91 protein-coding genes and 2 pseudogenes are annotated in these 115,343 nt (G+C 71.8%); 50 read left to right on the top strand and 43 right to left on the bottom strand.

The annotated features are described in order from the left end of the window. The first annotated feature begins 802 nt into the window (after window positions 1-802). Window positions 803-2,425 carry a penicillin-binding transpeptidase domain-containing protein gene (locus ABZ621_RS25305; RefSeq protein ID WP_360608564.1) on the top strand — a complete coding sequence of 541 codons (1,623 nt, stop codon included), beginning with the start codon at window positions 803-805 and terminating at the stop codon, window positions 2,423-2,425. Between the two features lie 55 nt (window positions 2,426-2,480). Here the strand turns inward: ABZ621_RS25305 and ABZ621_RS25310 are convergent. The 5 genes and pseudogenes from ABZ621_RS25310 to ABZ621_RS25330 all read right to left on the bottom strand — a co-directional run bounded on the left by ABZ621_RS25310 (window position 2,481) and on the right by ABZ621_RS25330 (window position 10,560). Beyond that, a pseudogene (locus tag ABZ621_RS25310) lies at window positions 2,481-3,264 on the bottom strand (transposase family protein). A gap of 738 nt (window positions 3,265-4,002) precedes the next feature. Then, window positions 4,003-4,965, bottom strand: coding sequence for a hypothetical protein (locus ABZ621_RS25315; protein WP_360608274.1), 963 nt, complete (start codon window positions 4,963-4,965; stop codon window positions 4,003-4,005). Continuing rightward, window positions 4,962-5,429, bottom strand: coding sequence for a hypothetical protein (locus ABZ621_RS25320; protein WP_360608276.1), 468 nt, complete (start codon window positions 5,427-5,429; stop codon window positions 4,962-4,964). The genes ABZ621_RS25315 and ABZ621_RS25320 overlap by 4 nt, the downstream gene beginning before the upstream one ends. Window positions 5,430-5,906: 477 nt before the next feature. Beyond that, window positions 5,907-6,377 carry a hypothetical protein gene (locus ABZ621_RS25325; protein WP_360608278.1) on the bottom strand — a complete coding sequence of 157 codons (471 nt, stop codon included), beginning with the start codon at window positions 6,375-6,377 and terminating at the stop codon, window positions 5,907-5,909. A gap of 16 nt (window positions 6,378-6,393) precedes the next feature. Continuing rightward, window positions 6,394-10,560 (bottom strand): hypothetical protein, encoded by a 4,167-nt coding sequence (locus tag ABZ621_RS25330; protein WP_360608280.1) that lies wholly within the window; start codon window positions 10,558-10,560, stop codon window positions 6,394-6,396. Between the two features lie 839 nt (window positions 10,561-11,399). Between ABZ621_RS25330 and ABZ621_RS25335 the strand changes: the two genes are divergently transcribed. The 3 genes from ABZ621_RS25335 (at window position 11,400) to ABZ621_RS25345 (ending at window position 16,751) form a co-directional block, all read left to right on the top strand. Beyond that, window positions 11,400-11,945 (top strand): hypothetical protein, encoded by a 546-nt coding sequence (locus ABZ621_RS25335; protein ID WP_360608282.1) that lies wholly within the window; start codon window positions 11,400-11,402, stop codon window positions 11,943-11,945. Window positions 11,946-12,020: 75 nt separating this feature from the next. Then, window positions 12,021-12,530, top strand: coding sequence for a hypothetical protein (locus ABZ621_RS25340; RefSeq protein WP_360608284.1), 510 nt, complete (start codon window positions 12,021-12,023; stop codon window positions 12,528-12,530). A gap of 375 nt (window positions 12,531-12,905) precedes the next feature. Next, window positions 12,906-16,751: a NocE gene (locus ABZ621_RS25345; RefSeq protein ID WP_360608286.1), complete on the top strand. Its 3,846-nt coding sequence runs from the start codon at window positions 12,906-12,908 to the stop codon at window positions 16,749-16,751. An 84-nt stretch (window positions 16,752-16,835) separates the two neighbouring features. On the opposite strand, the gene ABZ621_RS25350 is transcribed toward ABZ621_RS25345, so the two are convergent. The 5 genes from ABZ621_RS25350 to ABZ621_RS25370 form a co-directional block, all read right to left on the bottom strand. Then, a complete protein-coding gene (locus ABZ621_RS25350) occupies window positions 16,836-17,525 on the bottom strand; it encodes a hypothetical protein (protein WP_360608288.1) in 690 nt (229 codons plus the stop codon). Between the two features lie 205 nt (window positions 17,526-17,730). Next, a complete protein-coding gene (locus ABZ621_RS25355; RefSeq protein ID WP_360608290.1) occupies window positions 17,731-18,501 on the bottom strand; it encodes a hypothetical protein in 771 nt (256 codons plus the stop codon). Then, on the bottom strand, window positions 18,498-21,518 hold the full coding sequence (locus ABZ621_RS25360; RefSeq protein WP_360608292.1) for a hypothetical protein: 3,021 nt from the start codon (window positions 21,516-21,518) through the stop codon (window positions 18,498-18,500). Before ABZ621_RS25360 ends, ABZ621_RS25355 begins: the two co-directional genes overlap by 4 nt. Window positions 21,519-21,601: 83 nt before the next feature. Next, entirely contained in the window at window positions 21,602-22,123 is a 522-nt protein-coding gene (locus ABZ621_RS25365) for a DUF2690 domain-containing protein (RefSeq protein WP_360608294.1), read from the bottom strand. A gap of 33 nt (window positions 22,124-22,156) precedes the next feature. Continuing rightward, entirely contained in the window at window positions 22,157-22,678 is a 522-nt protein-coding gene (locus ABZ621_RS25370; RefSeq protein WP_360608296.1) for a hypothetical protein, read from the bottom strand. A 758-nt stretch (window positions 22,679-23,436) separates the two neighbouring features. On the opposite strand from ABZ621_RS25370, the pseudogene ABZ621_RS25375 reads away from it, so the two are divergent. The 3 genes and pseudogenes from ABZ621_RS25375 to ABZ621_RS25385 form a co-directional block, all read left to right on the top strand. After that, window positions 23,437-23,796: pseudogene (locus ABZ621_RS25375) on the top strand (AraC family transcriptional regulator); the annotation flags it as partial. Between the two features lie 115 nt (window positions 23,797-23,911). Beyond that, window positions 23,912-24,637: an AzlC family ABC transporter permease gene (locus ABZ621_RS25380; RefSeq protein ID WP_360608566.1), complete on the top strand. Its 726-nt coding sequence runs from the start codon at window positions 23,912-23,914 to the stop codon at window positions 24,635-24,637. Further along, window positions 24,634-24,951 carry an AzlD domain-containing protein gene (locus ABZ621_RS25385; RefSeq protein WP_360608297.1) on the top strand — a complete coding sequence of 106 codons (318 nt, stop codon included), beginning with the start codon at window positions 24,634-24,636 and terminating at the stop codon, window positions 24,949-24,951. Before ABZ621_RS25380 ends, ABZ621_RS25385 begins: the two co-directional genes overlap by 4 nt. Before the next feature lie 53 nt (window positions 24,952-25,004). Here the strand turns inward: ABZ621_RS25385 and ABZ621_RS25390 are convergent, their stop codons facing one another. Beyond that, window positions 25,005-25,955, bottom strand: coding sequence for a hypothetical protein (locus ABZ621_RS25390; RefSeq protein WP_360608299.1), 951 nt, complete (start codon window positions 25,953-25,955; stop codon window positions 25,005-25,007). Between the two features lie 79 nt (window positions 25,956-26,034). Between ABZ621_RS25390 and ABZ621_RS25395 the strand changes: the two genes are divergently transcribed. Both ABZ621_RS25395 and ABZ621_RS25400 read left to right on the top strand, forming a co-directional pair. After that, on the top strand, window positions 26,035-26,229 hold the full coding sequence (locus tag ABZ621_RS25395; protein ID WP_189952904.1) for a DUF3046 domain-containing protein: 195 nt from the start codon (window positions 26,035-26,037) through the stop codon (window positions 26,227-26,229). 292 nt (window positions 26,230-26,521) lie between these two features. Beyond that, on the top strand, window positions 26,522-27,655 hold the full coding sequence (locus tag ABZ621_RS25400; protein ID WP_360608568.1) for an AI-2E family transporter: 1,134 nt from the start codon (window positions 26,522-26,524) through the stop codon (window positions 27,653-27,655). Between the two features lie 19 nt (window positions 27,656-27,674). Here ABZ621_RS25400 and ABZ621_RS25405 read toward each other — a convergent pair whose 3' ends face one another. The 4 genes from ABZ621_RS25405 to ABZ621_RS25420 form a co-directional block, all read right to left on the bottom strand. Further along, on the bottom strand, window positions 27,675-28,454 hold the full coding sequence (locus ABZ621_RS25405) for a cytochrome d ubiquinol oxidase subunit II (RefSeq protein ID WP_360608301.1): 780 nt from the start codon (window positions 28,452-28,454) through the stop codon (window positions 27,675-27,677). Window positions 28,455-28,536: 82 nt separating this feature from the next. Then, a complete protein-coding gene (locus tag ABZ621_RS25410; RefSeq protein ID WP_360608303.1) occupies window positions 28,537-29,817 on the bottom strand; it encodes a cytochrome ubiquinol oxidase subunit I in 1,281 nt (426 codons plus the stop codon). A gap of 175 nt (window positions 29,818-29,992) precedes the next feature. Further along, complete coding sequence (locus tag ABZ621_RS25415; protein ID WP_360608305.1) at window positions 29,993-30,667, bottom strand: response regulator transcription factor; 675 nt, start codon at window positions 30,665-30,667, stop codon at window positions 29,993-29,995. Beyond that, the gene (locus ABZ621_RS25420) at window positions 30,664-31,920 is read right to left on the bottom strand and encodes a histidine kinase (protein WP_360608307.1); all 1,257 of its coding nucleotides are present in this window, start codon (window positions 31,918-31,920) and stop codon (window positions 30,664-30,666) included. Before ABZ621_RS25420 ends, ABZ621_RS25415 begins: the two co-directional genes overlap by 4 nt. Window positions 31,921-32,028: 108 nt before the next feature. Here ABZ621_RS25420 and ABZ621_RS25425 point away from each other — a divergent pair, with 108 nt between their 5' ends. The 4 genes from ABZ621_RS25425 to recX all read left to right on the top strand — a co-directional run bounded on the left by ABZ621_RS25425 (window position 32,029) and on the right by recX (window position 35,485). Further along, window positions 32,029-32,814: an SGNH/GDSL hydrolase family protein gene (locus tag ABZ621_RS25425; protein ID WP_360608309.1), complete on the top strand. Its 786-nt coding sequence runs from the start codon at window positions 32,029-32,031 to the stop codon at window positions 32,812-32,814. A 156-nt stretch (window positions 32,815-32,970) separates the two neighbouring features. Further along, window positions 32,971-33,549, top strand: coding sequence for a hypothetical protein (locus tag ABZ621_RS25430; protein ID WP_360608311.1), 579 nt, complete (start codon window positions 32,971-32,973; stop codon window positions 33,547-33,549). A 228-nt stretch (window positions 33,550-33,777) separates the two neighbouring features. After that, window positions 33,778-34,914 (top strand): recombinase RecA, encoded by a 1,137-nt coding sequence (gene recA / locus ABZ621_RS25435; protein ID WP_360608313.1) that lies wholly within the window; start codon window positions 33,778-33,780, stop codon window positions 34,912-34,914. A gap of 4 nt (window positions 34,915-34,918) precedes the next feature. Then, window positions 34,919-35,485: a recombination regulator RecX gene (gene recX, locus ABZ621_RS25440; protein WP_360608315.1), complete on the top strand. Its 567-nt coding sequence runs from the start codon at window positions 34,919-34,921 to the stop codon at window positions 35,483-35,485. Between the two features lie 153 nt (window positions 35,486-35,638). Here recX and ABZ621_RS25445 read toward each other — a convergent pair whose 3' ends face one another. The 8 genes from ABZ621_RS25445 to ABZ621_RS25480 all read right to left on the bottom strand — a co-directional run bounded on the left by ABZ621_RS25445 (window position 35,639) and on the right by ABZ621_RS25480 (window position 42,350). Further along, a complete protein-coding gene (locus ABZ621_RS25445; protein WP_360608317.1) occupies window positions 35,639-36,076 on the bottom strand; it encodes a rhodanese-like domain-containing protein in 438 nt (145 codons plus the stop codon). After that, window positions 36,073-36,618 carry a cysteine dioxygenase gene (locus tag ABZ621_RS25450; protein ID WP_360608319.1) on the bottom strand — a complete coding sequence of 182 codons (546 nt, stop codon included), beginning with the start codon at window positions 36,616-36,618 and terminating at the stop codon, window positions 36,073-36,075. The genes ABZ621_RS25445 and ABZ621_RS25450 overlap by 4 nt, the downstream gene beginning before the upstream one ends. Window positions 36,619-36,776: 158 nt before the next feature. After that, the gene (locus ABZ621_RS25455) at window positions 36,777-36,863 is read right to left on the bottom strand and encodes a putative leader peptide (RefSeq protein ID WP_346768519.1); all 87 of its coding nucleotides are present in this window, start codon (window positions 36,861-36,863) and stop codon (window positions 36,777-36,779) included. Window positions 36,864-36,895: 32 nt separating this feature from the next. Continuing rightward, a complete protein-coding gene (locus ABZ621_RS25460; protein ID WP_360608321.1) occupies window positions 36,896-38,632 on the bottom strand; it encodes an FAD-dependent monooxygenase in 1,737 nt (578 codons plus the stop codon). A 333-nt stretch (window positions 38,633-38,965) separates the two neighbouring features. Next, window positions 38,966-39,856 carry an amino acid ABC transporter permease gene (locus ABZ621_RS25465; protein WP_360608323.1) on the bottom strand — a complete coding sequence of 297 codons (891 nt, stop codon included), beginning with the start codon at window positions 39,854-39,856 and terminating at the stop codon, window positions 38,966-38,968. Further along, on the bottom strand, window positions 39,853-40,527 hold the full coding sequence (locus ABZ621_RS25470; RefSeq protein WP_360608325.1) for an amino acid ABC transporter permease: 675 nt from the start codon (window positions 40,525-40,527) through the stop codon (window positions 39,853-39,855). Before ABZ621_RS25470 ends, ABZ621_RS25465 begins: the two co-directional genes overlap by 4 nt. Window positions 40,528-40,688: 161 nt before the next feature. Then, entirely contained in the window at window positions 40,689-41,510 is an 822-nt protein-coding gene (locus ABZ621_RS25475; protein WP_360608327.1) for a glutamate ABC transporter substrate-binding protein, read from the bottom strand. A gap of 54 nt (window positions 41,511-41,564) precedes the next feature. Continuing rightward, complete coding sequence (locus tag ABZ621_RS25480) at window positions 41,565-42,350, bottom strand: amino acid ABC transporter ATP-binding protein (protein WP_360608329.1); 786 nt, start codon at window positions 42,348-42,350, stop codon at window positions 41,565-41,567. 264 nt (window positions 42,351-42,614) lie between these two features. On the opposite strand from ABZ621_RS25480, the gene ABZ621_RS25485 reads away from it, so the two are divergent. Together ABZ621_RS25485 and ABZ621_RS25490 are read left to right on the top strand one after the other, a co-directional pair. Further along, window positions 42,615-43,337: a response regulator transcription factor gene (locus ABZ621_RS25485; RefSeq protein ID WP_360608331.1), complete on the top strand. Its 723-nt coding sequence runs from the start codon at window positions 42,615-42,617 to the stop codon at window positions 43,335-43,337. A gap of 18 nt (window positions 43,338-43,355) precedes the next feature. Then, a complete protein-coding gene (locus ABZ621_RS25490) occupies window positions 43,356-44,753 on the top strand; it encodes a HAMP domain-containing sensor histidine kinase (RefSeq protein ID WP_360608333.1) in 1,398 nt (465 codons plus the stop codon). Window positions 44,754-45,020: 267 nt separating this feature from the next. On the opposite strand, the gene ABZ621_RS25495 is transcribed toward ABZ621_RS25490, so the two are convergent. Further along, entirely contained in the window at window positions 45,021-46,019 is a 999-nt protein-coding gene (locus ABZ621_RS25495) for a TAXI family TRAP transporter solute-binding subunit (RefSeq protein WP_360608335.1), read from the bottom strand. 485 nt (window positions 46,020-46,504) lie between these two features. On the opposite strand from ABZ621_RS25495, the gene ABZ621_RS25500 reads away from it, so the two are divergent. After that, window positions 46,505-47,707 (top strand): four-carbon acid sugar kinase family protein, encoded by a 1,203-nt coding sequence (locus ABZ621_RS25500; protein WP_360608337.1) that lies wholly within the window; start codon window positions 46,505-46,507, stop codon window positions 47,705-47,707. Window positions 47,708-47,957: 250 nt separating this feature from the next. Here the strand turns inward: ABZ621_RS25500 and ABZ621_RS25505 are convergent, their stop codons facing one another. The 5 genes from ABZ621_RS25505 to ABZ621_RS25525 form a co-directional block, all read right to left on the bottom strand. Further along, complete coding sequence (locus ABZ621_RS25505; RefSeq protein WP_359529454.1) at window positions 47,958-48,602, bottom strand: response regulator transcription factor; 645 nt, start codon at window positions 48,600-48,602, stop codon at window positions 47,958-47,960. Beyond that, entirely contained in the window at window positions 48,593-49,768 is a 1,176-nt protein-coding gene (locus tag ABZ621_RS25510) for a histidine kinase (RefSeq protein ID WP_360608339.1), read from the bottom strand. Before ABZ621_RS25510 ends, ABZ621_RS25505 begins: the two co-directional genes overlap by 10 nt. Window positions 49,769-49,777: 9 nt before the next feature. Further along, window positions 49,778-50,452, bottom strand: a complete 675-nt coding sequence (locus tag ABZ621_RS25515) for a DedA family protein (protein ID WP_360608570.1) — start codon at window positions 50,450-50,452, stop codon at window positions 49,778-49,780. Between the two features lie 228 nt (window positions 50,453-50,680). Continuing rightward, window positions 50,681-51,301, bottom strand: coding sequence for a cysteine hydrolase family protein (locus ABZ621_RS25520; protein ID WP_360608341.1), 621 nt, complete (start codon window positions 51,299-51,301; stop codon window positions 50,681-50,683). A gap of 118 nt (window positions 51,302-51,419) precedes the next feature. Then, entirely contained in the window at window positions 51,420-52,472 is a 1,053-nt protein-coding gene (locus ABZ621_RS25525; protein ID WP_360608343.1) for a GlxA family transcriptional regulator, read from the bottom strand. 138 nt (window positions 52,473-52,610) lie between these two features. Between ABZ621_RS25525 and miaB the strand changes: the two genes are divergently transcribed. Both miaB and ABZ621_RS25535 read left to right on the top strand, forming a co-directional pair. Further along, complete coding sequence (gene miaB / locus ABZ621_RS25530; RefSeq protein ID WP_360608345.1) at window positions 52,611-54,140, top strand: tRNA (N6-isopentenyl adenosine(37)-C2)-methylthiotransferase MiaB; 1,530 nt, start codon at window positions 52,611-52,613, stop codon at window positions 54,138-54,140. 39 nt (window positions 54,141-54,179) lie between these two features. Beyond that, entirely contained in the window at window positions 54,180-54,887 is a 708-nt protein-coding gene (locus ABZ621_RS25535; RefSeq protein WP_360608347.1) for a class III extradiol dioxygenase subunit B-like domain-containing protein, read from the top strand. 102 nt (window positions 54,888-54,989) lie between these two features. Here the strand turns inward: ABZ621_RS25535 and ABZ621_RS25540 are convergent, their stop codons facing one another. Both ABZ621_RS25540 and ABZ621_RS25545 read right to left on the bottom strand, forming a co-directional pair. Continuing rightward, entirely contained in the window at window positions 54,990-55,301 is a 312-nt protein-coding gene (locus ABZ621_RS25540) for an antitoxin (RefSeq protein WP_360608349.1), read from the bottom strand. Between the two features lie 28 nt (window positions 55,302-55,329). Beyond that, complete coding sequence (locus ABZ621_RS25545; protein WP_360608351.1) at window positions 55,330-55,716, bottom strand: hypothetical protein; 387 nt, start codon at window positions 55,714-55,716, stop codon at window positions 55,330-55,332. Between the two features lie 171 nt (window positions 55,717-55,887). On the opposite strand from ABZ621_RS25545, the gene miaA reads away from it, so the two are divergent. The 6 genes from miaA to hflX all read left to right on the top strand — a co-directional run bounded on the left by miaA (window position 55,888) and on the right by hflX (window position 63,951). Next, window positions 55,888-56,826: a tRNA (adenosine(37)-N6)-dimethylallyltransferase MiaA gene (gene miaA, locus ABZ621_RS25550; protein ID WP_360608353.1), complete on the top strand. Its 939-nt coding sequence runs from the start codon at window positions 55,888-55,890 to the stop codon at window positions 56,824-56,826. A gap of 109 nt (window positions 56,827-56,935) precedes the next feature. Continuing rightward, window positions 56,936-57,385 carry a hypothetical protein gene (locus tag ABZ621_RS25555; protein WP_360608572.1) on the top strand — a complete coding sequence of 150 codons (450 nt, stop codon included), beginning with the start codon at window positions 56,936-56,938 and terminating at the stop codon, window positions 57,383-57,385. A 74-nt stretch (window positions 57,386-57,459) separates the two neighbouring features. Next, window positions 57,460-58,335, top strand: a complete 876-nt coding sequence (gene dapF, locus ABZ621_RS25560; RefSeq protein ID WP_360608355.1) for a diaminopimelate epimerase — start codon at window positions 57,460-57,462, stop codon at window positions 58,333-58,335. 214 nt (window positions 58,336-58,549) lie between these two features. Continuing rightward, window positions 58,550-60,685, top strand: coding sequence for an HD domain-containing protein (locus ABZ621_RS25565; RefSeq protein WP_360608357.1), 2,136 nt, complete (start codon window positions 58,550-58,552; stop codon window positions 60,683-60,685). 84 nt (window positions 60,686-60,769) lie between these two features. Then, complete coding sequence (locus ABZ621_RS25570) at window positions 60,770-62,314, top strand: M1 family metallopeptidase (RefSeq protein ID WP_360608359.1); 1,545 nt, start codon at window positions 60,770-60,772, stop codon at window positions 62,312-62,314. Window positions 62,315-62,457: 143 nt separating this feature from the next. Next, window positions 62,458-63,951 carry a GTPase HflX gene (gene hflX, locus ABZ621_RS25575; protein WP_360608361.1) on the top strand — a complete coding sequence of 498 codons (1,494 nt, stop codon included), beginning with the start codon at window positions 62,458-62,460 and terminating at the stop codon, window positions 63,949-63,951. A gap of 122 nt (window positions 63,952-64,073) precedes the next feature. On the opposite strand, the gene ABZ621_RS25580 is transcribed toward hflX, so the two are convergent. Further along, on the bottom strand, window positions 64,074-65,252 hold the full coding sequence (locus ABZ621_RS25580; protein WP_360608363.1) for a hypothetical protein: 1,179 nt from the start codon (window positions 65,250-65,252) through the stop codon (window positions 64,074-64,076). 410 nt (window positions 65,253-65,662) lie between these two features. Between ABZ621_RS25580 and ABZ621_RS25585 the strand changes: the two genes are divergently transcribed. The 5 genes from ABZ621_RS25585 to ABZ621_RS25605 all read left to right on the top strand — a co-directional run bounded on the left by ABZ621_RS25585 (window position 65,663) and on the right by ABZ621_RS25605 (window position 73,774). After that, a complete protein-coding gene (locus tag ABZ621_RS25585; protein ID WP_360608574.1) occupies window positions 65,663-67,006 on the top strand; it encodes a diaminobutyrate--2-oxoglutarate transaminase family protein in 1,344 nt (447 codons plus the stop codon). An 80-nt stretch (window positions 67,007-67,086) separates the two neighbouring features. Continuing rightward, window positions 67,087-68,913, top strand: a complete 1,827-nt coding sequence (locus ABZ621_RS25590) for an IucA/IucC family protein (protein WP_360608576.1) — start codon at window positions 67,087-67,089, stop codon at window positions 68,911-68,913. A gap of 179 nt (window positions 68,914-69,092) precedes the next feature. Beyond that, on the top strand, window positions 69,093-69,866 hold the full coding sequence (locus ABZ621_RS25595) for a GNAT family N-acetyltransferase (protein WP_360608365.1): 774 nt from the start codon (window positions 69,093-69,095) through the stop codon (window positions 69,864-69,866). A 126-nt stretch (window positions 69,867-69,992) separates the two neighbouring features. Then, a complete protein-coding gene (locus ABZ621_RS25600; RefSeq protein ID WP_360608578.1) occupies window positions 69,993-71,750 on the top strand; it encodes an IucA/IucC family siderophore biosynthesis protein in 1,758 nt (585 codons plus the stop codon). 50 nt (window positions 71,751-71,800) lie between these two features. Further along, a complete protein-coding gene (locus ABZ621_RS25605) occupies window positions 71,801-73,774 on the top strand; it encodes an ATP-dependent DNA helicase (protein ID WP_360608367.1) in 1,974 nt (657 codons plus the stop codon). Window positions 73,775-73,907: 133 nt separating this feature from the next. Here ABZ621_RS25605 and lexA read toward each other — a convergent pair whose 3' ends face one another. Continuing rightward, window positions 73,908-74,696, bottom strand: a complete 789-nt coding sequence (lexA, locus tag ABZ621_RS25610; protein WP_031010805.1) for a transcriptional repressor LexA — start codon at window positions 74,694-74,696, stop codon at window positions 73,908-73,910. Between the two features lie 435 nt (window positions 74,697-75,131). On the opposite strand from lexA, the gene nrdR reads away from it, so the two are divergent. Next, entirely contained in the window at window positions 75,132-75,638 is a 507-nt protein-coding gene (gene nrdR, locus ABZ621_RS25615) for a transcriptional regulator NrdR (protein WP_030495087.1), read from the top strand. Window positions 75,639-75,812: 174 nt separating this feature from the next. Next, complete coding sequence (locus ABZ621_RS25620; RefSeq protein WP_360608369.1) at window positions 75,813-78,710, top strand: vitamin B12-dependent ribonucleotide reductase; 2,898 nt, start codon at window positions 75,813-75,815, stop codon at window positions 78,708-78,710. Between the two features lie 81 nt (window positions 78,711-78,791). Here the strand turns inward: ABZ621_RS25620 and ABZ621_RS25625 are convergent, their stop codons facing one another. Continuing rightward, the gene (locus tag ABZ621_RS25625) at window positions 78,792-79,322 is read right to left on the bottom strand and encodes a TerD family protein (RefSeq protein WP_360608371.1); all 531 of its coding nucleotides are present in this window, start codon (window positions 79,320-79,322) and stop codon (window positions 78,792-78,794) included. A 233-nt stretch (window positions 79,323-79,555) separates the two neighbouring features. Between ABZ621_RS25625 and ABZ621_RS25630 the strand changes: the two genes are divergently transcribed. Further along, window positions 79,556-80,161, top strand: a complete 606-nt coding sequence (locus ABZ621_RS25630) for a YdbC family protein (RefSeq protein ID WP_360608373.1) — start codon at window positions 79,556-79,558, stop codon at window positions 80,159-80,161. Between the two features lie 4 nt (window positions 80,162-80,165). Here ABZ621_RS25630 and ABZ621_RS25635 read toward each other — a convergent pair whose 3' ends face one another. After that, a complete protein-coding gene (locus ABZ621_RS25635) occupies window positions 80,166-80,909 on the bottom strand; it encodes a TetR/AcrR family transcriptional regulator (protein ID WP_360608375.1) in 744 nt (247 codons plus the stop codon). A gap of 91 nt (window positions 80,910-81,000) precedes the next feature. On the opposite strand from ABZ621_RS25635, the gene ABZ621_RS25640 reads away from it, so the two are divergent. Genes ABZ621_RS25640 through ABZ621_RS25650 form a run of 3 tightly spaced genes read left to right on the top strand, consistent with a single transcriptional unit; the run spans window position 81,001 to window position 84,237 of the window. Further along, window positions 81,001-82,617: an ATP-binding cassette domain-containing protein gene (locus ABZ621_RS25640; protein ID WP_360608377.1), complete on the top strand. Its 1,617-nt coding sequence runs from the start codon at window positions 81,001-81,003 to the stop codon at window positions 82,615-82,617. A gap of 33 nt (window positions 82,618-82,650) precedes the next feature. Further along, a complete protein-coding gene (locus tag ABZ621_RS25645) occupies window positions 82,651-83,310 on the top strand; it encodes a histidine phosphatase family protein (RefSeq protein WP_360608379.1) in 660 nt (219 codons plus the stop codon). A gap of 12 nt (window positions 83,311-83,322) precedes the next feature. After that, window positions 83,323-84,237, top strand: coding sequence for an ADP-ribosylglycohydrolase family protein (locus ABZ621_RS25650; protein ID WP_360608381.1), 915 nt, complete (start codon window positions 83,323-83,325; stop codon window positions 84,235-84,237). A 47-nt stretch (window positions 84,238-84,284) separates the two neighbouring features. On the opposite strand, the gene ABZ621_RS25655 is transcribed toward ABZ621_RS25650, so the two are convergent. After that, entirely contained in the window at window positions 84,285-85,838 is a 1,554-nt protein-coding gene (locus ABZ621_RS25655) for an MFS transporter (protein WP_360608383.1), read from the bottom strand. Window positions 85,839-85,972: 134 nt separating this feature from the next. Between ABZ621_RS25655 and ABZ621_RS25660 the strand changes: the two genes are divergently transcribed. The 3 genes from ABZ621_RS25660 to ABZ621_RS25670 all read left to right on the top strand — a co-directional run bounded on the left by ABZ621_RS25660 (window position 85,973) and on the right by ABZ621_RS25670 (window position 88,107). Then, window positions 85,973-86,599 (top strand): TetR/AcrR family transcriptional regulator, encoded by a 627-nt coding sequence (locus tag ABZ621_RS25660; RefSeq protein ID WP_360608385.1) that lies wholly within the window; start codon window positions 85,973-85,975, stop codon window positions 86,597-86,599. 85 nt (window positions 86,600-86,684) lie between these two features. Beyond that, window positions 86,685-87,392 carry a ribonuclease HII gene (locus ABZ621_RS25665; RefSeq protein WP_360608387.1) on the top strand — a complete coding sequence of 236 codons (708 nt, stop codon included), beginning with the start codon at window positions 86,685-86,687 and terminating at the stop codon, window positions 87,390-87,392. Between the two features lie 106 nt (window positions 87,393-87,498). Then, a complete protein-coding gene (locus tag ABZ621_RS25670; protein ID WP_360608389.1) occupies window positions 87,499-88,107 on the top strand; it encodes a hypothetical protein in 609 nt (202 codons plus the stop codon). A gap of 51 nt (window positions 88,108-88,158) precedes the next feature. Here ABZ621_RS25670 and ABZ621_RS25675 read toward each other — a convergent pair whose 3' ends face one another. Continuing rightward, the gene (locus ABZ621_RS25675; protein ID WP_360608391.1) at window positions 88,159-88,785 is read right to left on the bottom strand and encodes a hypothetical protein; all 627 of its coding nucleotides are present in this window, start codon (window positions 88,783-88,785) and stop codon (window positions 88,159-88,161) included. 228 nt (window positions 88,786-89,013) lie between these two features. Further along, the gene (locus tag ABZ621_RS25680) at window positions 89,014-91,197 is read right to left on the bottom strand and encodes a RecQ family ATP-dependent DNA helicase (RefSeq protein WP_360608393.1); all 2,184 of its coding nucleotides are present in this window, start codon (window positions 91,195-91,197) and stop codon (window positions 89,014-89,016) included. Between the two features lie 141 nt (window positions 91,198-91,338). Between ABZ621_RS25680 and ABZ621_RS25685 the strand changes: the two genes are divergently transcribed. From ABZ621_RS25685 to ABZ621_RS25715, 7 genes are all read left to right on the top strand, one after another. After that, window positions 91,339-92,748 carry a DUF4192 domain-containing protein gene (locus ABZ621_RS25685; protein WP_360608395.1) on the top strand — a complete coding sequence of 470 codons (1,410 nt, stop codon included), beginning with the start codon at window positions 91,339-91,341 and terminating at the stop codon, window positions 92,746-92,748. 178 nt (window positions 92,749-92,926) lie between these two features. Then, window positions 92,927-94,918: a glycogen debranching N-terminal domain-containing protein gene (locus tag ABZ621_RS25690; RefSeq protein WP_360608397.1), complete on the top strand. Its 1,992-nt coding sequence runs from the start codon at window positions 92,927-92,929 to the stop codon at window positions 94,916-94,918. Between the two features lie 108 nt (window positions 94,919-95,026). Next, a complete protein-coding gene (locus tag ABZ621_RS25695) occupies window positions 95,027-95,788 on the top strand; it encodes an NUDIX domain-containing protein (RefSeq protein WP_360608399.1) in 762 nt (253 codons plus the stop codon). A 123-nt stretch (window positions 95,789-95,911) separates the two neighbouring features. Beyond that, window positions 95,912-97,636 (top strand): ATP-binding cassette domain-containing protein, encoded by a 1,725-nt coding sequence (locus tag ABZ621_RS25700; RefSeq protein WP_360608401.1) that lies wholly within the window; start codon window positions 95,912-95,914, stop codon window positions 97,634-97,636. A 160-nt stretch (window positions 97,637-97,796) separates the two neighbouring features. Further along, window positions 97,797-98,687 (top strand): FCD domain-containing protein, encoded by an 891-nt coding sequence (locus tag ABZ621_RS25705; RefSeq protein WP_360608403.1) that lies wholly within the window; start codon window positions 97,797-97,799, stop codon window positions 98,685-98,687. Window positions 98,688-99,066: 379 nt separating this feature from the next. Then, window positions 99,067-100,620, top strand: coding sequence for an RNA polymerase sigma factor (locus ABZ621_RS25710; protein ID WP_360608405.1), 1,554 nt, complete (start codon window positions 99,067-99,069; stop codon window positions 100,618-100,620). Between the two features lie 140 nt (window positions 100,621-100,760). Continuing rightward, complete coding sequence (locus ABZ621_RS25715) at window positions 100,761-101,582, top strand: serine protease (RefSeq protein ID WP_360608407.1); 822 nt, start codon at window positions 100,761-100,763, stop codon at window positions 101,580-101,582. 150 nt (window positions 101,583-101,732) lie between these two features. Here the strand turns inward: ABZ621_RS25715 and ABZ621_RS25720 are convergent, their stop codons facing one another. Beyond that, the gene (locus tag ABZ621_RS25720; RefSeq protein ID WP_030495106.1) at window positions 101,733-101,963 is read right to left on the bottom strand and encodes a hypothetical protein; all 231 of its coding nucleotides are present in this window, start codon (window positions 101,961-101,963) and stop codon (window positions 101,733-101,735) included. A gap of 434 nt (window positions 101,964-102,397) precedes the next feature. Here ABZ621_RS25720 and ABZ621_RS25725 point away from each other — a divergent pair, with 434 nt between their 5' ends. From ABZ621_RS25725 to ABZ621_RS25735, 3 genes are all read left to right on the top strand, one after another. Continuing rightward, window positions 102,398-104,515, top strand: coding sequence for a DNA topoisomerase IV subunit B (locus ABZ621_RS25725; RefSeq protein ID WP_360608409.1), 2,118 nt, complete (start codon window positions 102,398-102,400; stop codon window positions 104,513-104,515). A 284-nt stretch (window positions 104,516-104,799) separates the two neighbouring features. Beyond that, window positions 104,800-105,183 (top strand): DUF485 domain-containing protein, encoded by a 384-nt coding sequence (locus tag ABZ621_RS25730; RefSeq protein ID WP_360608580.1) that lies wholly within the window; start codon window positions 104,800-104,802, stop codon window positions 105,181-105,183. Further along, complete coding sequence (locus ABZ621_RS25735) at window positions 105,180-106,772, top strand: cation acetate symporter (RefSeq protein WP_360608411.1); 1,593 nt, start codon at window positions 105,180-105,182, stop codon at window positions 106,770-106,772. Before ABZ621_RS25730 ends, ABZ621_RS25735 begins: the two co-directional genes overlap by 4 nt. A 22-nt stretch (window positions 106,773-106,794) precedes the next feature. Here ABZ621_RS25735 and ABZ621_RS25740 read toward each other — a convergent pair whose 3' ends face one another. Both ABZ621_RS25740 and ABZ621_RS25745 read right to left on the bottom strand, forming a co-directional pair. Then, window positions 106,795-107,475: a response regulator gene (locus ABZ621_RS25740; protein WP_360608413.1), complete on the bottom strand. Its 681-nt coding sequence runs from the start codon at window positions 107,473-107,475 to the stop codon at window positions 106,795-106,797. After that, window positions 107,472-109,172, bottom strand: a complete 1,701-nt coding sequence (locus ABZ621_RS25745) for a sensor histidine kinase (RefSeq protein ID WP_360608415.1) — start codon at window positions 109,170-109,172, stop codon at window positions 107,472-107,474. Before ABZ621_RS25745 ends, ABZ621_RS25740 begins: the two co-directional genes overlap by 4 nt. 179 nt (window positions 109,173-109,351) lie before the next feature. On the opposite strand from ABZ621_RS25745, the gene ABZ621_RS25750 reads away from it, so the two are divergent. Then, window positions 109,352-110,407 carry a GTP-binding protein gene (locus ABZ621_RS25750; protein WP_360608417.1) on the top strand — a complete coding sequence of 352 codons (1,056 nt, stop codon included), beginning with the start codon at window positions 109,352-109,354 and terminating at the stop codon, window positions 110,405-110,407. On the opposite strand, the gene ABZ621_RS25755 is transcribed toward ABZ621_RS25750, so the two are convergent. Next, entirely contained in the window at window positions 110,408-111,889 is a 1,482-nt protein-coding gene (locus tag ABZ621_RS25755; RefSeq protein ID WP_360608419.1) for an FAD-dependent monooxygenase, read from the bottom strand. 93 nt (window positions 111,890-111,982) lie between these two features. Between ABZ621_RS25755 and ABZ621_RS25760 the strand changes: the two genes are divergently transcribed. Next, window positions 111,983-112,651, top strand: a complete 669-nt coding sequence (locus ABZ621_RS25760; protein WP_360608421.1) for a TetR/AcrR family transcriptional regulator C-terminal domain-containing protein — start codon at window positions 111,983-111,985, stop codon at window positions 112,649-112,651. A 99-nt stretch (window positions 112,652-112,750) separates the two neighbouring features. Here the strand turns inward: ABZ621_RS25760 and ABZ621_RS25765 are convergent, their stop codons facing one another. Then, entirely contained in the window at window positions 112,751-115,210 is a 2,460-nt protein-coding gene (locus tag ABZ621_RS25765; RefSeq protein ID WP_360608423.1) for a DNA topoisomerase IV subunit A, read from the bottom strand. Between the last annotated feature and the right edge of the window lie 133 nt (window positions 115,211-115,343).

A 115,343-nucleotide genomic window follows, 5' to 3' on the forward strand; every position in this document is an offset into this window, starting at 1 on the left:
CCTGAACGCCTTCGATATCACCTTCGACGGCCGACTCACCGCAGCCCGACAGTAGCCCCGAACACCACGGTTACACCGTTCGATTGACAGACCCCCGGAACTCGCCCGCAGACTCGGCAGGGGAGGCCGAAGCCAGCTGACCGCCGAGGCCGTTTCCGAAACTGCGACGAGGGGCCGAGCCCCGGCCGGCTCAGGTGTCCCGGCAAAGCAAGGGTTGCAGCAAGGAGGGCGGGTCTCGTACGGGTTGGGTGCCACGGGGCGGGGCGCCAAGGGCGGGCGGCCCGGTCCCTGCCTTGGCGATTGAGAGAACGGGCAGGGTGATGCCGCGCTCGACGGCGATCCTCGCTACGATCTCTTCCGCATCGGCAGCAACGGGCCTATGTGGAGCAGGTCCCGCTCCTCTGCGAGTGCCACCACAGCGATGTCCGGATGCTTGCCCATGCTGGGAAGTCGCCTGGCAGTCGCCCTGGCGTTCGTGAGGATGCTCAGCTTGAGCTTCCAGTTCATCGCGTGTGTTTCTCACGAAATTTCGGGTGTAAGTAGGATGGCAAGGCCATCAGGGGTTCCGGGCGCATCGATTGGCCAGGATCTGTCGCCTGTTCAGGGTTCTGTAGAGCTATGAGAGGTGTCGCGTCGCTTCGTCACGAAGCTGGAGTGCGTGATACGTCCGTCGTCTCGGAGGCTGCGCCGATCAGTTCCAGCCGATTCGCATCCGTTCCGGGTCCGCGATCTTGCGAAGGCGCTGTGGAGGACAAAGCCTGGCTACGCTCACGAAGTTGGACGGGCAGAGAGGCGCGTGGAGATGCGTAGTGGAGCCAAACTGGCGATTGTCGGCGGGGCGTTCCTCGTCGTGGCGAGCGGTGTGGGGTACGGCGGGTACAACCTTTGGAACGGGGTCACCGGGGGTTCTCCGTCGAAGAATGCGGTCGAGCAACGGCAGACGGGACCAGTTACCTCCGAGGAGGTGACCGGAACGGCGAAGGAGTTCCTGGCGGCATGGGCGAGCGGCGAAGCAGAACGGGCCGCGCAGTTGACCAACAACCCGGTGGAAGCAGGCCCCGCACTGCTCGCCTACCGTGAGGCCGCCATGATCGCGAAGGCCGAGATCGTGCCGGGGAGACCGGAAGGGACCGCGGTGCCGTTCACGGTCCGCGCCACCGTCTCGTACGAGGGGCACACCAAGGCATGGTCGTATGCCTCGAAGCTGACCGTGGTGCGCGGGTTGACCACGGGGCGACCGCTGGTGGATTGGAAGCCGACCGTTGTACACCCGAGGCTGAGTAAGGGGGCGACCCTGCGGACCGGCAATGCGAAGGCAGCCACGCTTGTTGTCGTGGGCCGTGACGGTGTCGAGTTGACGAGGGAGAAGTACCCCTCGCTCGGTCCGATCCTGGATGAGTTGCGCCAGCGGTACGGCACGCGAGTCGGAGGAGAACCCGGGATCGAGACCTGGATCGACTCCGGATCGCAGGAGGTGCCGGACACTACGCTGCTGATACTCAGCGAGGGTGTGAAGGGACGTCTGAAGACGACCATCGATCCGGCTGCACAGGCGGCGGCGGAGCAGGCGGTCAAGCGGTACGGGAACGCCTCGGTCGTCGCGATACAGCCTTCGACGGGGGCGATACGGGCAGTCGCCAACAGCCCCTCCAGCGGTAACAACACCGCCTTCCTCGGCCGCCTCGCCCCCGGCTCCACCCTCAAGATCGTGACCGCCGCGCTCCTCCTGGAGAAGGGCCTGGTCACGGCAGACGGCCCGGCCGAGTGCCCGAAGAACGCCATGTACTACGGGCGTACCTTCCAGAATCTTGACGGTTTCGAACTCGGCACCGTTCCATTCAAGACGAGCTTCGCCCGCTCTTGCAACACCGCCTTCATCAAGAAGATCGACGATGTCCATGACGATGCGGCCCTCGGCAAGGAAGCCCGTGAGGTCTTCGGCATAGACATGGAATGGAAGACCGGTATCCCATCCTTTGATGGGAGGATCCCGTCGGAGACCGGTGGCGAGGCGGCCGCGCAGTACATCGGCCAAGGTACGGTTCAGATGAACCCGCTTACTGTGGCCTCGATCACCGCCACCGCCAAGGCCGGCGCGTTCAAGCAGCCGTATCTCATCTCCCCGGATCTCGACGACCGCGCCGTTGCGACCGCCGACCGTCCTTTGAACAAGGCAGCGGCCCGACAGCTGCGAGACATGATGCGAGACACCGCGACGAGCGGAACGGGCGCGAAAGCGATGGCCTCAGTCGGCGGTGACAAAGGGGCGAAGACCGGTTCAGCCGAGGTCGACGGACAAGCTGACCCCAACAGCTGGTTCGCAGGTTTCTCCGATGACCTTGCAGCCGCCGCAGTAGTGCTGTCGGGCGGGCATGGTGGCGACGCAGCAGGACCTACTGTGGCGCAGGTTCTGCGCGCAAGGTGAAGCCCAGCAACCATTCGCTTGCCCCGCTCTCGCACTTTCGCAGAGTAAACCCGCTTCATCCTGAATAGCTGCATGTCAGCAGCGCGTGAACGGCCTGGACGAGGGTGCCGATGCGGCGGGTGGAGCATCTGGACCCGGCGGAGAAGTCGCCAGGATTTCAGCTGCGCGAAGACGCGCTCGCCGGGTGCTCTGAGGCGGGCGTGGTCGCGATTGAACTGTTGGTAGTGGGTGTGGGGTGTTCGCGGTGGTGCTACGGGGTGCGGAAGGTGGCGCCGGCGCCCTGGTAGGCGCGGTCGGCCAGGACGAGGATCTGCCGGGTCAGGCATGCCTGGACGATGCCGTGGGCGCGGGCCGCGGTCAGGTCGTGGGTGCGGCCGGGTGTCGCGCGGGAGAACCACAGGGGTGTGCCGTCGGGGCGGGCGATGACCTGCACGTTCATGCCGTGCTTGCGGTGCTTCATCGAGTGGTACGGCTCGTCCGCACCGATCAGGTCGATGGGGATCAGGGTTCCGTCGACGATGACGTGGTCGCCTTCACAGAGGCCGGGCGCTCAGCCGGCCAGGACGTCCAGGGTCTCGTCAGCGTAGCGCCAGGCGGTGGCCTGAGATATTCCGAAACCGGCGCCGAGCTGCGAGAACGTCTCGTTCTTACGGAGATGGACGAGGTCAGCAGTGCCTGCTTGAAGCAGCCGAGCTTGCGCCAGCGTGTGTTGCGGGCCAGGCGGTGCTCGTGCAGCAGCCAGGCGACATGCTCGACCAGCTCGTAGGGACGTCGAGCGTGGCAGGATACGGAACCACCAGGGCCCCTTCGGTCGCCGGTGTGATGAGTGAGATCACCACACCAACGACGAGGGGCCCTGCCTCGTCACCACCCCCGCTGACCAGCTCATTTCACCCTCCCGTACAGGATGAAAAAGGCTCAGTTGAGGAATTTGAAAACCGGGAATGACGCTGAAATATCCTGCCAGGGTGCCGGGGTTCAATCATGTTAGTCGTCTACCGGCAGGGCGTGTCACCGTGCAGTTCAGCCGCAAGCTACGCTGTAGATTCCCGCACCGGCCTGAGGAGCGTTATCGCCGGGAGCGTTCTCCCACAAGGTGCCGGAGATGCAGTGTCCATTTGTGTTCTTCTGCACTACCGGACCGGCGTACCAGGCGAACTGGCCTTCGTTCTTCTGGTACCCGCTACGCCCGTCGACACTCATGCTTACGGACATGTAATGCTTGGTCCCCGCATATTTCTTGGCAACCAAGACCATGCAGTTCGTTCCGCCATCGGCCGGGGAGTAATAGAGCCTGGCGGTTGACCAGACTCCTCCTTCGCCCAGCAAGTCCTTCGAGTAGACCAGGGATCCAGCACACCCGTAGTCTCCTGCTGATGCGCTCGGGGCTAACCCTATGAGCCCTGCCATGGCCGTGGCGAGAACGGCAAGTGACGCGATAGAACGACGCATCCCAGTCCTTTCTAGAATGAGGATTGCGATTGAGGGCAATGTCACCGGGGTGCGTGCAAGTATGGTGACATCGATGGCCGTAGCTCAAGAAGAAGATCCTTGAAAAAGGGGCAACGGCTCGAGGGTCAGCGAGCGGCGGTGTTGATTGCCGACGCGCTGGAGAGGGCGCTGTTTTTTCGGGAACGGGCTTTGTCGAGGTTCGACTGGTTTTCCTTAATGAGCTGCTTCTGGATGGCGGCCTCTTCGTCGAACCAGATCTTGATGAGGTTCGTCGTGGTCTTGCATTCGACGTCGGCCGTCGCGAGCTCGATCTCCTCGGAACTGGCGGTGCCGGCGGCGGGCGAGTGCAGCTTGTCCGTGTCCCAGACGTTGTTGAGCTGATAGCCGCGGTCCTTCATGCACAGGGACCACTGGCCCATGGCTGCTTTCACGGCGGTGGTCTCCTGGGAGCGCTCGAAGCTCTCTGCGCTGAGGCGCTCGACCAGGTCTGCGTCGAGAGTGCCGACCTTGCGGTCCACCTCGCCGATGCATCCCCCTTCGGGAAGCGCCTTGCCCTTGAAGGAGGTGATCGTGCTGCCTCCTTGGCGGGCCTGGAGAACCGTGACGGCGTCAGGGGCGTAGAGCTCCGGCGGCGGGGTGCTCTCCCGGCCGGGGTGCGGGGGCCGGTATCCGTACTCCTTGGCCTCGGCGAGGTCGGTCAGACCGTACCTGCGGGGCATGTTGGAGGCGTTGGCGGCGAGCGGCGGCGCGGTGCCGAGGTCCTCGGTGCGCCAGTTGTCGAACCCGTAGCGTCGCATGCATGCGATCTCGGCGGTGTCCCTCGCCTGCTGAACGGTGATCTCGTCGGCGTAGGAGGGCATGTACGTCTCAAGGGGCAATGTCAGGCCCTTGGCGAGGCCGCGCGTGGGGACCTTGTCCGGCCAGTTCTCGCGGAAGACCTTCGGCCCAGGCTGAGCAGGATCAGCCGCGGGTGCGGGTGTCTTCTGGGCCGGCGGAGTGTCGGTCGCCTGCTGGCCGCAGCCTGCCAGGAACGCTGCAAGGGATGCGGCTGAGAGCGAAACGATCCAGGGACGTCTTATGGTCATCACAGCCTCGCACTGCTTGCGTTCTCGTTCTTCAAGGCGGAGATCAGGTTCTCGTTGTTGCCGACCTCGATGGTCTGATAGGTCCCCTGCTGGTTGCTGTAGTAGAAGATGCGGTGGGACCGGGTGTCTCCGTTCGAGGCGCCCGCGGCGTTGTTCTTCACGCTCCAGCCGGACCCGGGGTCCGCCCCCTCGCACTTGCTGCTGTTCGGCAGTGGCTCGTCGAACCCGAAGCCGTATCCGTAGTTGAATTGATAGCGGACCTGCTGCATGCCCGAGGAGGTCAGGTAGTCATAACCGAGGTGCGAGTCCTCGGTCTTGTTCGTGATGAAGCAGGGACTCCTGAAGACCCCGATGTTCTGCAGGCTGTTGAAGAAGATCGCCAGGCAGCGCGTGGTCGAGCTGCACTGATCATCCGTGTAGGTGGTGTATGCGTTGGCCGGCGAGGCAGGGATGATCACTGCAGCCAACGCCGCGGCCGCCGTAGAGGCCGCGCCTAATATTCTCCGTCTGGGCAACGGGAACCTCGATTCATCTTGCTTTGGTTTCTGGTGCTGATGGGTATGGCGAAATCCGGTCAGCTCTTGGAACAGTACTGCGATCTCATAGTCATTGTTCCCGCATGACTTGATTCCATCGACAGGACGGCCGATTCGGCGCGCTGGAGGCGAGGCGGATGTGGCGGAACTCGGGATCCCGCTTTCAAGGAAGGAGTCGGCAGAAATCAGTGCGGGTTGGCGGTTATGGGCGTATCGGCCAGGAAGGCGAAGACGGCGGCCGTGTGCCCGGATTCTGGCAGGTAGCACACCAGAGGAGTCCGTTTGGTCGGTGGCATGCTGGGCTGCGCGACAGTCGTCAGGTCGCCGTTCCAGGTGCCCAAGGACAGAACCGCCCTGCGGGCAGCTCGGTTGCCCGCAGAGCGTGATCAGCCTCAGCAGCCGGTCTCGTCAGTTCGAGGTGGAGCCGGCCACGGTCCCGCAAGGTTCCTTCGGCCCGTGGGCCTTGATCCGGGGCCCCGACGGACTGGTGGATGGCAGGTCGATGGTGAAGCAGCGGGTGGCCATGGTGTCGGCCGGGCCGAAGAGGACCAGGGTCCGTTCGTATGAGCGTGAGAACTGGACCAGGAGCCGGGTGCCTTCTGGTGTGGAACGTGTCTCCACAAGGACTCCGAAGCCGGGTGCCTCGTCAAGGGCGTCCCGTATGTCCTGGTCGGTCGGCGTGCGGCCCTTGCCGGTAAGGAGGTCGACGGCGAAGCGCCGGGCGTCCCTCTGCGTTGCCTCGAAGGCATCGTGCTCGCGGTCGGCTTCGCTGCGCCCGCTGACGGCGAACGCAGCGACGAGTGCCACGACCGAAGCGAGCAGGACCGCGCCCAGGGCCTTTGCCCAGAGCTCGGTCCTTCCTTTTCGCTCTGCTTTCACGGGGATCCTGTCGCTCCTAAGGGAGATTGCTCACCGCGCGGCGGAAGGCCGCGGAGTAGGCGGAAGTGCCCGTGCTGTTGGGATGGTAGCTCTCTCGGCTGACGCACCAGGTCCACGGGCTGGGATCGGTGGGTTTGCACGTGAAGTCGCCAGGCCCCTGCCCCGCGACCACCGTCTTGTGGATGCCCTCCGGGTCGTCGCAGGCCCTGCGCCCCTGGAAGTCCGCGTCGGCGGACTCTAAGAAGACCGGCAGGCCCTCCGCCTTGAGCTTGTCGACGACGGCTCGCTGCTTGCCCTCCATGTAGACGGCATTGTCGTTGATGCGGATCATGCCCGCGCCACCGACGCCGCTCACGCAGGTCAGCGAGTTCTCGTTGAAGATCTGCGGGTAGCTGAGCAGAACGATCTTCGCGTGGCCGCCCGTCGCGGTCTCGATCAGTCGTAGGGCGGATTCGACCCCAGACATGGCCATGTCGATGTTCCGGTGGACCTCCTCCTCAGCCGGGCAACCGATGGTGGCGCAGTCCTGCATGACCAGTGGGAAGCCTGCGTCGTTGCCGCCGATGGTAAGTGTCACGAGGTCCGTGTCACTGCTGAGCACACCTGAGTCGACCTGGAACCTCTCATGGAAGTTGCCGTCGGTTCCCCAGACCTCGTTGCCGTTCTTGTCGACGGCGTGCCCGGTCATCAGCTGCCAGGAGCGCGCTCCGGAGCAGGAGACGTTCTGGAACTCCAACTCGGTGGAGAAACCATCAGCGAGGGTGCCGATCGATGCGGAACGACCAGGCAGGGTCGTCTTGCGGACCCAGGAGTCGTTGCTGCGGCGGCAGGCGTTCCAGCGTGAGGCGTTGTTGATGTCGTTGTCGGATTCCTTGGCGTACGAGCCGGCTCCCTCGCCGGAGGAGTACGAGTCGCCCATCTGGACGACCTGCTGGGGCTTGCCCGGCAGAGGCTGGAAGGCAACGGCGTCGAAGGCGACGTCGTCGTCCCCAGCGCCGTCCTCGGTCTCCGTGGTGAGTCGCACCCGGGGCACGCCGTTCATCCGGAACGATCCGAGGGATATCCAGCCGTTGGTCCCGCGCTTCTGGTTGACGTACCGGTGGCGGGAGAACGAGCCGCTGCCGGTGTCGATGTCGTAGCGCGCCTGCTGGGTGTGCGCGCCGTGGTCGGGCAGATGCACGAGGACGCGCATCCAGTCGGTGCGGGGCTGGTTCAGGGTCCAGGTGCCGGTGAAGTTGAGGCGGGTGCCCTTGGCGTCGTCGTCTCGAGTGTGGCCGAAGTAGAAGTGGCCGCCGAAGCCCGCCCCCAGCTGGTGCAGGTCGATCTTGCCCGGGTAGACCGTGGAGGCGGTGCCATCGTGAGCGACGCCGGACTCGCCCGCGAAGTCGGCGGTGAAGGTGCCGGCGTTGGTCCAGTCGTTGTTGGCGCAGTTCGGTCGAACGGGCAAGGTACCACCGGGAACGTCGTCGACGACGAGGGCATGGGAAGGCAAGCCGGTCCGGGTGCAGTTGGGCGTATAGGCGGTGCCGTCGGCCTGCTCTGTGTCGTAGTTCGGCGAGGTGAAGCGGAAGAGCTCGTTGCCGCAGGAGTAGGAGCAGTCGCTCTTCCATTGGACGGGCAGGTGGAACCAGCACTTGTAGTCGGCACGGGTGCAAGGCCCCGAGCCCGGATCATTGGTGGCGCCATCGGAGATCTTGGACGGCTCGCACCAGTTGTAGACACCGCAGAAGAGGTCCTCCGGGGGCTTCACCTGGGCCCGGTTCCACTTGGCCGATCCTTTGACCGTGGCGTCCTCGGAAGTACCGTTCCACCAGGCGGCACGGAACGCGGCCACCATGACGCCCGGGGACTCCACGAAGGACGGCGGGTGCGCGGCGAAGCCGAGGACCTTCTCGGGGTACGGCCAGTGCTGTGGGCGCGCGGCGGCGGAGGCGTCCTCGTTGCCGAGCCGGTCCTCCATGAAGGGCAGGCGGCCGGCGTCCCACTCGGGGTTGGCAGGGTTGTTGGACCAGCCCACGCCCCAGGGTTCGTTGGCGTTCACGTTCGGGTAGAAGCCGGAGTTGTAGGCCCAGAGGGCGAAGAACCAGTTTTCCAGCTTCGCGGGATTGCCGTCGTGGACGACGAGGCCGGCGCGCTTGGTCTGGTTCCACTTGTCGACCAGGATGCGGAGGCCGGCGGCGACGTTCGCCGCGTAGTCGAGGGCGACGGCGCGCTGTATCTGATAGTCCCAGGCCGCCCCGCCCTTGCCGTGCTCACGGCCGGCGAGACGCATGTGGTCGGTGACCTGGGTGACGCCGTAGCCGCAGTCTCCGGAAGACCAGTCGACGTTCCAGTCATTGTCCGGAATGCCGTCGTAGTAGTCGACGCCGTAGTAGTTCCCGATCAGAGGGTTGCCCGTCACGCCGGGGACTGCCGAGCGGGAGGCCTGCCACATGTTCGACTCCTGCGCGGTGATGCCGAGGAGCACCTGGGCCGGGACGCGGCCATCACCTTCGAGCTCGGGGTTCGGGAAGAGGCCCTGCGGCGAGTACGCCGGCATGCCGAGGTTCTTCCAGTTCGCTGGGCGCGAGGCGCCGATGTCGAGCTTGCCGGTGATGGCCTTGTCGACGGCCCACTCCACCTGACGGGGCTTGGGTTGCATGGCCTGGTTGCGCGGATCGTTGCGGGGCACGGAACAGATGCGTTCCGATTCGACGATCTCGCTCCGGGACCCGGATATGGCGGCCGAGGCCGTCGTGGCGTCAAGGGGACGTGGATCGGCGCTCTGCGTGCTCGGGCCAGCGTGGTCGGTCTCGGGCCCCGCGTCCTTTCGGGTTCCGAGTAGCGGCGACGGTGCGCGGGAGGACTCCCACCCGGCGGAGGTGGCCGCGATCGGCCTGACGGTGAAGCTGATCTTCTTGCCGGTATCGCGCACCGTGGTCTCGATTTCCACCGGGCGTGCGTCGGTGACCTCCTTCGGCTGGAGGTACTTCGGAGAACCCTTGCCGTCGGCCCAGACCGTGTGCTGGACGATCGCGCCGCCCTTGGTGGACAGCGTGGCGTCCTTGTCGACGCCCTCCAGTCGCGTGACCGTCCGCGGCAGGCTGATACCGGCCTCGGCGGTGACGTCACCGGTTAGGTAGACCTGTCCGCCGATCCGAGTGAGGCCGGTGTCCGCGAGGGGGCCATGGCCGAGTTGCGTGACCTTCGTGCCGGCCCACCGACGGACGAGCGTGGTCTCCTCGTTCCGCAGGCTGGCGCGCTGGACACGCTCCAGGAAGACGTAGCCACCGTCCTCGTCCTTGCTGATGCGGTACGGGACGGTACTGGTCGTCGCGAGCCGCTTCTTGACACCCCTGTTGTCGATCTCGACGAGGGTGCGTCCGGAGGCGGCGGCGACCCTGCCGTCGTCGGCGGGCACAGACGAGGTGATCTGACCGTCGACGACGACAGGATCGCTGACTTTGCCCGTGGCGGCATCGACCCGGAAGAGCCGGGTCTGCCTCTTGTCCTCGCCGGGAGACTGTGTGAGGACCACTTCCTCGCCAGTCCCGCAGCCCGGGTTGTAGTACGACAGCGAGGCGTTGAGCTTCAGTTTGGTGACAGAGCCGCTGGTGAGATCCACGATGGCCGCGAAGCCGCCGCGGGCCATCAGACGGGGGTCGTTGGTGAAGGTGCGTGGGGCGTAGACGACGGCTGCGCGTTTGCCCGAACCGGTGACGCAGACGTTGCCGATCCACTGGTCGACGTCGAAACCGGGTTCTGCGAAGGACGCAAGCGTCTTCCAGGCGTAGCCGCTCTGTTCTGCCGCCGTCAGCAGGTGGAATCCCTGGGCGTCACCCGTGGTGGTCCAGGCTATGTCCGTGGACTTGTCCCAGTCCCGGCCGAGGACCACGGCACGATCTGCGGCCGGCACGCGGTCCGTGGAGGGAGCGCCGACGGCGAGGGGCGTCGGCGCGTCGGCGAGGCCTGGCTGTGCCCGAGCTGAGCCATGGGGGATTCCGGCCAGCAGCGTTCCTACAGCCACCGCCGCCAGTGGTGCTCGTATCTTTCGCAGGATTCTCAACTTCCCTCTCCTTGGGGACCCGTAGGGTGCGTCCGGCAGCACTAGGGCGGCCCCGACGGTCCCGGCTTCCGGGCGCCGAGTGCGGTGATCGGGCAGAATGAGCCCTGCCCACACTGGCGCGGACTTGGGCAGCGTCAACCCGGATTCTGTGATGCGCCTGGCGATCTCGGCGTACTGCAGAGCGGCTTCTGCGGCGAGCCGTTCCCTTCCCTGCGGCACCGTCGGCGCGCCGATCGATCCGAGCGTCGCAACGATAGGCGTACGGGCAGCGTGGGTTCCTAGATCACCGAGAAATGGCGAGAAGCTTCCGTCTGCGAAGTTTCCACTTCTATTCCAGCCCCGTGTCGATCCGGAGGTTTTCAGTCACACCACCTATCGACCTGATGGGCGGAGACTGCAGGTCCATGGCGTGGGAGTCGATCCGACGCCATTCCTCCCGCTGCTTCTGGCTGGATTCCTCTCGGTTTCGAGAGTCGAGAAGATGGCGTCCGAAAGGTGAGATGAAGTGACTGGAATGCATCGATTCACGCGGGGAGTCCTTTACCGCTTCTGAAACCTGATTTCGCTCGTTGCTACCTTTTCAGGAGCGTGCGTATGAGATTTCCCGATTTGCCTTCCCGGGTCGCTGGACGAGGGCAGGCAGCGGGCTGTCGATGGAACGAGCCGATCGACTGCCTTTTTTGGTCAATCTGGAGATGGCATCTATCCGGAGGTGGGGGAAATCGCATTGGGTTGGGCCGATCGCGTACCGAGGGTGGTCCCCGTAGCGACATTTGCGTCCTCGAAGGGCATGGCGGCCATGTTCCGAAAGGGGCGAGTCCGCTCTGACGCCCGGTCCCTCGACGTGCCGCTCTGTGTTCATGTTCGCGCGGTCGAGCCGTGTGGTCATCGACGTGTATCGGTAGACCGCGCAGCCTCGCTGTTCGCCATCCCGATCGACCGTCTGGTCGTGCTACAAGCCAAGGATCTGATCTGTCATGCGTACATCGCCCAGGGCATGGGCTCGCGTTGCCGCGCCTCTTGCCGCAACCGCTGTTGCCTCGCTGCTCGTCTTGCCCTCGGCGTCCGCCGCGACACCCGTCGAGGCCGGCGCTGCGAGTGTGACCGCCACGTGCACCACCCACACCTGCGTCCTGGGCACCCGTGCCGCGACGCACACCGGCTACGACCGGCTGGTGTTCGACCTGACGTCGGGCACCCAGGTCACGACTGAGACGAACACGACGGGCGCGTACGACCACGTGAGCGGCAAGCAGGAGCTCTTGCAGATCAAGGGCACCTCGTACCTCTTCATCACGATGGAGGACACCGACGTCTATGACGACACCGGGAACCTGACCTTCACGAGCCCGACCCAGCAGAGCTTCGGCCTTCCCGCCCTCAAGGGGGTCCAGCTTCTGCAGGCGTACGACAACCGCTTCGACAAGCACGTTCAGTTCGGTATCACGCTCGGGCCGTCGACGGGCTACCAGATCTTTCAGCTGACCCAGCCGAACCGCCTGGTCGTCGACATCTACCGATGAGCCGGACGAAAGTCCGATCCACCTCATCTCGGTACGGTCACCCGACCCTCGTTTCGAGTCAGGAGTTCTTCTGTCATGAGTAGATCGCTTCGTACGTGGGCCCGTGTAGCCCTGCCCCTCGCCGCGGCCACGATCGCCTCGGTGCTCGCCCTGCCGACGGCCACCGCCGCCACCCCTGCCGAGACGGCCGCCACGGCCGTGACGTGCTACGACAACCCCTGCATCACGGGCATACGCGCCGCGACGCACACGGACTACGACCGTCTGGTGTTCGACCTCACCGCGCCCACCCGGATCTTCGGCACGGAGACGAACACGAACGGCGCCTACACCCCGATGAGCGGTCTCACGGAGTACGTGACCGTCAAGGGCACGTCGTACCTGTTCATCTCGATGGAACCCGCGCACCTGGCCTCCGGAGTCGAGTGGAGCAGGACCTTCGGCCTGCCCACGATCAAGGGAGTGCAGCTGACCAACTTCCACGCCGCCAGGGCCCAGTTCGGCCTCTCGCTCGGCCCCTTGACCCGGTACAACATCTTCCACCTGACGCAGCCGGACCGCGTGGTCGTCGACGTCTACCGCTAGTCGTGCTTCCTGCCGGCGCGAGGACAAGTGAGGATGGTCGATGAGAGGCGTACCGGACAGTCTCGAAAGCGGAATGGGTTGCGCACCTGGAGGTGTGCGGTGAGGCGGGTACGGGCCTCCACACCCGTGGTGGTCACCACGATGCTGGCGCTGTTGGCGACGTTGCCCGCGCAGGCCCTGGCGGATGACGTGCGACGGTCGGACGGCGTCGAGCAGGAGCAGCCGACCGAGCCGTGGACGCGGACAACAGCCGGGGGCGCTGTTCCGGCTGCGATTCCGGAGGGGCGGCGTAAGTCGCTGCAGGGGAGCGGATACGCCGCGTCCAAGGACGTCGCGTGGACCACGTCCGGCGATGCGGCAGGATTTCACATCCTGGTGGCGGACGCGGCCGCGGGGTACGAGTGGAGGACAGCGGCCACGCTGTCGGAGCCGGGATTCGACGCCGACAGCTGGATCGGGAACGCCTGCGTCACGGAGTCCGGAAAGCGGGCGGCCGTGGCGTACGCCCCACGGACCTTCACCAACAAGCCCGAGCTGATGGTGAGAGGGGCGTTCACCGCGATCGTGGACCTGGAAACGGGGCGGGTCACCAAGCTTCCCCACCAGGCATCGCTGGCGTACTTCTCTCCAGGCTGCGGCGAGGGTGAGACGACCGTCTTCACCCAGCTGTCCCACGAGGGGGACGAGCAGACCGGCACTCGGCTCATCTCGGTCGACACAGGCGCCGGCAAGGTCGGAAAGCCGCTTCTGCTCGACGGCAACGTGACATCCGCGATACCGACCCGAGAAGGCATCGTCGCAGCGGAGGGCGCGCGGCTGGTCCGGGTCGAGAAGAACGGAAAGCGGAAGACGATCACCCGGACACGAGGCGTCCCCTTCCAGCTCCGGACCGACCGGGAAGGCGGGGTCACTTTCATCGAGCGGATCCCCGCTCCGGCGGCCGAGAAGGCGGACGACGGCGACAGCCAGGCCCGTCGGGTGACTCCGAAGCAGATCCGGAACGGAGGAACCGCACCGGCGACGCTCGTACGTGGCGCTCTGACCGATTGGGACCTCGCCTCCTCGGCCGACGGCACCGTGCACGTGACCGGCAGGGCGAAGACGGTCGGGGCACTGCCGGCAAGTGTGCGCAACCGCGGTGACCTGGCCAAGGACGACCGGATCTCCACGCGCGGTGAAGCATCCGTGGGGACCGCCTGGGCGGCGGGGAGGAACTCCCCGCTGATCGCACCGGGCGAGGACGGGGCCCGCCCGGTCCGGACCGAACTCCGCCTGCTCCTGACCGGGAAGACCGAGGAACTGGGCGCCCTTCCGGGAGGCAAGCCGCTGGGGACCATGGCGGAGCGATCCGCGGGGGGCGCGATGTCACCCGCGCTGCCGAGCCGGGACGGAACAGGAACACAGGAGAGGTCGGCAACAGAGGCCACCTCGACGATCGCCCCCTCGCCCACGGACCCCGTCGAGGCGGAGCGCACCTGCGCCGTACCCCGTAACGACGTGCGCAAGCAGGCGTTCCAGCCGACCCCCCGGCAGGTCGAATGGGCCGTAAACCAGACGGTCGCCGGAACGCTGAACAAACACGTCTCCCGACCGGCCGACTGGAAGAACACGGGCATGGCGGGCTACCAGCCCCAGGCTCTGTTCCCGCCGACCTTGCTGAACGGGGACGGCAACGGTGTTCCGGACCGGGTCGACGACTGGCACATCCCCTCGCAGGTGCTGCTCGGCATCACCGCGCAGGAGTCCAACATGTGGCAGGCGACCCGCTTCGCCGTACCGGGCGTCACCGCCAACTCCCTGATCGGGAACTACTACGGCGTCGAGTACACGTCTGGTGGTGGACAGCCGGATCCCTGGGCCATCAACTGGGCCAAGGCGGACTGTGGTTACGGGATCACGCAGGTCACCGACGGCATGCGACTGGCCGACCAGGGCATCAAGCTCAGCAAGACCCAGCAGGAGGCGGTGGCGCTGGACTACACGGCCAACATCGCCGCCGGCGCAACCATCCTCGCCGAGAAGTGGAACCAGACCAACAAGGCCGGCCTGACGGTCAACAACGGTCACCCGAAGTACATCGAGAACTGGTTCTTCGCCCTCTGGGCCTACAACTCGGGCTTCTACGAGAAGGGAAGCGACCCCGCGGGCGGTGACCACTGGGGCGTCGGCTTCACCAACAACCCGGCCAACCCGCTCTGGAAGTACAACCGCACGCCCTTCCTGGAGAACGAGAGTGGCGCCGACGACTACTCCCACGCTGCCACCCCACAGCACTGGCCGTACCAGGAGAAGGTGATCGGCTGGGCCGCCCGTCCCATCGCGGCTCTCTTCGGCCCCGGTGACATGCAGGCCGGATACCGGGCGGCCTGGTGGAACAGCAGCGGGGACCGCGCGCGGGCCAAGCCCCGTATCGACCTGTTCTGCACCATGGAGAACAACGACTGCTACGCGGGCCGCATCGGCGAGAACGACTCCAACGACCCCGGTCAGGGCGCCTGCACCCTGGACCAGGAAGCGGCGACCAATCCGCACTGGCTGCACTGCTGGTGGAACACGTCGGTGCAGTGGAAGGACTGCAACCTTCTCGCGGAGTGCGGCCATGCTGTCCACCGGTTCAACGACACGTACCCGGAACAGCCGGACGGCAACTTCTATCCTCCCCAGTGCGGGACGGGAGGTCTGCCCGCCGGGACGAAGATCATCGAGGACACCCCTTCCGGCGTGACGTCGGCGGGAAGTACGGGCAGAACCTGTGGTCCCTCCTCGTCCGCCGGCACGTTCGCCTTCAGCTTCGCCGGCTGGAATGGCGCCTACGCGGGCAAGATGGACCTGCACCAGATCGGGGCCGGAAGCAATAACCACTTCTGGTTCTCCCACACACGGGACCAGGACACGCTCGACGGCGCCCGGACGTTCATCACCGGCAAGTGGACGCTCAACGAGTCCAACATCGGCTGGAGCCGCGTACTGGTGCACATGCCCGATCACGGCGCGCACACCCGGCAGGCCGCCTACGTCGTGGGAGGCACGGACTCCACCTCACCGGTCCGAGTCGTACCGCAGCGCACCCGTGAGAACCGCTGGGTGAGTCTGGGAGTCTTCCGCTTCACCGGCACGCCGACGGTCTCCCTGTCCACGCATGCCGAGGACGGCGGCACCGGCGAGGACGTGGCGTGGGACGCCGTGGCGTTCCAGAAGCTGCCGGGCAAGCCGGCCCACCAGATCGTGGCCATGGGCGACTCCTTCTCCTCGGGGGAGGGTGCCTCCGAGGGCAACGCCGACTACTACACGGAGACGAACTACCGGGACAGCCAGAACGAGGCGACCCGAAACGCTTGCCACCGCTCCAAGAAGGCCTGGTCGCGCCAGGCCAAGACGTCCGCCGGGGCGTACGAATCGATCGGCGAACTGGCGGACCGCTGGGACGCGAGCATGGACTACCACCTGATCGCCTGCTCCGGTGCGCGCAGCTACAACATCCTGCGGGATCCGGAGAACGGCGAACTGGCCCAGATCCAGAAGGGGTACCTGGACCAGAACACCACCATGGTGACCATCTCCATCGGCGGTAACGACTCGCGGTTCTCGTACGTCATCCAGAAGTGCCTCATCTCCTACGGATCGGGCAGTTGCCAGGACAAGCTGTTCGACGACCACGACCCGCGGATCGACCGTGACGTCGACGGGGACGGCTACATCGAGACGGACAGAGACCGTCCCTACCAGCAGAGGCCTCTGAGCGAGGCGTTGCCGGCACTGATCACCGATGTGGTGAAGAAGGACATCCTCGCCGCCATCGAGGAGATCCACCGCAAAGCCCCCAACGCCAAGATCCTCCTCATGGGCTATCCGAAGCTGGTCTCCGGCGACGCGAGCTGCCTGCGAGCCGCTGGGCTGGGCTTGTCGGAGGAGTCCAACGCCTGGCTCAACACGGTGGCCGCGCATCTCACCAGCGAGATGAGAAGCGTCGGCGAAGCCGCCCGGAGCAAGGGCATCAACGCACGGTTCTCCGATCCCACCTGGGCCTTCGAGGGCAAGGGCATATGCGGGAACCCGGAAAGCATCCACGGGATCGTCAAGACCCTGACCAACAGCGACAACACGGTCACGGACTGGCCGCTGCTGAAGTCCTACGGGCTTTCGGCACAGTCCTTCCACCCGAAGATCAGCGGCGCCCGGCTGTACGCGGACGCCATGGAAGCGACCATCGGCGGATGGTAGGAGAAGAACGCGTCACCTGAGAGGTGAACGAAGAGCCGGCTGGGAAGCGTACGCTTCCCAGCCGGCTCTTCCGCATCGACGCCGTCACGTGCCTGCCACGCTGTGATAACCCGCGGTCAGAGTCCACTCGAACAGCGTCCCTGGACGTTCTCGCATCGAGGAGAGGGTGACCTCGGTGGGCTCGGTCACGCAGGTACTGAAGACCGTCTTCCTGCCAGGACACGGTTCCGGCACCTTCACCCTCGCGTCGTCGCCGGGCGCATCCCACGCCAGCCTTTCGCCCCCCGCGCGGGATCCGATCGACGGGGGGTAGCTGTGCGGTTCTTCGTACCTCTTGTGCTCGTAGTACCGCAGCGCACTGTGGATCGAGCCCTCGGACCATGTGGTGGGGGTCCTCATGGACCGGAGGTCCTGAAGAACCTGAGGCACAGGACGGTCCACAGCGAAGTACAGATGCAGCCGCATCATGCAGGACATGGCTGGCTGCTTCGGTGCGTTCTGGTCGAGGTAGTTCTTGCCTCCACCCCGAGAGCAGGTGTCCACCACGGTGATACGCAGCGGCGGCCCCCATGGGGAGGATCCTCTGATCTCGTCGGCCCTCGCCCGCAGGTCGCGCTCAGTCTGCTCCCGCTTCTGGCGGACTTCGTCCGAGGTGGCGATCCTCTTGAGCTCGCTCTGACCGGGGCCCCTGGTACACGCGCCGACTCCCACCAGGAAGAACGCGAACAGAAGAGACGCGGCCTGGCCGGACCGTCGGCGCACAGGTGAGGACATGGTCAGAGCCTCCTACTGAAGTTGGACCATCGATGTTGTTCTGCGGATCGGCGTCACGAAGCCCCCGGGCTGTGGGCGGTGTCGAAGGAAGACACCGCTCACAGCCCGGGGGCTCTGTTACAGCATCGCCCAACCGATCAGCCGCGCCGCGAGATCAGAGGGAGGCAGACTCACTGCCCCCGGAACGGGATCGCGTGGCACCCAGTCACGAGGATTCGGCGATGCCGCCGCCGGCGACCGTGAGTGTGTACATTCCGACCGAGCCGGGAGCTGGGCCCGACCTCAGCAGAAGCGCGTGCGCACCCCCAGACAGGTACAGGGAACTGACGACCTGGCGGCGTTCCTTGACGTAGAGGGCATCGACCTGCTCCTTCGCTGTCTTGAGCCAGGTGATCGCGCCCTTGTCGTCCCACTTCGGAATCCGAGTGCCGACACAGTCCTGCAGGAAGACGCCGGCCTTGGCTTGATCGGACTTCACCATGCAATTGAAGGTGATGATGTCGCCCTGTTCCGTCGGAACCCCGGAGATGGCCAGCTGCCGCTCTCCGTTACGAGGTACGCCCCCGGCGAAGTGCCACACCTTGCGACCTCCCGGCGCGTCGATCAGACGCGGCTCCCCGAGCGGGATGTCCCACCGCGCGGCGAGGCCGGTCAGAAAGTCGTCCGCCCGGTAGCCAGGAGCGATGACCTTGCTCTCCCCGAGCGCAGGCGCCCGGTCGGCCGTGACGGCCCGGTCCGGCCAGTCGGCGGCCGACGGAGGCTCCGTGAGCGCCGGATCGAGGCCTGCCGTCGAGGACGGGGAAGGCAACGGAGCGGAGTGCGCCGGGGCGGGCGCCGTCGATGCGTCGGCGGACCGGGAGCCGGAGGCAGGATCCATCGTCGGTTCGTGCTGTGTACAGCCGCCCAGGGCGGCTGCAGCCGCGAGAGCGACTGCCGCCACGACCCGGCGGTGCGTTGAGTACGTGTCTTCCATCACTGTCCCATGTTGCAGTTGCCCTTGTCGGGCGCGCCGACAGGGACGAAGGCCACAGCGTCGAAGGCGACGTTGGCGTCTCCGGTGCCGCCGCTCGGATGGATGTTGTCCATCTCGACGCCGCCGCCCTTCCAGAAGCGCCACGAGCCCAGCTTGAACCAGGAATTCTTGCCCTGGGTCCGGTTCGACTGGCTGATGTCGCAGATGTCCGAGCCCAGGCCCTCCTTGTTGGGGCCCGGAATGGTGGTGTACCGAACTGTGGCCTCGGCGCCGTGGTTCGGCAGATGGATCCACACGGTGAACCGCTTGCCGCCAGGCTTGTCGGCGTCAGGCAGGTAGCTCGGGTTGAGCTTCCAGCGTCCGGTCACCTTGTGGAAGTAGTCGTTTGACGGGTAGCTGTGCGTGAAGAACACGTGACCGTTGTAGCCCGCGCCCAACTGGTGGACGTCGATCTGCGCGATGTAAGGGGTGGCGCGGAACGTGCCGTCGTCTCGGTTCACGATGAGGTTGTCCCCGAACTGAAGTGAGAACTTGCCCTCTTCACGATTCGGCTGTGCTCCGCAACCGAAGACATCCTCACGGCCGTTGAGGTCGTCGATGACGATCGTGCCGAGAGTGCCGTCCGGTGTCGTCATGCACGGTCCCGACGGGTACTTCGCGACGAGTGCAGACTCGGGGGAGCCGACCGGGAACCTCAATTGCTCACGGGAGGAGTTGGTCTCGTTCTGGCCGTTGATCCAGGCGACGCTGCCTGCCCAGCGGCAGGTCTCGTTCATGGCCGGACAGGGGTTTGCCGTGCCCGGCGCGCAGTTGTTCACCGAGGGGGAGCAGAAGAGGCCGTAGTTCGTCGGAAGGTTCAGCAGGGCTGTGGCACCGGGGAAGTCGGGAACCACGTACGAAGGCTCCCAGTTCCACGTCTTGTGCGGGGTCTCCGCCCAGCCGAGGACCTTCTCCTGGTACGGCCACTTGGCGGGGTGCGCGGCGTCGTCGAACGTCGCCCGTAGGAAGCCCTGCCGGTCAGGGGGGTACTGTGCGTTGGCCGGGTTGTTGAAGAAGCCCAGGCCCCGGGGCTGGGCCGGGTCGGTGTAGACACCGCTGTTGTAGCCCCAGAGGGCCAGGTACCAGTTTTCGATCCACTGCGGGTTGCCGTCGTTGGCCTCCATGCCGAGCGCCTTGAGCTGGTTCCACTTGCCGGCGAGGATCTGCATGCCGGCCGCGATGTTCGTGGCGTAGTCGGTGGCGATGGCCCCGGCCTCGGTGGGGTCGAACATGTCCGCGCCGTCGAAATCCCGCATGCCGGAGGTGACCTGGGCGATGCCGTAACCGCAGTCGGAGGTCAGCCGGTTCGGGTAGCTGTGGATGCTCGCCCCGTTGCCGAACCAGTCGGCCTGGAGCACGTTGCCCGCGGTGCCGTTCACCGAGTGCCAGGACGCCTGCTTGAAGTTCGACTCCTGAGCCAGGATGCCGAGAACGACCTGTGCCGGGATGTCGCCGCCGCCGGTCAGCTCCGGCTTCGGGAACAGCCCCTGCGGAGAGAAGGTGGGCAGGCCGGTGTCATGCCAGTTGGCCGGACGCTGAACGGTGAGTGCGCCGTGTACAGCTTGGTCGACCGCCCACTCCACTTGGTTCGCACTGGGCTGCTGTGCCTGCCTCTTGGGGTTGTTCCGCTTCACCAGGCAGGGAATCTCGAAGTTGAAGACCTGGGATTCGCCGTACGTTTTCGTGCCGCCTGATATGCACCTGGCTTCCGGTTCGCCGAGGTCGCCACAGCTGGGCGGTTCCACATCGTCCCTCGGTAGCACGGCCGCGCCGGGAACCGCCGCGCCGGCCGTGGTCGCACCAGAGGGAGGGTAGGCCGCGGGGCCGAGGGCGGGGGTACCCCCTGGAGACGCGGCTCGTGCCCCGGCCTTCTCGACGGGGTGGGCGTCGGCGTCGAAGGCGATCGCCCCCTTGGCGCCCGTTCCGACAGCCGTGGCCTGGATACGAATCAGGCCGGCGGCCCGACCGTCGTCCGTGGCCTTCGCCTCCGGAGTGGCGAAGGGGGGCGTGACCCCCTTCAGTTCGTCCGAGACGACGGAGGTCGCGATCAGCCGGCCCTCACGGGAGACGGCTGCGGGCGGGACCGTGAAGGGCTGGGCCTTGAGCCCGGGCGCACGCGAGACGTCCACACCCGCCACGTCTCCCACCACCAGGGAGCCACCCGTGCGGGGGAACAGCTTGAGCTTCCCGATCTCGCCGGAGCCGAGCGCGGAGAGCTTTCCTTCGTGCCAGCGACTGATGACGCTCTTCCGGCCGCTTACGAACCCGACGTCGAGGTCACCGCCGGCTGAGGACGTCAGGGCGAAGACCGGACCGTTCAGCTGAGCCTGCTTACTTGCCCGAGTGGCCTTGCCGCGGCCGGTCAGCTTCACCAGATGGCCGTTGAGGACGCCGTAGTCCCCGTGTGGGGTGGGCAGCATGTGAGTGAGCTGACCGGTGACCTTGCGGTCTGCGACTGCCGTGCCGGTCGTTGCATCCGCCTCGATGACGGTGGTGTCTCCCGCGTCGGTGTCCGTGGCTGAACTGGTGGAGAAAAGCACCCGATCGCCCTCGCCGCAGCCCGGCGAGTAGTAGGCGAGCTGCACCCCCTGGGCGATTTCGGTGACTTTTCCGTCACTGAGTCGCACGACGGCGGCGAACGCGCCGCGGTAGGAGGCCCCCGGCTTGTTCGTCCACAGGGACGGCATGTACACGGCTGCCGCGTACCGGCCCGAGCCGGTGGTGCAGGTGTAGCCCGTCCATGGGCCCGCGTCGATGTCCTTGCGTCGCAGTGAGGCCACCTCTCGGAAGGCGTACCCCTCCCGCTCGGACGCCGTCACGATGTGGAAGCCGTCCGAGTCTCCGGTGCCGCTGACGATCACGTCGTCGGATGCCTCGAAGTCTTTGCCGAGATCCCTCTCCGGCGCCCCGAAGAGGACATTCGTGGTGGCGTCCGCTGCTTCGGCGGGCGTGGTCGAACCCGTGAAGGGGATCAGGGCCATGGAGGACGTCAATAGGCCGATCGCAGCCACCTGCGCGGCGAGCCGCTGCCGCGGTTTCCGTGTGAGCCTCACCATGCTTCCTCTCACTGCCAGGCCGTACACTGGCCGGTTGTCCGGGGCAGGTTGCCGCCGGCTCCTTCGTAATTCAGAGGAGCCGGATCCCAATGGGTTTCTACGGTGTTCCAGCAGGCCTTGTTGGTGCCCTGCCAGTCGCCCATCGTGGTATGGGCTTCCGGTAGATCGGGTGTCAGCCACTTGGTGGTCCCCCTGGGCCACTGAGCTCCGCCGATCGTCGGTGTCGACCACAACGCCACGTAGAACGACTTCTGTCCGGCGTACGCGGGATCAAGGGTCGCCTTCACCCAGACGGCGTTGCAACTGTACGAATAGACGAGTTCCACCTGGAGATCGTCGCCCTCGTTGAGCTGCGCAATATTCTCTGCGTCCCAGGAGCACCCGGCCACGTACGGATCCATACCTTGGCAGCTCTCGGCGTAGCACCCCGCCTCGGTCCCATCCGCCGACGCCTGCGGCGCCGTGAGCGTCTGGGAGAGACAGAGGAGCATCAGCGCGACTCCGATCCGACCCCAATTCCTTCTGCGCATAGCGCTCTCCTTGAGTGACACGGTGGAACGGGGCTAGCGGTAGATGTCGACGACGACCCGATTGGGCTGAGTCAGCGTGAAGACGTTGTAGCGGGAGACGGGGCCGTCGAGGGTGATCCCGAAGTCGGTCGCCGGGGAGAATCCGAGGCTGGAGCCGGTGGTGAACAACAGCTGGGTCGCTTTGACCGTCGGCAGGCCGAATAACTCCACATAGGGATTTATCTCCGAGAAATCACCGGATTCAGCGTTCTTGAGGCTCAGGGAAAGATACGAAGAACCGCGGGTTAGCATCTCCTTCGGCTCGCCTCCGGGGGTCATGTACCAAGGAGAGGTACCGTAGGTGGTCTCGACGGTGGGCAGGGGACCGGCCCCCAGGTCGAACACCACGCGGTCGTAGCCGGTGTGGGTGGCGGCGCGGACCCCGTCCACACAGATGTCCTCGCAGACCTCCGCGGCGCTCTGAGATGCTGCAGCGGCGGTCGTGGGAACGGAGCCGAGTGTCGCGAGGGCGGCTAAGGCAGCCGGAATGGCTAAGCGTGTGAGAGTACTTCGCATAGCGCGCATGATGTCCTGTCCCTTCGAGATGAGAAGACGCAGGCTACGTCAGGGACCTGCCATTCGAGCCGGGAGAGGCCGTTAGTACGTCACGTTTCGAAATCCCCATGACGGGATTTGGCCACTTCGCAGAGCCCGGTGTTCTGGCGCCGATTGCGTCATATGCCGCATCCCAACCGCTCTTGCGGCTTGTGGGCCGAGCAGGGGTCTTAGCCGGGTGACCTTCCGGTCACGTGCACGCAAAGGCATTCCGCCTGGTAATTCGGGGTTCGGCCTGCTTCCAGGAGCGCCTGTTGTCGTTGCTGAATGTGTTCGAGTCCGTCCGCTTCAATCCGTCCGTCGTGTCGCGTGATTGTTTCGCAGAGGTGCATGCCAGGCGGCCGACCGCATCTCATGGCCGGCGATGTCTGCAGGCTCCCCTGCTGGGCCTGGGGCAACGACAGACGCGCAGCTGGCAGGAGTGTCCGCGCCAGCGTCAACGGTTGCCGATGGTCCGTGTCACGGACGAGTCGTCGTCCGGCACAGCCGCGGGTCACCGGTCGGCGTTGTTTGTCCCTGACGTCCCCAGGAGGAACGACCGGCGCTGGAACGGTAGCGAATGCTGGGATCTTGACCAGATTCCGCGCGATCACTCGTACCTGCGCGCTGAAGCATTGAGTGAGACGAATCGTAGCGACCACGCCCCGGATGGATTCTTCAGCGACCAGGTCAGTCCCTACGTCCGCTGAAGGAATAGCTGGTGTCCGACAGTCACCGCCCGGCTGCTGCGCAGCCATGGCGGCCGGCTGAGCCCTCGGACGCCCCGTGGCGCGGGGGCCGGGGACGCGGCGCGAGCGCGGGAGGTCCTGGAGGAGCGGATGGCCGAGCCGCCGACCCTGGAGCGGCTCGCCGCCGACCTCGGCACCAGCCCCTTCGCGCTGCTGCGGGCCTTCCGCGCCGAGTACGGCATGCCGCCGCACACCTGGCTCACGGACGCACGCGTCCGGCGGGCCCGGCGGCTCCTGGACGCCGGGACGCCGCCGGCCGAGGCGGCCGTCGCCGTCGGCTTCACGGACCAGCCCCACCTCAACCGGCACTTCACCCGCAGCGTCGGCGTCCCGCCGGGTGCCTACCAGCGCTCCCGGGGCGTGGACCTCCGCCGTGCCGGGCGCAAGAACGTACAAGACGGATCGCGGGCGGGCTCGTAACGTCTCCGACGTGGCAGAACAGACAGCACACCCCGCCACGGGGCACATACGTGACAGCTCACCCGCCGGGACGGCCGGTGGCGCGGGCAAACCCGACTCCGCCGTCGTCAGGGACGCGCTCGGCGTCGGCGTCGCCGTCGGACTCTCCGGCTTCGCCTTCGGAGTGACCTCCGCGGGCGCCGGGCTCACCCTCCTCCAGACCTGCGCGCTCAGCCTGCTCGTCTTCACGGGCGCCTCGCAGTTCGCCCTCGTGGGCGCCCTCGCCGGCGGCGGGAACCCGTTCACGGCCGCCGCCGGGGCCTTCTTCCTCGGCACCCGCAACGCCTTCTACGGGCTGCGCCTCTCCCAGCTCCTCGCCCTGCCGAGGTCCGCGAAGCCGTTCGCCGCGCAATGGGTCATCGACGAGACCACCGCCGTCGCCCTCGCCCAGCCGGACCGCAGGTCCGCCCGGATCGGCTTCACCGTCACCGGGCTCACCCTCTACGTCCTGTGGAACCTCACCACCCTGCTCGGCGCGCTCGGCGCCGAGGCCATCGGCGACACCGCCGCCTGGGGCCTGGACGCCGCCGGCCCCGCCGTCTTCCTCGCGCTGCTCGCCCCGATGCTGAGGTCCGCGACCGAGCGGGCCACCGCCGGGATCGCCGTCGTCCTCGGCCTGGGCCTGCTGCCCGTGCTCCCGGCGGGCGTCCCCGTGCTGGTGTCGGCGCTCGCCGCCCCGGCCGTCCTCTGGCTCCAGGGCCGGCGGACGCGCAACAAGGAGGCCGCCCGATGAACGGCACCCACGTCTGGATCGCGATCGGACTCACCGTCGCCGGCTGCTACCTGGTCAAGCTGGTGGGCCTGCTCGTCCCGGCGCAGACCCTGGAACGCCCGCTCGTCCAGCGGCTCGCCGCCCTGCTGCCCGTCGCCCTGCTCGCGGCGCTCACCGCACAGCAGACCTTCGCCACGGGCACGGAGCTGGTCCTGGACGCCCGGGTCGCCGGCGTCGCCGCCGCGGCGCTCGCGCTCGTCCTGCGCGCTCCCTTCCTGGTCGTCGTGGGCGCCGCCGTCGTCGTGACGGCGGGGGTGCGGGCCCTGGGCGGCTGAGGCCGGAGCCGTACGGAATCCGGCCCGGGCCCCACGCGCGCGTGGGCCCGGGATCAGTCCTCCAGCGGACGCCCGTAGGCGCGGAGGGTACGCAGGGCGTCGATCGTCACGATCGGCCGCCACTCCAGGGCCGAACCCGGCGCCCAGGCCCGCCACCGGATCGGCCAGCCGCCGTCCTCGCCCTGCTCCGCGGTGAGGAAGTCCAGCGAGCGGGACAGCTCCTCGTCGGTGAACCAGCCACGGGCGAGCGAGTCCGGCACGCGCGCGTAGTCGTGGGGAAAGTGGTGCTCGCCGGGCGCGTACCCGTCGGCCACCGGGAACTCCTCCCGGCGCTCCGGGTCGAGGACGGCGAGCCGCTGCTCGCGCACAAGGCGCCCGAGCCGGTCGGCCGCGGCCTCGGCCCGCGGCCGGTCCGGTGCCGAGTCGAGGAAGGCGACCGCCGCCTGCACCTCGTACGGATGGGACTTCTCCAGCGACTCCACGGCCGCCCAGCAGAACTCGGTCGCCCGGAACAGCCAGGCGTGCCAGACCTGGTTGCGGTGGAGCGCGCCCACCACCGGGCCCGTCGACAGCAGCTCGCCCGGCGGGTCGTCGACGACCGGGACGAACGGCGCCGACGGGTAGCCGCGCTGGGAGGGGTGGATCGCAGGCAGCGCCCCCTCGTGCGTGGAGACCGCCGTCAGATAGCGGCAGATCCGCTCCACCCGCAGTCCGCCGCAGCGCCCGATGGAGTCCAGGACCCGCAGGGCGTGGGCGGTGTGCAGCGGCTGGCTGACCGGGCCGCGCAGGTCCGGTTCGAGCGCGTGGCCGTAACCGCCGTCCTCGTCGAGGTACGCGGTCAGGGCCGCTTCCACCTGGTCCGCGCCGCCGCGCAGGAAGTGGTAGGCGAATCGGCGCTGTTCGAGCACCCGGGCCGTCAGCCAGACGAACCGTTCGGCGCGGGCCAGCGGCGACCCGGGGGCCGCCGTGGGGGTGGGCGGGGAGGAGAGGGGTTTTTCGGCCATGTTCAGACCGTAGGGCGGAACCGCGCGGTGACAAGCCCCGGCGGGCGGGCTGCACTCTTGGGAGCGGGATACTGGGGTCATGCGGTTGACGATTTTCTGGGAACGGATGGCCGATCACTTCGGAGCCGGGTACGCCGACTCCTTCGCGCGCGACCACGTCCTGTCCGAGCTGGGCGGCCGGACCGTCCACGAGGCGCTGGACGCCGGCTGGGAGGCGAAGGACGTGTGGCGGGTGGTCTGCGGCGCCATGGACGTCCCCGCCGAGAAGCGCTGAAGGGCGTCTTGCGCCGATCCGCTCCGACCCCGGGCGGATTGTCCGCCGGGTGCGCGAGACTTGCGGGGTGGCCCCGACTGACGAGACCGAGATGACCGCCCGGAAGACACCCACCACGCCCACCACACCCACCACGCCCAAGGCACCCGCGACACCCGCGACGTCGGCGTCGCCGGCCGTCGCCGCGGGCGGGCCGCCCGACGCGAGCGCCTCACCGGGCGCGCCCGCGGCCGGCTCGGGAGGGCAGCCGCCCGCCGAGGCCCCCGCCACCGCAGCGGCGTCCGGTGCGCGCATGCCCCGCTGGCTGCCCCGCGCGATGGTCCTGGCGCTCGCCCTCTACGCCTGCTTCCAGCTCGGCGACTGGGCCTTCCACCAACTCGTCGGCCTGCTCGTCAACATCCTGCTCGCCTTCTTCCTCGCACTCGCCATCGAGCCGGCCGTCGGCCGCATGGCGGCCCGCGGGATGCGCCGGGGACTCGCCACCTTCCTCGTCTTCTTCGGCGTCCTCGCCGTCGGCATCGGCTTCGTCGTCCTGCTCGGCTCGATGCTCGCCGGCCAGATCGTCGACATGGTCGAGAACTTCCCCAAGTACCTCGACTCGCTCATCAACTGGATCAACGAGACCTTCCACACCGAGCTCTCCCGGGTCGAGGTCCAGGACAGCGTGCTCAAGTCGGACTGGCTGCAGAAGTACGTGCAGAACAGCGCCACCGGTGTCCTCGACGTCTCCGCCACCGTGCTCGGCGGGCTCTTCCGGCTGCTGACGATCTTCCTCTTCGCCTTCTACTTCGCCGCCGACGGACCCCGGTTCCGCCGCGCGCTCTGCTCCGTCCTGCCGCCCGCCCGGCAGGCCGAGGTGCTGCGCGCCTGGGAGATCGCCGTCGACAAGACCGGCGGCTACCTCTACTCGCGCGGCCTGATGGCCCTCATCTCGGGCGTCGCGCACTTCGTGCTCTTCGAGATCCTGGACGTGCCCTACGCCCCCGCCCTCGCGGTCTGGGTCGGCCTGGTCTCGCAGTTCATCCCCACCATCGGCACCTACCTGGCCGGTGCCCTGCCGATGCTCATCGCCTTCACCGTGAACCCCTGGTACGCGCTGTGGGTGCTCGGCTTCGTCGTGGTCTACCAGCAGTTCGAGAACTACGTCCTCCAGCCGAAGCTCACCTCCAAGACGGTCGACATCCATCCGGCCGTGGCCTTCGGTTCGGTGATCGCGGGCACCGCGCTGCTCGGTGCCGTCGGCGCGCTGATCGCCATCCCGGCCGTGGCCACCCTCCAGGCCTTCCTCGGGGCGTACGTGAAGCGGTACGACGTCACGGACGACCCGCGGGTGCACGGCCACCGGCGGTACGGCGAGGCCGTCGTGGCCCGGCTCCAGAAGGCCCTCCAGCACAAGAAGGAGAACCAGGGCGCCGAGGACGCCTGACGGACGCGCGGACCGCGCCTCACAGGTACGAGGGGCCGGTGACGCGGCCCCGGAAGGCGTACCAGATCCAGGCCTGGACCGCGACGAGCAGCGGGGTCACCACGGCCAGCGCCGGGACGAGCAGGGCCAGCGTCCCCGGCGCCGCCGCCCGCTCGGCCAGCGGCAGCGAGGCACCCGCCCAGAGCGGCAGCCCGGCCAGCGGGACGGCGGTGAGGGCGAGCGGATGCCAGGGTCTCCCGGCCCGCCCGACCAGCCGCCGGGCCCGCTGGTACGGGGCGCCGGTGAGCCGCAGCGCGGCGAAGCCGAGGCCGTGCGCGGCGAACAGGGCGGCGACCGCCGGGGCGGCCACGAGGGCGACGGGGCCGTCGGCCGGCTCGTACGGTCTGCCGGTGAGGAGGGCCACGAGCAGCAGGCCCCAGGACAGGGCGACCGTCCAGCTGCCGGCCGTCACGGCGGCGTCGCAGGCCGCGCGCCAGCGGGGCCCGGGTCCGCGACCGCGCGACCACAGGGCGGCGTCCCGCACGATCCACCCGGCCAGCAGGGCCACGAGGACCGGTGCCTGGGCGCTCAGCAGCTCGCCCTCCAGCGCGGGGAAGCAGCCGACGAGGACGCCTGCGGTGGCGACCAGCCACACCTCGTTCCCCAGGAAGAAGGGGGCGAAGGAGGCGAGGACGAGTCTGCGCTCGGCGTCGCCGCGGCCCAGCCAGGGCAGCAGCATGCCGCTGCCGATGTCCGTGCCGGCGAGCACGGACCAGCCGACGGCACAGCAGGCGAGCAGGGCGACGGCGAGGGTTTCCACGGTGCTCCTCGGGGCGGGGGCGGGGATGGACGGAAGGGCGAGGCACGGAAGGTTCCGAGCGGAAGGTCCGGGAACGGAAGGCCTAGTAGTGGCGCAGGGGCGCGGCCGGCAGGGGCTCCTCGCGCGTCCGTTCGTCCCGGCCGAGGCCCGTGTCGGCCGGGCCCCGGCGGGCGTGTCGGGCGAGCAGCCAGGCGTTGAGGACGGCCAGCAGCAGGAAGAGCGTGGCGAACACCGCCAGCGAGAGCCGCATCGTGCCGGGGGAGAGATCGGAGACCGCGTCCTCCGTTCTCAGCAGTCCGTACACCACCCAGGGCTGGCGGCCCGACTCGCGGAAGACCCAGCCGCCGATCATGGCGAGGTACGGCAGCGGCACGGACGCCATCAGGACCAGGTGCCAGAGCCGGAACCGCAGGACGGCCTTCCGGAACGCGGCCAGGATCACGCCGGCGAGGCAGAGGTACGTCATCAGGCCGAAGGCGATCAGCATCACGAGGCCGCCGCCCCGGGTCCAGCCCTCGGAGGGTATGTAGTCGCCGGGGCCGAATCGGGCCGCCAACTCGGCCTGCACCCGGGCGATCTCGGCCACCTGCCCCTGGAAGACCGCCGCCTTCATCGGCTGGAAGGAGGCGAGGGCGCCGAACTGGAGCCCGCCGCTGACCGCCGCCGCCATCAGGGCCGGCGCCGCGACGAAGACCCCGGTCCGCAGGCTCCGGCGGAAGAAGTCCGCCTCCACGGTCCGCCGGAACAGGTGGTAGGCGCTGACGCCCGCCATGAAGAAGCCCGCCGTGAGCAGCGCTCCCGCCAGGACGTGGGCGAGCGGGAGCAGCGCGGCCGGGTTGGTGAGGACCGCGGCCGGGTCGGTCAGGACCAGCTCGCCGCCCTCGGAGCCGTACCCCACCGGGTGGTTGAGGAAGCCGTTGGAGACGAGGATCCAGTACGCGGAGAGGTAGGCGGTCAGGACGACGACCCAGATCGTCGCCAGGTGGGCCCAGCGGCCGAGCCGGTGCCAGCCGAAGATCCACAGGCCGAGGAAGGTGGACTCGACGAAGAACGCGACGAGCGTCTCCACGGCCAGGGAGGCGCCGAGTATGTTGCCGGCCTCATGGGTGAGGCCGCTCCACGCCATGCCGAACTGGAACTCCATGACGAGGCCGGTGACGATGCCGACCGCGTAGTTGATCACGTACAGCTGGCCCCAGAAGCGGACCTGGCGGGCGTCCTCCGGGCGCCGGGAGAGCGTGGCGCGGGTCTGGAGGACGGCCACGATCGTTCCGAGACCCAGCGTGAGGGCGACGAAGAGGAAGTGGCCCGCGGCGGTGAGGCCGAACTGCAGCCGCGCGAGATCGAGTACGTCCTGATGCACCCCTCAAGCGTGCTCCGTCGGCCTCCCGCGGCGCATCTGACCTGGGGCGACAGTTGTGGTCCGGTGTTGTACACCTTCGGATGCACGACACCGGCCCGCGCGTACCACGAAAGTTGATCGGGGTGGTCCCGGGCCCTTAGGGGACGACCCCGGGACAGGCGGGCGTCACGGGGCGTCAGGCCAGCCAGCCGGGGGTGATCATCCCTGACTCGTAGGCCAGGACGACGAGTTGCGCCCGGTCCCTGACCTCCAGCTTGGTCATGATCCGGCTGACGTGGGTCTTGGCGGTGGCGGGAGAGAGGACGAGCCGGCCCGCGATCTCGTCGTTGGACAGACCTGCCCCGACCAGGCCGAGGACCTCCCGTTCGCGGTCGGTGAGGGCGTCCAGGCGGGGCGCCGGGTCGGGGCGGCCGGACGGGTCGGCGCGGCCGGCGAACTCGGCGATCAGCCGGCGGGTCACCGCGGGGGCGATGAGGGCGTCGCCGCGGGCGACGACCCGTACCGCGTGCAGCAGTTCCATCGGCTCGGTGTCCTTGACGAGGAAGCCGGACGCGCCGCCGCGCAGCGCCCCGTACACGTGCTCGTCCTCGTCGAAGGTGGTCAGGATGACGACCTTCACGCCGTCGAGGCGGGGGTCGGCGGTGATCCGGCGGGTGGCCTCCAGGCCGTCGAGCACGGGCATCCGGATGTCCATGAGGACGACGTCCGGGCGGAGTTCGGCGGCGAGGGCGACGGCCGCCGCGCCGTCCCCCGCCTCGCCGGCGACCTCGATGTCCTCCTCGTCGGAGAGGATCGACCGGAATCCGGCCCGGACGAGGGTCTGGTCGTCGGCGAGCACGACGCGGATCATGAGGGCGTCCCTTCCTGTGGGGTGAGGGTCGTGGGGAGGCGGGCGTCGACGACGAAGCCGCCGCCGGACGGTCCGGCGGCGAGCGTGCCGCCGAGGGCGCGGGCCCGCTCGGCCATGCCGCGGATGCCCGTCCCGCCGCTGCCGGTGCCACCGCTTCCGGACCCGTCGCTTCCGGTGCCTCCGGGCCCGCTCGGGGCGCCCGCGGCCGTGGTGCCGGGCGTCCCGCCGTCGTCCGCGATCCGGAGCCGTACCGTGCCGGTCGCCGGCTCCCAGTCCAGGGAGACGGTGACGGTCGTGGCGGCGGAGTGACGGGTCACGTTCGTCAGCGACTCCTGCACGATGCGGTACGCGGCGAGGTCCACGGGCGGCGGCAGCGGGACGGGCGTGCCGGTGACGCGGGTGCGCACGTCGAGCCCGGCGGCGCGGGCCCGGGCGGTGAGGTCGCCCAGGAGGGCCAGACCGGAGGCGGGAGGGGCGGTCGGCGCGGCCTCGTCGGCGCCGCGCAGCACCCCGAGGGTGGCGCGGAGCTCCCGCAGGGCGTCCTTGCTGGTGGTGCGGACCGCGGTGAGGGCCTCGGTGGCGGTGGTGAGCGCGGTCTCGGGGTCGGGGCGCTTGGCGAGCCGGTGGAGGGCGGCGCCGGACTGCACGTTGATGAGGGAGACGGTGTGGCCGAGGACGTCGTGGAGCTCGCGGGCGATCCGCAGCCGCTCCTCGGTGGCGCTCTGCCGGGCGCGGGCCTCCTGCTCGCGCTCGGCGGCGAGGGCCCGCTGCTCCACCTCGTGGAGGTACGCGGTCCGGGTGCGCTGGGCCCGGCCGACCGCGACCAGGCTGATCAGCCAGCCGGCGAGCATCGCGAGCGCGGTCCCGTCGATCTGGCGGTGGCCCGGCGCCTGGCGGGCCTCGCCGAGGCCGACCGCGAGGAGCGTGACGGCGGCGAGGGCGACGGCGGCGGCGAAGCGGCCCTCGGCGGCCGTGGTGTACAGCGCGAGGGCGAAGGCGATCATGAGCGGCCCGTCCTGCTCGGAGAGCGGGTAGTAGGCCACGCACGCGAGGAGGGTGACGACGGCGACGGCCACGGGCCATCGGCGCCGGAGGACGAGGGCGCCGCAGCCGACGAGCACGAGCGCCCAGCCGAGCGCGGCGCGTGGGGCGGACTCGTCCGTGTGCCACCCCGAGATCAGCGTCCAGACCGTCACCAGGAGGAGCACGAGGCCGGCGATCAGGGCGTCGGCGGTCCGGGGCGGGAGGCGCATGGGTCGAAGGATAGGCGGGGTGCAGGCCGGGGGCCGCCCGACCGGCCTATACTAAAAAAGTTGAATAGGTCCTGGGTGGGGTGCGGCGGAGAAGAGGGTGGCCGACGGATGAGTGCGCACGGATATCTGCGGTACGTGGCCCTCGGGGACAGCCAGACCGAGGGTGTCGGTGACGGGGACGACCTCACCGGGCTGCGCGGCTGGGCCGACCGGCTCGCCGAACACCTCGCCCGTACCGGCCCCGGGGTCCGGTACGCCAACCTCGCCGTACGGGGGCGCCTGGCCGGCGAGGTGCGGGCCGGACAGCTCCCGGCGGCCCTCGCGCTCCGACCCGACCTCGCCACCGTCGTCGCCGGTGTGAACGACCTGCTGCGGCCCGGCTTCGACGCCGACGAGACGGCCGGCCACCTGGAGGCCGTCTTCGCCGCCCTGACCGCCCAGGGCGCCCGCGTGGCCACCCTCACCTTCCCCGACGTCGGCCGCATCACCCCGCTGGCCCGGCCGCTCGCGCCGCGCGTCCACGCCCTCAACGACCGGATCAGGCAGGTCGCCCGGCGGCACGGCGTGACCGTCGCCGAGACCGCGCACCACGAGGTGGTCACCGACCCCCGGCTGTGGAGCGCCGACCGGCTGCACGCCTCCCCGCTCGGGCACGCGCGCATCGCGGCCGCCGTCGCCGACGCGCTCGCCCTGCCGGACAGCGACGACCGCTGGACCCGGCCGCTGCCGCCGCGCCCCGTGCCCACGCGCCTGGGCGCCGCCGCCGGCGAACTGGCCTGGGCCGGATCCTTCCTCGGACCCTGGATCGCGCGCCGGGTGCGCGGCCGGTCCTCCGGGGACGGCCGGGTCGCCAAACGCCCCGGGCTCCTGCCCGTGGAACAGCGCGGGGAGTAGCCCGGCGGCCCTGTCGCGGGGGTGCCCGGGCGGTCAACGCGCGGGGTTGGGTTCAGTCGTCTGAAGGTCGTTTCCGGCGAACCGCCCGAAGCCGTCCGATGAGCCTCCTACCGTACGGACTGACCGTGCCGACGCGGTCCTACGAGGAGGAAGCCTGTGTCATCGCCCTGCGACCCCCGCTACGCCCCCGCCGGTGACGTGAACGGGGCACTCATGGTGATCGACTCCCGGCTCAAGGCCGTCCACGACGGCAAGACCGGGACCGACCCCGAGCAGCAGAAGCTGCTCGACCAGCTCACGGCGTCCCTGGACCTGGAGGGGGTCAACGAACTCCTGGACGGCGCGTGCACGCTCGTCTTCATCTTCATGAAGTGGCTGCGGCAGGTCCACGAGGAACACGACCGGGACGTCATCGAGTACGTGGTCCCCAGCCTCGTGGCCACGCTGCGCATGATGCCCCGGAGCGTGCGCCCCGAGGCGATCCCCACCATGGCCGGCCTCGCGATCGCGGCCGGCACCGGCCTGAGCCCCAGCCTCTGGCGCCGGCAGTACGGGGAGTGGACCAAGGAGGAGATGACCGCCCTGGAGGCCACCGCCCTCCTGCTGGCCGAGCACATCAACCGGATCGCCGGCGACCGCGACTACGCCACCCGCATGATCGGCGAGACCCTCTCCCGCGCCGACCGCGAGGCGGGGACGGACTTCGACGGGGAGTGGGGCGAGGAGGGCGAGTAGGCGCCGGAGCGGGCGTGCGACGGACGGGTCGGACGTTGTCCACAGGGCGGGCGTGGCGCGCTTGACACGAAAATCGAACATCTATTCTCATGAAGGTTCCGGCCCTTGGAATCGCGGACATCTCGGCGAGTTGTCCACAGGTCGGAGAGACGCGAGGGCCCATTGTCAGTGGCAGGGGTTAGCGTCTTTCACATGAAGCGATCGACTCAAGCAACCCGGGTGGAACCCATGGCAGGAACCGACCGCGAGAAGGCTCTCGAAGCCGCACTCGCACAGATTGAACGCCAATTCGGCAAGGGCGCCGTGATGCGCATGGGCGACCGTACCCAGGAGCCGATCGAGGTGATCCCCACCGGTTCGACCGCCCTCGACGTCGCCCTCGGCGTCGGTGGTCTGCCGCGTGGCCGTGTCGTGGAGATCTACGGCCCGGAGTCCTCCGGTAAGACGACCCTGACCCTGCACGCCGTGGCCAACGCGCAGAAGGCCGGCGGACAGGTCGCCTTCGTCGACGCCGAGCACGCCCTCGACCCCGAGTACGCCCGCAAGCTGGGCGTCGACATCGACAACCTCATCCTGTCCCAGCCGGACAACGGCGAGCAGGCCCTCGAGATCGTCGACATGCTGGTCCGCTCCGGTGCCCTCGACCTCATCGTCATCGACTCCGTCGCGGCGCTCGTCCCGCGCGCGGAGATCGAGGGCGAGATGGGCGACTCCCACGTGGGTCTCCAGGCCCGACTGATGAGCCAGGCCCTCCGGAAGATCACCAGCGCCCTCAACCAGTCCAAGACCACCGCGATCTTCATCAACCAGCTCCGCGAGAAGATCGGTGTGATGTTCGGCTCGCCGGAGACCACGACCGGTGGCCGCGCGCTCAAGTTCTACGCCTCGGTGCGCATCGACATCCGCCGCATCGAGACCCTCAAGGACGGCACGGACGCGGTCGGCAACCGCACCCGCTGCAAGGTCGTGAAGAACAAGGTCGCGCCCCCGTTCAAGCAGGCCGAGTTCGACATCCTCTACGGCCAGGGCATCAGCCGCGAGGGCGGTCTGATCGACATGGGCGTGGAGCACGGCTTCGTCCGCAAGGCCGGCGCCTGGTACACGTACGAGGGCGACCAGCTCGGCCAGGGCAAGGAGAACGCCCGCAACTTCCTGAAGGACAACCCCGACCTCGCCAACGAGATCGAGAGGAAGATCAAGGAGAAGCTGGGCGTCGGCGTCCGCCCCGACGCCGCGAAGGCCGAGCCGGCCACCACCGACGCGGCGGACGCGGCGGACCCGGCGGCCGCGGACGACGCCAAGGCGGCCCCGGCCACCGCGGCCAAGACCGTCAAGGCGACCAAGGCCACCGCGGCCAAGAGCTGAACCGGTGACCGGTCGCACCGAATGGCCGGGTGACAGCCCCGACTCGTCGAGGGCCGAGAAGGAGCTGTCACCCCAGGATCCGGCTGAGCGGGCGCGGGCGATCTGTCTGCGCCTGCTCACCGGAACCCCCCGCACGCGCAGACAGCTGGCCGATGCCCTGCGCAAGCGGGAGATCCCCGACGACATCGCCGAGGAGGTCCTCGCCCGCTTCGAGGACGTCGGCCTCATCGACGACGCCGCCTTCGCGGACGCCTGGGTGGAGTCCCGCCACCACGGGCGGGGCCTCGCCCGCAGGGCCCTCGCCCGCGAGCTGCGCACCAAGGGCATCGACCCCGGCCTCGTGCAGGAGGCCGTCGGGCAGCTGGACTCCGAGCAGGAGGAGGCCACCGCGCGCGAGCTGGTGGCGCGCAAGCTCCGTGCCACCCGCGGTCTCGACCGCGACCGCCGGCTCAGACGCCTCGCCGGCATGCTCGCCCGCAAGGGCTACCCCGAGGGCATGGCCCTGCGGGTGGTCCGCCAGGCCCTGGAGGCGGAGGGCGAGTCCACCGACGGCCTGGAGGAGGGCTACTAGAGCCCTCCGGGGGACCAGGCCGCCCGTGGTGCGGTGCTCCCAGCCCGCCGGACCCGATGCCGAGCCCGGTGAGGTGACGAGCCCGGCGCCGAACCGGCCGCCGAGCCGGACGCTGGGGGGCGTTGGGCGCGGGCCTGGGCCCAGGGGCGGGGGCTACGAGGTGGTCGTCGGGTCCTCGTCAGGGGGCTGCTCGCCCGGCGGGAGGAGGACCGGGAGGCCGGCCGCCTTCCAGGCCTGGAAGCCGCCGATCAGGTCGGTCGCCCGGTGGAGGCCCAGGCGGCGGAGGGATTCCGCCGCCAGCGAGGAGGCGTAGCCCTCGTTGCAGAAGACCACCACCCGCAGGTCGTGACCGGTGGCGAGCGGGGAGCGGTGGCTGCCCAGGGGGTCGAGCCGCCACTCCAGCTCGTTGCGCTCCACGATCAGCGCGCCCGGGACCAGGCCGTCCCGATCGCGCAGGGCCGCGTAGCGGGTGTCGACCAGGAGCGCGGCGCCCGAGGCGTACTCCTCGTACGCGGTACGGGCGTCGACCCGGTCGAGACCGGACCGGACGCGTTCCAGAAGCTCGTCGATGCCGATGCGGTCGTCGCTCACTGCCAGTCCTCCGGGCGCTCGACCTGCTCCAGGCGGAGCACGGGGCCCGTCCTGCTGAAGCGCCGGATCAGCGGGAGGGGCGGGTAATAGGCGTGGACCGAGATCGCGTGGGCGTCGGGGGAGGCGTTCAGCACCTCGTGCAGGTGGTCACGGCCGAAGGCGCGGCCGTCGCCGGCGTCGAGCCGGCGGGAGCGGTCGAGGTCCTCGGCCAGCTCCAGGGTCTTCCAGCCGCCCGCCGGGAGCCGGACCGCGAGCGCGTGCTCGGTCAGGCTGCCACGGGCGGTGGCGAAGGCGCCGACGGACTCGGCGTGGTCGTGCCAGCCGGTGCCGGTGCCGGGCGGCCAGCCGATGAGCCAGGCCTCGCTGCCGCCGGGGCCGTCCAGGCGCACCCAGGTGCGGCCTTCCGGATCGAGCGGCAGGGAGTCGACGAGGGCCTGGTCGGCGGCGGTGCGGAGGACGAAGTCGAGCAGCGCGGCCGCGGTCGGGCGATCGGCGGCCGTCGGAGCGGGGGAGGGGGAAGGGGTGACAGAAGACGCGGGCACGGGTGACCGTCCTGGAATCGCTGGGGTGCGCGCCACGCAGGGAGAACGGCGGGTTCGCCGGGGGAGCCGAACCGAGGACGCCCGCGGGACGGAGATCCGGGGGACGGAGGTCCGGGGCGCGGCGGGTCGGGCGGACGCGCGGGGAAAGGGAAGCGAGTTCAGAAGGACGGGCGACACACGCAGCCCGCATAGCGGATCAGGTCCATGTGGACCCTCCGCCACAGGCGTACATCGGTGTCGGTCACGCTCCGGAGTACACCACGAGCGCCCGCGCGAATCAATGGACTTCCACCGTCCGGTCGTGTGCGGGCGACGTCCCGGCCGGGGCCGGGACGTCGAGGGAGAGCGCCTCCTCGGCCGTCGCGGGAAGGGCCGGCGGCTCCTCCTCCACGGGGTCGGCGGGCTCCTCGGGGGCGCTGCCTCGGGCGGCCTCGGCCGCCGCGTGGAGCTCCTCGGGGTGCACGCCCGCGAAGGCGGCGACCAGATGCCCGTCGGGGCGGACGAGCAGGACGGCGTGGGCGGGCGCGCCCGGGTAGGCGTCGGTCACCAGGACCTCCGCCGCCACCGGGAGGGCCTCGGCGGCCTCCTCCAGGCGGGGCATCAGGCCGGCCGTCCGCCAGTGCCGGCGCTCCCACACGCCGGAGCCGGGGGCGACGAGCAGGACCAGGAAGCGGGCCTGCCCCAGCCGGTCACGGAGCCGTACGGTCGTGTCGTCGGGGGCGGTCACCCGGACGTCCTCGACGGGCGCGCCGAGCGGGGTGCCCACCGGGACCATGCCCTCGCTGAAGGGCGCGGCGAGCGGCGAGTGCGGATAGGCGGGGGAGGCGCCCAGCGGGCCCCGGCCCAGGTGCCCGTCGGTCAGCAGGGCCTCGTGGCCCCGCATCGCGCCCGGCAGGTAGCTGCGCAGCCCACCGCCGCCGCGCAGCGCCGGCAGGGCCTGGTCGGCGGCGCGCAGCCGGGCCGCGATCGCCGCGCGGCGCTCGCTCTGGTAGCTGTCGAGCAGGGCGTCGGGGGCCGTCCGGTGCCAGGTGAGGGCGAGTTTCCAGGCGAGGTTGTCGACGTCCCGGAGGCCCTCGTCGAGGCTCTGGGTGCCGATCGCGCCCAGCAGATGGGCAGCGTCCCCGGCGAGCAGCACCCGGTCGACGCGCCAGCGGCGGGCCAGCCGGTGGTGCAGGGTGTGGACGCCGGTGTCGAGGAGCTCGTACGGGGGAGTGCTGCCCTCGCACCAGCCGGCGAGGGTCTCGCGGATCCGGGCCACCAGGGCGTCCGGGGTGACGAGTTCGCCGCGCGGCGGCAGCAGCCAGTCGATCCGCCACACCCCGTCGGGCAGCGGGCGGGCGGTGATCTCCTCGCCGGACCCGCGCCACGGGGGCTGACGGTGCAGCAGGGACTCGCCGGGCCAGGGGAGTTCGGTGCGCAGCGCGGCGACCGCGTGCCGCTCGACCGCGGTGCGGCCGGGGAAGCGGACGCCGAGCAGCTTGCGGACCGTGGAGCGGGCGCCGTCGCAGCCGACGAGGTGGCTGCCGCGCCACCAGGTGCCGTCCGGACCGCGGGTGTGGGCGGTGACCCCGGTGCGGTCCTGCTCGATGGTGTCCAGACGGGCGTCGGTGACGAGCCGGACGAGCGGTTCGCGGGCGATGGCCTCGCGCAGCCCGCGGGCGAGCGCGTACTGCGGGATGTGCAGGGGGGCGGCGGGCGCGGCGGGGGAGTCGGGGTCCTCGGACCACTCCTCGGTGCCGCCGAGTCCCAGGTCGAAGGCGACCTCACGGGTCGGCCGGCGGCGCTGCATCCCGCGCCAGCCGACCCAGCGCAGCCCCTCGTCGCGGACGGTGGCGCAGCCCAGCCGTTCGACCAGCGCGGCCATGTCGGCGCGCAGCACGACGGTCCGCGCCGGGCGCGGTTCCTCCTTGCCGGAGGTCTCGTCGAGGACGACGCTGGGCACGCCCTGCGCGGCGAGCGCGAGGGAGAGCGCGAGGCCGACCGGCCCCGCGCCCACGATGATCACCGGGTCCACGGCGCGGCTCCAAAAGGCCGGAAAGTCATGGGGGCAGCACAGCAGAGTGTGGCACGAGCCCGGTGCTTGATCACAGACCGTATGCAACCCAGTCAGGGTGTTTTGCGTCAAGTGACGCGGTGGGCGTGGTGCGGCTGTTGTCAGGTCGGGGCCGATTCCGGCGGCCGGGGGCGCCCCTCGTACCGCTTCCGGTCCCACCAGAACCTCCGGCCCCGCCGGTTCCACCGGAAGCGGATGCTCCGGGGGAGCCGGACGGGGCCGGAAGCGGACGGGCGCGGGATTGGGGGGATACCGGGCCGGTCGGGGTGGTGGTCGTACGGATCGTCGACGGGGTCAGGCGCCGCCGGTGCCCGCCCCGCCCATCTCGACGTTCACGAGCGGGGCCACGTCCTTCACCGCCGCCGCCTTGCGGCCCTGGCGGAGACGCTTCTCCAGGCGGGCGGCGAGGGAGGTGAGGAGGGCGTTGAGCGCGATGTAGATCAGCGCGATGACGGTGAAGGCGGCGATCGTGTTGGCGCCGTAGTTGGCGGTGATCTGCCGGTTCTGGCTGAGCAGTTCGCCGAAGCCGAGCATCGCGCCGCCGAGCGCGGTGTCCTTCACGATGACGACGAGCTGGCTCACCAGGGCGGGGAGCATGACGGTCACGGCCTGGGGCAGCAGCACGTACAGCATGGTCTGGCCCTTGCGCATGCCGAGCGCCACGGCCGCGTCGCCCTGGCCCCGCGGGAGCGAGAGGACACCGGCGCGGACGACCTCGGCGATGACGGAGGCGTTGTAGAGCACCAGGCCGGTGACGACCGCGTACAGGGGGCGGAAGTCGGAGCTGATGGGCGTGTAGGCGGCGTAGACGGCGCTGGCGAACATCATCAGCAGCAGCACCGGGATGGCGCGGAAGAACTCCACGACCGCGCCGACCGGGACGCGTACCCAGCGGTGGTCGGAGAGCCGGCCGATGCCCAGGACCGCGCCGAGGGGCAGCGCGATCAGGATGGAGAGCGCGGCGGCCTTCAGCGTCTCGATCAGGCCGGGGATCAGGTACGTCGTCCACACCTGGGAGTCGGTGACGAACGGGCTCCACTTCTCGGCCGTCAGCTGGTTCTTGTCCGCCATGGCGGAGAGCACCCAGTAGGCCACCAGGCCCAGGACGGCGAGGAAGCCGATCGTGTAGACGACGTTGCGCCGCTTGGCCCGGGGGCCGGGGACGTCGTAGAGGACGGAGTTCATCGCTTCACCGCCAGTCGCTTGGCCGCCCAGCCGAGGACCAGGCCGGTGGGGAGGGTCAGGACGATGAAGCCGAACGCGAAGACCGTGAAAACAGCGAAGAGTGCGTCCGCTTCGTTCTCGATCATCGCCTTCATGAGAAACGCTGCCTCAGCGGCGCTGATTGCCGATGCAACAGTGGTGTTCTTGGTGAGGGCGATGAGGACATTGGCGAGCGGGGTGATCGCAGCGCGGAAGGCCTGTGGCAAGACGACCACCGTCAACACCTGCGTGAAGCTCATGCCGAGCGCGCGCGCCGCTTCGGCCTGTCCTGGCGGGACCGTGTTGATGCCCGAACGTAGTGCTTCGCAGACGAACGTGCCCGTGTACGCGACCAGGCCGAGAATGGCCAAGCGGAACCCGATGGATTCCGATGCCTCTGCCCCGAGCGTGATGCCCAGAGTCTGGTCGAGAGCCAGGGAGCACGCGACGATCACGACGGTCAGCGGCGTGTTCCGCACGAGGTTGACATATGCGGTGCCGAAGCTCCGCATGAGCGAGACCGGACTGACACGCATGGCGACCAGCGCTGTGCCCCAGACGAGCGATCCGATTGCTGAGAAGAAGGTGAGTTGCGCCGTCACCCAGAAGGCGCCGAGCAGGTCGTACTGCCCAGAATCAAGAAAGTCGAACACGATGCCCCGCGCTCTCCCTGGCGGTCGGTTGGTCGGACGGCTGGCCGCCGTGCGGACGGTGGCCAGCGGGCGGACGGCCGCCACCGTACGGAGGCGGCCGTCATTGCCCGGTCACGAGCGGGTGGGTTGGGGTTCCACCGGCTGCTCGCGCGCGGGATGCATCAGTTCTGGATCTTCGGCGCAGGCTCGCTCTTGTAGCCGGACGGGCCGAAGTGCGCCTTCACGAGCTTGTCCCAGGTGCCGTCCGAAACCATCTTCTCCAGGGCCTTGTTGATCTTGCCCTTGAGTTCGGAGTCGCCCTTCTTGAGGCCAATGCCGTAGCTCTCGTCGCTCATCGACAGGCCTGCGAGCTTGAACTTGCCCTGGTGTTCCTTCTGGGCCGCGTAGCCGGCGAGAATAGAGGCGTCCGTGGTCAGAGCGTCGACACGCTTGTTCTCGAGGCCCGTAAGGCACTCGGAGTAGCCCCCGAGCTGGCGGAGGTCGGCCTGCGGGGCCAGCTTCTCCTTGACGTTCTGCGCGGAGGTCGAGCCGGTGACCGAGCAGAGCTTCTTGGAGTTGAGGTCCTCGACCTTGGTGATCGAGGAGTCGTCGGCGCGGACCAGCAGGTCCTGGTGGGTCAGGAAGTACGGACCGGCGAAGTCGACCTCCTTCAGGCGCTTCTCGTTGATCGAGTAGCTCGCGACGACGAACTTCACGTCGCCGTTCTTGATGAGGTTCTCGCGCTCGGCGGAGGGCGCCTGCTTCCAGGTGATCTTGCCCTCGTCGTAGCCCAGCTCCTTGGCGACGTAGCGGGCGACGTCGACGTCGAAGCCGGCGTACGAGCCGTCCGGGGTCTTCAGGCCGAGACCCGGCTGGTCGAACTTGATGCCGATGGTGATCTTGTCGCCGTTGCTGCCCGAGTCCGAGCCGGTGCCGCAGGCGGTGGCGGTCAGGGCGAGGACGACGGCGGCCGCGGCGGACGCGGAGGCGGTGCGAAGCTTCATGGGTGAACGTCCCTTGGGTAGCGGTGAGTTGCGAAGACTAGGTCGTCGACTCGCTCAGTGGTGCAGGATTTTGGAGAGGAAGTCCTTCGCCCGGTCGCTGCGCGGGTTGCTGAAGAACTCCTCAGGGGTGGCCTGTTCGACGATCCTGCCGTCGGCCATGAAGACGACCCGGTCGGCCGCGGAGCGGGCGAAGCCCATCTCGTGCGTCACGACCACCATCGTCATGCCCTCCCGGGCCAGCTGTTGCATGACCTCCAGGACCTCGTTGATCATCTCCGGGTCCAGGGCCGAGGTGGGCTCGTCGAAGAGCATCACCTTCGGCCCCATGGCGAGCGCGCGGGCGATCGCCACGCGCTGCTGCTGGCCGCCGGAGAGCTGCGCCGGGTACTTCTCGGCCTGCGCGGCCACTCCCACCCGCTCCAGCAGGGTGCGGGCCTTGGCCTCCGCCTCGGCCTTCGCCGTGCCGCGGACCTTGATCTGGCCCAGCATCACGTTCTCCAGCACCGTCTTGTGCGCGAAGAGATTGAAGGACTGGAAGACCATGCCGACGTCCGACCGCAGCCGGGCCAGCTCCCTGCCCTCCGAGGGCAGCGGCTTGCCGTCGATCGTGATCGTGCCCGCGTCGATGGTCTCCAGGCGGTTGATCGTCCGGCACAGCGTCGACTTGCCCGAACCCGACGGCCCGATGACGACGACGACTTCACCGCGGCCGATCGTGAGGTCGATGTCCTGCAGCACGTGCAGCGCGCCGAAGTGCTTGTTCACTCCGGACAGGACGACCAGGTCCTCCGGGGCCCCGGGGGCTTCCTCGTTGTCCTTGGACACTGCCACTCCGCTCATCGGCCTCTTGCTCCGTCCTCCTCGGTTGGGAGGACACTAGAGACCCGTCCGGATGACCGTCATCACATCTGAGCGGAAATTGAGGATAACGATAGGGCGACAGCCGGACACTCTGGGTGAAGACGGTCCTGGAGGCCGTACCGGGTGGATAACGGAAGCGCGGGCTCCGCCGGGGGACACTTGACTGTGACGTCGGTGATCGGCGTTCATGGGGCGTTCACGTCCCGAAACGTGGCACACCCCGGCGAACGAGAGGAGAAGACCATGCGACTGCTGCTCGTCGAGGACGACGACCACGTCGCCGCGGCCCTCTCCGCGATCCTCGCCAAGCACGGCTTCGCCGTCACCCATGCCCGCAACGGCGAGGAGGCCCTCCAGGCCGTCCTCCCCACCGCACAGGGCGAGCGCCCCTCGTACGGCGTGATCCTGCTCGACCTCGGCCTCCCCGACCAGGACGGCTACCAGGTCTGCGCGCGCATCCGGAAGCTCACCGCCACCCCGGTGATCATGGTGACCGCCCGGGCCGACGTGCGCTCCCGGATCCACGGCCTCAATCTCGGCGCCGACGACTACGTCGTCAAGCCCTACGACACCGGCGAACTGCTCGCCCGCATCCACGCCGTCTCCCGGCGCACCACCGGGCCCGGCGCCCCCGACGACACCGGCGGTACGGGCTCCGCCGGCGAGGCGACCGTGCTGCGCCTCGGGTCCGTCGCCGTCGAGCTGCCCACCCGGCGGGTCAGCGTCGACGGCGAGCCCGTCGCCCTCACCCGCAAGGAGTTCGACCTGCTCGCCCTCCTCGCCCAGCGGCCCGGCGTCGTCTTCCGCCGCGAACAGATCATCTCCGAGGTCTGGCAGACCAGTTGGGAAGGGACCGGCCGCACCCTGGAGGTGCACGTCGCCTCGCTCCGCTCCAAGCTGCGGATGCCCGCCCTGATCGAGACCGTGCGGGGCGTCGGCTACCGCCTGGTCGCCCCGGCCGCGTAACCCCCGGCCGCCCCGCCCGTGCGCACCCGACTCCTCCCCCTGCTCATCGTCCTGATGGCGGGGGTCCTGCTCGCCCTCGGCTTCCCGCTCGCCGCCAGCCTCGCCGCCGCCCAGCAGCAGCGGGTCGTCGTCGACCGCCTCGACGACGCCGCCCGCTTCGCCGCCCTCGGGCAGTTCGTCCGCGACCCCAGCACCGTCAGTGACGAGCGCCGCACGACCCTCAGCGGCGAGCTCGCCAGCTACCACGACGTCTACGGCATCCGGGCCGGCATCTTCTACCGCGACAACCGTGCCATGGCCGCCGCCCCCGAGGACTGGGTCGTACCGTACGAGGGCGAGGGCCGCCGCGCCTTCAACGAGGCCCTCCTCGGCCGCCGCAGCCACGACCCGCCGCAGGTCTGGCCCTGGCAGCCGCACGCCCGCCTCACCATCGCCTCGCCCGTCGTCCGCGACGGGGACGTCGTCGCCGTCGTCGTCACCGACTCGCCCACCGGCGAGCTCCGCGCCCGCATCCTGCGCGGCTGGCTGGTGATCTTCGCCGGCGAGGCCGCCGCGATGCTGCTCGCCGTCGGCGCCGCCGTACGCCTCACCGGCTGGGTGCTGCGCCCGGTCCGGGTCCTGGACGGCGTCACCCACGACATCGCCACCGGCCGGATGAACTCCCGGGTCGCCGAGGCCGGCGGGCCGCCCGAACTGCGCCGCCTGGCACGCTCGTTCAACGAGATGGCCGACCACGTCGAGGAATCCCTCGAACAGCAGCGGGCGTTCGTCGCCGACGCCTCCCACCAGCTGCGCAACCCGCTCGCCGCGCTGCTGCTCCGCATCGAGCTGCTCGCCCTCGAACTCCCCGAGGGGAACGAGGAGATCGCCTCCGTGCGCACCGAGGGCAAGCGGCTCGCGCAGGTCCTCGACGACCTCCTCGACCTGGCCCTCGCCGAGCACGCCGCCGCCGATCTGCTGCTCACCGACGTCGGCGCGCTCACCGCCGAGCGGATCGCCTCCTGGCGGCCGGTCGCCGACGACAAGGGCGTCGCCCTGGTGGGGGAGTGCGGGGCGGCGACCGGCTGGGCGGACCCTGTGGCCCTGTCCAGCGCGCTCGACGCGGTCGTCGACAACGCGCTGAAGTTCACGCCCGAGGGCGAGCGGGTCACGGTGCGGGTGCTGCCCGGCAAGGACGCGGTGGAGGTCGTCGTCGCCGACCTGGGACCGGGCCTCACCGAGGAGGAGCTGACCCGCGTCGGAGACCGCTTCTGGCGCTCCGGACGCCATCAGAACGTCAAGGGCTCGGGCCTCGGCCTGTCCATCGCCCGCGTCCTGCTGACCGCCACCGGCGGCGGCATCGCCTTCGCCCCGAACGAGCCGCACGGCCTGAGGGTGACGGTCACGGTCCCGCGGCACGAGCCGACGGAGCGGTGAGGCGCCCGAAAGCCGAGTGAGGCGCGCGAAAGCCGGGTGAGGTGCGGCCCGCCGGTGATGCGCGGCCCGGCCCGGTGAGGGCTGCGGGGGCCGGGGTCAGGGGCTGCGGGACCGGTCAGGGGGCGCGGGGCCGGGTCAGGGGCTGCGGGGCCGGTCAGGGGGCCTCGGTGCCGGTGCCGGTGCCGGTGCCGGTGCCGGTGCGGGACGAGGCCGGGGAGTGGTCGGGGAGGTCGGATTGCCGGCGGCCGGGGGTGGAGCCCGTACGGCTCAGGGCTTGACCGAGCGGTAGTAGCGGCGGGCGCCGTCGTGGAGGGGGAGGGGCTCGGTGTAGACGGCCGTCCGCAGGTCCACCAGCTGGGCCGGGTGCACCTGGCTGCCGATGGCGTCCCGGCTGTCGATCACCGACCGGGTGACCCCCTCCACCAGGTCCGGATCGGCCTCCACCGTCGTCACCATCAGGTTCGCCACGGCCAGCGTCTCCACCGGCTGCCCGTTCTGCGCGGCCGCGTACGCGTCGGCCGGGATGACCGCCGAGCGGTAGTGACGGGTCGAATCGCCGACGTCCCGCAGCGCCTCCACCAGCGGCGCGTCCATCGGGATCAGCCGGATCGAGGTCCGCTCCGACAGCGACTGCACGGCGTGGGTCGGCAGCCCGCCGGACCAGAAGAAGGCGTCGAGCCTGCCCTTCTCCAGCATCTCCGGCATCGAGTCGATCCCGACCGGCACCGCGGTCACGTCCCGTGACGTGGTGAGCCCGGCCGCCGCGAGGACCCGGTCCGCTATCAGCCGCACACCGGAGCCGTCCTGCCCGACGCCGACGCGCAGTCCGCGCAGGTCGGAGACGCTCTGGACGGTCGAGCCCTGGCGCACCACGAGCTGTACGTAGTCGTCGTAGAGCCGGGCGCAGCCGCGCAGCCGCTCGAAGCCGGGCCGGCGGTCGCGGATGTACTGCGCCACGGCGTCGGCCGTCGCGACCGTGAAGTCGGCCTCCCCGGAGGCGACCCGCGCCAGGTTCTGCTGCGAGCCCTCGCTGTCCGTGAGCGTGACCGAGACCTCGGGGAGGTCCGTCGCCATGGCCTGCTTGAGCAGTGCGCCGTACCGCTGGTACACGCCCGTGGGGACTCCGGTGCTGAAGGTGATCGAACCGCTGGGCGTCGAGGCGCCGAACGGCGCCACCCACCACAGCAGCACCCCACACACCACGGCCAGCGCGGCCGCGAGCGCGAGGACGCGGCGGCGGGCGGCACGGGTGAGGGAGGCGAGCATGCCATCGATCCTGCCAGGTGGCCGACGCCCCTGGCCAGGGCGAAGGGGTGCGAGCGGCTGTGATGTCCGCTGCGCCGGCCGTACGCGCCGCGCCGGTCGTACGCGCTGCGCCGAAGCGGTGAGCGGTTCCCGGCGGCGCGCTCCCGCCGTGTGTCCTGTCGTGGTGCCGGGGTCCGTGCGGTTAGCGTCGGGAGGCGCCCGGTGATCTTGAGGGCAGTCCCCTCTGCCCGCCCCTGGCCCCCGTCGCCGGGCGCTCGGCTCACCCCTGTCCTCCTGTGCTCTTGTGCCGATGTCCCGATGTCCCGATGTCCCGAGGGGGTTTTCGCATGCTCGTGATCCCGGTGTCCGTTCTCGTCCGTCCCGTCGTCGTCCGGTTGCCGCTGGACTGAGCGGGGCGCGCGGGCGAGGGTGGGGCGGTGCGCGTCCCCGGGGAACCCCGGAGGTGCGCACCCCGCCCGAGCCCGTACGACCCGAGGGAGCCGTCGATGCACTCCGCCCCGCCCGTCACCCCGCCCCGCGTCGCCGTCCTCGCCGACGACCTGACCAGCGCGGGGGACGGGGCGGCGCCGTTCCGCCGGGGCGGCCACCCCGCCCGGGTCCTCCTCTCCGGCAGCCCGCTCGCCGGGCACGGGCAGGAGGACGGGGTGGTCGCCGTCGACCTCGGCAGCCGGCTCCTCGACGAGGCGGGGGCCGAGGCACGCACCCGCGCGGCGGCCCGCGCCCTGTCCGGGGCGGGGCTGCTGCTCAAGACCGTGGACTCGACCCTCCGGGGCCATGTGGCCGCCGAGATCCGCGCCGCGCGGGAGGGTTCGGGGCGGCGCGCCGTCGTCGTGGCGCCGGCGTTCCCCGCCGAGGGGCGGACCACCCGTGACGGCGTCCAGTACGTCCGCGACGTCCGGGTGGACGAGAGCGAGTTCGCCCGCGATCCCGCCCACCCCGTCCGTACGGCCGACCTCGCCCGCCTCCTCCCGGACGCGGTCCAGGTCGACGCCGCCCGGCCGGAGCTCCTCGCCGAACTGGTCGCCTACGGGGGGCTGTTCGTCTGCTCCGCCGCGACCGACGCCGACCTCGACCGGATCGTCGCCGCCGTCCCCGACCACCGGTCCGTGCTGTGGGTCGGCTCCCCGGGGCTCGCCGCCGCCCTCGCCCGTCACCACGCGCTGCCCGGCGACGGCGCGGACGCGGCGGAACTCCCTTACGCGGTAAGCCCCTTGGTCGCCGTCGGCAGCGCCAACCCCGCCACCCGCAGGCAGCTCGCGCTGCTGGCCGGCGAGCCCGGCGCGGTGGCGGCCGTCGCCGCCGAGCCGCTGCGGACCGCCACCGGTGCGCTCGTGCGGATCATCCACACGCCGCACGAACGGAGGGAGGATCCTGCGGAGTTGACCCGGGAGCTCGCCGCGTCCGTGGCGGCGCTCGCCGCCCGCGCGCCCTTCGACGGGCTCGTGCTCACCGGCGGGGAGACCGCCGAGGCGGTGCTGCGCGCGCTCGGCGCCCACGGCATCGACCTCCACGACGAACCCGAGCCCGGCATCGCCCGCGGCACCCTGGCCGGGCCGGCCGGCGTGCCCCGCGTCCCCGTCGTCATCAAGGCGGGCGGCTTCGGCGACGAGCGGACCCTGCTGCGCCTTCACACCCTGCTGACCGGGAACCCGGCCGACGGCGGCGCGGCCGCTGGGGGCCTCGCCTGACCGCGAGCCCTTCCTGGCCGGCGGTCCGGCCGGCGGCCCGGCCTGGCGGTCCGGCTTGAACGCGCCCCGGGCTTGAACGCGAGCCCGGCTTGGCCAGCGGCCCGGCTTGGCCGGCGAGCCCGGCCTGACCAGCCCCCGGCCTGACCAGCTCCCGGCCTGACTAGCCCCCCGGCCCGACCAGCCCCGCCCGACCAGCCCCGCCCGACCAGCCCCCTCCAGACCGGCCCCCGCCCGGCCACCCCCCGGCCCCTCACGCCTCCAGATAGCGCAGGACCGCCAGGATCCGGGGGCTGTGCCCCTCCGTCCCGCGCAGTTCCAGCTTGTCGAAGACCGCGTTGAGGTGTTTTTCCACCGCGCTCAGCGACAGGTGGAGCCGGCGGGCGATGGCCGTGTTCGTGTACCCCTCCGCGAGCACCTGGAGCACCTCGCGCTCGCGCGGGGTGAGCCGGGCCAGCGGATCGGCGTGCGCGCTGCGCACCACCAGCTGCCGTACGACCTCCGGGTCGATCGCCGCCCCGCCCGCGTGGACCCGCTCCAGCGCGTCGAGGAACTCCTCGACCTGCGCCACCCGGTCCTTCAGCAGATAGCCGACCCGCTCCGCGCCGGCGGCGAGCAGCCGGGCCGCGTAGCTGCGCTCGACGTGCTGGGAGAGGACCAGGACGCCCGTCCCCGGCAGCCGCTCGCGGATCGCGACGGCCGCCCGCAGCCCCTCGTCGGTGTGGGTCGGGGGCATCCGGATGTCGACGACGACGACGTCGGGCCGGAGCGCCTCCGTCTCGGCGACCAGCGTCACCGCGTCGCCGAACGCCCCGACGACCTCGTGCCCCTCCTCCGCGAGCAGGCGGGCGAGGCCCTCCCGCAGCAGGGTCGAGTCCTCGGCCAGGATCACACGCACGGCAGCTCCGCGACGATGGTGGTGGGTCCCCCGAGGGGGCTGTCGATCCGCAGGACGCCGTCGAGCGCGGCGACCCGCCCGCGCAGCCCGGTCAGGCCGCCGCCCGCCGGATCCGCGCCGCCCCGGCCGTCGTCCTCGACCCGCACGGTCAGCGGACCGCCGGGCACCCCCGCGACCCGCACCGAGACGGCCGAGGCGGCGGAGTGCTTGGCCGCGTTGGTGACGGCTTCGGAGACGACGAAGTACGCCGCCGTCTCCACCGGGCGGGGGAGCGGGCCCGCCACCTCGTACGCGATCCGCAGCGGCAGCGCGCACCGCTGCGCGACGCCGCCGAGTGCCTCCTCCAGGCCGAGGCTGTCCAGTGCCGACGGGTACACCCGCCAGGCCACCTCGCGGAGTTCGGCCAGCACCTCCTGGGCCTCCCGGTGCGCCTGGCCGAGCAGCCCGGCCGCCTGCTCCGGGTCCCGCTCGCCGCTCCTGCGGGCCCGCCCGATCAGCATGGCGAGCGCCACGAGGCGTTGCTGGACCCCGTCGTGGAGGTCCCGCTCGATCCGCCGCCGCTCCGCGTCCACGGCCCCCACGACGGCGGCCCGGCTCAGTGACAGCTCCTCGATCCGGCGGCGCAGCAGTTCGCGTTCCGAGGGCCCGAAGCACTCCCGGGCCAGCCGGGCGTCGAGCGCGTTCAGCGCGAACAGCCCCTGGAGGCCCAGGAACAGCAGGACGCCCCCGAGGACCAGCTGCGTCAGCAGCTCCGCCGCCCCGATCGTCCCGCGCGCCACACCACCGACCAGCAGGACCGCGAGCACCACGCCGAACCCGAGCAGCGCGAGCACCACCGCGCACACGAGCCCCGTCGCGGACCGGACGGCCAGGTACCGCAGGGCGCCGCCCTCACCCTCGTACGCCTCCGGGAAGCGGTCGCCGAAGAAGCGCTCCCGCCGCCTCCGCTCCAGTCCCACGAGCCTCCCGGCCCCGGAACCGAGCACCCCCAGGGCGTACGCCCGCGTCCGCGGCCACGACAGGAGGGGGCCGAGCACGACCCCGCCGACCAGGAAGTACAGCAGCCCGAGCGGCGCCGTCAGACACCCGGCCACCACCCCCACGGCCCGCCGCGCCCCGAACCGCCGCCCGCCACCGTCCCGTTCCGCCTCCGCCTCCGCCGCCACGCGCCCAGCCTAGGCGCGGCGGTGCCGGGGCTCCGCGCCCCGTCCCCGGACCCTGACGACGAGCCAGGTCGCGGCGGCGGCGAGGACCAGGACGAGGACGGCCTTGGAGGCCACGCCCACGTACGCCTCGACCAGCTCCCAGCGGTCGCCGAGGGTGTACCCGGCGAGGACCAGGACGCTGTTCCAGGCGAGGCTGCCGACGGTGGTCAGGAGGAGGAAGAGGGGGACCGGCATCCGCTCCACCCCGGCCGGCACCGAGATCAGGCTGCGGAAGATCGGCACCATCCGGCCGAGGAGGACGGCCTTCGTGCCGTGCCGCCGGAACCACGCCTCGGTCCGCTCCAGGTCCGAGACCTTCACCAGCGGCAGCCGCGCCCACAGCGCGTGCATCCGCTCCCGGCCGAACATCGCGCCGATCCCGTAGAGGGCGAGCGCGCCCGCCACCGAGCCCAGCGTCGTCCAGAACAGCGCGGAGGCGAGGCTCAGCACGCCCTGCCCGGCGGCGAAGCCCGTCAGCGGGAGGATCACCTCGCTCGGCAGCGGCGGGAAGAGGTTCTCCAGCGCGATGGCGAATCCGGCGCCCGGCCCGCCGAGGGTCTCGACGAGACCGGCGGCCCAGCCGGCGATGCCGTCGGCCGGGCCGCCGGCGGGCTCCTGGGCGAGAACGGTCGTGAGCGGTGCCATGAGCGGTGTCATGAGCCCTCCATAGCCTGGGGGAATCCTCCCCGCGGGTCCCCCGGGGAGGAGTCCCCGGACGGGCCCCCGGCCGATCCGCCGGGGGCCCTTCCCACGCTAGAAAGCCCAGCTCGGAGCCGGTATGCGCGTTCCCGCCCAGCGCCCCTGCGGAAAACCGCAGGGGCGTCCGGCGCAGGACCGCAGGGGCGTCCGGCGCAGGACCGCAGGGCGGCCGGCTCAGGCCCGCAGGTCCGCCGCCGTCGGCACCACGACCGCGAAGACGTCCGTCAGCCCGGTCAGCGCGGCCCGCTTCAGCTCGGCCGCGGGCACGACCGTCCCGTCCGGGGCGGCGAGGGCGCGGGTGGCGGTCGCCTCGGCGACGACGGTCGGCCGGTAGCCGAGGTTGAAGGCGGCCTGGGCGGTGTAGTTGACACACATGTGCGTCATGAAGCCGGCGAGCACCAGCTCCTTCCCGTCGCCCGCCGCGAAGCCGAGGTCCGTCAGGACCTTCTCCAGGTCGGTGGCGTGGAAGGCGTTCGGGAAGTTCTTCACCACGACCGGCTCGCCCTCGACCGGGGCCACCTCGTCGCAGATCGCGCCGACCGGCGCCGTGAGGTCGTACGGGGACCCCTCGCCGCTGTCGTGCTGGATGTGGACGACCGGGGTGCCGGCCGCCCGGGCCCGGGCCAGGAGCCGCGCCGCTTCGGCGACCGCCTCCTCGGCGCCTTCGAGGGCCATGACGCCGGAGCGGTAGGTGTTCTGGACGTCGATGAGGACGAGCGCCGCCTCGGAGAGCCGGGCCGGCTCGTCGCTCAGACCGGAGAGGGAACGGAGGGGAGTGGACGGAGTGCTGCTCATTGAACGGACCTTTCTGGAAATACGGAATAAATCGTTGAGATGGGGGCGTGGTGAAGCGACCCACGGTGGACGGGGAAGGAAGGGACGGGGAAGGAAGGGACGGGGACGGCGGAGGCCGTCAGCCGGCCCCCGTGCGGAACCGCCTCCGGTACGCCGCCGGCGTGGTCGCGAGCTGCCGGCGGAAGGCCCGGTGCAGGGTCTCCACCGAACCGAGCCCCGCCCGCGCCGCCACCTCGGCGAGCGGCGCGTCCGAGGTCTCCAGGTGGCGCCGGGCCACCTCGATCCGGGCCGCCTCCACGTAGGCGGCGGGGCTCGACCCCGTCTCCTGCGCGAAGACCCGGGCGAAGTGCCGCTCGCTCAGGCACATCCGGCCGGCGAGCCGCTCCGCGGACAGGTCCTCGTCGAGGTGGTCCGCGATCCAGAGCCGCAGCTCGTCGATGTCCCGCCGGCCGGCCGCCGGCCGGCTCAGCGGCACCGAGAACTGGCTCTGGCCGCCCTGCCGCTTCAGGTACATGACGAGCTGCCGGGCCACCGCGAGCGCGGTCTCCTCGCCCAGGTCCTCCGCCACCAGGGCGAGGGACAGGTCGAGGCAGGCGCTGATCCCGGCCCCGGTCCACAGCCGCCCCCGGTCCGTCCGTACGAAGATCGGATCGGGGTCGACGGTGACCTCCGGGTGGTCGGCGGCCAGCTGCGCCGCCGTCGACCAGTGGGTCGTCGCGGGCTTCCCGTCGAGCAGGCCGGCCGCGGCGAGCACGTGCGCGCCGACGCAGACCGAGGCCACCCGCCGGGCGTGCGGCGCGGTCTCCCGCACCCAGCGCACGACCTCCGGGTCCAGCCGGGCGACGACCCCGCCGTTCTCGCCCGGGTCCACCGCCCCCGGCACGAGCAGGGTGTCGACGTCCGCGCCGACCTCGTCGAAGCCGAGGTCCGCGAGCAGCCGGACCCCCGCCGAGGTCCGCACCTCCCCGGCACCGCCCGGCGCGGCCAGCCGCACCCGGTAGCGCTCGCCGCCCGACTCCCGGTTGGCCAGCGCGAAGACCTCGGCGGGCCCGGTGACGTCGAGGAGGTCCACGTCGGGGAAGACCGCGACGACGACCCGGTGCGCGGGATGCGCCGCGGGGGCCGTGGCGCCGGCCGTCCCGGGGGCCGTGGCGGAGGTGGTCTCGGACATGACCCCACCTTCGCCCGCCCCGGGCCATGACGGCAATGACGATTCCCTGTCACATCCGGACACCGGCCCGGGCTCCGGAGTCCGGCCCGGACCCCGCGGCGGACCGCCTACTCTTGAAGACTCCATACCCTTGAAAACATGACCAGCAGCAGCGACCGGAGTCTCACAGTGGGCATCGAAGGACCGAAGACCTACGACATTCGCACCTACGGGTGTCAGATGAACGTCCACGACTCCGAACGGCTCTCCGGTCTGCTGGAGGAGGCGGGCTACGTCCGCGCCCCCAAGGAAGCCGACGGCGCCGACGTCGTCGTCTTCAACACCTGCGCGGTCCGCGAGAACGCCGACAACAAGCTGTACGGCAACCTCGGCCACCTGGCCCCCATGAAGACCGCGCGCCCCGGCATGCAGATCGCCGTCGGCGGCTGCCTGGCGCAGAAGGACCGCGACACCATCGTGAAGCGGGCCCCGTGGGTCGACGTGGTCTTCGGCACCCACAACATCGGCAAGCTGCCGGTCCTCCTGGAGCGCGCCCGCGTGCAGCAGGAGGCCCAGGTCGAGATCGCCGAGTCCCTGGAGGCCTTCCCCTCCACCCTGCCGACCCGCCGCGAGTCGGCGTACGCGGCCTGGGTCTCGATCTCGGTCGGCTGCAACAACACCTGCACCTTCTGCATCGTCCCCGCCCTGCGCGGCAAGGAGGAGGACCGCCGCCCCGGCGACATCCTCGCCGAGATCGAGGCGCTCGTCGCCGAGGGGGTCTCCGAGATCACCCTGCTCGGCCAGAACGTGAACGCGTACGGCTCCGACCTCGGCGACCGCGAGGCCTTCAGCAAGCTGCTGCGCGCCTGCGGTGCCGTCGAGGGCCTGGAGCGGGTCCGCTTCACCTCCCCGCACCCGCGCGACTTCACCGACGACGTCATCGCCGCCATGGCCGAGACGCCCAACGTGATGCCGCAGCTGCACATGCCGCTCCAGTCCGGCTCGGACACCGTCCTCAAGGCCATGCGCCGCTCGTACCGCCAGGAGCGCTTCCTCGGCATCATCGAGAAGGTCCGCGCCGCGATCCCGCACGCCGCCATCTCCACGGACATCATCGTCGGCTTCCCCGGCGAGACCGAGGAGGACTTCGAGCAGACCATGCACGTGGTCCGCGAGGCCCGCTTCGCCAACGCCTTCACCTTCCAGTACTCCAAGCGCCCCGGGACCCCGGCCGCCGAGATGGAGGGGCAGATCCCCAAGCAGGTCGTGCAGGCCCGCTACGAGCGCCTGGTCGCCCTCCAGGAGGAGATCTCCTGGGACGAGAACAAGAAGCAGGTCGGCCGCACCCTCGAGGTCATGGTCGCCGAGGGCGAGGGCCGCAAGGACGGCACCACCCACCGCCTCTCCGGCCGCGCCCCCGACAACCGTCTGGTCCACTTCACCAAGCCCGACGAGGACGTCCGCCCCGGCGACGTCGTGACCGTCGAGATCACCTACGCCGCCCCGCACCACCTCCTCGCCGAGGGCCCCACCACCGCCGTCCGCCGCACCCGCGCGGGCGACGCCTGGGAGAAGCGCACCGCCGCGGCCGCCGCCAAGCCGGCCGGCGTGCTGCTCGGCCTCCCGAAGATCGGCGTCCCGGACCCGCTCCCGCAGGCCGACGCCCCGGCCTGCGGCGTCGGCCACTGACACCGCGGGGGGCGAGGGCGGGGCAGTAGGCTGCGGATCATGCTTGTCGCCGCCGCCGTGTGCCCCTGCCCGCCGCTGCTCGTGCCCGAGGTCGCGAGCGGCGCCGCCCCCGAGCTGGACGCCGCGCGGGCCCACTGCGCGGACGCCCTCGGGGTGCTCGCCGCCGCCCGCCCCGACCGGCTGTACGTCGTCGGTGCGGCGCCCGGGGACGCCCTGGGCGCCTTCCCGGCCGGTTCCGCCGGCTCCTTCGCCGGATTCGGCGTCGACCTCGCCGTGCGCCTCGGCGAGGGCCCCGGGGGCGACCGCCCGCTGCCGGCCCCGCTCGCGGTGGGCGCCTGGCTGCTCTCCCGTGCCGGTGCGTCCGGCGCGGCCGTGGAGGGGCTCGGGGTCGACGAGCGGGCCACCGCGGAGGAGTGCGCGGAGACCGGACGGCGGCTCGCCGCCTCGGCCGAGCGGGTCGCCCTGCTCGTCCTCGGCGACGGCAGCGCCTGCCGCACCGTGAAGGCCCCCGGTTACTTCGACGAGCGCGCCGCCGGTTTCGACGCCGAGGCCGCCCGTGTCCTGGGCTCCGCCGACGTGCCCGGGGTCCTCGCGCTCGACGCCGGTCTCGCCCGGGAGCTGAAGGCCGCCGGGCGCGCCCCCTGGCAGGTCCTCGCGGGCGCCGCCGAGGGCGCGGGCCTGGCCGGCCGCCTGCTGCACGAGGACGCGCCGTACGGCGTCGAGTACCTCGTCGCCGTCTGGTCCTGAGCGCCGTCCGGTCCTGGGCGCCGGTCCGCCACCCACGACGGACGCGGCCCGCGGAGCGCGTACTGCTGCTCCGCGGGCCGCGTCCGTCGTACGGTCGGGTGCCTAGACGGCCGGCGGCGGGGGCGTGCCGTCGGTGCCGGGCGTGCCGGGCGTGCCGGGCGTGCCGGGAGTGCCGGGCGTGCCATCCGTGCCGGGCTTGCCGTCGTCCTTGTGCCCGATCCGGTCGATGGCGCCCTTGGCCTTGCCGGTGCCGGACTGGATCTTGTCGCTGTACTTGCCCTTGGTCTTCTCGTCGACCATCTTGGCCGCCTTGTCCAGGCCCTGGTCGATCTTGTCCCCGTGCTGCTGGGCGAGGTCCGAGACCTTGTCCTTGGCCGGGCCCAGCTTGGCCTTCAGTGAATCCAGGAAGCCCATGGGGCACCTCTCCGTGTCCGTGTCGTGCCTATGTGCGGGCGGCTTCCCCGGTCTCGCTGTCCGCGTCCGAAACGGCGTCCGAAACGGCGTCCGAAACGGCGTCCGTACCGGCGTCCGCGGCGGTGTCGGCCGACTGCTGCCGGGGGATCTCCACGACCTCCGCGGCGGCCTCCGTCGCCTCGGAGTCCTCATCGGAGGCCTCAGCGGAAGCCGCACCGGAGGACTCCTCGGGGGACTCCTCCGGTGCGGTCACTCCCGGGACGGCCACCCGCGTCACCGTCCCACCCGCCTCGGACTCGGATCCAGATCCAGAGGTTCCGGATCCGGATGCGGATGCGGTGAGCTCCGCCGAGGCCGGCTCACCCGGTTCCTCCATCGACTGCTTCTTCCGGCGAAACCTTGAGAAAACGCCCATATCCACTCCTCAGCCTACTCGTCGGGGGTACCGCGCGCGGGAACCACGGCCGGAAACGGCCGAGAACACGGCCGGAACCACGGCCGGAACCACGCACGGGCAACGAAGCCCCCACCCCCGTGTCACGTCGCTCGTTCGGGGACGCTCCCGGAGGTTTGCGAGACTGGGGCGGTGAGAAGCGCAGCTCCCGCACCGCGGGTCATCGCCGTCGTCGGCCCCACGGCAGCCGGAAAGTCCGATCTGGGTGTGTTCCTGGCCCAGCAGCTCGGCGGCGAGGTCGTCAACGCCGACTCGATGCAGCTCTACCGAGGGATGGACATCGGCACCGCCAAACTGACGACGGAGGAGCGCGGCGGCGTCCCGCACCACCTCCTCGACATCTGGGACGTCACCGAGGCCGCCAGCGTCGCCGAGTACCAGCGCCTCGCCCGCGCCGAGATCGACCGGCTGCTCGCCGAGGGCCGCACCCCCGTGCTCGTCGGCGGCTCGGGCCTGTACGTACGCGGCGCCGTGGACGCCCTGGAGTTCCCCGGCACCGACCCCGCGATCCGGGCCCGCCTGGAGGCGGAGCTGGAGGAGCGCGGCTCCGGCGTCCTGCACGCCCGCCTGACCGCCGCCGACCCCGAGGCGGCCCGGGCGATCCTGCCCGGCAACGGCCGCCGGATCGTCCGCGCCCTGGAGGTCATCGAGATCACCGGCAAGCCCTTCACGGCCAATCTCCCCGGCCACGAGTCCGTCTACGACACCGTCCAGATCGGCGTCGACGTGGCCCGCCCCGAACTCGACGAGCGGATCGCCACCCGGGTGGACCGCATGTGGGAGGCCGGGCTCGTCGACGAGGTCCGCGCCCTGGAGTCGCTCGGCCTGCGCGAGGGGCGCACGGCCTCCCGCGCGCTCGGCTACCAGCAGGTGCTCGCGGCGCTCGCGGGGGAGTGCACCGAGGAGGAGGCGCGCGCCGAGACCGTGCGCGCCACCAAGCGCTTCGCCCGCCGGCAGGACTCGTGGTTCCGCCGCGACCCGCGCGTCCACTGGCTCAGCGGGGCCGCCGATCACCGCGGGGAACTCCCGCGAGAGGCGCTCTCGTTGGTCGAACGAGCGGTTACAGCCTGATCACGTGATGGCATCGGGACGCACTGCCCGTCATTTCCGCGGTCGAGAGCGTGCCATCATCGAGCATCGATCGACCAAGGTGGAGTCCGAGTGGGGAGGGCGCGTGGCGATGGAGGCCGGCCCTCGCGACAGAGAACAGCACGAGTCGGTCCCCGGGGGTGCCCCGGGGCTGACCCCCGACGGACCCGACGACGCCGAGGGCTCCGCGGTCGAGATCGCCGACGAGGTCGAGGTCGAGCTGCGGCCGCGGCGGCTGCTGAGGTTCTGGCAGCTCGCCCCGATCGTCGGGCTCGCCGCCGTCGGCTCGCTGATGTTCGCCTTCCCGCTCGCCTTCGGCTCCGGTGACGCCGGCGCGGTCGTCGCCATGCTGGGACTGCTCATCAGCTTCTGCGCGGCCGGCTGGGGCGTCATGGCCGCCCGCCGGGTCGGCTACACCTGGCCGGGGCTGCCGCAGCGCGGCTCCGGCGAGCGACCGGACTGGCGGGTCCTCGCCCTGTACGTGACGACCATCGCGGCCCTCGTCGCCCTCGCCGTCTGGCGCGTCGCCCGCCTGCGCTAGGCCGTGTCTTCCGGATCATGCCGCCCTGTGGACAACCGGAACGGGCGTCCGGGCGGCACCGTACAGTTGATCCCGTGACCAGCACGCAGACCACCCCGCTCCGTTACCTCAAGGGCCACGGCACCGAGAACGACTTCGTGATCGTCCCCGACGCGGAGAACGAGATCGACCTGCCCCCCGCGCTCGTCGCCCGGCTCTGCGACCGCCGCGCCGGACTCGGCGGCGACGGCGTGCTGCACGTCGTCCGCAGCGCCGCCCACCCCGAGGCCCGCGCCCTGGCCGACGAGGCCGAGTGGTTCATGGACTACCGCAACGCGGACGGCACGGTCGCCGAGATGTGCGGCAACGGCGTCCGGGTCTTCGCCCGCTATCTGGAGCACGCCGGCCACGTCACCGCCGGCGAGGTCGCCGTCGCCACCCGGGGCGGCGTCAAGCGCGTCCACCTCGACAAGGACGGCTCCGTCACCGTCTCCATGGGCCGCGCCGTCCTCCCCGAGGAGGGCGTCACGGTCGCCGTCGACGGCCGTAGCTGGCCCGCGCGGAACGTGAACATGGGCAATCCGCACGCGGTCGCCTTCGTCGAGGACCTCGCCCACGCCGGCACCCTGTACGACGAGCCGCCGTACGAGCCCGCGTCGGTCTACCCGGACGGGGTCAACATCGAGTTCGTGGCGGACCGGGGCCCCCGCCACGTCGCCATGCGGGTGCACGAGCGCGGCGCCGCCGAGACCCGCTCCTGCGGCACCGGCGCCTGCGCCGTGGCCGTCGCCACCGCCCGCCGCGACGGGACGGACCCGGCCGTGACCGGCGCCCCCGTCACGTACACCGTGGACGTCCTCGGCGGCACCCTGGTCATCACCGAGCACCCCGACGGCGGCATCGAGATGACCGGACCGGCCGTCATCGTCGCCGAGGGCACCCTGGAGCCCTCCTGGCTCACCGCCGGCTGAGCCCGTCCCGGTCCGTCCCGAAGGCCCGTCCGGCGGTCCGTTCCGACGGTCCAATCGAAACTGTCAACGACTCCCGTGTCGCTCGAATGGGTGATCCGTTTCACGCTGGGCGAGAGCGGGACTGCGCCACGTGGTGGGGTCGGTAGCATCAAGCACCGGCCCCCCGGGCTCCCCTCGCCCGTCCACCGCCGGTCGACGCCGCCGGAGGTGCCCCATGAGCGCAGAGGCCACGAACCCCGTGAGCGCGGCCGAGACCGCCGCCACCGACCCCCGCGTCCGCAGGCGCGCACGCGCCCGGCTCGACCTGCGCAGGATCGGACGCGCGGCCCTGCTCGGCGCCACCGCGGGCCCCGCCCCGCGCGACCGGCTGCCGGACGCCATCAGCCACGTCGCCGAGGCGCACCGCGCCCACCACCCCGAGGCCGACCTGACGGTCCTGCGCCGGGCGTACGTGCTCGCCGAGTCCTCGCACCGCGGCCAGTTCCGCAAGAGCGGCGAGCCGTACATCACCCATCCGCTCGCCGTCACCCTCATCCTCGCCGAGCTGGGCGCCGAGACCACCACCCTGACCGCCTCCCTCCTCCACGACACCGTCGAGGACACCGAGGTGACGCTCGATCAGGTCCGCCGGGAGTTCGGCGACGAGGTCGCGTACCTCGTCGACGGCGTCACCAAGGTGGAGAAGATCGACTACGGGGCCGCCGCCGAACCCGAGACCTTCCGCAAGATGCTGGTCGCCACCGGCGACGACGTCCGCGTCATGTCCATCAAACTCGCCGACCGGCTGCACAACATGCGCACCCTCGGCGTGATGCGGCCCGAGAAACAGGCCCGCATCGCCAAGGTCACCCGCGACGTCCTCATCCCGCTCGCCGAACGGCTCGGCGTGCAGGCCCTCAAGACCGAGCTGGAGGACCTGGTCTTCGCCATCCTCCACCCCGAGGAGTACGAGGCCACCCGGGCGCTCATCGCCGACGCCACCGGCTCCGGCTCGCCGGACGCGCTCGCCGCCGTCGCCGAACGGGTCGGCGCCGTCCTGCGCGAGGCGGACATCGCCGCCGAAGTCCTCGTCCGGCCCCGCCACTTCGTCTCCGTCCACCGCGTCCGGCTCAAGCGCGGCGAGCTGCGCGGCTGCGACTTCGGACGGCTCCTCGTCCTCGTCGCCGAGGACGCCGACTGCTATGCGGTCCTCGGCGAGCTGCACACCTGCTTCACCCCGCTGATCTCGGAGTTCAAGGACTTCATCGCGGCCCCCAAGTTCAATCTCTACCAGTCGCTGCACACCGCGATCGCCGCCCCCGACGGGGCCGTCGCGGAGGTCCTGATCCGCACCCACCGCATGCACAAGGTCGCCGAGGCGGGCGTCGTGGCGCTCGGCAGCCCCCTCGGGACGCCCCCGGACACCGCCGACCCGGCCGAGACCGCCGAGGACGGCGAGCGCACCGACCCCACCCGACCCGGCTGGCTCGCCCGCCTCCTCGACTGGCAGGAGTCCGCGCCCGACCCCGACACCTTCTGGAGCTCGCTCCGCGCCGACCTCGCCGAGGACCACGAGATCACCGTCTTCCGCGCCGACGGCGGGACACTGGGCCTGCCCGCCGGCTCCAGCTGCGTCGACGCCGCCTACGCCCAGCACGGCGAGGCCGCCCACGCCTGCCTCGGCGCCCGCCTCAACGGCCGCCTCGCCCCCCTGGGCACCGTCCTCTCCGACGGCGACACCGTGCAGCTGCTCCTCTCCCAGGACACCGGTTCCGGGCCCTCCCCGGAGTGGCTGGACCACGCCCGTACGCCGGCCGCGCGGATCGCGATCACCGCCTGGCTCCAGGCGCACCCGGAAGCCGCCGCCCCGCCCGCCGCGGCCCCCCGCCCGCCACTCAGCGTCCTCGCCGACCGCAGCTCGGGCGCCGAGCTCCACGCCGACCTCGACGGCGCCCCCGCCGCCCCGGTCCGCCCGGCCGGCTGCTGCACCCCCGTGCCCCCCGACGCCATCACCGGCTTCCGGGTCCGGGGCGGCGCCGTCACCGCCCACCGCACGGGCTGTCCGGCCGTGGACGTCATGCGCCGCCTGGGCCGGGCCGCCGTCCCCGTCCGCTGGGGCGACGCCGCCCACTGCCGGGTCACGCTGGTAGCCGAATCGTTCGGCCGCCCCGGTCTGCTCGCCGATCTCACCGAGGTCATCGCCACCGCCGGCGCCGAGGTGGTCTCCGCCACCGTCGAGCCGCCGAGCGAGCAGCGGGTCCGCCACACGTACACCCTGCAGCTGGCCGACGCCGCCGGACTCCCCGCCCTCATGCGCGCCATGCGCGAGGTCCCCGGCGTGTACGACGTGGACCGGACCCACCGGCTCTGACCTCCCGCCCGCGGGTGACACCTTCGGGTGGCGGGTGCGCGCGTCGGCTCGGGGAGCGGGGCGGGGCACTGGTAGCCCTGGCGCATGGCGCACACTTCCCCGCCCCGCCCGCCTGCCCCCACCACCGACGCCCCCGCCACCGGCGCCCCGCCCGCCCCCGGCACCCCCCGGCGACCGCGCCGGAGGCCCTGGCTGCGGGCCGCCGGGCTCGTCGCCGCCGGCGCCGGACTGGTCGCCGCGACCGTGCCCGCACCCGCCCCGCTCGGCATCGGCGACCCGCTCTTCCCGTACCTCGGGAACCCGGGGTACGACGTCCTCGCGTACGACATCGACCTCACCTACTCCGGCGTGAACACCGAGCCGCTCGCCGCCGTCACCCGGGTCGACGCCCTCGCCACCGCCGACCTCGACCGGCTCCACCTCGACTTCACGCACGGCACGGTCTCCGGCGTCACCGTCGACGGCGTGGCGGCCGGATTCGCGACGAGCGGCGAGGACCTGGTCGTCACGCCCGCCGTACCGATCGACGCCGGCGAGGCCGTCACCGTGACCGTCCGCCACACCAGCGACCCCGGCGGGCCCGCCGCCGGCGGAGGCTGGGTGCGCACCTCCGACGGGCTCGCCATGGCCAACCAGGCCGACGCCGCCCACCGCGTCTTCCCCTCCAACGACCACCCCTCCGACAAGGCCGCCTTCACCTTCCGGATCACCGCCCCGAGCGAGCTGACGGCCGTCGCCAACGGACTGCCCGCCGGCCGCGCGGAACACGGCGCCACCACCACCTGGACCTACCGCGTCCACCACCCCATGGCCACCGAACTCGCCCAGGTCTCCATCGGCCGCTCCGCCGTCCTCCACCGCACCGGCCCGCGCGGCCTCCCGGTCCGGGACGTGGTCCGCGCCCAGGACCGGGAGGCCATGGAGCCCTGGCTGCGCCGGACCCCCGGCCACCTGGAGTGGATGGAGGGCAAGGTCGGCCCGTACCCCTTCGAGACGTACGGCGTGCTGATCGCCGACGCCACCACCGGCTTCGAGCTGGAGACCCAGACCCTCTCCCTCTTCGAACGGCGCCTCTTCACCGACCCGCGCTTCCCCGAGTGGTACGTGGACGCGGTCATGGTCCACGAGCTGGCCCACCAGTGGTTCGGCGACAGCGTCTCCCCGCGCACCTGGTCCGACCTGTGGCTCAACGAGGGACACGCCAGCTGGTACGAGGCGCTGTACGCCGACGAGACGGCCGGGAAGTCCCTGGAGCAGCGGATGAAGGCCGCGTACGCCGCCTCCGACGGCTGGCGCGCCGACGGCGGGCCCCCGGCGGCGCCCCGCCCGCCCACGCCCGGGCAGAAGATCAGCCTCTTCCGGCCCGTCGTCTACGACGGCAGCGCGCTCGTGCTCTACGCCCTGCGGGAGACCATCGGCACCGACGCCTTCGACCGGCTGCAGCGGCGCTGGGTCGCCGACCACCGGGACGACACCGCCACCACCGCCGACTTCACGGCCCTCGCGGAGCAGGTCTCCGGGCAGGACCTCGACGCCTTCTTCGCCGGGTGGCTGTACGGGGAGAAGACCCCGCCGATGCCCGGCCGCCCGGAGTGGCGCAGCCTCCCCGCGGAGGACGCCGCCCACTGAGGAAACCCGCGTGACGGGCGCGGGGCGGCCGTGTCACCATTTTCAGGTCGGTGACGCGGCCGGCCGGGAGCCCCCCCGGGGGAATCTTCCGGAGCCGTCGCACGTTGTACCGACACCATCGTTTCAACCGACGTAAGGATCCAATGACCTCCTCTTCTTCCCCTTCCCAGGACGAGCAGAGCTTCGCGCAGTCGCGCCGCACCGAGAGCCTTCGGGCCGATGCCCTGATGGAAGAGGACGTCGCCTGGAGCCACGAGGTCGACGGACAGAGGGACGGCGAGCAGTTCGACCGCTCCGAGCGCGCGGCCCTGCGCCGTGTCGTCGGCCTCTCCACCGAGCTCGAGGACGTCACCGAGGTCGAGTACCGGCAGCTGCGCCTGGAGCGCGTCGTGCTCGTCGGCGTCTGGACCTCGGGGACCGTGCAGGACGCCGACAACTCCCTGGCGGAGCTCGCGGCCCTCGCCGAGACGGCGGGCGCCCTCGTCCTCGACGGCGTGATCCAGCGCCGCGACAAGCCCGACCCGGCCACCTTCATCGGTTCCGGCAAGGCCCAGGAGCTGCGGGACATCGTCGTCGAGACCGGCGCCGACACCGTCGTCTGCGACGGTGAGCTCAGCCCCGGCCAGCTCATCGCCCTCGAAGACGTCGTCAAGGTCAAGGTGGTCGACCGGACCGCCCTGATCCTCGACATCTTCGCCCAGCACGCCAAGTCCCGAGAGGGCAAGGCGCAGGTCGCCCTCGCGCAGATGCAGTACATGCTGCCGCGCCTGCGCGGCTGGGGTCAGTCGCTCTCCCGGCAGATGGGTGGCGGCGGCGGTGGCGGCATGGCCACCCGTGGTCCCGGTGAGACCAAGATCGAGACCGACCGGCGCCGCATCCGCGAGAAGATGGCGAAGATGCGCCGGGAGATCGCGGAGATGAAGACCGGCCGCGACATCAAGCGGCAGGAGCGGCGCCGCCACAAGGTGCCGTCGGTCGCCATCGCCGGATACACCAACGCCGGCAAGTCCTCCCTGCTCAACCGCCTCACGGGCGCCGGAGTCCTGGTGGAGAACGCCCTGTTCGCCACCCTCGACCCGACCGTCCGCCGGGCCGAGACGCCGTCCGGCCGGGTCTACACCCTGGCCGACACCGTCGGCTTCGTCCGGCACCTGCCGCACCACCTGGTCGAGGCCTTCCGCTCCACCATGGAGGAGGTCGCCGACGCCGACCTCATCCTGCACGTGGTGGACGGCTCGCACCCCGCCCCGGAGGAGCAGCTGGCCGCCGTCCGCGAGGTCTTCCGTGACGTCGGCGCGATGGACGTGCCGGAGATCGTGATCGTCAACAAGGCCGACGCGGCCGACCCGCTGGTCCTCCAGCGGCTGCTCCGCGTCGAGAAGCACTCCATGGCCGTCTCCGCCCGCTCGGGCGAGGGCATCGAGGAGCTGCTCGCCCTGATCGACCGCGAGCTGCCGCGTCCGGAGGTGGAGATCGAGGTCCTCCTGCCGTACACGCAGGGCGGTCTCGTCTCCCGCGTCCACGCCGAGGGCGAGATGCTCTCCGAGGAGCACACCCCCGAGGGCACCCTGGTCAAGGCCCGGGTGCACGAGGAACTGGCGGCGGCGCTCGCGCCGTACGTCCCCGCCGCGCACTGAGCGACGACAGGCAGGACGCCGGCCCCCTCCCGTTTCATGCGGGAGGGGGCCGGCGTCTTTCGTGCGTACGAAGGGGGCGGGACCGATCCGGTCCCGCCCCCTTCGTCAGGTGAGCGCGCCGCCTACTGGCCGGCGTACTTCTTGCTGACCTCGTCGAAGATCGCCTTGGCCTCGGGGCCGAGGCGCGGGCCCGCCAGCCAGCCGGCCGTCGACGGGCCGATCGAGGTGTTCGACACCAGCACCGGCTTCCCGTCCTGGCCCTGCGCGACCCAGCCGCCACCGGACGAACCGGCCGTCATCGTGCAGCCGATGCGGTACATCGTCGGCTGCTCCGCCTTCAGCGAGAGCCGGCCCGGCTTGTCCGCGCACTGGAACATCTTCTGGCCGTCGAACGGCGGCGCCGCCGGGTAGCCGGTGGCCGTCATCGCCTTGATCTTCGGCACCGCCGGGGCGTTGAACTCGACCGGCAGGGCGGTGCCGACCGTCTCCTCCAGGGACTTGCCGGAGGAACCCTTCTCCGGGGTCACCTGGATGACCGCGAAGTCGTACGGGGCGCCCGCGCCGCCGGTGGAGGCGCCCTGCGCGATCCACTCGTCGGAGGTCTTCACCCAGTCCGCCCACCACACGCCGTACGGGGCGATCTGCTCGCGCGTCGCCTTCTCCAGCGCCGAGGTCTCCATCGCGGCGTCGTTGTAGGAGGGGACGAAGGCGATGTTGCGGTACCAGCCGCCCTCCTTGCCCTTGTGGACGCAGTGGCCGGCCGTCCACACCAGGTTGGACTTGCCGGGGTGGGCCGGGTCCTTCACCACGGTGGCCGAGCAGACCATCGAACCGTCGGGACCGTCGAAGAAGACCTTGCCGGACGCGGGCGAGTTCTCGTGGTACTTCGCCGGCACCGCCTTCGCCTTCACCGGGTCCGGCGTCGGGTCGGTGACGCCCTCGTCACCGGAGATGTCCTCCTCCTCGACCGGGCGCGGCTCGGGGCGCTCGGCGTCCCGCATCCGGTCCGGGTCCCAGAGGTCCTCGATGATCGGGTTGACGAAGTCCTTCGCCTCGCGAAGCCACTTGTCCTTGTCCCAGTTCTTCCACTCGCCGTCGCGCCACTTGTCGAGATCGATCCCGTGGTCCTTCAGCCGCTGCTTCAGGTCCTCCGGGATCTTGATCTTGTCGACCGGGTTCTCGCTCGCCGGCGCGCTGGGCTTGTCTCCTGCGTTCTCCTCGGTCGGGCCACAGGCCGTCGCGGTGAGCGTCAGCGCCGCGACGGCGGACGCCGCCATCAGCAGCGGACGAATCGATCGCATCTCGTGATCCCCCTGGGACTACGTCAACTGGTGCATTTCTGGGCATCGGTCGCACTCTCGTCCGACCGGACGTGAGAACGACCGCCCCCACTATGCCGGTGCCGGAGGGGACGGTACGCGCCCCGCCGGCGGTTCCGGAGCCGGTGCGGCCGTTGTCATGCCGTGATCCGGGACACGCCAAGGATCTTGCCTCCGGCCCGTGTTCCCCGGCAGTTCCCGTCGTTGGTACGGACGGGGGACACAACGGCGGCGCTCGGAGCGGCCTTTGAGCACGCCCGGACGCCCCGACGATGTGCAACGCAACCGTTATCGCGGGAGGACACCGAGCCGTGGCCGTGACCGAATCAGCTTCAGCCACCGCCCCCACCCGGCGGGGATACGGGACGGCGGCGGGAGGCGGGTACGAGGCGATCCTGCGACGGCAGGCCCAGCGCGAGTCCGCCGCCCGCACCTACGCCCGCTCGCTCCCGATCGTCCCGGTCCGGGCCCGCGGCCTGACCATCGAGGGCGCCGACGGCCGCCGCTACCTCGACTGCCTCTCCGGCGCCGGCACCCTCGCGCTCGGCCACAACCACCCGGTCGTCCTCGAAGCCATCCGCAAGGTCCTCGAATCCGGCGCCCCGCTCCACGTCCTCGACCTCGCCACCCCCGTCAAGGACGCCTTCACCTCCGAGCTCTTCGCCACCCTCCCCCCGGAGCTCGCCGCCGACGCCCGCGTCCAGTTCTGCGGACCCGCCGGCACCGACGCCGTCGAGGCCGCCCTCAAGCTGGTCCGCGCCGCCACCGGACGCCGCGGCCTGTTCGCCTTCACCGGCGCCTACCACGGCATGACCGCCGGGGCCCTCGCCGTCTCCGGCGGCGCCGAGGACGTGCGCGTCACCCGCCTCCCGTACCCGCAGGCGTACCGCTGCCCCTACGGCGTCGGCGGCGAGCGCGGCGCCGAACTCTCCGCCCGCTGGACCGAGTCCCTCCTCGACGACCCCAAGAGCGGCGTCACCACCCCCGCCGGGATGATCGTGGAGGCCGTCCAGGGCGAGGGCGGCGTCCTCCCCGCCCCCGACGCCTGGCTGCGCCGCATGCGGACCATCACCGCCCGGCACTCCATCCCCCTCATCGTCGACGAGGTCCAGACCGGCGTCGGGCGCACCGGAGCCTTCTGGGCCGTCGAGCACAGCGGCGTCGTCCCCGACGTGATGGTCCTCTCCAAGGCCATCGGCGGCTCCCTCCCGCTCGCCGTCGTCGTGTACCGCTCCGGGCTCGACGCCTGGGAGCCGGGCGCCCACGCCGGCACCTTCCGGGGCAACCAGCTCGCCATGGCCGCCGGCACCGCCACCCTCGCGTACGTCCGCGAGAACAGGCTCGCCGACCGGGCCGCCGCCCTCGGCGCCCACATGCTCGGCCGCCTCCAGGGCCTCCAGGCCGCCCACCCCTGCGTCGGCGACGTCCGAGGCCGCGGCCTCATGATCGGCGTCGAGCTCGTCGACCCCGAGGCCGCGGGACCCGACGACACCGTCCCGCCCGCCGCCCCCGCCCTCGCCCGAGCCGTCCGGCAGGAATGCCTCGCCCGCGGACTCATCGTCGAGCTCGGCGGCCGTCACTCCGCCGTCGTGCGCCTCCTCCCCCCGCTCACCCTCACCGACGAGCAGGCCACCGCCGTCCTCGACCGCTTCGCCGACGCCCTCGCCGCCGCCGAACGCGCCCACGTCCCCCGGCCGCCCGCCCCCCACCGGCCCGCCCCCGGACCGTCCCACTGACCCGGACCGCCCCCGGCCCCCTCCCCAAGGAAACCCGCGTGAACGCCACCCCCACCTCCCAGCTGACCGCGACCGCGACCATGACCGAGCCCGACGCCGAGGAATCCACGGTCCCGCGCCAGCACACCGGCCCCGCCCCCCTCCGGCCGTCCCGCCCCGGAGACGCACCGGCCGGCGAGCGCCCCGCCGCCGACCCGCTCGACGACCCGGACCCGCAGCGGGCCGCCGACGCCGCCGCCCTGGAGAACCTCCTCCGTTGCTGGGTCCGGGAGAAGAACCTCCCCGCCCCCGGCACCTCCACCCTCCGCATCCCCCTCGACGCCAGCGGCACCGCCCTCCTCGTCCCCGTCGCCTACTGGTCGCCCACCGGCTGGCACCGCTTCGGCACCCCCACCCTGGAAGGCCTCCCCTCCACGGCCCCGGCCGTCGACGCCGTCACCCTCGCCGCCCTCCTCAGCCGCGAGACCGGCCGCCCCGAGGCCACCGAACTCGTCGGCCGCGTCGCCGACTCCGCCCGCCGCACCGCCGACTTCCTCACCGCCCGCCGCGGCGACCCCCGGCCCCACCCCGACGCCGACCTCTTCCTCGCCGCCGAGCAGTCCCTCCTCCTCGGCCACCCGCTCCACCCCACCCCCAAGAGCCGCGAAGGCCTCTCCGAGGCCGAGTCCCGCCTCTACTCGCCCGAACTCCACGGCGCCTTCCCCCTCCACTGGTTCGCCGTCGACCACACCCTCCTCGCCTCCGACTCCGCCTGGACCGAGCAGGGCCGCCCCGTCACCGCCGAGCAGCTCGCCGTCGGCCTCGCCGAAGGCATCGCCCACCCCACCGGCACCGCCCCCCTGCCCCTGCACCCCTGGCAGGCCCGCGAACTCCTCCACCGCGCCGACATCCGCGACCTCCTCGACCAGGGCCTCCTCCACGACCTGGGGTCCCACGGGAGCCCCTGGCACCCCACCTCCTCGGTCCGGACCGTCCACCGCCCCGGCGCCCGCGCCATGCTCAAGCTCTCCCTCGGCCTGCGCATCACCAACTCCCGCCGCGAGAACCTCCGCAAGGAACTCCACCGGGGCGTCGAGGTCCACCGACTGCTGCGCACCGGCCTCGTCGACGAGTGGCAGGCCGCCCACCCCGGCTTCGACATCGTCCGCGACCCCGCCTGGCTCGCCGTCGACGCCCCCGACGGGACCCCCGTCCCCGGGCTCGACCTGATGATCCGGCACAACCCCTTCGGCCCCGGCGACGACGCCGTCTGCCTCGCGGCCCTCACCGCGCCCCGCCCCCGGCCCGGGGCCACCGGCATGGGCTCCCGCCTCGCCGACCTCGTCGACCGCCTCGCCGGGCGTACCGGCCGTCCCGTCGCCGCGGTCTCCGCCGAGTGGTTCCTCCGCTACCTCGACCAGGTCGTCCGCCCCGTCCTCTGGCTCGACGGCCACGCCGGCATCGCCCTGGAGGCCCACCAGCAGAACACCCTCGTCCTCCTCGACCCCGACGGCTGGCCGGCCGGCGGCCGCTACCGCGACAACCAGGGCTACTACTTCCGCGAGTCCCACCGGGCCGAGCTGGAGAGCCGCCTCCCCGGCATCGGCGCCCACAGCGACACCTTCGTCTCCGACCAGGTCACGGACGAGCGCTTCGCCTACTACCTCGGCATCAACAACGTCCTCGGTCTGATCGGCGCCTTCGGCTCCCAGCACCTCGCCGACGAGCGGATCCTCCTCGCCGCCTTCCGCTCCTTCCTCACCTCCGCCACCGGCCTCGGCTCGCCCCTCCCTCACCGCCTCCTCGAAGCGGCCACCCTCCGCAGCAAGGCCAACCTCCTCACCCGCCTCCACGGCCTCGACGAGCTCGTCGGCCCCGTCGACACCCAGTCCGTCTACGTCACGATCACCAACCCCCTCCGCGCCTGAACGCTCCGGCGGCCCGCCCGTCGCCGCCGCCCCGTCCACCGGCGCGTCCCCCGACCACCCACCGAGGGGACGCCCCCGACCCACGGAAGACCCGCCGCATGTCCATACACCCGGACCACAGACACGACGCCGGCACCCCGGCCACCGACCAGCCACGGGTCGATTCGCCAGGTCAGCCGATGTCCGACGACACCCTCGACCTCCGCGTCGACGACCTCCTGGCCCTCCTCGCGGGGGACCGCCCCTTAACCGCCACCGAATCCGGCACCGTGACCGAACCCGGCGCCGTCCACGGACCCGGCACCGTGACCGAACCCGGCACCGTCCACGGACCCGGCACCGGTACGGGCCCCACCTCCGCCGCAGACGGTCGCCTCGGCGGGGATCCGCTCGACTCGGTCGCCTCCTGGGCCCCGGCGGCGACCCGCTTCGGCGACTTCCGCCTCGTCCCCGTCCGCCCGGCACGCGACCTGCCCCTGCTCACCCGCTGGATGAACGACCCCGCCGTCGCCGCCTTCTGGGAACTCGCCGGGCCCGACACCGTCACCGCCGACCACGTCCGTGCCCAGCTCGAAGGCGACGGCCGCAGCGTCCCCTGCCTCGGCGTCCTCGACTCCACCCCGATGAGCTACTTCGAGATCTACCGGGCCGACCTCGACCCGCTCGCCCGCGCCTACCCGGCCCTCCCGCACGACACGGGCGTCCATCTCCTCCTCGGCGGCGTCGCGGACCGCGGCCGCGGCGTCGGCACCGCACTGCTGCGGGCCGTCGCCGACCTCGTCCTCGACCACCGTCCCCGGTGCACCCGCGTCGTCGCCGAACCCGACATCCGCAACACCCCCTCCGTCGCGGCCTTCCTCGGCGCCGGCTTCCGCTACGCGGCGGAGATCGACCTCCCCGACAAACGGGCCGCGCTCATGATCCGTGACCGGTCCCTCCGTCACGTTCTGTGAACACCCTCTGCCCTTGATACACCGCTCGACCCACAGCGGTTCCCCCTTCGAGGAGTCCATGTGACGACGTCCCCAGCACCCCACGACTCCGGACGACCCGCGGCGACCGCCGCCCCGGCCCCCGAACTGCTCGCGCCCCCCGAGCTCAACCCCACCGCCTGGGCCCGCGCGGGCGCCCGTACCCTCGCCAAGGCCCTCGGCGAGTTCGCCTACGAGGAGATCCTGGAACCCGTCGCCGCGGGCCCCGACGCCCCCGGCCGGTACACCCTCGCCCTCGACGACGGCACCCCCCTCGCCTTCACCGCCCGCCGAGTCGCCTACGGCGGCTGGCGCGTCGACCCCGGCACGATCACCCACGACGGCCGCCCGCTCACCGACCCCCTCGACCTGCTCGTCCGCGCCCGACGGCTCCTCGGCCTCGACGGCGCCACCCTCGGCCACCTCATCCGCGAGCTCACCACCACCCTCGCCGCCGAGGCCCGCCTGGACCACACCGCCCTCACCGCGGACCGCCTCGCCGACCTGTCCTACGCCGAACTCGAAGGGCACCAGACCGGCCACCCCTGGCTCGTCCTCAACAAGGGCCGCATCGGATTCTCCGCCGGCGACGCAGCCCGCTGGGCCCCCGAAGCCCGCCGCGCCACCCGGCTCCCGTGGATCGCGGTCAGCGACCGCATCGCCGCCTACCGCGGCGTCGCGGGCCTCGCCACCCCCGAGCGCCTCTACGCCGGCGAGCTCGACGCCCCCGTCCTCGACGCCTTCCGCGCCGAGCTCACCGCCCGGGGCCTCGACCCGGAGGCGTACCTGCTGCTCCCCGTCCACCCCTGGCAGTGGGACGAGATCCTGCTCCCGCTCTACGCCCCCGCCATCGCCTCCGGCGCCATCGTCCCGCTCCCCGCCGACGCCGACCTCCGCCTGCCGCAGCAGTCCATCCGCACCTTCCTCAACACCAGCCGCCCCGACCGGCACACCGTCAAGCTGCCGCTCTCCGTGCTCAACACCCTCGTCTGGCGCGGCCTCCCCACCGAGCGCACCCTCGCCGCCCCCGCCGTCACCGCCTGGGTCCACGCCCTGCGCGACGCCGACCCCTTCCTGCGCGAGGAGTGCGGCGTCATCCTCCTCGGCGAGGTCGCCTCCGTCACCGTCGAGCATCCCCTCTACGACCGGCTGCCCGAAGTCCCGTACCAGTACAAGGAACTGCTCGGAGCGATCTGGCGCGAACCCCTCCGCCTGCCGCCCGGCGAGCGCGCCCGCACCCTCGCCGCCCTGCTCCACACCGACCCCGAGGGCCGTGCCTTCGTCGCCGAACTCGTCGAGCGCTCCGGTCTGACCTCCGCCGTCTGGCTCCGGCACCTCTTCGCCGCCCTGCTGCCGCCGCTCCTCCACTTCCTCTACCGCTACGGCACCGTCTTCTCCCCGCACGGCGAGAACGCGATCGTCGTCTACGACGAGCGGGACGTCCCCGTCCGCCTGGCGATCAAGGACTTCGTCGACGACGTCAACATCAGCGCCCACCCGCTCCCCGAGCACGACGCGATGCCCGACGACGTCCGCGCCGTCCTGCTCACCGAGGAGCCCGGCTTCCTCACCCAGTTCATCCATTCGGGGCTCTTCGTCGGCGTCTTCCGCTACCTCGCCCCGCTGTGCGAGGAGCAACTCGACGTCCCCGAGGCGGACTTCTGGGCCCTCGTCCGCGCCGAGATCCTCCGCCACCAGGAACGCTTCCCCGAGCTGAAGGACCGCTTCGAGCTCTTCGACCTGCTCACGCCCCGGATCGAACGGCTCTGTCTCAACCGCAACCGGCTGCACATGGACGGCTACCGCGACCGCTCCGACCGCCCGCACGCCGCCGTCCACGGCACCGTCCCCAACCCCCTCGCGTGATCCCGGGGAGTGCTCCCGCTGTCGGTGCGGAGCCGTAGGCTGGGAACGCTATGACGAAGCCATCCCTCCCCGACCTCCTCCACGCCGCCGTCGCCGCCGTCGGCGGCACGGAGCGCCCCGGCCAGGTCACCATGGCCGAGGCCGTGGCCGAGGCCATCGACGACAACTCCCACCTGCTCGTCCAGGCGGGCACCGGCACCGGAAAGTCGCTCGGCTATCTGGTGCCGGCGCTCGCCCACGGGGAGAGAGTGGTGGTGGCCACGGCCACGCTGGCGCTCCAGCGCCAGCTCGTCGAGCGCGACCTGCCGAGGACGGTCGAGGCGCTCCACCCGCAGCTGCGCCGCCGCCCCCAGTTCGCCATGCTCAAGGGCCGGTCGAACTACCTGTGCCTGCACCGGCTCCACGAGGGGGTGCCGCAGGACGAGGAGGAGGGCCTCTTCGACCCCTTCGAGGCGGCGGCGCCGACCAGCAAGCTCGGCCAGGACCTGATCCGGCTGCGCGACTGGGCGGACGAGACGGAGACCGGCGACCGGGACGACCTGACGCCCGGCGTCTCCGACCGGGCCTGGGGCCAGGTCTCGGTCTCCTCCCGGGAGTGCCTCGGCGCGAGCAAGTGCGCGTACGGGGCGGAGTGCTTCGCCGAGGCGGCCCGTGAGCGCGCCAAGCTCGCCGACGTGGTCGTCACCAACCACGCCCTGCTCGCCATCGACGCGATCGAGGGCGCCCCCGTGCTGCCGCAGCACGAGGTCCTGATCGTCGACGAGGCGCACGAGCTGGTCTCCCGGGTCACCGGCGTGGCCACCGGCGAGCTCACGCCGGGCCAGGTGAACCGGGCGGTGCGCCGGGCCGCCAAGCTGGTGGACGAGAAGGTCGCCGACGAGCTCCAGACCGCCGCGGAGGGCTTCGAGCGGGTCATGGAGCTCGCCCTGCCGGGCCGCCTGGAGAAGATCCCGGAGGACCTGGCGTACGCGCTGGCGGCGCTGCGCGACGCGGCCCGCACCGTGATCACCGCCCTCGGCAACACCCGTGACCGCTCGGTGCAGGACGAGGACGCGGTCCGCAAGCAGGCGATGGCCTCGGTCGAGACCGTGCACGGCGTCGCCGAGCGGATCACCCACGGTTCCGAGTACGACGTCGTCTGGTACGAGCGCCACGACCGCTTCGGCGCCTCGCTGAGGGTCGCGCCGCTCTCGGTCTCCGGGCTGCTGCGGGAGAAGCTCTTCACCGAGCGCTCCGTGGTGCTCGCCTCGGCGACGCTCAAGCTCGGCGGCGACTTCAACGGCGTGGGAGCCTCGCTCGGCCTCGCGCCGGAAGGCACCACAGGGGACGACCTCCCGGTCTGGAAGGGCCTCGACGTCGGCTCCCCGTTCGACTACCCGAAGCAGGGGATCATGTACGTCGCCAAGCACCTGGCCAAGCCGGCCAGGGACGGCGATCGCGGCGACATGCTGGACGAGCTGACCGAGCTGATCCAGGCGGCCGGCGGCCGCACCCTCGGCCTCTTCTCCTCGATGCGGGCGGCGCAGCTGGCGGCGGAGGAGCTGCGGACCCGTATCCCCGAGTACCCGATCCTGCTCCAGGGCGAGGACACCCTGGGCGAGCTGATCAAGAACTTCGCGGCCGACCCGAAGACCTGCCTCTTCGGCACCCTGTCGCTCTGGCAGGGCGTGGACGTGCCGGGGGCCAGCTGTCAGCTGGTCGTCATGGACAAGATCCCCTTCCCGCGCCCGGACGACCCGCTGATGAGCGCGCGCCAGAAGGCGGTCGAGGAGGCCGGGGGGAACGGCTTCATGGCGGTGGCGGCGACGCACGCCGCGCTGCTGATGGCCCAGGGGGCCGGTCGTCTGGTCCGTGCGACGGGCGACCGGGGTGTGGTGGCCGTGCTTGACCAGCGGCTGGCCACCGCCCGGTACGGCAGCTATCTGAAGGCCTCGATGCCCGATTTCTGGTACACGACCGACCGCAACCAGGTCCGCAGGTCGCTCGCGGCGATCGACGCGAAGGCGAAGGCGGACGGCGCCTGAGCGAGGGGCCCGGACATGCGTCCGGCCCCGGTGGAGAACCGGGGCCGGACGCATGCCAGGAGAACGGGTCGTACAGCGAGCCCCGGGACCGGCGCAGTGGGTCCCGGGGCCCGGTCGGAGCCGGCGGGTGCGGTCAGACCCGCCGCAGTACGGCGACCACCTTGCCGAGGATCGTCGCCTCGTCGCCGGGGATGGGCTGGTACGCGGCGTTGTGCGGGAGCAGCCAGACGTGGCCGTCCTCGCGCTTGAAGCGCTTCACGGTGGCCTCGCCGTCGAGCATGGCGGCGACGATGTCGCCGTTCTCCGCGACGGGCTGGCGGCGGACGGTGACCCAGTCTCCGTCGCAGATGGCGGCCTCGATCATGGAGTCGCCGACGACCTTGAGGACGAAGAGTTCACCGTCGCCGACCAGCTGCCGGGGGAGGGGGAACACGTCCTCGACCGACTCCTCGGCCAGGATCGGGCCGCCGGCCGCGATCCGGCCGACCAGCGGCACGTACGAGGCCGCGGGCTTGCCGGTGGTGTCGGTGGGCTGGGTGCTGGGCTGGTCCGAGCCGCGGACCTCGTACGCCCGGGGGCGGTGCGGGTCGCGGCGGAGGAAGCCCTTGCGCTCCAGGGCCATGAGCTGGTGGGCCACCGACGACGTGCTGGAGAGGCCCACCGCCTGGCCGATCTCGCGCATCGACGGCGGGTAGCCCCGCCGCTGGACCGAGTCGCGGATGACTTCGATGACCCGGCGCTGGCGGTCGGTGAGACCGGAGCTGTCGGCCCTGATGCCTGGAGGCCGTCCGGGGAGGGCTCGGGCGGGTCGCCCGGGCTCCTCGCCGTTCATGGCTGTGTCGTTCATGGCGTGCACCGGCTCGAGTCGGCCCTGGGAGCGGTCCTGGGCGGTGATGGTGGCGCTGTCTGCGGTGGTGGTCACGTCGTCGGCCCCTCTCGAATGGTCTCCCTGGCTGGCACAACGGTAGTAGCTTTCGAAAGGTTGCGCCAAACACACGTTCGAGTGAAAATCCGCAGATTGCCTTACGCGTGTGCGGGTGGGGGTGTATGGGAGTGGGCCCTCGGAGGTGGATCCCGCCCTTACGGTAGCCTTCGCCGCTGGGTTTCCGGACTCCGGCGCGCCCTCCCAGTCTCCCATCCGCGGGTCGCGGACGCGGCTCCGGGGTGCCACGACACGCTGGTGGTGTCGCAACCCCCTGAACCCAAGATCTAGTGGTTGGATGTCACCGGCCACCCAGGGATAGTGGTCCCCGGTCTGCCGGGGTGCCGTCCATCGCCTATGCTGGTGGTCGCTTCGAGGGCCTTGACGGGTCGGCCGGGGCTGTTCAGTCGTGCCATGAGGAGAGGGTCGTAACCAATGCACTGCCCCTTCTGCAGGCACCCCGACAGCCGGGTCGTCGACAGCCGCACCACCGATGACGGCACGTCGATCCGACGCCGCCGCCAGTGCACCGACTGCGCCCGCCGTTTCACCACGGTGGAGACCTGTTCGCTGATGGTGGTCAAGCGTTCCGGCGTCACCGAGCCCTTCAGCCGCACCAAGGTCATCTCCGGCGTGCGCAAGGCGTGCCAGGGGCGGCCGGTCACCGAGGACGCCCTGGCCAAGCTCGGCCAGCGGGTCGAGGAGGCGGTGCGCGCCACCGGCAGTGCCGAGCTGACCACCCATGACGTGGGCCTGGCCATCCTCGGGCCGCTGCAGGAGCTCGACCTCGTCGCGTACCTGCGCTTCGCGTCCGTGTACAAGGCTTTCGAGGGACTCGAGGACTTCGAGGCCGCCATCGCGGAACTCCGCGTGCGGCCTCCCGCTGAGAACGGCGGGACCGGCACCCCCGAGGTGCCCGTTCCCGCCGGCGCCGCCGACTGACGGCGGCCCGGGCCTTCGCGGGCCCGGCCACCGGCCGCGCTGCGGCCGTGCAGACCTGCCCCGGGTGACCCGTGTGGCACCCGTGGGTCAAGCAGTACAGAACGTAGTACAGAAGACGGTGCTCTGGGATTATCTGGGCGCCAAAGGGTGTTTTGCCCGTATATGGGAGGCGGCATGACAGAGACGGCGAGCGGCCCGGCACGTGGTTCCCGCACCAAGGGAGCCAAGGCGGCGAGCAAGGGCCTGCGGATCGAGCGCATCCACACCACCCCCGGCGTGCATCCGTACGACGAGGTGAACTGGGAGCGCCGTGACGTCGTCATGACCAACTGGCGCGACGGCTCGATCAACTTCGAGCAGCGCGGCGTCGAGTTCCCCGACTTCTGGTCGGTGAACGCGGTCAACATCGTCACCAGCAAGTACTTCCGCGGGGCCGTCGGCACCCCGCAGCGCGAGACCGGTCTGAAGCAGCTCATCGACCGCATCGTGAAGACCTACACGAAGGCCGGCGAGGACTACGGCTACTTCGTCTCGCCCGCCGACGCGGAGATCTTCGAGCACGAGCTCACGTACGCCCTCCTCCACCAGATCTTCAGCTTCAACTCGCCGGTCTGGTTCAACGTCGGCACGCCGCAGCCCCAGCAGGTCTCCGCCTGCTTCATCCTGTCCGTCGACGACTCCATGGAGTCGATCCTCGACTGGTACAAGGAAGAGGGCATGATCTTCAAGGGCGGTTCCGGCGCCGGCCTGAACCTCTCCCGCATCCGCTCCTCCAAGGAGCTGCTCTCCTCCGGCGGCAACGCCTCCGGCCCCGTCTCCTTCATGCGCGGCGCCGACGCCTCCGCGGGAACGATCAAGTCCGGTGGCGCCACCCGCCGCGCCGCCAAGATGGTCATCCTCGACGTCGACCACCCCGACATCGAGAACTTCATCGAGACCAAGGTCAAGGAGGAGGAGAAGATCCGCGCCCTCCGTGACGCGGGCTTCGACATGGACCTGGGCGGCGACGACATCACGTCCGTCCAGTACCAGAACGCCAACAACTCCGTCCGCGTGAACGACGAGTTCATGAAGGCCGTGGAGTCCGGCGGTCAGTTCGGTCTGCGTGCCCGCATGACCGGCGAGGTCATCGAGGAGGTCGACGCCAAGGCGCTCTTCCGCAAGATGGCCGAGGCCGCGTGGGCCTGCGCCGACCCGGGCATCCAGTACGACGACACGATCAACCGCTGGCACACCTGCCCCGAGTCCGGCCGCATCAACGGCTCGAACCCGTGCAGCGAGTACATGCACCTGGACAACACGTCCTGCAACCTCGCCTCGCTGAACCTCATGAAGTTCCTCAAGGACGACGGCAAGGGCAACCAGTCCTTCGACGTCGAGCGCTTCGCCAAGGTCGTCGAGCTCGTCATCACCGCGATGGACATCTCCATCTGCTTCGCCGACTTCCCGACCCAGAAGATCGGCGAGAACACCCGCGCCTTCCGCCAGCTCGGCATCGGCTACGCCAACCTCGGCGCCCTGCTGATGGCGACCGGCCACGCGTACGACTCCGAGGGCGGCCGCGCCCTCGCCGGCGCCATCACCTCCCTGATGACCGGCACCTCGTACAAGCGCTCCGCCGAGCTCGCCGCGGTCGTCGGCGCCTACGACGGCTACGCCCGCAACGCCGAGCCGCACCAGCGCGTCATGAAACAGCACGCCGACGCCAACGACAAGGCCGTCCGCATGGACGACCTGGACTCGCCGATCTGGGCCGCCGCCACGGAGGCCTGGCAGGACGTGATCCGCCTCGGCGCGAAGAACGGCTTCCGCAACGCGCAGGCGTCGGTCATCGCCCCGACCGGCACCATCGGTCTCGCGATGTCCTGCGACACCACCGGTCTCGAGCCCGACCTCGCCCTGGTCAAGTTCAAGAAGCTCGTCGGCGGCGGCTCGATGCAGATCGTCAACGGCACCGTCCCGCAGGCCCTGCGCCGCCTGGGCTACCAGGAGGAGCAGATCGAGGCGATCGTCGCCCACATCGCCGAGCACGGCAATGTGATCGACGCCCCGGGCCTGAAGACCGAGCACTACGAGGTCTTCGACTGCGCCATGGGCGAGCGCTCCATCTCCGCGATGGGCCACGTCCGCATGATGGCCGCCATCCAGCCCTGGATCTCCGGCGCCCTCTCCAAGACCGTCAACCTGCCGGAGACGGCCACGGTCGAGGACGTCGAGGAGGTCTACTTCGAGGCGTGGAAGATGGGCGTCAAGGCGCTCGCGATCTACCGCGACAACTGCAAGGTCGGCCAGCCGCTCTCCGCCAAGAAGAAGGAGGACGAGAAGGCCGAGGTCACCGCGAAGTCCGAGGCGACGATCCGCGAGGCCGTCGAGAAGGTCGTCGAGTACCGCCCGGTCCGCAAGCGCCTCCCGAAGGGCCGCCCGGGGATCACCACCTCCTTCACCGTCGGTGGCGCCGAGGGCTACATGACCGCCAACTCCTACCCGGACGACGGTCTCGGCGAGGTCTTCCTGAAGATGTCGAAGCAGGGCTCGACCCTCGCGGGCATGATGGACGCGTTCTCCATCGCCGTCTCCGTCGGTCTGCAGTACGGCGTGCCGCTGGAGACGTACGTCTCGAAGTTCACCAACATGCGCTTCGAGCCGGCCGGCATGACGGACGACCCGGACGTGCGGATGGCGCAGTCGATCGTCGACTACATCTTCCGCCGCCTGGCGCTGGACTTCCTGCCCTTCGAGACCCGCTCCGCGCTCGGCATCCACTCCGCCGAGGAGCGTCAGCGTCACCTGGAGACCGGCTCCTACGAGCCGTCCGAGGACGACGTCGACGTCGAGGGCCTGGCCCAGTCCGCCCCGGTCGCCACGGAGCTGAAGGCCGTCGCCGCCCCGGCCCCGGCCGTCAAGGCCGAGGTCCCGGCCCCGAAGCAGGCGCACACCTCGGCGGAGCTCGTCGAGATGCAGCTCGGCATCAGCGCCGACGCCCCGCTCTGCTTCTCCTGCGGCACGAAGATGCAGCGCGCCGGCTCCTGCTACATCTGCGAGGGCTGCGGCTCGACCAGCGGCTGCAGCTGACACCCGTCGCGGCTGACGCGTGACTGACGAAGGGGACCGGCCCACGGCCGGTCCCCTTCGGCGTGCCCGGGGCGGGCGGGCTCAGGCGCGCGCCGAGCCCATCAGGGAGCCGAAGGACTGCGGGTCCGTGTCGAAGCCCCGCTGCAGGGGGCGGAAGGTCCAGCTGCCCGAGGCGTCGCGGACGAATTCGACGACGGTCGCGGCGGTGGCGTCGGCGGCGCCGCCGAAGTCGTCCGTCAGCAGTTCCGTGTAGCCCTCGCTGACCCGGACCGAGGCCTGGGCCGTCCCGCCGAAGGTCACCCGGCCGCCGCCCTGCTGTATCACCACGCCGACCACCACGCGGGTGTACCGCTCGGCCAGCCGGTCCAGTTCGAGCGTCATCGCCTCGTCGTAGCCGAAGCCCTGCCCCGTGCGGCTGTCGCGGAGGAGGGTGATCGTCCCGTCGGGGGAGCGCTTGCCGAAGTGGACCAGCTGCGCGGGCGTGCCGTGGGGGTCCTCGGCGGTGAAGACGGCGGCGACGAGATCCAGGTCGTGCGCGGGCGCGCCCGCCGGCGCGGGGTCCCACTTGAGCGCCACCTCCACCTTGCCGACGCCCTTGCTGAGTCCGCTCACGATGCCTCCCCTTTCCCCGTGTCCCCGTGAAGACCCTTGGCCCCGGGGCTCTCCTCATGGTGTCACGCACGTACGACAGTTGGGCGGGCCGTTCCCGCCTGCGGGGTCCGTACGCGCCGGAACTCGACGCCCGACTGGCCGGAATGGGCCGGGTCCTGACGAGGGTTCACCTCGGGTCGCCCATCTGTGGTGACGGTCTGCCGGGGCGCTCTTCGGACCCGTACGATGGCGCGGTGCTGGTCAAGTGGATTCGCTGCGCCGTCGTGGACCGTCGAGGGTTCGAGCGGGGACAGCGGAAGTGGGCGGGGCTGCTCGGGGAGCCGGGATTCCGGGGGCAGGGCGGTGGCTGGAGCCGGGCCCGTCCCGAGATCGCGCACGTCTTCTCCTTCTGGGAGAGCCGGGCCTTCTACGACTCCTTCATGGCCCGCTCGCACGACCGGCTGGCCGCCGCGCAGTCCGGTACGTACAAGGACGCACAGGTCAGGCTCTTCGATCACCGCTTCGACGTGAAGACCGGTTTCGAGCCGAAGTTCGCCGACGCGGACGTGGCGCGGGTGGCGCACTGCCGCGTCCACGAGGAGCGGGTGGAGCACTTCGCCCTGATGCAGGAGAAGGTGTGGAACCCGGCGATGGCCGGGTCGCCGGGCATGCTCCGGGGGCTGTTCGGGGAGTCGCCCGGTCACGAGTTCCTGGTGCTCTCCCTGTGGAACTCCGCGGCCGAGCACGGCAAGTACCGCGAGGAGCGGGTGGAGCGCCTCGGCCTGCGGGCCCAGACCGAGGCCGATGTGGCAGCGCTCTCGGGTGACGTGGTGCGGCTCGAACCCACCTGGACCGTCTGAGTGTTCAGCCCTGGCCGGGGCCGGGGCCGGTGGCGGGGGAGGGGCCCGTGGTGGTGGCCGGTCTGCCGGTCGGTCCCCCGTCCGGCCTCCCGTCCGGTCTTTCGTCCGGTCTTCCGGTCGGTTCGGTGAAGACGCCTGCCGTCACGGCCGCGAGCGCCGCGTCGGCCGCCTGGTCCGCGAGCCTTTCGTCGACGGCTTCGCGGGTGACGAAGAGGCGGAGGAAGAGCGGGGCGGAGACCGCGCGGACCACGGCGCCGGCGTCGGTGCCGACCGGTGCCTCCCCCCGGCCGACCGCCCGGGTCACGACCGTCTCGCAGCGGCGGAACCTCTCGCCGTAGAACGCGCGCAGGGCCTCGGCCGCGCGCGGTGACTGGAAGGCGGCGCCGACGAACGCGGTGGGTGCGGCGGCGTCCGCCGGGTCGCGGAAACCGTCGACGACCTCGTGGGCGAGGGCGCGCAGGTCACCGGCGAGGCTGCCGGTGTCGGGCGGTGTCCACGCGTCCTCCCCGGCGAGGTCGAGGGCGTCCGCCACCATGCCCTCCACGCTTCCCCAGCGGCGGTAGAGCGTCGTCTTGTGCACCCCCGAGTGTTCCGCCAGGTACTCCACCGTCAGGGAGGGGTAGCCGTGCTCGGCCAGTCCGGTCAGGACGGCGTCGCGGACGGCGGCCCGCGTGCGGGCGGTACGTCCGCCGGGGCGCCGGCTGCCGGGAGCGGGGCCGGTGTCGGGGACCTCGGTCGACTCGTTCAATTGCTACTCCCGTTGCGTTAGTGACTTCGAGTGTGCCACACTCGTCGTTAACGCGACAAGAGTTGTGTTTGACGTTTGGCCGGGAGGTGCCATGCCCGCACAGATCTCGCTCCACGACGTGACCGTCTCCCGAGGGGAGCGGATACTCCTCGACCGCGTCTCGCTCTCGGTCCGCCCCGGCGAGCGGGTCGGGATCGTGGGGGAGAACGGCGCCGGGAAGTCCACCCTCCTCCACCTCCTCGCCGGCGCCGTCACGCCGGACGAGGGCCGGGTGACCGCCCTGGCCGACGGGGGACTGCGGCTGGTCCGCCAGACCCCCGAGCTGCCCCCGGAGGACACGGTCGCCGATGCGGTCGACGCGGCCCTCGCCGACTTCCGCGCCATGGAGACGCGCCTGCGCGCCCTCGAAGCCCGCCTGCACCACGCGGCCGCCGAGGACCTCGCCGCGTACGGAGACCTGCTCACCGCCTACGAGCTCCGCGGCGGATACGAGGCCGACGCCCGCGTCGACAAGGCGCTCCACGCCCTCGGGATCGCCCACATCCCCCGGGAGCGCCGGCTCGGCAGCCTCTCCGGCGGCGAGCAGGCCCGGCTCGGCATCGCCGTCGCCGTGGCCGCCGCGCCCGAGGTCCTGCTGCTCGACGAACCCACCAACCACCTCGACGCTGCGGCCCTCGACTGGCTGGAGGAATCCCTCCGCGGCCACCGCGGGACCGTCGTCGCCGTCTCCCACGACCGCGTCTTCCTGGAGCGCGTCACCACCGCCCTCGTCGAGGTCGGCACCGACCTGCGGAGCCTCGTCCGCCACGGCGAGGGGTACGCGGGCTTCCGCGCCGCCCGCGAGGCCACCCGCCGGCGCCGCCGGCAGGAGCACGAGGAATGGCGCGCCGAGACCGAGCGCCTGGAGGCGTACGCGGAGGGCACGGCCCACGCCGTCGCGGCGGGCCGCGTCATGAAGGACAACAACAAGATGGCCTACGACCGGGCCGGCGGACGCGTCCAGGCATCCGTCTCGGGACGCGTCCGCAACGCCCGGGAGCGGCTCCGCCGCCTCAGGGAGGACCCGGTGTCCGAACCGGCCCCGCCCCTCTCCTTCACCGCACGTCCCGAGGCGGGCGCGGTCCAGGGCGAACTGCTCGCCCTGGACGGGATCCGGGTCGGCGAGCGCCTCGCGGTCGACACCCTCACCCTCCGGGCGGGCGAACGGCTCCTCGTCCACGGGGGCAACGGCGCGGGCAAGTCCACCCTGCTCCGCGTCATGGCCGGCGCCCTCCGCCCCGACCGGGGAGAGGTGCGCCGCCGCGGCCGGACCGGCTTCCTCGCCCAGGAGGTCACCGTCCCGCGGCCGGCCGAGCCGCTGCTCACCGCCTTCGGCCACGGGCTGGGGCTCGGGCTCGACGAGGAGGGCCTGACCGAACGGCTCCTGTCGTACGGACTGTTCCGGCCGGACGACCTCACCGTGCCGGTGGGCGCCCTCTCGGCGGGACAGCTGCGCAGGCTCGCGCTCGCCAGACTGCTCGCCCGCCCCGCGGACCTGCTGCTCCTCGACGAGCCCGCCAACCACCTCGCCCTCGGCCTGGTCGAGGAGCTGGAACAGGCGCTGGAGGAGTGGCCCGGCGCCGTCGTGGTGGTCTCGCACGACCGCGAACTGCGGCGCCGGTTCACCGGGCGGATACGCCGGATGGACTCCGGGCGGCTCCTCGATTGAGCCGAACGGGGCGGCTCCCTCTAGGGTCGGACCATGGCACGACCGCGGCGCATCGTCCTCGTACGGCACGGGGAGTCCGAAGGCAACGTCGACGACACCGTCTACGAACGGGAGCCCGACCACGCCCTCCGGCTCACCGCGACCGGCCGTCGGCAGGCCGAGGCGACGGGCGAGCGGCTGCGGGAGCTCTTCGGCGACGAGGCGGTCAGCGTGTACGTCTCGCCGTACCGCCGCACCCACGAGACCCTGCAGGCCTTCCGGCTGCCACCGGGGCAGGTCAGGATCCGCGAGGAGCCCCGGCTGCGGGAGCAGGACTGGGGCAACTGGCAGGACCGGGAGGACGTACGCCTCCAGAAGGTCTACCGGGACGCCTACGGCCACTTCTTCTACCGCTTCGCGCAGGGGGAGTCCGGAGCCGACGTGTACGACCGGGTCGGGGCGTTCCTGGAGAGCCTCTACCGCAGCTTCGAGGCCCCGGACCATCCGCCGAACGTCCTGCTCGTCACCCATGGACTGACCATGCGTCTCTTCTGCATGCGGTGGTTCCACTGGAGCGTGGCCGACTTCGAATCGCTGTCGAACCCGGGGAACGCGGAGACCCGGGTCCTGACGCTCGGCGAGGGCGGACGCTACCGGCTTGACCGCCCGTTCGAACGCTGGTGTACCCCGGAACCGTACGGTCCCACCGGATAGAGTGGCGCACCGATGACCGCTGACTCCTCATTCGACCGGCGCTTCGACCGCGCCCTCGCCAGTCTGCGCGGACTGGCCGTGGGGGACGCACTGGGCTCCCAGTTCTTCGTCCCCGCGCACTACCCCCTGCTGAAGCGGCGCGAACTGCCGCCGGGTTCCTGGCAGTGGACCGACGACACGGAGATGGCCTGCTCCATCCTGGCCGTCCTCGCCCGACACGACCGCATCGACCAGGACGCCCTGGCCGCCTCCTTCGCCGACCACCACGACTTCGACCGCGGTTACGGCCCCGCCGTCAACCGGATGCTCCGGCTGATCAGGGAAGGCGGCGACTGGCGCGAGCTGTCCGCGGCCCTCTTCAACGGCCAGGGATCCTGGGGCAACGGCGCCGCGATGCGCATCGCCCCGCTCGGCGCCTGGTACGCCGACGACCCCGAACAGGCCACCCACCAGGCCGAGATCTCCGCCTATCCCACCCACCAGCACCGCGAGGCCGTGGTCGGTGCCATGGCCGTCGCCGCGGCGGCCGCCCTCGCGGCCGATCCGGCCGGTCCCCCCACGCCGGAGGCGCTGCTCGACGGGGTCGTCGCCCTGGTCCCGCGCAGCGCGGTCGGCGCGGGGCTGCGCCGGGCCCGGGACATGCTGGACTACGGCGACGCCGGGACCGTCGCCGCCGTGCTCGGCAGCGGGCGGCGCACCAGTGCCCATGACACGGTGCCGTTCGCCCTCTGGTCGGCGGCCCGAGGCCTGGGCGACTTCGAGACGACGTTCTGGACGACGGCCCAGGTCGGCGGGGACGTCGACACGACCTGCGCCATCGCCGGCGGGGTGGTGGCGTCCGCCGCCGGGGGCGCGCCCCCGGCCGACTGGCTGGAGCGGACCGAGGCCCTTCCCGTCTGGGTTCCGCGGGGGACGGCCCGGAGCTGAACGCGACGGAGGTCCGGACCCGCGCGGGTCCGGACCTCCGCCGGCCGTCAGGCCACGGGGCCCGCGGCCTCGGCCTTGCCGCTGAGCGCCTCCAGGTCGCCGCGGCGGACCCGGATCACCAGGACCGCCGTCAGCAGCGCGACCGCGACCATCGCCACGGCCGCGGTGAAGGCGGTCGAGATGCCCGAGGTCAGCACCTCGTGGCTCCAGGGCGCCGGGAGCTCCTTCGTCCGCAGGAACTCGGCCCGCTGTTCCGGTGTCGCGGTGGCGAGGAAGTCCGACACCTGCCTCTCGCCCTCGGTGCGGCTCGCCGTGCCGAAGACCGTGACCAGGATGGAGAGGCCCAGCGAGCCGCCCACCTGCTGGGTCGCGTTGAGCAGGCCGGACGCGGCTCCCGCCTCGTGCTGGGCGACCCCCGAGACGGCCGTCAGGGTGAGGGTGACGAAATTGAGGCCCATGCCGAAGCCGAAGAGGACCATCGGCCCGAGGACCCCGCCGGCGTAGCCGCTGCCCGCCTCGATGAAGGTCAGCCAGAAGAGGCCGAGGCCGGTGATCGTGGAACCGGCCACCATGAACGGCTTCGGGCCCAGGGTGGGCAGGAACCGCTGCGACAGACCGGCACCGGTCACGATCGCCACCGTGACCGGCAGGAACGCGAGACCGGACGCGATCGGGGAGTAGCCGAGCACGTCCTGCACCCACAGGACGATGAAGAAGAACATGCCGAACATGGCGGCCGCGAGGCTCAGCATGATCACGTACGTCCCGGAGCGGTTGCGGTCGGCGAACATCCGCAGCGGGGTGATGGGTTCCTTCGCGCGCGACTCGACCAGCGCGAAGGCGACGAGGAGCACCACCGCGCCGGCGAACGAGCCCACCGTCAGCGGGTCCTTCCAGCCGCTCTCCGAGGCACGGATGAAGCCGTAGACCAGCGCCGCCATGCCGAGGGTGGAGGTCGCCGCACCCGCGAGGTCGAAGCGGCCGGGATGGCGCTCGGACTCGTTGATGTACCGGGGCGTGAGGAAGACGATCAGCAGGCCGATGGGCACGTTGACGAAGAGGACCCATCGCCAGTCCAGCCACTCCGTGAGCATGCCGCCGGCGAGCAGGCCGATCGCGCCGCCGCCGGCGGAGACGGCGGCGAAGACGCCGAACGCCCGGTTGCGCTCGGGACCTTCGGGAAACGTGGTGGTGATCAGGGCGAGCGAGGTCGGCGAGGCGATCGCGCCGCCCACGCCCTGCAGCGCCCGCGCGGCGAGCAGGTGCCAGGGCTCCTGCGCGAAGCCGCCGAGCAGCGAGGCGAAGGTGAAGAGCAGGATGCCGGCCATGAAGACCCGGCGGCGGCCGAGGATGTCGCCGGCCCGGCCGCCGAGGAGCAGCAGCCCGCCGAAGGTCAGCGTGTAGGCGCTGAGCACCCACGACAGATCGGTGGTGGAGAAGGAGAGCGCGTCCTGGATGTCCGGCAGTGCGATGTTCACGATCGTGGCGTCGAGGACGACCATCAACTGGCAGGCGGCGATGACCGTCAGTGCGATTCCCGGCCGGCCCCCGGAGCCGGCGAGGCCTTTCTCGGCCTGTGTGTCGACCGGAGTTGTTGTCACTATGGATCCCCCACGGAAGAATCAGTGAACGTGACCGTTCACTGGTCTTCACGGTAGTGAGTCCCCATCAGTGAACGCAACCGTTCACTGAGCGCTTCCGGTGGTTCGTTTCGGCCCCCAACGGAGAGACCCTGATGATGACTTCGCGCTCCATGGCCGCCGCTCGGCCGGACGGAGCGGTGTCCCGCAGACGCGGACCGGTGCTCGAACGCGCCATCCTGGACGCGACGCTCGACCAGCTGAGCAGCGTCGGATGGAACGGCCTGACCATGGAGCGTGTCGCGCTCGGGGCGCAGACGGGCAAAGCCGCGGTGTACCGGCGCTGGCCGTCCAAGGAAGACCTGGTCGCCGACGCCCTCCGGGCCGGACTGCCCCGCTTCGACGAGGCTCCCGACCTCGGCGGCTTCCGCGACGAGCTATACGAGCTCTGCCGCCGGGTCCGCGACGTCATGAACTCGCGCTCCGGCCTCGCCCTGCGCGCGGTCCTTCACGAGTGCGACGAGGTGGCGGCCGCACGCTTCCGCGCCCTGATCGAGACCGGTGTCGTCGGCCCCTCGAAGCAGCTCTTCGCGCGCGTGCTGGAGCGCGGGATCGCCCGCGGGGAGGTGCGCGCCGACGCCCTGGACGATCTCGTCCTCGACGTCATTCCCGCGATGATGATGTACCGCTCGAAGGTGTGCGGCAGCGAATGGCCCGACACCGAGATGGCCGACGTCATCGACCGGATCATGGTGCCGCTGGTCCGCTCGGCACCGGCCTGACCGAGCCCGCGGCACGGGGGGAGGGACGCCTGACGGGAATCCGGGTACCGCACGCGGTGCCCGGCGGCGTAACCTGTCAGGCGCCATGCCGTACGAACCTCCCACCCACACCGTCGAGCGGTCGCTCCGAGCCACCACCGGCGCCAAGATCGTCGCCGGGGTCGACGAGGTCGGACGCGGGGCGTGGGCCGGGCCCGTCACCGTGTGCGCGGCCGTCACCGGCCTGCGCCGACCCCCCGAGGGCCTGACCGACTCCAAGCTGATCACTCCGAAGCGGCGTACCGTCCTCGCCGCCGAGCTGGAGCGCTGGGTCACCGCCTACGCGCTCGGCGAGGCGTCCCCGCAGGAGATCGACGAGCTCGGGATGACCGCGGCCCTGCGCCTCGCGGCGGTCCGGGCGCTCGAAGGCCTCCCGGTCCGCCCCGACGCGGTGATCCTCGACGGCAAGCACGACTACCTCGGCAGCCCCTGGCGGGTGCGCACGGTGATCAAGGGCGACCAGTCCTGCATCTCCGTCGCCGCCGCCTCGGTGATCGCCAAGGTGCGGCGGGACGCCATGATGGCCGAGCTGGAGGAAGCCCCCGGCTGCGCCGGCTACGGCTTCGGCGCCAACGCGGGCTACCCTTCGCCCGTCCACAAGGCCGTCCTCGAAGAGTTGGGTCCCACCCCGTACCACCGGCTCTCCTGGTCCTACCTGGACGCCATGCCCCGATGGCGCCACCTCAAGAAGGTCCGCCTCTCCGCGGAGGCGGCCGCTCTGGAGAGCGGGGGCCAACTCGGCTTCGACTTCTGATCTTCCGGTCCCGGGACCTCACCGACGCGGTCCCTGCGGACCGGGGGCGCCTCTGTGCGCCCACCCGACGGTGCCGTCCGAAACGGCATTTGATAGACATCCACCCATGCCTCTCCCTCCCGAGGAGCCTCAGATTCACGAGAGCGCCCAGGGTCCTAGCGCCACCACGGCCGCCGGCCGTCCCGCGCCGACCCCACGTCCCGTACCCGGCCCCCGTTCGGCGGCCTCCCCGCGTCCCGGTGCGGCTCGCCCCGCGCCGCCGGCCCAGCGGCCCGTGCCGGGTCCGCCCGCACCCAAGAGCCCTCCGGAGAATCGTTCCGGCGGCGACAACCCGCAGCTCCAGCTCATCCCGGCTCCGGCCGACGGCGCCCTCGACGCCGCCGAGGAGGCCCTCGACCTGCTGCTCGACAGCGGCAGGTCGCCCGGCGAGGTCCTGGTGCTCACCACCGGCGAGCGCCACCCGTGGGCCGCGCACGAGCTGTCCTTCGGCGAGGCGTCCTACTGGGCCCAGCAGGACACCGTCGAGGACGTGTTCTTCGCGGACGCCGCCTCGGTGGACCGGGTGGCCGCCCGCCCCGTGGTGATCGTCGCCGTCAACGGCGGGGACGACGTGGCCGCCCGCGCCCTGCCGGTCGCCCGGTCCCGCGCGGGTGCCCTGCTCGTGGTCTGCGGAGACCCGGAGCGGGTCACCGCGCTCCTCGGCGCCGGAGTCTGACGGTCGCGTCTCCGCCGGACCGGAAGCGGCCCGGCGGAGCGGCCGGGGAGCTCAGCGCGCCGCCGCCCTGCGTAGCGGCTCGGCCGCGCCGCCGGCCGTCCGCGGCGCGAGGTGACCGAGCTCGCCGGTCGGCTCGCCCAACGCCAGCGGCGTGGAGTCCGAGCTCGGCCGGCGGCCGCCCCGGCCCTCGCCGAAGACCTGCCAGCCGGCCTTGGTGAGGGTGATGTACGCGCCGCACCGCAGCCCGTGGAGCGTGCAGGCGTCCCGGAGCCCCCACATCCAGGCCCCGTCCTCCTCCGTCCAGCGCTCGTCGCCGTCCCGGCAGTAGACGAGCACCGCCGTCCGGACGGGCGCGCGCCGCCGGAGGTCGTGCGGGACCACCCGCCGCAGATGGGCGAGGAGCGCGTTCCGGAACTCCCAGCCGTCGGCGGGGCCGGGGCGTCGCGTGAACGAGGCGCTCGCGGTGAGCCGCTCCTCGTGGTCGAGCACCGCCACGACCGCGGTCGTGGGCAGCGGGTGATGGCGGGAGTGCAGTCCGCTCACGATCTCACGAGGACTGCGCAGCAAGGGAATTCCGGCCCCGGCCCAGTCGGCCGGCTCCAGCATCCGGGCGAGACGGCTCGCCGAGGCGGAGCTCGAGCCGAGCGAGGTGGTGGACGGAGCGAATCCGAGGGTCACGGTCCTCCCTTCGGATACGCGCCCGCGAGGCGGGCAAGGTCGGGTGAGGGCGCAGCACGGCACAGTCCTTCCGGACCGCTTCGAGCCGTGTGGGGCGGTTCCCCAATTCTGGCGTGGCCCGAGCGGGGGCGGCAACGAGCAATTGAGGCGGCTGACGGTAATGAACCGTTATGCCACTGATATCCCTGCCCAGTTACCCGGTATTCACTCGCCGTTTCCCGACCCTTCTCATCCCTGGACGGCGAGGACCAAAGGAAAGACTCCTTCCGCTCCCGAGCGCCGCAGCAGCCGCGCGGCCACGGCGAGGGTCCAGCCCGTGTCGGACAGGTCGTCCACCAGGAGCACCGGGCCGCCCGCCGAGGCCACCCGCTCCGCGAGCGCGGGCGGTACCTCCAGGGCCCGGTGGAGGCCGATGACGCGCTGGGCGCTGTTGGTGCGCGACAGCCGCAGGTCCTCCGCCTCGGGGGCGTACTCCACCGCTCCGAGCAGGGGCATCCGGCCGATTTCGGCGATCCGGGCACCGAGCGAGCCGACCAGGGCGGGCCGCCGCCGCGAGGCGACCGTCACCACCCCGGCGGGCCGCGCCGGCGCGTCGGAGGCACCGGAGGCCCAGCCGCCGGGCCCCTTCGCCCAGTCGGCGAGCACCTGGACCACCGCCTGCACCACGTCGTCCGGCACCGGGCCGTCCGGCGCCGTGTCGGCCAGCAGAGGCCGGAGCCGGTTCCCCCAGCCGATGTCCGAGAGGCGTCCGAGGGCGCGGCCGCCGAAGGCCTGCTCACCGGCCGGGATCCGGCCCTTCAGGTCGACGCCGGCGGCGGCCAGGCCCGTCGGCCACATCCGGCGGGGCTCCACGTCCACGCCCGGGCGGCCCAGCTCGCCCTTGGCGGCGTCCAGCGCCGCGTCCGTCACCTTGGGGTCGAACCGAGGACCCGCGCAGTTGTCGCAGCGGCCGCAGGGCGCGGCCTCCTCGTCGTCCAGCCGGCGCCGCAGGAACTCCATCCGGCATCCGGTCGTGGTGGCGTACTCGCGCATCGCCTGCTGCTCCGCCGACCGCTGCTCGGCCACCCACGCGTACCGCTCGGTGTCGTAGACCCAGGGCCGTCCGGTGCTCTCCCAGCCGCCCTTGACGCGGTGGACGGCCCCGTCCACGTCGAGGACCTTGAGCATGGTCTCCAGGCGGGTCCGGCGCAGCTCGACCAGCGGCTCCAGCGCGGGCAGCGACAGCGGCCGGCCCGCGGCGGCGAGGACGTCCAGGGTCCGGCGCACCTGCTCCTCGGGCGGGAAGGCGACGGAGGCGAAGTACCGCCAGATCGCCTCGTCCTCCTTGCCGGGGAGCAGCAGCACCTCCGCGTGCTCCACGCCTCGCCCGGCACGGCCGACCTGCTGGTAGTAGGCGATCGGCGAGGAGGGCGACCCGAGGTGGACGACGAAGCCGAGGTCCGGCTTGTCGAAGCCCATGCCGAGCGCCGAGGTCGCCACCAGCGCCTTGACGCGGTTCGCCAGCAGGTCGTCCTCGGCCTGCTGACGGTCCGCGTTCTCCGTCCGCCCGGTGTACGAGGCGACCGTGTGGCCGCACTGGCGGAGGTGGGCGGTGACCTCCTCGGCGGCCGCGACGGTCAGCGTGTAGATGATCCCGGAGCCGGGCAGCTCGTCGAGGTGGTCGGCGAGCCAGGCGAGCCGATGGGCCGCGTCGGGCAGGGTGACCACGCCGAGGCTGAGGGACTCGCGGTCCAGCGGGCCGCGCAGGACGAGGGCGTCGGTGCCCGCGCCGGTGCCGAGCTGCTCGGCGACGTCCGCGGTCACCCGGGCGTTCGCCGTCGCGGTGGTGGCGAGCACCGGCACGCCGGCCGGGAGGTCGGCCAGCATGGTGCGCAGCCGCCGGTAGTCGGGCCTGAAGTCGTGGCCCCAGTCGGAGATGCAGTGTGCCTCGTCCACCACGAGGAGACCCGTGGCGGCGGCCAGCCGCGGCAGGACCTGGTCGCGGAAGTCCGGGTTGTTGAGCCGCTCGGGGGAGACGAGCAGGACGTCGACCTCGCCTGCCGCGACCTCGTCCTGGACGCTCTCCCACTCCTCGGTGTTCGACGAGTTGATCGTGCGGGCGCGGATGCCCGCCCGGGCCGCCGCGTCCACCTGGTTGCGCATGAGGGCGAGCAGCGGGGAGACGATGACCGTGGGCCCGCTGCCGCGCTCGCGCAGCAGGGAGGTCGCGACGAAGTAGACGGCGGACTTGCCCCAGCCGGTCCGCTGCACCACGAGCGCCCGGCGGTGGTCGGCGACCAGCGCCTCGATGGCGCGCCACTGGTCCTCGCGGAGTCTCGCCGTGCCGGTCGGGTCTCCGACGAGTCGGGCCAGTACGGCGTCGGCGGTGGCGCGGAGCGCGGCGCGGTCTTCCGGGCGTGCTGCGTGGGTCATGCGTCCATGCAACCCGATGCCTCGGACATTCGGCGAACCGGGCAGAGATCTGTGGACAGTGCATATCGGATCATCTGACTGTATCTGCGGAGTTATCCACAGGGGTTGTCGGAAATCGGAGATCACGAGACGGTCCTCGCCATGAACGCGAACCACCACGAGATCAACGCATCCACCCGAGGCCGCCAGATCACCCTGCGCAGTCCCTCCGAGCTCGCCGACGCCCTGCCGTTCGTGCTCGGCTTCCACCCGACCGACTCCGTCGTGCTCGTCGCCCTGCACGGAGCGAACGGCCGCTTCGGCGGCCGGATCAGGGTCGGCATTCCCCGCTCGCCCGGCGAGTGGGACTCCACCGCCGACCACCTCGCCGAATGCCTCGTCGAGACGTCCGCCAAGCGCACCACGCCACCCGACGGCATCGTCGGCTTCCTCTGCCAGGACCCCCGGCCCGGCGAGACCGCACGGCAGGTCCACGAGCGGCTGCGGCCCCTCGCCCAGCGCCTGCGGACCGCCTGCGGAGCCCTCGACATCCCCGTCTACGAGGTGCTGTGCATCTCCGACGGCCGCCACTTCTCGTACTGCTGCCCCGACACCCGCTGCTGCCCGCCGGAGGGCACCCCGCTCGCCCTCGCCGGCACCTCGGTCATGGCGGCGGCCGCCGCCTACGCGGGCATCCGGGTACGGGGCTCGCTGAGGGAGATGGAGGCCTCCTTCAGGCCCACCGGGGCACCCGGCGACACGGAGCAGCGCGCCGCCCTCGACGCGGCCGCGGCCGCGATCGTCCCCCGCGTCGTCGACGGCGCGGAGGAGCACCTCAGGGCGGAGCTCCGCGAGACCACCCTGGCCCTCGCCGGCCGGCTCCTCGGCAGGTTCGCCGAACCGCCGCGCCGGATCGGGGAGGACGGCGCCCGCCGGGGCCGGGCCGCGATCGAGGCGGACGACGACGCCCGCGTCGACCCCGGTGAGGCGGCGGCCCTGATCCTGGGGCTCCAGGACCGCGTCACCCGCGACCGGCTCGCCGAGTGGATGGAGGGGGCCGAAGGCGCCGCGGCCGTGCGGCTGTGGCGCGTCCTCGCCCGGCGCTGTGTCGCCCCCTACGAGGAGTACGCCGCCGCGCCCCTGACCCTCGCCGGCTGGGCCGCCTGGTCGACCGGCGACGAACCCACCGCGCGCGTCGCCCTCGGTCTCGCCCTCCAGGCCGATCCCGAGTACGTCTTCGCGAGGCTGCTGCACCAGGCGTGCAACGAAGGCCTCGACCCCGAGTCGCTGCGCGCCTGTCTGCGCCAGGAGAAGGAGGACCGCGCCGCGGCGGCCGGGAGGGACGTGGCCCCCGCCCGCGTCGCCCGGACGCGCACCCGGACCCGCACGCGGGGAGTGCGCGCCGCCGGTTCGAGGCCGCTGCTCCCGCGAGCGGTTCACGACGGCTCCCCGCGGGAGCGCGGGAGGGAGCGGGGGAGGCCCGGCGTCCGGCCCGCCGGACGGGCCGCGACCCGGCCCGGAAGGCCCGCCCCGCACCACGGCGGGCGGCGCGGGACGAGGAGCGGCCGATGACGGCCGTGACCCCGCGCACCACCGGACCGTTCACCTCTGTGGCGGAGCCGGGCGAGCCGAGCCGCCGACACCCCGCCGGCCGTCCGGATCGCACAGAGAGCACGCCACACCTCCCATGGTCCTCAGCCCTGTCCCGGCCCCCGGACACCCGACCGAACACCCCACCAGGAAGCCGCCCGTGGGCGGCACCCCCGGGATTCACGGGCCGCGCCCCGGAGAACTCCCCCCGGTCCACGACGCCCTGCTCTGCGTCGCCCTGCCCGCCTTCGCCGTCTCGCCCGAGCACGGCCAGCTCACCGGGCACGGACCGGAGGGCGTCTACGCCTCCGGGCGACGGCTCCTCTCCCGCAGCGTCCTGCGGGTCGCCGGACGCGAGCCCGTCCCCCTCCAGGGACGGCTCGCCGCGGCCGACCGGGCCGTCTTCGTCGGCGCACTCCGCGTCCCCGGTGACACCGGCCCCGACCCCGGCGTCACCGTCGAGCGCTCCCGGGGCGCCGACGGAACCGAGCGGATCACCCTCCGCAGCGCGGTCCCCCGCCCCGTCCGCGTCCCGGTGGAGGTCGCTCTGGGCACGGATCTCGCGGAGCTGGGCGCGATCGCGTCCGGCCGGCCCCGCCCCGAACTCAGGCCCAGCGTCCACGGCACCGGACTCCGCTGGACCGCCCCCGACGGCCGCTCCGTGGCCGTCACCGCCGACCCCCCGCCGACGGACGCCCTGGCGGCGGCCGGAGTCCTCCGCTGGGAAACCGACCTCGCCCCCGGCACCACCACCACCCTCCACCTCCGTGTCCAGGCCGAGCGGACCCCCGGCGTCGCCGCGCCCGCCGGGGGTGCCCGCCCCGGTGGACAGCTGCTCCCCGACGCCCAGGCGGAGGGCGACGACCACCGGACGGGCGCGCTGCTCCGCGCCTCCGTCGAGGACCTGCGGGCCCTCCTCCAGCGCGACCCCGCCCACCCCGCCGACGTCCACCTCGCGGCCGGAGTCCCGTGGCGGTGCGGGCCCGTCACCGCGGAAGCCCTCTGGGCGGCCCGCATGGCCCTGCCGCTCGGCACCCGGCTCGCCGCCGCCACCCTGCGCGCCCTCGGCCGCACCCAGGTCGCCGGCGGCACCGAATCCGGGCGCGTCCCCGGCCCGCTGCGGGACGCGGGACCGCACCTCCCGCCCCGCTGCACCGGCGTCGAGGCCACCCTCGCCTTCCCCGTCGTGCTCGCCGAAGCCCGCCGGTGGGGCCTCCCGGCCGCCGAGCTCGACGAGCTCCTTCCGGTGGCGGAGCGCTGCCTCGGCTGGCTGCGCCGCGGGCTCGACGCGGACGGGCTCCTGCCGGACCCGGCGCCCGGCGGCCCCTGGCGGGCCGAGACACAGGCCCACGCGCACCGGGCCGCCCTGCTCGGGGCCGACCTCCTCGACTCCTGCGGACGCGCCGGCGGGGAGGAGCTCCGGGCCGCCGCCCGCACGCTGCGCACCCGCTTCCGTGCCGAGTTCTGGATCGACGACCTGTCCGGCGGCCGGCCCGCCGCCGCCCGGTCGGCGGAGGGACGTTCCTGGCCCCAGCTCGGCGGGTGGGCCGCCCACCTCCTCGACACCGGGCTCCTCGACGGCGGCCGGTACGCCCAGGGGCTGCTCGACCGGACGGAGACCGAACAGCTCGCGCGGCTGCTCGGCACCCCCGCGCTCGACTCCGGCTGGGGGCTGCGCAGCCTGGGCGCCAAGGAACCCGGCCACAACCCCTTCGGGCACCGGGCCGGCGCCGTCCGGGTCCACGAGACGGCCGTCGCCGTCGCCGGACTGGCGGCCGCCGGATACGAGAAGGAGGCCGTGTCCCTGCTCCGCGGCCTCCTCGACGCCGCCGAGCTCTTCGGCCACCGGCTGCCCGAGATGTACGCGGGCGAGCAGCGCACCACGGGTACGCGCCCCGTGCCGCACCCGGCAGCCTGCCGGCCCGCGGCCGTCGCCGCCGCCGGAGCGGTCCACGCGCTCGCCGCCCTGGCCGGGATCCGGCCCGACGCCCCCGGCCGGACGGTCGCCGTGCACCCCATGGCCTCCGCGCCGCTCGGAGCGCTCCGGCTCTCCGGGCTCGTCGTCGCCGGGGAACCCTTCGCCGTGCGGGTCAGCCGTCTCGGGCTCGGTATGGTCGAGGAGGCCGCCGAGTCTCTGCAACTGGGGGTGTGACGCATGCCGGACACGGAGACGAGAAAGCCCTCCCGGCCGGGGGAGGAGGCCGAAGGCGGAGAGCGCACGACGCGTGTTTATCGTCAAAGGGACGACTATGATCGCGGCATGCCCTACGACCCGTCGGCCTTCCCGCCCTTCGCTGTCACCGTCGACCTGGTCGTCCTCACCGTGCGGAGCCACGCGCTGTGCACCCTGGTCGTCCGCAGGGGAGAGGAGCCCTTCCAGGGGAGATGGGCGCTGCCGGGAGGCTTCGTCCGTGACGACGAGGACCTCGGCGCCGCCGCCGCGCGCGAGCTGGCCGAGGAGACCGGGCTGCGCGCCCACGACCCGTCGGCGCCGTCACCGGTGCCGGACAACGGCGCGCACCTGGAGCAGCTCGCGACCTACGGAGCCCCCGCGCGCGACCCGCGGATGCGGGTGGTGAGCGTCGCCCATCTCGCGCTCGCCCCGGACCTGCCCGCGCCGCGGCCGGGGGGCGACGCCAACAGCGCGCGCTGGGCACCCGTGGAGAAACTGCTCGCCCAGGCGTGGGTCGCCGACCCCGGCTCCCCGGACGCGCTCGCCTTCGACCACGCCCAGATCCTCTCCGACGGGGTGGAGCGGGCCCGCTCGAAGATCGAGTACTCCTCGCTCGCCACGGCGTTCTGTCCGCCGGAGTTCACCGTCGGCGAGCTGCGCCGGGTGTACGAGGCGGTCTGGGGCGTCACGCTCGACCCCCGCAACTTCCACCGCAAGGTCACCGGCACCCCCGGCTTCCTCGTCCCGACCGGGGGAACCACGACCCGTCAGGGAGGGCGCCCCGCCCAGCTGTTCAGGGCCGGCGGAGCGACCCTGCTCAACCCGCCGATGCTGCGCCCCGAGGTCTGAGGAGCCGCTGCCTCCGCCGCCCCCGGGGCGGCAACCCTGCGGGAAAAGTCCGAAATCTAACGTTATCTTGCTGCGATAGCGCCGCCCTGCCGCGGAGCGGTGACTCCTACCGCGAGAGAAGCGATGCTCCAGGCCATCGGACTGACCAGTGCCCCCCGCCGCGACCGCCCGCCCGCCGTGGACGATCTGACCTTCGAGGCCCCGGCCGGGGCCGTGACCGCCCTCGTCGGCCCCCCGGGCTCCGGCAAGACCACCGCCCTGCGCCTGCTCCTCGAACTCGACCCGGGGCGCGGACTCACCTACTTCCGTGGGCGCCCGCTGCGCCGGATCGCCCAGCCGGCGCGCGAGGTCGGCGTCGTCCTCGGCGACGTGCCCGGCCATCCGTCCCGTACGGTCCTGGGGCAGTTGCGGATGCTCGCCGCGGGTGCGGGGGTTCCCGTCGCCCGGGCCGACGCCGTGATCCGCGACGTCGGCCTCGGCGGACTGGAGGGGGCGAGGCTCGGCACCCTGCCGCGCGGGGCCGACCGCAGACTCGCCCTGGCCGCCGCCCTGTTGGGGGAGCCGCACACCCTGCTCCTGGACGCTCCGGGAGCAGGGCTGTCCCCGGCGGAGCGGCTCCGGCTGCACGAACTGCTGCGCGCGCACGCGGAGGCCGGCGGCACCGTCCTCTACACCACGAGGGATCCCAAGGACGCGGCCCGCAACGCCGACCACGTCGTCGCCCTCGCCGGCGGCCGCCTCGTCGCCGCCCAGGAGGCGGGCGACTTCGCCCGCACCCGGCTGCGGCCGAGGGTCGCCGTCCGCACCCCGCACGCCGCCCGGCTCGCCGCCGCGGTGGCCCAGGAGGCCCGGGCCGCGCGCCGCCCGGTCGAGGTCGACACGGAGGACGGCACCCTCCTCCTGGTGTACGGCGGCGACTGCGCGCAGGTGGGCGACACCGCGTTCCGGCTGGGCGTCCCCGTCCACCGGCTCGTGGAGGAGACGGGCGTCGACGGGCCCGGCCCGGTCGCGGCAGGGCCCGTGGAACGCCCGGCCGAGGGTGCGCCCGCGCCGCTGCCCGGGGCGCGCCGACCGGTGCGTTCCCCGCTGCGGCCGCTCCGCTACGAGCTGCGACGGATCGCCGGCGTACCGTCCACGGGGCTGATCCTCGCCGGCGCCCTGGCGGTGTCCGCCGTGCTCGCCGTGCTGCTCGGCCGGGGCGGCGGCACCCCGCTCCCGGCGGCACTCGCCGCCTGGCCCGAGCTCCTGCCGCTGCCGCCCGCCGCGCTCGCCGCGGGCCTGATCGGCGCGCTCGCCTTCGGGGAGGAGTACCGCTACCCCGCCCTCGCCGCGGGCCGTGGTGCCGTGCCGCGCCGGCCGGCGCTGCTCCTCGCCAAGCTCGCCGTATCGGCGGCCGTGGCCCTGCTCCTCGGCGTCCTGGTGGCGGGGGCCGATCTGGCGGTCCTCCGCCTCTTCTACGGACCGGACTTGATCGTCGTACCCGACAACTGGGCTTCGATGGGCGCGAGTTGGCTGGGGCTCTCGGTCGGCTGCGCGTGGGCGGGGGTGCTGGGGGCCGGGGTGTTCCGGGCCGCGGCGGCCGGGGTGGCCGCCGTGCTCTTCGTCCCGGTCGCCTTCGTCCCGCTGCTGCGGCAGGTGATGAGCGGCCCCGCGGTCCGGTCCGTCGCGGGACTCCCGGCCCGGTTGCGCGAGTTCGCGGGGCCCCGGTGGGCGCCGCCGCTCGACCGGTGGATCTCCGGGGTGCTGGAGGTCGTGGCACAGCCCGCCGGAGTGGCCCTCGCGCTCACGTTGACGGTCCTTCTCTGCGCCTATGCGCTCACCGGGCTTCGCCGACAGGCGCGTTGGTGATCATTTGCGGACCGACGTCTTCCGCTTGGGCGGCAACTCCCTTGCGAAATGCCTTTTATGCCCGAATGATCGTCAATTGTGTAGGGGGTGCCGATCACCCTTTCGTGTGCTTTTCACCAAAGACCTCAAGGGCCACGGAGGCCACGCCGACAAAGGATGCGTGAGTACCCTTGCGCACACGATGATGACCGCCGCCCGCTCCGTCGACTCCGGCCTCGGCGCCACGGGCGATCTCGACCGCTACCCCTACGGGGAGGCGCCCGCCGCCGACCGCGTGGGCCCGCCCTCCTGGGAGGGGGTGGACACGGACCTCGGCCGCGTCGGCCGCCGCACCGCCGGCAGCCGGGGCCGCGGACTGCACGGCCAGCTCGTCCAGCAGCTCGGCCAGATGATCGTCTCCGGCGATCTCGGCGCGGACCGCCCCCTCGTCCCCGAGGAGATCGGCCAGCGCTTCGAGGTCTCGCGCACCGTCGTGCGCGAGTCGCTCCGCGTCCTGGAGGCCAAGGGCCTCGTCAGCGCCCGTCCCAACGTCGGCACCCGGGTCCGTCCGGTCAGCGACTGGAACCTGCTCGACCCCGACATCATCGAGTGGCGCGCCTTCGGCCCGCAGCGCGACGGCCAGCGGCGCGAGCTCAACGAGCTGCGCTGGACCATCGAGCCGCTCGCCGCCCGCCTCGCCGCCGGCCACGGCCGTGAGGACGTGCAGCAGCGCCTCGCCGACATGGTCCAGATCATGGGGCACGCGTACGCGCAGGGCGACGGCATCACCTTCTCCCGCGCCGACACCGAGTTCCACTCCCTGCTCATCCAGCTCGCCGGCAACCGCATGCTGGAGCACCTCTCCGGCATCGTGGCCGCCGCCCTCCAGGTCTCCGGCGGGCCCGTCACGGCCTGTGACCGCCCCAGTGAGAGCTGCCTGACGCACCACGGCCGGATCGTCGACGCCCTCGCCGCCGGCGACGCCGCCGGAGCCGAGAACGCCATGCGCCAACTGCTCACGGTCCACCCCGAGGTGGAGCCCCGCGTCGTTCCCGCCCCCCGCGAACACTGACCCGCGGACCGTGGCCGGAAGCGCACGGGCGCGTGCACGAGGAGTGCCGCCGGGTCCGAGCGCGGTCCGGGAGCCCGTCAGGGTTCCCCGGACCGCGCCAGGGTGTCGGCGGCGCCGAATGTACGCTTGATAACTGTTCGCCCCTTTCGTCGCGGATGCGGTGTGACTCGGGACACGGAGATTGGGCGTAACACTCCTCCGAGCCGTGCGATGACCTAAGAGGTGACAGCCGAGGAAGGAATACAGCAGCCGGTGCAGGCGCTGTGCAGTTCCCCGGTCCAGCCCGCGCCGTCGGCACATTCCCCGTCGACGGTCGTCGGCTCCGGCCCGATCTTCGGGCGGGGCCGGAAGCCGTTTCCATCGTTCCGAGAGGTTGTTCGTGTCGGCCAGCACATCCCGTACGCTCCCGCCGGAGATCGCCGAGTCCGAGTCTGTGATGGCGCTCATCGAGCGGGGAAAGGCTGATGGGCAGATCGCCGGCGATGACGTGCGTCGGGCCTTCGAGGCTGACCAGATTCCGCCAACCCAGTGGAAGAATGTTCTGCGCAGCCTCAATCAGATCCTCGAGGAAGAGGGTGTGACGCTGATGGTCAGTGCAGCGGAGTCGCCGAAGCGCGCCCGCAAGAGCGCAGCAGCGAAGAGCCCGGCCAAGCGCACCGCCGCCAAGACCACCGTCACCGCGAGGGCGGCGACGGTGACGAGGACCACCGTCGCCACCGGCTCGGCGGCCCCCGCGGCCGAGAGCGCCGACCCGGCCGACGAGGCCGCGTCGCCCGCCAAGAAGGCGGCCGCGAAGAAGACCGCCGTCAAGAAGACGGCGGCCAAGAAGACCGTCGCCAAGAAGACGGCGGCCAAGAAGACCGCGTCCAAGAAGTCCGACGACGAACTGATCGAGGGCGAGGAGCTGCTCGAGGACGTCGCGCCGGGCAAGGACGAGGAGGAGACCGAGGGCGAGACCAAGGGCTTCGTCCTGTCCGACGAGGACGAGGACGACGCTCCCGCCCAGCAGGTCGCCGTCGCCGGTGCCACCGCGGACCCGGTCAAGGACTATCTGAAGCAGATCGGCAAGGTCCCCCTCCTCAACGCCGAGCAGGAGGTCGAGCTCGCCAAGCGCATCGAGGCCGGTCTCTTCGCCGAGGACAAGCTCGCCAACTCGGACAAGATCGCCCCGAAGCTCAAGCGCGAGCTGGAGATCATCGCCGAGGACGGCCGCCGCGCCAAGAACCACCTCCTGGAGGCCAACCTCCGTCTGGTGGTCTCGCTGGCCAAGCGCTACACCGGCCGCGGCATGCTCTTCCTGGACCTGATCCAGGAGGGCAACCTCGGTCTGATCCGCGCGGTCGAGAAGTTCGACTACACCAAGGGCTACAAGTTCTCCACGTACGCCACCTGGTGGATCCGTCAGGCGATCACCCGCGCCATGGCCGACCAGGCCCGCACCATCCGTATCCCGGTGCACATGGTCGAGGTCATCAACAAGCTCGCGCGCGTCCAGCGCCAGATGCTCCAGGACCTGGGCCGTGAGCCCACCCCGGAGGAGCTGGCCAAGGAGCTCGACATGACCCCCGAGAAGGTCATCGAGGTCCAGAAGTACGGCCGCGAGCCGATCTCCCTCCACACCCCCCTGGGTGAGGACGGCGACAGCGAGTTCGGTGACCTCATCGAGGACTCCGAGGCGGTCGTGCCGGCCGACGCGGTCAGCTTCACGCTCCTCCAGGAGCAGCTGCACTCCGTCCTCGACACGCTCTCCGAGCGTGAGGCCGGCGTGGTCTCCATGCGCTTCGGCCTCACCGACGGCCAGCCGAAGACGCTCGACGAGATCGGCAAGGTCTACGGCGTGACCCGTGAGCGGATCCGCCAGATCGAGTCGAAGACGATGTCGAAGCTGCGCCACCCGTCGCGCTCGCAGGTCCTCCGGGACTACCTCGACTGATCCGTCCGAGGTACACGGCAGTGGACGAAGGGTCCGGTTCCCCGCTCGGGGGCCGGGCCCTTCGGCCGTTCGCGGGTGCAGCGGACCCTTGCGTGCCGGACGCTGGGTGAACGGATATCAGCGGAGAGTCAGGAGGCTCCATGCGTGGTCCCTTCGCCCGAGCGTTGACGGGTGCCCTGGGTGCGATCACTGCGGTGGCCGGAGCGGTGGCCGGCGCGGCCCCGGCCGCCGCCGACAGTGTCGTGGTGGGCGGCAGTCCGACCGAGATCGCCGACGCGCCCTGGGTGGTGGCGCTGTCCAGCCGTGACCGGTTCGGAGGTATGCGCGCGGGCCAGTTCTGCGGCGGCGTCGTCGTCGCGCCCACCAAGGTCCTCACCGCCGCCCACTGCCTCAGCCGGGAGGCGCTCGGCGGCGCCCCCTGGCAGCTGCGGGACCTGTCGGTGATCGCCGGCCGGGCGGCGCTGCGCGGGCAGGGCGGGCAGGAGGTGCGGATCTCGGACACCTGGGTGAACCCCGACTACGACCCGACGACCAACTCCGGCGACCTCGCCGTGCTCACCCTCGCCGAGTCCCTGCCGAGCTCCTACGTCATCAAGGTGGCGGCACCGGGGGACGCGGCCGAGAACCCGGGCACGGCGGCCGAGGTGTACGGCTGGGGCGACACCAGCGGCAACGGCAGCTACGCCACCTCGTTGCGCTCCGCACACGTTCAGGTGCTCCCGGACGGGGCGTGCGAGCAGGCGTACCCGGGCCGTTTCGGAAGCGTCTCCTACCGCAAGGAGACGATGCTCTGCGCCGGGGACCCCCGGGGCGGCCGGGACGCCTGCCAGGGTGACAGCGGCGGGCCGCTGGTGGCGCGGGGGGTGCTGGTGGGCCTGGTGTCCTGGGGCAGTGGCTGCGGACAGGCCGAGAACCCCGGGGTCTACACGCGGGTGTCCGCGGTGCTGCCCGAGCGGCTCTGAGGGCACGGGCGGGGCCCTGACCGGGGCCCGCGGGGGTCTCCCGGGCCCGTGGGGGTACGAGAACGGGCGGTCATCCCCTGGTCCAGGGGATGACCGCCCGTCGTCCGGCCTTCTAGGGGCCAGCCCTGAGCTCGTCGTGGATGCGCGGCGTCAGTGCTCGTCGCCCACCGTGCGGGCCGGCACGTCGGTCAGCCGGTCCGTCTCATCCTGTATCTCAACGGCGATCTTCTTGAGTTCCGGCTCGAACTTGCGACCGTGGTGGGCGCAGAAGAGCAAGTCACCTCCGCTGGCCAGGACGACACGCAGGTAAGCCTGGGCGCCGCAGCGGTCGCAGCGGTCAGCGGCCGTCAGGGGGCTCGCGGGGGTCAGAACAGTAGTCACGTCGCCTCTTCTCTAGCTCGACGAGCTGTCGTACCAGGGTCAACATCCAACCAGGCCGAAAACGTTCCCGCTCGTGGCTTTTCCTTGAAACTTTTTCCCAAGGTGGCTGTTTGCTGCCGGTTGGCGGCGAATGAGCCGTATTGCGTCGCTCTACGGGTTTCGCGTTGCTGTGGTGTCGGTCGTCCTCCCGGCGGGGTTGCCGGTTGTTCATGAGGACGTGCCCGGAGCCTAGATGGTTCATGCCTGGAAGGGAACGTGATGTTCACGTCACCCCTTCGAGGGATCGAACGTCTATACGAGTCTGGACTAGCATGAGGAAACCGAGTGGGTGGCGTTTCAGCGGCCCCACCAGGCATCGGTACCCTCTGAGCGGTGAGCGACGCCGGTACTCACCCCATCGGGCAAGATTTCAAATTCAGCGAGGAGCGAACCGCGTGACCGCCGAAACGTCCGTGCCGTCCAGTGCGCTGCTGACCGCAGACCGTGACGGTTCCAACTACACCGCGCGGCACCTGCTCGTCCTCGAAGGGCTCGAAGCGGTCCGCAAGCGCCCCGGAATGTACATCGGGTCCACGGACAGCCGTGGCCTGATGCACTGCCTCTGGGAGATCATCGACAACTCGGTCGACGAGGCCCTGGGCGGCTACTGCGACCACATCGACGTCATCCTCCACGACGACGGCTCGGTCGAGGTCCGGGACAACGGCCGGGGCATCCCGGTCGACGTCGAGCCCAAGACCGGTCTCTCCGGCGTCGAGGTCGTCATGACCAAGCTGCACGCCGGCGGAAAGTTCGGCGGCGGCTCGTACGCGGCCTCCGGCGGTCTGCACGGCGTCGGCGCTTCCGTGGTCAACGCCCTCTCGGCCCGCCTCGACGTCGAGGTCGACCGGAACGGCGCCACGCACGCGATCAGCTTCCGGCGCGGCGTCCCCGGCATCTTCACCGAGCAGGGCCCCGACAGCCCCTTCGACCCGTCGAGCGGGCTGATCAAGGGCAAGCGGGTGCCCAAGACCCGCACCGGCACCCGCGTCCGCTACTGGGCCGACCGCCAGATCTTCCTCAAGGACGCCAAGCTCGCCCTGGAGACGCTGCACCAGCGCGCCCGCCAGACCGCCTTCCTCGTGCCCGGCCTCACCATCGTCGTCCGCGACGAGCGGGACCTGGAGGGGATCGGCAAGAGCGAGGAGGTCTTCCGCTTCGACGGCGGCATCAGCGAGTTCTGCGAGTACCTCGCGCAGGACAAGGCCGTCTGCGACGTGCTGCGCCTCACCGGCCAGGGCACCTTCAAGGAGACCGTCCCCGTCCTGGACGACCGCGGCCACATGACCCCCACCGAGGTCACCCGCGAGCTCGGCGTGGACGTCGCGCTGCGCTGGGGCACCGGGTACGACACCACGGTCCGGTCCTTCGTGAACATCATCGCCACCCCCAAGGGCGGCACCCATGTCTCCGGCTTCGAGCAGGCCATCACGAAGACCGTCAACGAGGTGCTGCGCTCGGCGAAGCTGCTGCGCGTCGCCGAGGACGACATCGTCAAGGACGACGCCCTGGAGGGCATGACCGCCGTCGTCACCGTCCGGCTCGCCGAGCCGCAGTTCGAGGGCCAGACCAAGGAGGTCCTCGGCACCTCGGCGGCCCGCCGGATCGTGGCCACCGTCGTCGCCCGCGAGCTCAAGGCCTTCCTGACCTCCACCAAGCGGGACGCCAAGGCGCAGGCCCGGGCCGTCCTGGAGAAGGCCGTCGCCGCGGCCCGCACCAGGATCGCCGCCCGCCAGCACAAGGAGGCGCAGCGCCGGAAGACCGCCCTGGAGTCCTCCTCGCTGCCGGCCAAGCTGGCCGACTGCCGCAGCGACGACGTGGAGCGCAGCGAGCTCTTCATCGTCGAGGGAGACTCCGCGCTCGGCACCGCCAAGCTCGCCCGCAACAGCGAGTTCCAGGCGCTGCTGCCGATCCGCGGCAAGATCCTCAACGTCCAGAAGTCGTCCGTCTCGGACATGCTGAAGAACGCCGAGTGCGGCGCGATCATCCAGGTCATAGGGGCCGGCTCGGGCCGCACCTTCGACATCGACGCGGCCCGCTACGGCAAGGTCATCATGATGACCGACGCCGATGTCGACGGCTCGCACATCCGGACGCTGCTGCTGACCCTCTTCCAGCGCTACATGCGGCCCATGGTCGAGGCGGGGCGGGTCTTCGCGGCCGTGCCGCCGCTCCACCGGATCGAGCTGGTCCAGCCCAAGAAGGGCCAGGACAAGTACGTGTACACGTACTCCGACAGCGAGCTGCGGCAGACGCTCCTGGAGTTCCAGCGGAAGGGGGTCCGCTACAAGGACTCCATCCAGCGCTACAAGGGCCTCGGCGAGATGGACGCCGACCAGCTCGCGGAGACCACGATGGACCCGCGCCACCGCACCCTGCGCCGGATCAACATCGGCGACCTGGACGCGGCGGAGACGGTCTTCGACCTGCTGATGGGCAACGACGTGGCGCCCCGCAAGGAGTTCATCACCAGCTCGGCGGCGACGCTCGACCGCTCGCGCATCGACGCCTGAGCCGTACCGCTCCGCTCCACCGCACCGCACCGCACCGGCCCGGTCCCCGTCCCACGGGGTCCGGGCCGTTCGGCGTCCATACGCATATCGGCCCGGTCCGGTCAGGCGTCGGGCCCGAGAGTCACCTGATGGGGTGAAGAGCGGAAGGAGAAGAGTCCGGGATCTGCCCACTCTGTCCATCCTTGGGCACGCGGCCGAAACGGTTCGCTGACAAGGAGAGTTGACCGGTGGAGCAGCTGGACGAGCAGGGGCGCGCGGGGGCGCCGGACGACGGGGCGGGCGGGATCCCGCCGGGGCTACCGCACCAGCGGTACGACGAGGCCGCGCACGGCGTGCCCGGGGCGGCCGGGGTCTACCTGGAGGTCCAGCGCAGCCCCGCCTTCCAGGAGGTGCGGCGCCGCTACCGCCGCTTCGCCTTCCCCGCGACCCTCGCCTTCCTGCTCTGGTACCTCGCCTACGTCGTCGCCGCCACCGCCGCCCCCGGTCTGATGGCCCGCCCGGTGGCGGGCGCGGTCAACGTGGCGATGGTCGCCGGACTCGGCCAGTTCCTCACCACCTTCCTCCTCACCTGGGCCTACGCGCGGCACGCGCGGCTGCGCCGGGACCGGGCCGCGCTCGAACTGCGCTGGGACACCCAGGAGATGACGAGAGGAGCCGGACAGTGGTGACCGGAGACCACCAGACCCTCGCCCTGGTCCTCTTCAGCGTCTTCATCGCCGTGACGCTCGCCATCACCACCTGGGTGAGCCGCGACCGGCACGGCTCGGCCGAGGAGTTCTACGCCGGCGGCCGGCTCTTCTCGCCGATGGAGAACGGATTCGCCATCGCCGGCGACTACATGTCGGCGGCCTCCTTCCTCGGCATCTCCGGCCTCATCGCGCTCTACGGCTACGACGGCATGCTCTACTCGGTCGGCTTCCTCGTCGCCTGGCTGGTGGTGCTCCTCCTCGTCGCCGAACTCGTCCGCAACTGCGGCCGGTTCACCCTCGCCGACGTCGTCGCCGCGCGGATGGCCGAACGGCCCGTGCGGATCGCGGCCGGCACCTCTTCCGTCGCCGTCTCGGTGCTCTACCTGGTGGCCCAGATGGTCGGCGCCGGCAGCCTCGTCGCGCTCCTCCTCGGCGGCACCGGCCAGGCGGCGCGCACCTGGACCGTCATCGGCGTCGGCGCGCTGATGGTCGTCTACGTGTCGCTCGGCGGGATGCGGGCCACCACCTGGATCCAGATCGTCAAGGCCGTGCTGCTGATGGCGGGCACCGTCGCGCTCACCGTCCTCGTCCTCGTCCGCTTCCACGGCGACGTGAACAGCCTGCTCACCACCGCCGCCGAACGCAGCGGGCACGGCAGCGCCTTCCTCGGACCGGGGCTGAAGTACGGCGGCGACTGGACCGCGCGGCTCGACTTCATCAGCCTCGGCCTCGCGCTCGTCCTCGGCACCGCCGGACTGCCGCACATCCTGTCCCGCTTCTACACCGTGCCCACCGCGCGGGCCGCCCGCCGCTCCGTCGTCTGGTCCATCGGCCTCATCGGCGGCTTCTACCTGATGACGATCGTCCTCGGCTTCGGCGCCGCCGCCCTCATCGGCTCCGCCGAGGTCCGCGCCTCCAACGCCTCCGGGAACACGGCCATTCCGCTGCTCGCCCTCGACCTCGGCGGGGGAGCGGGCTCCACCGGCGGCACGGTGCTCTTCGCGGTCGTCGCGGCCGTCGCCTTCGCGACCATCCTCGCCGTCGTCGCCGGGATCACCCTGGCCTCCTCGGCCTCCGTCGCCCACGACCTCTACGCCTCGCTGCGCCGGCCGGGCCGGCGGGAGTACAGCGAGGTGGCGGTGGCGCGGGTGGCCGCCGCGGTCATCGGGGCCGTCGCGATCGGCCTCGGGCTGCTCGCCAGCGACCTCAACGTCGCCTTCCTCGTCGGCCTCGCCTTCGCGGTCGCCGCCTCGGCCAACCTGCCGGTGCTGCTGTACTCGCTCTTCTGGCGCCGCTTCACCACCCGGGGCGCGGTCTGGTCCGTCTACGGCGGACTCGTGCCCGCGGTGCTCCTGGTGCTGTTCTCGCCGGTGGTCTCCGGCAGCCCGGAGGCACTCTTCCCCGGTGTCGACTTCCGGCTCTTCCCGCTCCAGAACCCGGGCCTGGTCTCCATCCCGCTCGGCTTCCTCGCCGGCTGGCTCGGCACCGTCACCTCCGCCGAACCGCCTGACGAGGCGCGGCACGCGGAGACCGAGGTGCGGGCGCTGACGGGGGCCGGGGCGGCCTGACGGAGCGGGGAACGGCGGCGCGTCAGGGCGAGGAGACCCAGGTGTAGCGGTGCTCGGGGCGGCCGGTCTCGCCGTACCGGAGGGAGAGCCGGACGCGCCCGGTCCGTTCGAGGAGCTTGAGGTAGCGCTGGGCGGTCTGGCGGCTGACGCCGGTCCGCTCGGCGAGTTCCTGGGTGGACAGCGGTCCGCCGGCGGCGAGCAGCGCCTGGCGGACCAGTTCGGCCGTCGTCGGGGAGTGCCCCTTGGGCAGGTCGGGGGTGACGGAGCCGGCCGCGAGGGTGCCGAAGATCCGGTCGACCTCGGCCTGCTCCGCCTCGCCGCCGCTCTCCAGGGTGCGGCGGAGCGTGGCGTACGCCTCCAGCTTGGACCGCAGCCCGGCGAAGTTGAACGGCTTGACCAGGTACTGGAGGGCGCCGTGCCGCATCGCCGCCTGCACGGTCGACACGTCCCTGGCGGCGGTCACCATGATCACGTCGCACTGGTGGCCCCGGGCCCGCAGCTCGCGGATGGCGGCGAGGCCGTTCTCGTCGGGGAGGTAGTGGTCCAGGAGGACCAGGTCCACGGGGTGCCCGTCGAGGACGTCCAGCGCCTCGGCGGTGGAGTGGGCGGTGGCCGCGACCCGGAAGCCGGGCAGCTTGGTCACGTACGCGGCGTTCACCCGCGCCACGTGGACGTCGTCGTCGACGACGAGCACGTCGATCACCGGGGCACCTCCTGGGTCGAGGGCGGGGTCCCCGCCGGGCTGTCCGGGGCCGTGAGGTCCTGGGACCGTTCGGTGAGGGCGTCCGGGAGGACCACCGTGAACCGCGCGCCGCCGGTCTCGGCCGCCGCCACCCGCGCGGAGCCGCCGCGTCGCTCGGCGAGGCGGCGCACGAGGGCGAGGCCGAGGCCCCGCCTGCCGTGCGAGGGAGGTTCCTTGGTGGTCCAGCCCTCGGTGAAGATCAGCTCCCGGCGGTCCTCGGGGACGCCGGGGCCGCTGTCGGCGACCCGCAGGACGACCGTCCGGCCCTCGGCGCGCAGCGCCACCTCGACCCGGGCGTCCTGGGTGCCGGCGGCGGCGTCCAGGGCGTTGTCGACGAGGTTGCCGACGACGGTGACCAGTTCGCGCGGGTCGACCAGACGGTCGGGGAGCAGGGAGTCCTGGGCGATCCGCAGGGAGACGCCCCGCTCGGCGGCGACCGTCGCCTTGCCGACGAGGAGCGCCGCGAGCAGCGGGTCGTGGACCTTCTCGGTCACCTGCTCGGCGGTCGCCCGGTGGACCCCGACGACCTCGGTGACGAAGTCGGCCGCCTCCTCGTACAGCTCCAGTTCGAGCAGCCCGAGGAGGGTGTGCAGCCGGTTGGCGTGCTCGTGGTCCTGGGCCCGCAGGGCGTCGATCAGGCCGCGGGTGGAGTCCAGCTCCCGGCCGAGCCGTTCCAGCTCGGTGCGGTCGCGCAGGGTCGCCACGGCGCCGCCGTCGTCCGTGGGCATCCGGTTGGCGATGAGCACGCGGTGCCCCTGGACGGTCACGAGGTCGGCGCCGGTCGCCCGGCCGGTCAGTACGTCCGCCGTGCGGCCGGGGCCGAGGAGCGCGTCGAGCGGCTGTCCGGCGGCCTCGGGGCCGAGCCCGAGCAGGCGCTGCGCCTCGTCGTTGAGGAGCCGCACGGAGCCCTTCCGGTCCAGGGCCACCACGCCCTCGCGGATGCCGTGCAGCATCGCCTCGCGCTCGGCGAGGAGCGCCGAGATGTCGGAGAAGGCCAGGTCACGGGTCTGGCGCTGGATCCGCCGGGAGATCAGGTACGCCGCCAGGGCGCCGGCCGCGAGCGCGCCGCCCGCGTAGGCCAGGAGGCCGGGGATGGCGGAGAGGAGCCGGTCGCGGACGCTGTCGTACTCGATGCCGACCGAGACGGCGCCGACGATCCCGCCGTCGGCGTCGAGCAGCGGCGCCTTGCCGCGCGCCGAGCGGCCGAGGGTGCCGCTGTCGATCTCCATCACCTCGCGGCCCGCGAGCACCTCGCTCGGGTCGGTGGAGACGGTCCGGCCGATCTGGGCGGGGTCGGTGTGCGACCAGCGCACGCCGCGGGTGTCCATGACGACGACGTACTCGGCGCCGGTCGCGGCCCGGATCCGCTCGGCCTCGCGCTGCACCGGGCCCGTCGCCGACGGCGGACCGCCGGCCAGGTCCGCGGCGGTACGCGTGGAGGCCATGGTCTCGGCGATGGCCAGGGCCCGCCGCATGGCCTGGTCGTCGAGCTGGGCGCTCAGCGGGGCCAGGAAGAGGCCGGTGGCCAGCACGGTCACGCCGGTGGCGACGGCCAGCTGCATCAGCAGCACCTGCGAGAACACCCGCCGCGGCCATCCGAGCCGGCGCCGCCGGCGCACGGCCGGCCGCGCGGAGGGGAGCGAAGCGGTGCTGGTCATGCCCGAAACGGTACGGGGACGGCCCGCGCGACCGGAAATGCCGCGGGTGGGGGCCGGGAGGTTCGCGTGTGCGGGGTGGGGGCATGGGGAGGGCTGCCTATCCTGGGGGGCGGTCCGGGGGCCCGCGCCGGGTTCCGTGCCGGGCCGTGTCCGGCGTCGTTCAGTGAAAGGTCCGTTTCGTGGGTGCGCAGCAGATTCCCGTCGTCGTTCTCGCCGGGTTTCTCGGGGCAGGGAAGACCACGCTCCTCAACCAGCTGCTGCGGGGTGCGCGGGGGACCCGGATCGGGGTCATGGTCAATGACTTCGGGGACATCGGGATCGACGCGATGACCGTCGCCGGGCAGGTGGGGTCGACGGTCTCCCTGGGGAACGGGTGTCTGTGCTGCGCCGTGGACGCGAGCGAGCTGGACGAGTACCTGGAGGTGCTGACCCGGCCCGAGCTGCGCCTGGACGTGATCGTGATCGAGGCGAGCGGGCTGGCCGAGCCGCAGGAGCTGGTGCGGATGGTGCTCGCCAGCGAGAACCGGCGGGTCGTGTACGGCGGCCTCGTCGAGGTCGTCGACGCCGCCGAGTTCGCCGCCACGCGGGAGCGGCACCCCGAGACCGACCGCCACCTCGCCCTCGCCGACCTGGTCGTGGTCAACAAGGCCGACCGGGTGTCCGGGGAGGAGCTGAGCGCGGTCCGGGAGACCGTGGCCGGGCTCGCGGGGCGGGCCGCGGTGGTCGAGGCGGCGCACGGCCGGATCGATCCCGAGCTGCTCTTCGACCGGGTCGTCCCGGAGGACGAGATCGTCGGGCAGATGTCGATCGAGGACGTCCTCTACGCCGACGAGGACGGCCACGCGCACCCGCACGCCGCCTACGACACCGTCTCCCTGGCCACCGCCGCGCCGCTGCATCCGCGGCGCCTGATGGCCTTCCTCGACTCGCGCCCCGAGGGGCTGTACCGCCTCAAGGGCTTCGTGGACTTCGGCGTCGCCGACCCCGAGCACCGCTATCTGGTGCACGCCGTCGGCCGCTTCCTGCGGTTCTACCCGGAACCCTGGCCGGCCGGGGAGGAGCGGCTCTCGCAGCTCGTCCTGATCGGCTCGGGCGTCGACGCGGCCGCCCTGCGCAAGGAACTCGCCGCCTGTGAGCAGGACGGGTCCGGGGACGCCCCGGACGAGCACAGCATGTGGGGCGTCCTGCGGTACGTCCCCCAGGGCGACGAGCCGCCCGCGGAGGACCGGCCCTAGCTAGCCCGCCGTCACCTCCGCCGGTGCCAGGCCGACCGTCGTCAGGTAGGCGCCGAGGGTCGGGTCGGCGTGGCTGCCGGCCCAGCCCACGTAGCCGTCCGGGCGGATGAGGAAGACGCCCGGGCCGTACGGGGCGTAGGCCGCCAGTCCGGCCGTGCGGACGGACGGGGGGAGGTGCGGCGGCGGGGCGGTGGCGCCGATCGTCAGCAGGGTGAAGTGCGGGCCCCGGAAGAGGTCGAAGAGGCGCGCCCCGTCGTGCGGGCCGTCCGGGGCGCGGTCGCCCGCGCGCAGGGTGTCCCCGGGCGTCTGCGGGCGGGTGTCCACCGCGAGTGCCGAGTCCCGGTAGCCGAGGCCGAGCTGCTGGACGTCCTTGCCCCGCCGGGTGGCCTCGCCGTCGGCGGTCGCCCTGTGGAGGCGGGTGCTGAGGCCGAGGACCTCCGCCGCCACCGGGCGGCGCTCCGCCTCGTACGAGTCGAGGAGCGCGGCCGGCGCGCCGTGGAGCAGGACCTGGGCGAGTTTCCAGCCGAGGTTGTACGCGTCCTGGACGCCGGTGTTGAGGCCCTGGCCGCCGGCGGGGGAGTGGACGTGGGCCGCGTCGCCCGCCAGGAAGACGCGGCCTTCCCGGAAGCGGTCCGCCAGGGCCGCCCGGGCGCGGTAGTCCGAGGCCCACGGCACGTCCGTGATCTCGTCCGCCGTCAGCGGCGTGCGGGCGGTGAGGAGGGCGCGGACGCCTTCCGGGGTGGTGTCCACGCCGGCGGCGGCGTCCTCGAAGGTGGCGGCGAGCTGGAAGAGACCGTCACCTCCCGGCAGCGGGCAGAGCGCCACGCCGCCGTCCGGGGCCCGCCAGACGTGCCAGTGGTCCCGGTCGGCCACCGCGCCGGCGGAGATCCGCACATCGGCGACGAGCATCGGGCGCGGGTCGACGGTCTCGCCGGACATCCCGATCCCGAGGGCCCTGCGGACGGTGGAGCGGCCGCCGTCGGCGCCGACCAGATATCCGGCCCTGATCGTCCCGCCGTCGGCCAGCCCCACCGTCACGCCGTCCTCGTCCTGGTCGAACCCGGACAGCTCGGCACCGAACCGGACGGCGCCGCCGAGCTCGGTCAGGCGGGCGTACAGCAGCTCCTGGGTGCGGGACTGCGGGATCAGCAGGGTGTTCGCGTACGGCACCTGCTCGGTGGGCTCGGAGCGCTCGATCATGTCCCACTCGCCGCGCCGCTCGGTGCCCTCCCAGGCCAGCATCCTGGGGTACGAGGCCCCCGCCGCCAGTACCCCGGGCAGCACGCCGAGGTCGTCCAGGACCTCCTGGCTGCGGGGCTGGAGCCCCTTGCCGCGCGAGCCGGGGAAGAGTCCGCCGGCCCGCTCCAGGAGGAGCGCCCGGACGCCCCGGCGGGCGAGGTCGAGGGCGAGCACCAGCCCCGTCGGGCCCGCTCCCGCGATGACGACGTCCGTGTCCCTGTGGCTGTGCCTGTCCGCTGCCATGGGTGACCGCCTCCGTTCCTTAACGCCGTTAAACGGTGTTACGTCAAGGATGACCTTAACGACGTTAAGGAGTCAAGGGGATACCGTGACGGTGTGGCGACCAAGAAGACGAGCAAGCTGGAACCCGGCCAGGTGGCGGAGACCGCCCTGCGGCTGCTGAACGAGCGCGGCCTGGAGGGGCTCACGCTTCGCGCGATCGCCCAGGAGCTCCACGTCCAGGCCCCGGCCCTGTACTGGCACTTCAAGAACAAGCAGGCCCTGCTCGACGAGATGGCGACCGTCATGTACCGGCGGATGGTCGCCGACCCGGACGCCCGGCCGGCCGCCGGGCAGAGCTGGCAGGACCTCATGCTCACCGCCAACCGGGGGCTGCGCGCCGGACTGCTGCGCTACCGCGACGGCGCCAAGGTCTACAGCGGCGCCCGCTTCACCGGCACCGACCACGCCCAGGACATGGAGCGCCAGCTCGGCGCCCTCGTCGACGCCGGGTTCTCGCTGCGCGAGGCGGTGCGGGCCAGCACGACGGCGTACATGTACACGCTCGGCTTCGTCACCGAGGAGCAGGGCACCGAGTCCCAGCCCGGCGAGCCCCGGGAGGGCTTCGACGTCGAGGAACGCGCCCGGCGCCTCGCCGACTACCCCCTGGCCGCCGCGGCCGGCGCCGAGATCTTCGCCGGCTACGACGAGCGCTTCGAGGAGGGGCTGCGGCTGATCGTCGCCGGGGTCGAGACGCTGTACGCCCCCGGCGCCGCCCGCACCTGACCCGGCCCTGGGCCCGACCTCTTCCGGGCCCGGGCACGACGAAGCCCCCGCTCCGTCCGGAGCGGGGGCTTCGTCGCGTACCGGGGCGTGCGGCGGGCCCTAGCTCGCCGGGCCCGCCACCACGTCGACCTGCTGCGGCAGCGGGGTGCCCGAGCCGTCGCGGCGCGGGTCCGCCTCCGGCAGCTCGACCGGTGTGCCGTTCTTCTGCGCGGCGCGGGCCGGCAGGGCGCCCGCCCAGGCCAGGACCAGGGCGTCCTCGCCCTTCAGGAAGCGCTGGCAGCGCACGCCGCCGGTCGCCCGGCCCTTGCGCGGGTACTGGTCGAAGGGGGTCAGCTTCGCCGAGGTCGCGGCGGAGCCGTCCAGGGTGCCGGTCGAGCCCGCCACCGTGAAGACGGCCGCGTCCGCCGCCGGGTCCACCGCCGCGAAGGACAGCACCTCCGCGCCGGCCGCCAGCTTGATGCCCGCCATGCCGCCGGCCGGGCGGCCCTGCGGCCGCACCTGGGAGGCCGGGTAGCGCAGCAGCTGCGCGTCCGAGGTGATGAAGACCAGGTCCTCCTCGCCCGTCCGCAGCTCGCTCGCGCCGACGATCCGGTCGCCGTCCTTGAGGGTGATGACCTCCAGCTCGTCCTTGTTCGCCGGATAGTCGGGCACCACCCGCTTGACCACGCCCTGGAGGGTGCCGAGCGCCAGACCGGGGGAGGCCTCGTCCAGGGTGGTCAGGCAGATCACCGTCTCGTCCGCCTCCAGGGACAGGAACTCGCCCATCGGCGCCCCGCCCGCCAGGTTCGGCGCCGCGACCGTGTCGGGCAGCTGCGGCAGGTCGATGACCGCGATCCGCAGCAGGCGGCCCGTCGAGGTCACCGCGCCCACGTCGCCGCGCTGGGTGGCCGCCACCGACGAGACGATCACGTCGTGCTTGGCCCGCTTGGCGTCCGGGTCGGCCGGCGGCAGCTCCGCCGAGACCGTCCGGGCCAGCAGGCCGGTCGAGGAGAGCAGCACCCGGCACGGGTCGTCCGCGACCTCCAGCGGCACGGCCGCCACCGGGGCGCCCGCCGACTCCAGGAGGACCGTGCGCCGGTCGGTGGCGAACTTCTTCGCGACCGCGGCCAGCTCGGCCGAGACCAGCTTGCGCAGCTCGGAGTCGGAGTCCAGGATCCCGGTCAGCTCGTCGATCTCGCCGGTGAGCCGGTCGCGCTCGGTCTCCAGCTCCAGGCGGTCGAACTTGGTGAGCCGGCGCAGCGGGGTGTCCAGGATGTACTGGGTCTGGACCTCGCTCAGCGAGAAGCGCTCCATCAGGCGCTCCTTGGCCTGCGCGGAGTTCTCGCTCTCCCGGATGAGCCGGATGACCTCGTCGATGTCGAGGAGGGCGACGAGCAGGCCCTCGACCAGGTGGAGCCGGTCGCGCTTCCTGCCGCGGCGGTACTCGGAGCGGCGGCGGACCACCTCGAAGCGGTGGTCGAGGTAGACCTCCAGGAGCTCCTTGAGGCCCAGGGTGAGCGGCTGACCGTCCACCAGGGCCACGTTGTTGATGCCGAAGGACTCCTCCATCGGCGTCAGCTTGTAGAGCTGCTCCAGGACGGCCTCGGGCACGAAGCCGTTCTTGATCTCGATGACCAGACGGAGCCCGTGGGCCCGGTCGGTGAGGTCCTTGACGTCGGCGATGCCCTGGAGCTTCTTCGAGCCGACCAGGTCCTTGATCTTGGAGATGACCTTCTCGGGGCCGACCGTGAAGGGCAGTTCGGTGACGACGATGCCCTTGCGGCGGGCGGTCACCGTCTCCACCGAGGTGGTGGCGCGGATCTTGAAGGTGCCGCGGCCCGTCTCGTACGCGTCCCGGATGCCGTTCAGGCCGACGATCCGGCCGCCGGTCGGCAGGTCGGGACCGGGCACGAAGCGCATCAGCGCGTCCAGGTCCGCGTTCGGGTAGCGGATCAGGTGGCGGGCGGCCGCCACGACCTCGCCGAGGTTGTGCGGGGGCATGTTGGTGGCCATGCCGACCGCGATGCCCGAGGCGCCGTTCACCAGCAGGTTCGGATACGCGGCGGGGAGCGCGACCGGCTCCCGCTCCTGGCCGTCGTAGTTGGGCGCGAAGTCGACCGTGTCCTCGTCGATGGACTCGGTCATCAGCAGGGCGGCCGGGGCCATCCGCGACTCGGTGTACCGCATGGCGGCCGGCGGGTCGTCGTTGCCCAGCGATCCGAAGTTGCCGTGGCCGTCGACCAGCGGCACGCGCATGGAGAAGGGCTGCGCCATGCGCACCATGGCGTCGTAGATCGAGGCGTCGCCGTGCGGGTGCAGCTTGCCCATCACCTCGCCGACCACGCGGGCGCACTTGACGAACCCGCGGTCGGGGCGCAGGCCCATCTCGTTCATCTGGTAGACGATGCGCCGCTGGACCGGCTTCATGCCGTCGCGGGCGTCGGGCAGGGCGCGCGAGTAGATGACCGAGTAGGCGTACTCGAGGAAGGAGCCCTGCATCTCGTCGACGACGTCGATGTCGAGGATCCTCTCCTCGTACGCGTCGTCCGGCGGCGGTGTCTTCGTGCTGCGGCGGGCCATCGCGGCTGCGGCTCCTTCTCCGACAAAGCTTGATCTGACGCGGACCATTGTGGACCGTGCCACCGACAACGCGGACCGCGACCCGGACGAGGGACATCGGAGGACTCCGGGAACTTCGCCAGGTGTCGGCGCG

Origin of the sequence: Streptomyces sp. NPDC007863, from assembly GCF_040633895.1 — a bacterium.
Classification (GTDB): domain Bacteria; phylum Actinomycetota; class Actinomycetes; order Streptomycetales; family Streptomycetaceae; genus Streptomyces.

What these genes read in the sequence shown, in the direction of transcription:
- ABZ621_RS25365 (WP_360608294.1), bottom strand. Translation starts at nt 22,123, where the DNA reads ATGCGCAGAAGGAATTGGGGTCGGATCGGAGTCGCGCTGATGCTCCTC.
- ABZ621_RS25465 (WP_360608323.1), bottom strand. Translation starts at nt 39,856, where the DNA reads ATGAACTCCGTCCTCTACGACGTCCCCGGCCCCCGGGCCAAGCGGCGC.
- ABZ621_RS25595 (WP_360608365.1), top strand. Translation starts at nt 69,093, where the DNA reads ATGTCCGACGACACCCTCGACCTCCGCGTCGACGACCTCCTGGCCCTC.
- ABZ621_RS25685 (WP_360608395.1), top strand. Translation starts at nt 91,339, where the DNA reads ATGAACGCGAACCACCACGAGATCAACGCATCCACCCGAGGCCGCCAG.
- ABZ621_RS25420 (WP_360608307.1), bottom strand. Translation starts at nt 31,920, where the DNA reads ATGCGCCTCCCGCCCCGGACCGCCGACGCCCTGATCGCCGGCCTCGTG.
- miaB (WP_360608345.1), top strand. Translation starts at nt 52,611, where the DNA reads ATGACCAGCAGCAGCGACCGGAGTCTCACAGTGGGCATCGAAGGACCG.
- ABZ621_RS25475 (WP_360608327.1), bottom strand. Translation starts at nt 41,510, where the DNA reads ATGAAGCTTCGCACCGCCTCCGCGTCCGCCGCGGCCGCCGTCGTCCTC.
- ABZ621_RS25670 (WP_360608389.1), top strand. Translation starts at nt 87,499, where the DNA reads ATGCCTCTCCCTCCCGAGGAGCCTCAGATTCACGAGAGCGCCCAGGGT.
- ABZ621_RS25360 (WP_360608292.1), bottom strand. Translation starts at nt 21,518, where the DNA reads ATGGCCCTGATCCCCTTCACGGGTTCGACCACGCCCGCCGAAGCAGCG.
- ABZ621_RS25765 (WP_360608423.1), bottom strand. Translation starts at nt 115,210, where the DNA reads ATGGCCCGCCGCAGCACGAAGACACCGCCGCCGGACGACGCGTACGAG.
- ABZ621_RS25605 (WP_360608367.1), top strand. Translation starts at nt 71,801, where the DNA reads ATGACGAAGCCATCCCTCCCCGACCTCCTCCACGCCGCCGTCGCCGCC.
- ABZ621_RS25755 (WP_360608419.1), bottom strand. Translation starts at nt 111,889, where the DNA reads ATGGCAGCGGACAGGCACAGCCACAGGGACACGGACGTCGTCATCGCG.
- ABZ621_RS25385 (WP_360608297.1), top strand. Translation starts at nt 24,634, where the DNA reads ATGAACGGCACCCACGTCTGGATCGCGATCGGACTCACCGTCGCCGGC.
- ABZ621_RS25590 (WP_360608576.1), top strand. Translation starts at nt 67,087, where the DNA reads ATGACCGAGCCCGACGCCGAGGAATCCACGGTCCCGCGCCAGCACACC.
- ABZ621_RS25650 (WP_360608381.1), top strand. Translation starts at nt 83,323, where the DNA reads ATGACCGCTGACTCCTCATTCGACCGGCGCTTCGACCGCGCCCTCGCC.
- ABZ621_RS25660 (WP_360608385.1), top strand. Translation starts at nt 85,973, where the DNA reads ATGATGACTTCGCGCTCCATGGCCGCCGCTCGGCCGGACGGAGCGGTG.
- ABZ621_RS25680 (WP_360608393.1), bottom strand. Translation starts at nt 91,197, where the DNA reads ATGACCCACGCAGCACGCCCGGAAGACCGCGCCGCGCTCCGCGCCACC.
- ABZ621_RS25335 (WP_360608282.1), top strand. Translation starts at nt 11,400, where the DNA reads ATGCGTACATCGCCCAGGGCATGGGCTCGCGTTGCCGCGCCTCTTGCC.
- hflX (WP_360608361.1), top strand. Translation starts at nt 62,458, where the DNA reads ATGACCTCCTCTTCTTCCCCTTCCCAGGACGAGCAGAGCTTCGCGCAG.
- ABZ621_RS25565 (WP_360608357.1), top strand. Translation starts at nt 58,550, where the DNA reads ATGAGCGCAGAGGCCACGAACCCCGTGAGCGCGGCCGAGACCGCCGCC.
- ABZ621_RS25415 (WP_360608305.1), bottom strand. Translation starts at nt 30,667, where the DNA reads ATGATCCGCGTCGTGCTCGCCGACGACCAGACCCTCGTCCGGGCCGGA.
- ABZ621_RS25425 (WP_360608309.1), top strand. Translation starts at nt 32,029, where the DNA reads ATGAGTGCGCACGGATATCTGCGGTACGTGGCCCTCGGGGACAGCCAG.
- ABZ621_RS25620 (WP_360608369.1), top strand. Translation starts at nt 75,813, where the DNA reads ATGACAGAGACGGCGAGCGGCCCGGCACGTGGTTCCCGCACCAAGGGA.
- ABZ621_RS25545 (WP_360608351.1), bottom strand. Translation starts at nt 55,716, where the DNA reads ATGGGCGTTTTCTCAAGGTTTCGCCGGAAGAAGCAGTCGATGGAGGAA.
- ABZ621_RS25495 (WP_360608335.1), bottom strand. Translation starts at nt 46,019, where the DNA reads ATGCTCGCCTCCCTCACCCGTGCCGCCCGCCGCCGCGTCCTCGCGCTC.
- ABZ621_RS25555 (WP_360608572.1), top strand. Translation starts at nt 56,936, where the DNA reads ATGGAGGCCGGCCCTCGCGACAGAGAACAGCACGAGTCGGTCCCCGGG.
- ABZ621_RS25640 (WP_360608377.1), top strand. Translation starts at nt 81,001, where the DNA reads ATGCCCGCACAGATCTCGCTCCACGACGTGACCGTCTCCCGAGGGGAG.
- ABZ621_RS25500 (WP_360608337.1), top strand. Translation starts at nt 46,505, where the DNA reads ATGCACTCCGCCCCGCCCGTCACCCCGCCCCGCGTCGCCGTCCTCGCC.
- ABZ621_RS25665 (WP_360608387.1), top strand. Translation starts at nt 86,685, where the DNA reads ATGCCGTACGAACCTCCCACCCACACCGTCGAGCGGTCGCTCCGAGCC.
- ABZ621_RS25395 (WP_189952904.1), top strand. Translation starts at nt 26,035, where the DNA reads ATGCGGTTGACGATTTTCTGGGAACGGATGGCCGATCACTTCGGAGCC.
- ABZ621_RS25745 (WP_360608415.1), bottom strand. Translation starts at nt 109,172, where the DNA reads ATGACCAGCACCGCTTCGCTCCCCTCCGCGCGGCCGGCCGTGCGCCGG.
- ABZ621_RS25540 (WP_360608349.1), bottom strand. Translation starts at nt 55,301, where the DNA reads ATGGGCTTCCTGGATTCACTGAAGGCCAAGCTGGGCCCGGCCAAGGAC.
- ABZ621_RS25700 (WP_360608401.1), top strand. Translation starts at nt 95,912, where the DNA reads ATGCTCCAGGCCATCGGACTGACCAGTGCCCCCCGCCGCGACCGCCCG.
- ABZ621_RS25695 (WP_360608399.1), top strand. Translation starts at nt 95,027, where the DNA reads ATGCCCTACGACCCGTCGGCCTTCCCGCCCTTCGCTGTCACCGTCGAC.
- ABZ621_RS25340 (WP_360608284.1), top strand. Translation starts at nt 12,021, where the DNA reads ATGAGTAGATCGCTTCGTACGTGGGCCCGTGTAGCCCTGCCCCTCGCC.
- ABZ621_RS25350 (WP_360608288.1), bottom strand. Translation starts at nt 17,525, where the DNA reads ATGTCCTCACCTGTGCGCCGACGGTCCGGCCAGGCCGCGTCTCTTCTG.
- ABZ621_RS25480 (WP_360608329.1), bottom strand. Translation starts at nt 42,350, where the DNA reads ATGAGCGGAGTGGCAGTGTCCAAGGACAACGAGGAAGCCCCCGGGGCC.
- ABZ621_RS25535 (WP_360608347.1), top strand. Translation starts at nt 54,180, where the DNA reads ATGCTTGTCGCCGCCGCCGTGTGCCCCTGCCCGCCGCTGCTCGTGCCC.
- ABZ621_RS25520 (WP_360608341.1), bottom strand. Translation starts at nt 51,301, where the DNA reads ATGAGCAGCACTCCGTCCACTCCCCTCCGTTCCCTCTCCGGTCTGAGC.
- ABZ621_RS25645 (WP_360608379.1), top strand. Translation starts at nt 82,651, where the DNA reads ATGGCACGACCGCGGCGCATCGTCCTCGTACGGCACGGGGAGTCCGAA.
- ABZ621_RS25390 (WP_360608299.1), bottom strand. Translation starts at nt 25,955, where the DNA reads ATGGCCGAAAAACCCCTCTCCTCCCCGCCCACCCCCACGGCGGCCCCC.
- ABZ621_RS25400 (WP_360608568.1), top strand. Translation starts at nt 26,522, where the DNA reads ATGCCCCGCTGGCTGCCCCGCGCGATGGTCCTGGCGCTCGCCCTCTAC.
- ABZ621_RS25370 (WP_360608296.1), bottom strand. Translation starts at nt 22,678, where the DNA reads ATGCGAAGTACTCTCACACGCTTAGCCATTCCGGCTGCCTTAGCCGCC.
- ABZ621_RS25485 (WP_360608331.1), top strand. Translation starts at nt 42,615, where the DNA reads ATGCGACTGCTGCTCGTCGAGGACGACGACCACGTCGCCGCGGCCCTC.
- ABZ621_RS25715 (WP_360608407.1), top strand. Translation starts at nt 100,761, where the DNA reads ATGCGTGGTCCCTTCGCCCGAGCGTTGACGGGTGCCCTGGGTGCGATC.
- recA (WP_360608313.1), top strand. Translation starts at nt 33,778, where the DNA reads ATGGCAGGAACCGACCGCGAGAAGGCTCTCGAAGCCGCACTCGCACAG.
- ABZ621_RS25580 (WP_360608363.1), bottom strand. Translation starts at nt 65,252, where the DNA reads ATGCGATCGATTCGTCCGCTGCTGATGGCGGCGTCCGCCGTCGCGGCG.
- ABZ621_RS25570 (WP_360608359.1), top strand. Translation starts at nt 60,770, where the DNA reads ATGGCGCACACTTCCCCGCCCCGCCCGCCTGCCCCCACCACCGACGCC.
- nrdR (WP_030495087.1), top strand. Translation starts at nt 75,132, where the DNA reads ATGCACTGCCCCTTCTGCAGGCACCCCGACAGCCGGGTCGTCGACAGC.
- ABZ621_RS25305 (WP_360608564.1), top strand. Translation starts at nt 803, where the DNA reads ATGCGTAGTGGAGCCAAACTGGCGATTGTCGGCGGGGCGTTCCTCGTC.
- ABZ621_RS25525 (WP_360608343.1), bottom strand. Translation starts at nt 52,472, where the DNA reads ATGTCCGAGACCACCTCCGCCACGGCCCCCGGGACGGCCGGCGCCACG.
- ABZ621_RS25515 (WP_360608570.1), bottom strand. Translation starts at nt 50,452, where the DNA reads ATGGCACCGCTCACGACCGTTCTCGCCCAGGAGCCCGCCGGCGGCCCG.